Source organism: Pedobacter sp. 05T44, assembly GCF_056395985.1.
In genome coordinates, this window is record NZ_JBFTKO010000004.1 from 114,721 (window position 1) to 229,175 (window position 114,455).

General features: G+C 39.3%; 116 protein-coding genes, 1 tRNA gene and 1 riboswitch (2 of these 118 only partly in view). Of the genes, 59 read left to right on the forward strand and 58 right to left on the reverse strand.

Annotated elements, in window-relative coordinates:
* Positions 1-2,034, forward strand: the 3' portion of a protein-coding gene (locus AC1DDK_RS09130; RefSeq protein WP_337714895.1) for a SusC/RagA family TonB-linked outer membrane protein. The gene continues 1,029 nt to the left of window position 1, outside the view; the window shows 2,034 of its 3,063 coding nt (coding positions 1,030-3,063); its start codon lies off the left edge, out of view; the stop codon is at positions 2,032-2,034.
* Positions 2,035-2,043: 9 nt separating this feature from the next.
* Entirely contained in the window at positions 2,044-3,642 is a 1,599-nt protein-coding gene (locus tag AC1DDK_RS09135) for a SusD/RagB family nutrient-binding outer membrane lipoprotein (RefSeq protein ID WP_337714897.1), read from the forward strand.
* Positions 3,643-3,700: 58 nt separating this feature from the next.
* Here the strand turns inward: AC1DDK_RS09135 and AC1DDK_RS09140 are convergent, their stop codons facing one another.
* The 3 genes from AC1DDK_RS09140 to AC1DDK_RS09150 form a co-directional block, all read right to left on the reverse strand.
* Positions 3,701-4,933 carry an MFS transporter gene (locus AC1DDK_RS09140; RefSeq protein ID WP_337714899.1) on the reverse strand — a complete coding sequence of 411 codons (1,233 nt, stop codon included), beginning with the start codon at positions 4,931-4,933 and terminating at the stop codon, positions 3,701-3,703.
* A 40-nt stretch (positions 4,934-4,973) separates the two neighbouring features.
* Positions 4,974-5,639: a FadR/GntR family transcriptional regulator gene (locus AC1DDK_RS09145; RefSeq protein WP_172663325.1), complete on the reverse strand. Its 666-nt coding sequence runs from the start codon at positions 5,637-5,639 to the stop codon at positions 4,974-4,976.
* 124 nt (positions 5,640-5,763) lie between these two features.
* Positions 5,764-6,252 (reverse strand): lipocalin family protein, encoded by a 489-nt coding sequence (locus tag AC1DDK_RS09150; protein ID WP_172663326.1) that lies wholly within the window; start codon positions 6,250-6,252, stop codon positions 5,764-5,766.
* 118 nt (positions 6,253-6,370) lie between these two features.
* Between AC1DDK_RS09150 and AC1DDK_RS09155 the strand changes: the two genes are divergently transcribed.
* The 4 genes from AC1DDK_RS09155 to AC1DDK_RS09170 all read left to right on the forward strand — a co-directional run bounded on the left by AC1DDK_RS09155 (position 6,371) and on the right by AC1DDK_RS09170 (position 11,639).
* Positions 6,371-7,489 (forward strand): trans-sulfuration enzyme family protein, encoded by a 1,119-nt coding sequence (locus AC1DDK_RS09155; protein WP_337714901.1) that lies wholly within the window; start codon positions 6,371-6,373, stop codon positions 7,487-7,489.
* 159 nt (positions 7,490-7,648) lie between these two features.
* A riboswitch (SAM riboswitch) is annotated at positions 7,649-7,762 on the forward strand.
* Between the two features lie 239 nt (positions 7,763-8,001).
* A complete protein-coding gene (locus AC1DDK_RS09160; protein WP_172663328.1) occupies positions 8,002-9,306 on the forward strand; it encodes an O-acetylhomoserine aminocarboxypropyltransferase/cysteine synthase family protein in 1,305 nt (434 codons plus the stop codon).
* A gap of 25 nt (positions 9,307-9,331) precedes the next feature.
* The gene (locus AC1DDK_RS09165) at positions 9,332-10,390 is read left to right on the forward strand and encodes a homoserine O-acetyltransferase family protein (RefSeq protein ID WP_172663329.1); all 1,059 of its coding nucleotides are present in this window, start codon (positions 9,332-9,334) and stop codon (positions 10,388-10,390) included.
* Between the two features lie 7 nt (positions 10,391-10,397).
* On the forward strand, positions 10,398-11,639 hold the full coding sequence (locus tag AC1DDK_RS09170) for a homoserine dehydrogenase (protein WP_172663330.1): 1,242 nt from the start codon (positions 10,398-10,400) through the stop codon (positions 11,637-11,639).
* Positions 11,640-11,704: 65 nt separating this feature from the next.
* On the opposite strand, the gene AC1DDK_RS09175 is transcribed toward AC1DDK_RS09170, so the two are convergent.
* The 3 genes from AC1DDK_RS09175 to AC1DDK_RS09185 are packed head-to-tail and all read right to left on the reverse strand — an operon-like array spanning position 11,705 to position 16,925.
* Positions 11,705-13,036, reverse strand: a complete 1,332-nt coding sequence (locus AC1DDK_RS09175) for a dihydrolipoamide acetyltransferase family protein (protein WP_337714903.1) — start codon at positions 13,034-13,036, stop codon at positions 11,705-11,707.
* 50 nt (positions 13,037-13,086) lie between these two features.
* Positions 13,087-14,334, reverse strand: a complete 1,248-nt coding sequence (locus tag AC1DDK_RS09180) for a competence/damage-inducible protein A (RefSeq protein ID WP_172663332.1) — start codon at positions 14,332-14,334, stop codon at positions 13,087-13,089.
* An 11-nt stretch (positions 14,335-14,345) separates the two neighbouring features.
* Positions 14,346-16,925 carry a putative LPS assembly protein LptD gene (locus tag AC1DDK_RS09185; RefSeq protein ID WP_288883815.1) on the reverse strand — a complete coding sequence of 860 codons (2,580 nt, stop codon included), beginning with the start codon at positions 16,923-16,925 and terminating at the stop codon, positions 14,346-14,348.
* A 131-nt stretch (positions 16,926-17,056) separates the two neighbouring features.
* Here AC1DDK_RS09185 and AC1DDK_RS09190 point away from each other — a divergent pair, with 131 nt between their 5' ends.
* The 3 genes from AC1DDK_RS09190 to AC1DDK_RS09200 are packed head-to-tail and all read left to right on the forward strand — an operon-like array spanning position 17,057 to position 19,786.
* The gene (locus AC1DDK_RS09190; protein ID WP_246269726.1) at positions 17,057-17,935 is read left to right on the forward strand and encodes an N-acetylmuramoyl-L-alanine amidase family protein; all 879 of its coding nucleotides are present in this window, start codon (positions 17,057-17,059) and stop codon (positions 17,933-17,935) included.
* A 26-nt stretch (positions 17,936-17,961) separates the two neighbouring features.
* On the forward strand, positions 17,962-18,807 hold the full coding sequence (locus AC1DDK_RS09195; protein ID WP_172663335.1) for an N-acetylmuramoyl-L-alanine amidase family protein: 846 nt from the start codon (positions 17,962-17,964) through the stop codon (positions 18,805-18,807).
* 28 nt (positions 18,808-18,835) lie between these two features.
* On the forward strand, positions 18,836-19,786 hold the full coding sequence (locus AC1DDK_RS09200) for an MlaD family protein (RefSeq protein WP_172663336.1): 951 nt from the start codon (positions 18,836-18,838) through the stop codon (positions 19,784-19,786).
* Here the strand turns inward: AC1DDK_RS09200 and AC1DDK_RS09205 are convergent, their stop codons facing one another.
* From AC1DDK_RS09205 to AC1DDK_RS09220, 4 genes are all read right to left on the reverse strand, one after another.
* On the reverse strand, positions 19,787-20,698 hold the full coding sequence (locus AC1DDK_RS09205) for a ribonuclease Z (protein WP_288883817.1): 912 nt from the start codon (positions 20,696-20,698) through the stop codon (positions 19,787-19,789).
* Complete coding sequence (locus AC1DDK_RS09210) at positions 20,698-21,084, reverse strand: STAS domain-containing protein (protein ID WP_048904961.1); 387 nt, start codon at positions 21,082-21,084, stop codon at positions 20,698-20,700. The genes AC1DDK_RS09205 and AC1DDK_RS09210 overlap by 1 nt, the downstream gene beginning before the upstream one ends.
* 78 nt (positions 21,085-21,162) lie before the next feature.
* Positions 21,163-22,116 (reverse strand): phosphoribosylaminoimidazolesuccinocarboxamide synthase, encoded by a 954-nt coding sequence (locus tag AC1DDK_RS09215; protein WP_172663338.1) that lies wholly within the window; start codon positions 22,114-22,116, stop codon positions 21,163-21,165.
* A gap of 36 nt (positions 22,117-22,152) precedes the next feature.
* Positions 22,153-23,118, reverse strand: coding sequence for a PhoH family protein (locus AC1DDK_RS09220; RefSeq protein WP_172663339.1), 966 nt, complete (start codon positions 23,116-23,118; stop codon positions 22,153-22,155).
* A gap of 102 nt (positions 23,119-23,220) precedes the next feature.
* On the opposite strand from AC1DDK_RS09220, the gene AC1DDK_RS09225 reads away from it, so the two are divergent.
* Positions 23,221-24,000, forward strand: coding sequence for an SAM hydrolase/SAM-dependent halogenase family protein (locus AC1DDK_RS09225; RefSeq protein ID WP_172663340.1), 780 nt, complete (start codon positions 23,221-23,223; stop codon positions 23,998-24,000).
* A 54-nt stretch (positions 24,001-24,054) separates the two neighbouring features.
* On the forward strand, positions 24,055-24,567 hold the full coding sequence (locus AC1DDK_RS09230) for a hypothetical protein (RefSeq protein WP_172663341.1): 513 nt from the start codon (positions 24,055-24,057) through the stop codon (positions 24,565-24,567).
* 135 nt (positions 24,568-24,702) lie between these two features.
* On the opposite strand, the gene AC1DDK_RS09235 is transcribed toward AC1DDK_RS09230, so the two are convergent.
* The 7 genes from AC1DDK_RS09235 to rpsO all read right to left on the reverse strand — a co-directional run bounded on the left by AC1DDK_RS09235 (position 24,703) and on the right by rpsO (position 33,899).
* On the reverse strand, positions 24,703-25,947 hold the full coding sequence (locus AC1DDK_RS09235; protein ID WP_337714905.1) for a DUF1015 domain-containing protein: 1,245 nt from the start codon (positions 25,945-25,947) through the stop codon (positions 24,703-24,705).
* Positions 25,948-26,003: 56 nt separating this feature from the next.
* Positions 26,004-26,954, reverse strand: coding sequence for a D-2-hydroxyacid dehydrogenase (locus AC1DDK_RS09240; protein WP_172663343.1), 951 nt, complete (start codon positions 26,952-26,954; stop codon positions 26,004-26,006).
* Positions 26,955-26,965: 11 nt separating this feature from the next.
* Positions 26,966-28,033: a 3-phosphoserine/phosphohydroxythreonine transaminase gene (serC, locus tag AC1DDK_RS09245; RefSeq protein ID WP_172663344.1), complete on the reverse strand. Its 1,068-nt coding sequence runs from the start codon at positions 28,031-28,033 to the stop codon at positions 26,966-26,968.
* A gap of 50 nt (positions 28,034-28,083) precedes the next feature.
* The gene (locus tag AC1DDK_RS09250) at positions 28,084-30,483 is read right to left on the reverse strand and encodes a TonB-dependent receptor (protein WP_337714907.1); all 2,400 of its coding nucleotides are present in this window, start codon (positions 30,481-30,483) and stop codon (positions 28,084-28,086) included.
* Positions 30,484-30,504: 21 nt separating this feature from the next.
* Positions 30,505-31,176, reverse strand: coding sequence for a ribulose-phosphate 3-epimerase (rpe, locus tag AC1DDK_RS09255; RefSeq protein ID WP_172663346.1), 672 nt, complete (start codon positions 31,174-31,176; stop codon positions 30,505-30,507).
* 155 nt (positions 31,177-31,331) lie between these two features.
* Entirely contained in the window at positions 31,332-33,482 is a 2,151-nt protein-coding gene (gene pnp, locus AC1DDK_RS09260; RefSeq protein WP_172663347.1) for a polyribonucleotide nucleotidyltransferase, read from the reverse strand.
* A 138-nt stretch (positions 33,483-33,620) separates the two neighbouring features.
* Entirely contained in the window at positions 33,621-33,899 is a 279-nt protein-coding gene (gene rpsO / locus AC1DDK_RS09265) for a 30S ribosomal protein S15 (RefSeq protein ID WP_099438653.1), read from the reverse strand.
* 149 nt (positions 33,900-34,048) lie between these two features.
* On the opposite strand from rpsO, the gene AC1DDK_RS09270 reads away from it, so the two are divergent.
* Together AC1DDK_RS09270 and AC1DDK_RS09275 are read left to right on the forward strand one after the other, a co-directional pair.
* Positions 34,049-34,468 carry an acyl-CoA thioesterase gene (locus AC1DDK_RS09270; protein WP_172663348.1) on the forward strand — a complete coding sequence of 140 codons (420 nt, stop codon included), beginning with the start codon at positions 34,049-34,051 and terminating at the stop codon, positions 34,466-34,468.
* Positions 34,469-34,767: 299 nt separating this feature from the next.
* Positions 34,768-36,195, forward strand: coding sequence for an MATE family efflux transporter (locus AC1DDK_RS09275; RefSeq protein ID WP_288883821.1), 1,428 nt, complete (start codon positions 34,768-34,770; stop codon positions 36,193-36,195).
* 83 nt (positions 36,196-36,278) lie between these two features.
* Here AC1DDK_RS09275 and AC1DDK_RS09280 read toward each other — a convergent pair whose 3' ends face one another.
* From AC1DDK_RS09280 to AC1DDK_RS09290, 3 genes are all read right to left on the reverse strand, one after another.
* Complete coding sequence (locus AC1DDK_RS09280; RefSeq protein WP_172663350.1) at positions 36,279-36,677, reverse strand: DUF983 domain-containing protein; 399 nt, start codon at positions 36,675-36,677, stop codon at positions 36,279-36,281.
* Positions 36,678-36,741: 64 nt separating this feature from the next.
* The gene (locus tag AC1DDK_RS09285) at positions 36,742-37,323 is read right to left on the reverse strand and encodes a Crp/Fnr family transcriptional regulator (protein WP_288883822.1); all 582 of its coding nucleotides are present in this window, start codon (positions 37,321-37,323) and stop codon (positions 36,742-36,744) included.
* Between the two features lie 27 nt (positions 37,324-37,350).
* Positions 37,351-38,337, reverse strand: coding sequence for a D-alanine--D-alanine ligase (locus AC1DDK_RS09290; protein WP_172663352.1), 987 nt, complete (start codon positions 38,335-38,337; stop codon positions 37,351-37,353).
* Between the two features lie 234 nt (positions 38,338-38,571).
* Here AC1DDK_RS09290 and AC1DDK_RS09295 point away from each other — a divergent pair, with 234 nt between their 5' ends.
* From AC1DDK_RS09295 to AC1DDK_RS09320, 6 genes are all read left to right on the forward strand, one after another.
* Positions 38,572-39,342: a PASTA domain-containing protein gene (locus tag AC1DDK_RS09295; protein ID WP_172663353.1), complete on the forward strand. Its 771-nt coding sequence runs from the start codon at positions 38,572-38,574 to the stop codon at positions 39,340-39,342.
* Between the two features lie 18 nt (positions 39,343-39,360).
* Positions 39,361-40,419: an endolytic transglycosylase MltG gene (mltG, locus tag AC1DDK_RS09300; protein WP_172663354.1), complete on the forward strand. Its 1,059-nt coding sequence runs from the start codon at positions 39,361-39,363 to the stop codon at positions 40,417-40,419.
* Entirely contained in the window at positions 40,419-40,826 is a 408-nt protein-coding gene (locus AC1DDK_RS09305; RefSeq protein ID WP_172663355.1) for an acyl-CoA thioesterase, read from the forward strand. The genes mltG and AC1DDK_RS09305 overlap by 1 nt, the downstream gene beginning before the upstream one ends.
* 9 nt (positions 40,827-40,835) lie before the next feature.
* On the forward strand, positions 40,836-41,828 hold the full coding sequence (locus AC1DDK_RS09310; protein ID WP_172663356.1) for a YihY/virulence factor BrkB family protein: 993 nt from the start codon (positions 40,836-40,838) through the stop codon (positions 41,826-41,828).
* Between the two features lie 94 nt (positions 41,829-41,922).
* A tRNA-Ser gene (locus AC1DDK_RS09315) sits at positions 41,923-42,012 on the forward strand.
* A gap of 246 nt (positions 42,013-42,258) precedes the next feature.
* Positions 42,259-43,476, forward strand: a complete 1,218-nt coding sequence (locus AC1DDK_RS09320; protein WP_337714909.1) for a site-specific integrase — start codon at positions 42,259-42,261, stop codon at positions 43,474-43,476.
* A gap of 628 nt (positions 43,477-44,104) precedes the next feature.
* Here the strand turns inward: AC1DDK_RS09320 and AC1DDK_RS09325 are convergent.
* The 7 genes from AC1DDK_RS09325 to AC1DDK_RS09355 form a co-directional block, all read right to left on the reverse strand.
* The gene (locus AC1DDK_RS09325; protein WP_288879975.1) at positions 44,105-44,341 is read right to left on the reverse strand and encodes a hypothetical protein; all 237 of its coding nucleotides are present in this window, start codon (positions 44,339-44,341) and stop codon (positions 44,105-44,107) included.
* Positions 44,342-44,437: 96 nt separating this feature from the next.
* The gene (locus tag AC1DDK_RS09330; protein WP_288879977.1) at positions 44,438-44,983 is read right to left on the reverse strand and encodes a biliverdin-producing heme oxygenase; all 546 of its coding nucleotides are present in this window, start codon (positions 44,981-44,983) and stop codon (positions 44,438-44,440) included.
* Between the two features lie 51 nt (positions 44,984-45,034).
* The gene (locus AC1DDK_RS09335) at positions 45,035-46,456 is read right to left on the reverse strand and encodes a TolC family protein (protein WP_337714911.1); all 1,422 of its coding nucleotides are present in this window, start codon (positions 46,454-46,456) and stop codon (positions 45,035-45,037) included.
* Positions 46,457-46,470: 14 nt separating this feature from the next.
* Positions 46,471-49,647: an efflux RND transporter permease subunit gene (locus AC1DDK_RS09340; RefSeq protein ID WP_337714912.1), complete on the reverse strand. Its 3,177-nt coding sequence runs from the start codon at positions 49,645-49,647 to the stop codon at positions 46,471-46,473.
* A gap of 17 nt (positions 49,648-49,664) precedes the next feature.
* Positions 49,665-50,897, reverse strand: a complete 1,233-nt coding sequence (locus AC1DDK_RS09345; RefSeq protein WP_288879984.1) for an efflux RND transporter periplasmic adaptor subunit — start codon at positions 50,895-50,897, stop codon at positions 49,665-49,667.
* A gap of 2 nt (positions 50,898-50,899) precedes the next feature.
* The gene (locus tag AC1DDK_RS09350) at positions 50,900-51,427 is read right to left on the reverse strand and encodes a DUF420 domain-containing protein (RefSeq protein WP_172663375.1); all 528 of its coding nucleotides are present in this window, start codon (positions 51,425-51,427) and stop codon (positions 50,900-50,902) included.
* Positions 51,428-51,637: 210 nt separating this feature from the next.
* Positions 51,638-52,225, reverse strand: a complete 588-nt coding sequence (locus AC1DDK_RS09355) for a TetR/AcrR family transcriptional regulator (protein WP_172663376.1) — start codon at positions 52,223-52,225, stop codon at positions 51,638-51,640.
* A 375-nt stretch (positions 52,226-52,600) separates the two neighbouring features.
* Between AC1DDK_RS09355 and AC1DDK_RS09360 the strand changes: the two genes are divergently transcribed.
* The 4 genes from AC1DDK_RS09360 (at position 52,601) to AC1DDK_RS09375 (ending at position 55,022) form a co-directional block, all read left to right on the forward strand.
* A complete protein-coding gene (locus AC1DDK_RS09360) occupies positions 52,601-52,948 on the forward strand; it encodes a rhodanese-like domain-containing protein (protein ID WP_337714914.1) in 348 nt (115 codons plus the stop codon).
* An 88-nt stretch (positions 52,949-53,036) separates the two neighbouring features.
* Entirely contained in the window at positions 53,037-53,498 is a 462-nt protein-coding gene (locus AC1DDK_RS09365; RefSeq protein WP_172663378.1) for a hypothetical protein, read from the forward strand.
* 38 nt (positions 53,499-53,536) lie between these two features.
* A complete protein-coding gene (locus AC1DDK_RS09370; RefSeq protein ID WP_216854498.1) occupies positions 53,537-53,899 on the forward strand; it encodes a DUF3817 domain-containing protein in 363 nt (120 codons plus the stop codon).
* A gap of 61 nt (positions 53,900-53,960) precedes the next feature.
* Entirely contained in the window at positions 53,961-55,022 is a 1,062-nt protein-coding gene (locus tag AC1DDK_RS09375; RefSeq protein ID WP_337714916.1) for a cytochrome-c peroxidase, read from the forward strand.
* A 366-nt stretch (positions 55,023-55,388) separates the two neighbouring features.
* On the opposite strand, the gene AC1DDK_RS09380 is transcribed toward AC1DDK_RS09375, so the two are convergent.
* On the reverse strand, positions 55,389-55,844 hold the full coding sequence (locus tag AC1DDK_RS09380) for a hypothetical protein (RefSeq protein ID WP_288879995.1): 456 nt from the start codon (positions 55,842-55,844) through the stop codon (positions 55,389-55,391).
* A gap of 316 nt (positions 55,845-56,160) precedes the next feature.
* On the opposite strand from AC1DDK_RS09380, the gene AC1DDK_RS09385 reads away from it, so the two are divergent.
* The 3 genes from AC1DDK_RS09385 (at position 56,161) to AC1DDK_RS09395 (ending at position 59,315) form a co-directional block, all read left to right on the forward strand.
* Positions 56,161-57,063: a DUF6263 family protein gene (locus tag AC1DDK_RS09385; protein WP_288879997.1), complete on the forward strand. Its 903-nt coding sequence runs from the start codon at positions 56,161-56,163 to the stop codon at positions 57,061-57,063.
* Between the two features lie 427 nt (positions 57,064-57,490).
* A complete protein-coding gene (locus AC1DDK_RS09390) occupies positions 57,491-58,270 on the forward strand; it encodes a DUF2490 domain-containing protein (RefSeq protein WP_337714918.1) in 780 nt (259 codons plus the stop codon).
* 268 nt (positions 58,271-58,538) lie between these two features.
* Complete coding sequence (locus AC1DDK_RS09395) at positions 58,539-59,315, forward strand: hypothetical protein (RefSeq protein WP_288880000.1); 777 nt, start codon at positions 58,539-58,541, stop codon at positions 59,313-59,315.
* Between the two features lie 384 nt (positions 59,316-59,699).
* On the opposite strand, the gene AC1DDK_RS09400 is transcribed toward AC1DDK_RS09395, so the two are convergent.
* The 6 genes from AC1DDK_RS09400 to AC1DDK_RS09425 form a co-directional block, all read right to left on the reverse strand.
* Positions 59,700-60,830, reverse strand: coding sequence for a TlpA disulfide reductase family protein (locus AC1DDK_RS09400; RefSeq protein WP_288880002.1), 1,131 nt, complete (start codon positions 60,828-60,830; stop codon positions 59,700-59,702).
* Positions 60,831-60,874: 44 nt separating this feature from the next.
* A complete protein-coding gene (locus AC1DDK_RS09405) occupies positions 60,875-62,470 on the reverse strand; it encodes a RagB/SusD family nutrient uptake outer membrane protein (RefSeq protein ID WP_288880004.1) in 1,596 nt (531 codons plus the stop codon).
* A gap of 11 nt (positions 62,471-62,481) precedes the next feature.
* Entirely contained in the window at positions 62,482-65,985 is a 3,504-nt protein-coding gene (locus tag AC1DDK_RS09410) for a TonB-dependent receptor (protein WP_288880006.1), read from the reverse strand.
* 184 nt (positions 65,986-66,169) lie between these two features.
* Positions 66,170-67,207 carry a FecR family protein gene (locus tag AC1DDK_RS09415; protein WP_337714920.1) on the reverse strand — a complete coding sequence of 346 codons (1,038 nt, stop codon included), beginning with the start codon at positions 67,205-67,207 and terminating at the stop codon, positions 66,170-66,172.
* Positions 67,208-67,294: 87 nt separating this feature from the next.
* Positions 67,295-67,897 (reverse strand): RNA polymerase sigma factor, encoded by a 603-nt coding sequence (locus AC1DDK_RS09420; protein WP_337714921.1) that lies wholly within the window; start codon positions 67,895-67,897, stop codon positions 67,295-67,297.
* A 149-nt stretch (positions 67,898-68,046) separates the two neighbouring features.
* Positions 68,047-68,505, reverse strand: coding sequence for an Lrp/AsnC family transcriptional regulator (locus tag AC1DDK_RS09425; RefSeq protein WP_172663390.1), 459 nt, complete (start codon positions 68,503-68,505; stop codon positions 68,047-68,049).
* Between the two features lie 173 nt (positions 68,506-68,678).
* Between AC1DDK_RS09425 and AC1DDK_RS09430 the strand changes: the two genes are divergently transcribed.
* The 5 genes from AC1DDK_RS09430 to AC1DDK_RS09450 all read left to right on the forward strand — a co-directional run bounded on the left by AC1DDK_RS09430 (position 68,679) and on the right by AC1DDK_RS09450 (position 74,730).
* A complete protein-coding gene (locus tag AC1DDK_RS09430) occupies positions 68,679-69,728 on the forward strand; it encodes a PLP-dependent cysteine synthase family protein (RefSeq protein WP_288880017.1) in 1,050 nt (349 codons plus the stop codon).
* A gap of 36 nt (positions 69,729-69,764) precedes the next feature.
* Positions 69,765-70,211, forward strand: a complete 447-nt coding sequence (locus AC1DDK_RS09435) for a protein-disulfide reductase DsbD domain-containing protein (RefSeq protein ID WP_172663392.1) — start codon at positions 69,765-69,767, stop codon at positions 70,209-70,211.
* A 14-nt stretch (positions 70,212-70,225) separates the two neighbouring features.
* Positions 70,226-71,911 (forward strand): protein-disulfide reductase DsbD family protein, encoded by a 1,686-nt coding sequence (locus AC1DDK_RS09440; protein ID WP_430709541.1) that lies wholly within the window; start codon positions 70,226-70,228, stop codon positions 71,909-71,911.
* Between the two features lie 91 nt (positions 71,912-72,002).
* Positions 72,003-73,313, forward strand: a complete 1,311-nt coding sequence (locus tag AC1DDK_RS09445; protein WP_172663394.1) for a M16 family metallopeptidase — start codon at positions 72,003-72,005, stop codon at positions 73,311-73,313.
* 1 nt (position 73,314) lies between these two features.
* On the forward strand, positions 73,315-74,730 hold the full coding sequence (locus AC1DDK_RS09450; RefSeq protein WP_337714925.1) for a M16 family metallopeptidase: 1,416 nt from the start codon (positions 73,315-73,317) through the stop codon (positions 74,728-74,730).
* Positions 74,731-75,033: 303 nt separating this feature from the next.
* On the opposite strand, the gene AC1DDK_RS09455 is transcribed toward AC1DDK_RS09450, so the two are convergent.
* Positions 75,034-75,186 carry a helix-turn-helix domain-containing protein gene (locus AC1DDK_RS09455; RefSeq protein ID WP_172663926.1) on the reverse strand — a complete coding sequence of 51 codons (153 nt, stop codon included), beginning with the start codon at positions 75,184-75,186 and terminating at the stop codon, positions 75,034-75,036.
* 167 nt (positions 75,187-75,353) lie between these two features.
* Between AC1DDK_RS09455 and AC1DDK_RS09460 the strand changes: the two genes are divergently transcribed.
* Positions 75,354-76,079: a TylF/MycF/NovP-related O-methyltransferase gene (locus AC1DDK_RS09460; protein ID WP_172663396.1), complete on the forward strand. Its 726-nt coding sequence runs from the start codon at positions 75,354-75,356 to the stop codon at positions 76,077-76,079.
* A 550-nt stretch (positions 76,080-76,629) separates the two neighbouring features.
* Here the strand turns inward: AC1DDK_RS09460 and AC1DDK_RS09465 are convergent.
* Positions 76,630-77,490 (reverse strand): NmrA family NAD(P)-binding protein, encoded by an 861-nt coding sequence (locus tag AC1DDK_RS09465; protein WP_337714927.1) that lies wholly within the window; start codon positions 77,488-77,490, stop codon positions 76,630-76,632.
* 89 nt (positions 77,491-77,579) lie between these two features.
* On the opposite strand from AC1DDK_RS09465, the gene AC1DDK_RS09470 reads away from it, so the two are divergent.
* From AC1DDK_RS09470 to AC1DDK_RS09480, 3 genes are read left to right on the forward strand one after another with little or no spacing between them, the layout of a single operon-like run.
* Positions 77,580-78,224 carry a class I SAM-dependent DNA methyltransferase gene (locus AC1DDK_RS09470; protein ID WP_288880033.1) on the forward strand — a complete coding sequence of 215 codons (645 nt, stop codon included), beginning with the start codon at positions 77,580-77,582 and terminating at the stop codon, positions 78,222-78,224.
* Between the two features lie 14 nt (positions 78,225-78,238).
* On the forward strand, positions 78,239-78,769 hold the full coding sequence (locus tag AC1DDK_RS09475; RefSeq protein WP_288880036.1) for a DinB family protein: 531 nt from the start codon (positions 78,239-78,241) through the stop codon (positions 78,767-78,769).
* A gap of 18 nt (positions 78,770-78,787) precedes the next feature.
* A complete protein-coding gene (locus tag AC1DDK_RS09480; RefSeq protein ID WP_172663400.1) occupies positions 78,788-79,147 on the forward strand; it encodes a cupin domain-containing protein in 360 nt (119 codons plus the stop codon).
* A gap of 49 nt (positions 79,148-79,196) precedes the next feature.
* Here the strand turns inward: AC1DDK_RS09480 and AC1DDK_RS09485 are convergent, their stop codons facing one another.
* Positions 79,197-79,559 (reverse strand): nuclear transport factor 2 family protein, encoded by a 363-nt coding sequence (locus AC1DDK_RS09485; protein ID WP_172663401.1) that lies wholly within the window; start codon positions 79,557-79,559, stop codon positions 79,197-79,199.
* 789 nt (positions 79,560-80,348) lie between these two features.
* Between AC1DDK_RS09485 and AC1DDK_RS09490 the strand changes: the two genes are divergently transcribed.
* Positions 80,349-80,615 carry a hypothetical protein gene (locus tag AC1DDK_RS09490; RefSeq protein ID WP_172663402.1) on the forward strand — a complete coding sequence of 89 codons (267 nt, stop codon included), beginning with the start codon at positions 80,349-80,351 and terminating at the stop codon, positions 80,613-80,615.
* A gap of 307 nt (positions 80,616-80,922) precedes the next feature.
* On the opposite strand, the gene AC1DDK_RS09495 is transcribed toward AC1DDK_RS09490, so the two are convergent.
* Together AC1DDK_RS09495 and AC1DDK_RS09500 are read right to left on the reverse strand one after the other, a co-directional pair.
* On the reverse strand, positions 80,923-81,180 hold the full coding sequence (locus AC1DDK_RS09495) for a hypothetical protein (RefSeq protein WP_172663403.1): 258 nt from the start codon (positions 81,178-81,180) through the stop codon (positions 80,923-80,925).
* Positions 81,181-81,274: 94 nt separating this feature from the next.
* Complete coding sequence (locus tag AC1DDK_RS09500; protein ID WP_288880045.1) at positions 81,275-82,339, reverse strand: glycoside hydrolase family 43 protein; 1,065 nt, start codon at positions 82,337-82,339, stop codon at positions 81,275-81,277.
* Between the two features lie 510 nt (positions 82,340-82,849).
* Between AC1DDK_RS09500 and AC1DDK_RS09505 the strand changes: the two genes are divergently transcribed.
* Positions 82,850-83,056, forward strand: coding sequence for a hypothetical protein (locus tag AC1DDK_RS09505; protein ID WP_337714929.1), 207 nt, complete (start codon positions 82,850-82,852; stop codon positions 83,054-83,056).
* Positions 83,057-83,113: 57 nt separating this feature from the next.
* On the opposite strand, the gene AC1DDK_RS09510 is transcribed toward AC1DDK_RS09505, so the two are convergent.
* Positions 83,114-83,740, reverse strand: a complete 627-nt coding sequence (locus AC1DDK_RS09510; RefSeq protein ID WP_337714931.1) for a class I SAM-dependent methyltransferase — start codon at positions 83,738-83,740, stop codon at positions 83,114-83,116.
* Positions 83,741-84,169: 429 nt separating this feature from the next.
* Here AC1DDK_RS09510 and AC1DDK_RS09515 point away from each other — a divergent pair, with 429 nt between their 5' ends.
* Together AC1DDK_RS09515 and AC1DDK_RS09520 are read left to right on the forward strand one after the other, a co-directional pair.
* Complete coding sequence (locus AC1DDK_RS09515) at positions 84,170-86,431, forward strand: GH92 family glycosyl hydrolase (protein ID WP_337714933.1); 2,262 nt, start codon at positions 84,170-84,172, stop codon at positions 86,429-86,431.
* Between the two features lie 104 nt (positions 86,432-86,535).
* Positions 86,536-87,102: a dihydrofolate reductase family protein gene (locus tag AC1DDK_RS09520; RefSeq protein ID WP_337714935.1), complete on the forward strand. Its 567-nt coding sequence runs from the start codon at positions 86,536-86,538 to the stop codon at positions 87,100-87,102.
* A gap of 384 nt (positions 87,103-87,486) precedes the next feature.
* Here the strand turns inward: AC1DDK_RS09520 and AC1DDK_RS09525 are convergent, their stop codons facing one another.
* A complete protein-coding gene (locus AC1DDK_RS09525; RefSeq protein WP_172663408.1) occupies positions 87,487-87,780 on the reverse strand; it encodes a hypothetical protein in 294 nt (97 codons plus the stop codon).
* Between the two features lie 155 nt (positions 87,781-87,935).
* Here AC1DDK_RS09525 and AC1DDK_RS09530 point away from each other — a divergent pair, with 155 nt between their 5' ends.
* Positions 87,936-88,184 (forward strand): hypothetical protein, encoded by a 249-nt coding sequence (locus tag AC1DDK_RS09530; protein WP_337714937.1) that lies wholly within the window; start codon positions 87,936-87,938, stop codon positions 88,182-88,184.
* Positions 88,185-88,718: 534 nt separating this feature from the next.
* Here the strand turns inward: AC1DDK_RS09530 and AC1DDK_RS09535 are convergent.
* Positions 88,719-88,910: a cold-shock protein gene (locus AC1DDK_RS09535; protein WP_048905418.1), complete on the reverse strand. Its 192-nt coding sequence runs from the start codon at positions 88,908-88,910 to the stop codon at positions 88,719-88,721.
* Between the two features lie 138 nt (positions 88,911-89,048).
* Complete coding sequence (locus tag AC1DDK_RS09540; RefSeq protein WP_337714938.1) at positions 89,049-89,306, reverse strand: hypothetical protein; 258 nt, start codon at positions 89,304-89,306, stop codon at positions 89,049-89,051.
* Positions 89,307-89,450: 144 nt separating this feature from the next.
* On the opposite strand from AC1DDK_RS09540, the gene AC1DDK_RS09545 reads away from it, so the two are divergent.
* Together AC1DDK_RS09545 and AC1DDK_RS09550 are read left to right on the forward strand one after the other, a co-directional pair.
* Complete coding sequence (locus AC1DDK_RS09545; protein WP_337714941.1) at positions 89,451-89,621, forward strand: hypothetical protein; 171 nt, start codon at positions 89,451-89,453, stop codon at positions 89,619-89,621.
* 259 nt (positions 89,622-89,880) lie between these two features.
* A complete protein-coding gene (locus AC1DDK_RS09550) occupies positions 89,881-90,723 on the forward strand; it encodes a hypothetical protein (protein WP_172663412.1) in 843 nt (280 codons plus the stop codon).
* Positions 90,724-90,857: 134 nt separating this feature from the next.
* On the opposite strand, the gene AC1DDK_RS09555 is transcribed toward AC1DDK_RS09550, so the two are convergent.
* The 3 genes from AC1DDK_RS09555 to AC1DDK_RS09565 are packed head-to-tail and all read right to left on the reverse strand — an operon-like array spanning position 90,858 to position 92,180.
* Positions 90,858-91,430 carry a hypothetical protein gene (locus tag AC1DDK_RS09555; protein ID WP_172663413.1) on the reverse strand — a complete coding sequence of 191 codons (573 nt, stop codon included), beginning with the start codon at positions 91,428-91,430 and terminating at the stop codon, positions 90,858-90,860.
* 20 nt (positions 91,431-91,450) lie between these two features.
* On the reverse strand, positions 91,451-92,044 hold the full coding sequence (locus AC1DDK_RS09560; protein WP_337714943.1) for a hypothetical protein: 594 nt from the start codon (positions 92,042-92,044) through the stop codon (positions 91,451-91,453).
* A gap of 7 nt (positions 92,045-92,051) precedes the next feature.
* Positions 92,052-92,180: a hypothetical protein gene (locus tag AC1DDK_RS09565; RefSeq protein ID WP_337714944.1), complete on the reverse strand. Its 129-nt coding sequence runs from the start codon at positions 92,178-92,180 to the stop codon at positions 92,052-92,054.
* Between the two features lie 415 nt (positions 92,181-92,595).
* Between AC1DDK_RS09565 and AC1DDK_RS09570 the strand changes: the two genes are divergently transcribed.
* Positions 92,596-93,006, forward strand: coding sequence for a VOC family protein (locus AC1DDK_RS09570; RefSeq protein ID WP_337714946.1), 411 nt, complete (start codon positions 92,596-92,598; stop codon positions 93,004-93,006).
* Between the two features lie 108 nt (positions 93,007-93,114).
* On the opposite strand, the gene AC1DDK_RS09575 is transcribed toward AC1DDK_RS09570, so the two are convergent.
* The gene (locus tag AC1DDK_RS09575; protein WP_337714948.1) at positions 93,115-93,918 is read right to left on the reverse strand and encodes a hypothetical protein; all 804 of its coding nucleotides are present in this window, start codon (positions 93,916-93,918) and stop codon (positions 93,115-93,117) included.
* A gap of 37 nt (positions 93,919-93,955) precedes the next feature.
* Entirely contained in the window at positions 93,956-94,525 is a 570-nt protein-coding gene (locus AC1DDK_RS09580; RefSeq protein ID WP_172663417.1) for a peroxiredoxin family protein, read from the reverse strand.
* Positions 94,526-94,842: 317 nt separating this feature from the next.
* On the opposite strand from AC1DDK_RS09580, the gene AC1DDK_RS09585 reads away from it, so the two are divergent.
* From AC1DDK_RS09585 to AC1DDK_RS09610, 6 genes are all read left to right on the forward strand, one after another.
* Complete coding sequence (locus AC1DDK_RS09585) at positions 94,843-95,607, forward strand: hypothetical protein (protein ID WP_337714950.1); 765 nt, start codon at positions 94,843-94,845, stop codon at positions 95,605-95,607.
* Positions 95,608-95,780: 173 nt separating this feature from the next.
* Positions 95,781-96,263, forward strand: a complete 483-nt coding sequence (locus AC1DDK_RS09590) for a hypothetical protein (protein WP_172663419.1) — start codon at positions 95,781-95,783, stop codon at positions 96,261-96,263.
* Between the two features lie 812 nt (positions 96,264-97,075).
* The gene (locus AC1DDK_RS09595; protein ID WP_172663420.1) at positions 97,076-97,417 is read left to right on the forward strand and encodes a YciI family protein; all 342 of its coding nucleotides are present in this window, start codon (positions 97,076-97,078) and stop codon (positions 97,415-97,417) included.
* Positions 97,417-98,682, forward strand: coding sequence for an RNA polymerase sigma factor (locus AC1DDK_RS09600; RefSeq protein ID WP_216854501.1), 1,266 nt, complete (start codon positions 97,417-97,419; stop codon positions 98,680-98,682). Before AC1DDK_RS09595 ends, AC1DDK_RS09600 begins: the two co-directional genes overlap by 1 nt.
* Before the next feature lie 68 nt (positions 98,683-98,750).
* Positions 98,751-99,128 (forward strand): DoxX family protein, encoded by a 378-nt coding sequence (locus AC1DDK_RS09605; protein ID WP_337714952.1) that lies wholly within the window; start codon positions 98,751-98,753, stop codon positions 99,126-99,128.
* Between the two features lie 483 nt (positions 99,129-99,611).
* Complete coding sequence (locus AC1DDK_RS09610; RefSeq protein ID WP_172663422.1) at positions 99,612-100,166, forward strand: hypothetical protein; 555 nt, start codon at positions 99,612-99,614, stop codon at positions 100,164-100,166.
* A gap of 134 nt (positions 100,167-100,300) precedes the next feature.
* Here the strand turns inward: AC1DDK_RS09610 and AC1DDK_RS09615 are convergent, their stop codons facing one another.
* The 3 genes from AC1DDK_RS09615 to AC1DDK_RS09625 all read right to left on the reverse strand — a co-directional run bounded on the left by AC1DDK_RS09615 (position 100,301) and on the right by AC1DDK_RS09625 (position 103,188).
* Entirely contained in the window at positions 100,301-100,993 is a 693-nt protein-coding gene (locus tag AC1DDK_RS09615) for a DUF2306 domain-containing protein (RefSeq protein WP_337714954.1), read from the reverse strand.
* 125 nt (positions 100,994-101,118) lie between these two features.
* Positions 101,119-102,255: a helix-turn-helix domain-containing protein gene (locus AC1DDK_RS09620; protein WP_337714956.1), complete on the reverse strand. Its 1,137-nt coding sequence runs from the start codon at positions 102,253-102,255 to the stop codon at positions 101,119-101,121.
* Positions 102,256-102,654: 399 nt separating this feature from the next.
* Entirely contained in the window at positions 102,655-103,188 is a 534-nt protein-coding gene (locus AC1DDK_RS09625) for a DUF2911 domain-containing protein (protein WP_172663425.1), read from the reverse strand.
* An 820-nt stretch (positions 103,189-104,008) separates the two neighbouring features.
* Here AC1DDK_RS09625 and AC1DDK_RS09630 point away from each other — a divergent pair.
* Positions 104,009-104,194, forward strand: a complete 186-nt coding sequence (locus tag AC1DDK_RS09630) for a hypothetical protein (RefSeq protein WP_172663426.1) — start codon at positions 104,009-104,011, stop codon at positions 104,192-104,194.
* A 93-nt stretch (positions 104,195-104,287) separates the two neighbouring features.
* On the opposite strand, the gene AC1DDK_RS09635 is transcribed toward AC1DDK_RS09630, so the two are convergent.
* The 3 genes from AC1DDK_RS09635 to AC1DDK_RS09645 form a co-directional block, all read right to left on the reverse strand.
* Positions 104,288-104,545 carry a hypothetical protein gene (locus AC1DDK_RS09635; protein ID WP_477612079.1) on the reverse strand — a complete coding sequence of 86 codons (258 nt, stop codon included), beginning with the start codon at positions 104,543-104,545 and terminating at the stop codon, positions 104,288-104,290.
* A gap of 148 nt (positions 104,546-104,693) precedes the next feature.
* On the reverse strand, positions 104,694-104,885 hold the full coding sequence (locus AC1DDK_RS09640) for a hypothetical protein (RefSeq protein ID WP_337714958.1): 192 nt from the start codon (positions 104,883-104,885) through the stop codon (positions 104,694-104,696).
* 41 nt (positions 104,886-104,926) lie between these two features.
* On the reverse strand, positions 104,927-105,217 hold the full coding sequence (locus AC1DDK_RS09645) for a hypothetical protein (RefSeq protein ID WP_172663429.1): 291 nt from the start codon (positions 105,215-105,217) through the stop codon (positions 104,927-104,929).
* 210 nt (positions 105,218-105,427) lie between these two features.
* Between AC1DDK_RS09645 and AC1DDK_RS09650 the strand changes: the two genes are divergently transcribed.
* Positions 105,428-105,790: a hypothetical protein gene (locus AC1DDK_RS09650; RefSeq protein WP_288880101.1), complete on the forward strand. Its 363-nt coding sequence runs from the start codon at positions 105,428-105,430 to the stop codon at positions 105,788-105,790.
* A 206-nt stretch (positions 105,791-105,996) separates the two neighbouring features.
* Here the strand turns inward: AC1DDK_RS09650 and AC1DDK_RS09655 are convergent, their stop codons facing one another.
* Together AC1DDK_RS09655 and AC1DDK_RS09660 are read right to left on the reverse strand one after the other, a co-directional pair.
* Positions 105,997-106,560: a T6SS immunity protein Tdi1 domain-containing protein gene (locus AC1DDK_RS09655; protein WP_337714960.1), complete on the reverse strand. Its 564-nt coding sequence runs from the start codon at positions 106,558-106,560 to the stop codon at positions 105,997-105,999.
* 263 nt (positions 106,561-106,823) lie between these two features.
* A complete protein-coding gene (locus AC1DDK_RS09660) occupies positions 106,824-107,267 on the reverse strand; it encodes a GNAT family N-acetyltransferase (RefSeq protein ID WP_172663432.1) in 444 nt (147 codons plus the stop codon).
* Between the two features lie 451 nt (positions 107,268-107,718).
* Here AC1DDK_RS09660 and AC1DDK_RS09665 point away from each other — a divergent pair, with 451 nt between their 5' ends.
* The 8 genes from AC1DDK_RS09665 (at position 107,719) to AC1DDK_RS09700 (ending at position 113,219) form a co-directional block, all read left to right on the forward strand.
* Positions 107,719-108,540 carry an alpha/beta fold hydrolase gene (locus AC1DDK_RS09665; protein WP_337714962.1) on the forward strand — a complete coding sequence of 274 codons (822 nt, stop codon included), beginning with the start codon at positions 107,719-107,721 and terminating at the stop codon, positions 108,538-108,540.
* Between the two features lie 261 nt (positions 108,541-108,801).
* Entirely contained in the window at positions 108,802-108,978 is a 177-nt protein-coding gene (locus AC1DDK_RS09670) for a hypothetical protein (RefSeq protein ID WP_172663434.1), read from the forward strand.
* 639 nt (positions 108,979-109,617) lie between these two features.
* On the forward strand, positions 109,618-110,181 hold the full coding sequence (locus AC1DDK_RS09675; protein ID WP_172663435.1) for a type 1 glutamine amidotransferase domain-containing protein: 564 nt from the start codon (positions 109,618-109,620) through the stop codon (positions 110,179-110,181).
* 75 nt (positions 110,182-110,256) lie between these two features.
* Positions 110,257-110,814 carry an NADPH-dependent FMN reductase gene (locus AC1DDK_RS09680; RefSeq protein WP_337714964.1) on the forward strand — a complete coding sequence of 186 codons (558 nt, stop codon included), beginning with the start codon at positions 110,257-110,259 and terminating at the stop codon, positions 110,812-110,814.
* Between the two features lie 161 nt (positions 110,815-110,975).
* The gene (gene pncA / locus AC1DDK_RS09685; protein ID WP_337714966.1) at positions 110,976-111,566 is read left to right on the forward strand and encodes a bifunctional nicotinamidase/pyrazinamidase; all 591 of its coding nucleotides are present in this window, start codon (positions 110,976-110,978) and stop codon (positions 111,564-111,566) included.
* Positions 111,567-111,623: 57 nt separating this feature from the next.
* On the forward strand, positions 111,624-112,055 hold the full coding sequence (locus AC1DDK_RS09690) for a DoxX family protein (protein ID WP_337714968.1): 432 nt from the start codon (positions 111,624-111,626) through the stop codon (positions 112,053-112,055).
* A gap of 383 nt (positions 112,056-112,438) precedes the next feature.
* Entirely contained in the window at positions 112,439-112,621 is a 183-nt protein-coding gene (locus AC1DDK_RS09695; protein WP_337714969.1) for a hypothetical protein, read from the forward strand.
* Between the two features lie 163 nt (positions 112,622-112,784).
* Entirely contained in the window at positions 112,785-113,219 is a 435-nt protein-coding gene (locus AC1DDK_RS09700) for a DUF1810 domain-containing protein (protein WP_172663440.1), read from the forward strand.
* 140 nt (positions 113,220-113,359) lie between these two features.
* On the opposite strand, the gene AC1DDK_RS09705 is transcribed toward AC1DDK_RS09700, so the two are convergent.
* Positions 113,360-114,157, reverse strand: coding sequence for a DUF4249 domain-containing protein (locus AC1DDK_RS09705; protein ID WP_337714972.1), 798 nt, complete (start codon positions 114,155-114,157; stop codon positions 113,360-113,362).
* A gap of 3 nt (positions 114,158-114,160) precedes the next feature.
* Positions 114,161-114,455, reverse strand: the 3' portion of a protein-coding gene (locus tag AC1DDK_RS09710) for a TonB-dependent receptor (protein ID WP_337714974.1). The gene runs 2,348 nt beyond the window's last position; the window shows 295 of its 2,643 coding nt (coding positions 2,349-2,643); the start codon falls outside the window, past its right edge; the stop codon is at positions 114,161-114,163.

Below are 114,455 nucleotides of genomic sequence, written 5' to 3' on the forward strand. Positions count from 1 at the left end.
AGCTATCACGCATCTGCCTCTGTTCTTGATTATCAATCTATTTTAAGGAATAGCGATCTGAACAGAAAAACAGCCAACCTATTTACCTCGTATGACCTGACCAGAAAACTTACACTCACGTTAAATGGCAATTACATTTACGAACACGGCAAAAACAGATCCTACCTTAGCGATGGCCCTATCAATGCGAATTACGGCATCGCTGCCATAGCAACAAGTGCAGATCAAGCGTTGTTAGCTCCGGGATATGATGTAAATACCGGAGCCGAGACCAGGTGGAATGCGGATGAATACAAAACCAATCCATATTTCACCATCAATAAAAAAGAAGACAATTCTTCGCGTGACAGATTTATATCCTCGGCGCTTATCAAATACGATTTGAGCAACTGGGTGTTCCTACAAGGAAGATTTGGTTATGACATTAGCAATGATCATATTATCAGTATAGTACCAACAGGCACCGCTTTTTCTATAAATGGCCAGGGTGGGATAAACGCTTTAAATCAATCAAAAACATCAGAATTAAATACCGACATTCTTCTTTCGGGAAACAGAGATATTACTAAAGACCTTAACATAGACATATCTGCAGGGGCAAGCTTCCGTAATAGAAGAACAAAATCTAATGAGCTAACTGGTACTCAATTTATTATACCCTATTTGTACACGATTGAAAATCTAGCTGCCGTTAGTAGTAAAAATGCCCTAACAAGAATTGTTACTCAGTCGGCGTATTACACGATTGACCTGGATTTCAAAAAATATCTTACCCTATCATCCACCGGCCGATACGATGTATACTCTACGCTTCCACGCAATAGCAGGGGCATTTTTGTGCCAAGCGTTTCCGGAAGTTTTATATTCTCTAACTTTTTAAAAATAAAAGGTCTGGATTTTGGTAAAATAAGAGCAAGTTTTGCCCAAACAAGCGGAGAACCAGCAGTGCCTTATACCACACAGATCTATTATTCTTCAGATAAGTCCATAAACGGTGTTCCTCTAGGAAATTTTTCCAGGGATCTGCCCAACTACAATCTGAAGCCTTTCACTTTAAATGAATTTGAAACCGGCATTAATTTAAAACTTTTCGGAAACAAATTAGACCTTGATTTCACTTATTTCCACAGGATTACCAATAAGGAAATTATTAACGCCGGGCAATCTGTAACCACAGGATTCACATCCGCTTATGTAAATTTAGGCAAAACCCGTAATACAGGTATCGAAACTTCTATACAAACCAATTTGATAACCAATAAGAATTTTAGTTGGAAGGCAGGAATCAATGCCAGTCACATAAATAACTTATTGATATCAATAGATGGTATCAGCAGCTATGCGTTTGGGGGCACCTATCGTCCATTAAACGCAAGTACAGCCCTTGTTGTTGGCAAGTCTATCACCCAGATCATGGCTTATGATTATCAGCGCGACAAGAATGGGAACATGATCATCGGTACAGATGGAATTCCGAAACGAGGGGATATGAAACCAATGGGCAGTGTTCTTCCATCTTACTACGGAGGTTTCAGTAATAACTTCCAATATAAAAGCTTCAGTTTAAGCTTTCTAATCGATTATAAATTTGGAAACAAAATCCTGTCGGCTACAGAAACCTACTCCTACGTTCTGGGCCTTAATAAGGCAACCCTTATTGGTCGTGAAACAGGTATAGTTGCCAACGGTGTGTATGAAAATGGAGAAACAAATACCATAAATGTTCCTGCCTATAACTACTACCCGGCGTTGGCTACAAACATCTCCGCACTCGCTGTTTTAAACGGCAGTTTTATAAAACTAAGACAAGTTGTGCTTGGCTACACATTCTCGTCCAAAATATTAAATAAAACGCCTTTTAAAAATGTATCAATAGATTTAATAGGAAGGAATCTATTAACTATTTTGAAGTATACTAAAAATATAGACCCCGAATCTCAGTTCTCTCCCAGCCTTGCTTATGCAGGAATAGAGGGCGCATCATTACCTGCAACAAGAACGTTTGGTATAAACCTAAATCTGAAGTTTAAATAACTGTATGCTATGAAAAAAGTAATTATTCTTCCATTGGTTTTAATAATGATCATTATGTTTAGCTGCAGTAAAGAGAAGTTGGATAAAATAAATACAGATCCGACAAAATCCAATGCTTCAAACTATGACCCTAATGGTCTACTTTCAACAGCACAATTAAAGTTCGCAAATAAAGGTTATTATCAGTTGCTTTATCAAAGCACAATGACGCAGTTACTCGCATCTACTTATTACTATTATAATAATGGGGATAAATATATAAATGTGGCGAGCTTTACCGATTATCAAGGAAGGATTTTTGAAGAGGGCTATGCAGAGGCCTCCACAATAAGAGAAATGCAGCGACTAGCAACTGAAAAAAATGCTGATAAATATTCAAATCTGATCAATATTGGTGACATCATGTTCGTACTAATTTTGCAAAGAATCACGGATACTTATGGAGATGTACCTTATAATGAAGCCGCAAAAGCCAGGCAAGGTATTAAATATCCTTTATATGATAAACAGGAGGACATCTACAATTCCATGTTATTAGACCTTGAAAAAGCCATTGACAATTTGAATCCTGATAAACCCGGGCCAACTGCAGATCTGTTTTACAATGGAGACATTAACAAATGGAAGAAGTTTGGCTATGCTTTAATGGTACGGGTAGCGATGAGATTGAGCAAAGTTCGACCAGATATCGCGCGACTCTGGGTTGAAAAAGCTTCAACTCATGCTTTTTCTGACGCAAGTGACAACGCAATTCTAATGACTGATGCTACCAGCTCGGGTAGCCAAAATAGCTCTTCAGTTGCATTACGTGTGTTTTCAGATTATATTGAAGTAAAATGGAGCAAAACCTTAATTGATTATCTAAGAGATACTGGCGATCCAAGATTGGCCGTCATCGCTGAAATACCTCAGGATGGTCTTGCAAAAAATATAAATCAAACACTTTCAGGAAATACAGAGGCATCAGTTCAAATTGGACTGCCTAACGGATATGATCTGCTTGGAGGAAATACCGATATCAGCAAACATCCCTTATATCCTGGAGGAACAGGTTCAGGAGCTGATTTTGCTCCTCTAGGTAAATACTCCCGACCAAGAACTGATGTATACCTAAAACTTGGCGGACCCATTTTTATCATAACGTATGCCGAAACACAGTTTTTACTCGCTGAGGCAAAACTGAAAGGATGGAATGTTCCCGGCACCGCGGCGGAACATTATTCAAATGGTCTGAGGGGTGCATTGCAATCAATGGAACAACAGGATCTACAGGCAAAAATAGCCCCTGAAATCATCAACGCCTACGTAAATGAGCATCCATTAACCCAATCTGACCTGGAAACAGCCCTTAATCAAATTAACACCCAGTATTGGGTGGCTACAGGCACCAATTTCAATTTTATTGAATCCTGGCTAAATTGGAAAAGATCCAATTACCCTAAATTGATACCTGTTAACTATACTGGTAATGTAACTAATGGGACCATACCCAGAAGAATGATATACCTATCCTCTGAAGCTTTGAATAATCCTGAAAACTATAAAGCTGCAGTTGCGAGATTAAATGGTGGTGATGCACTAACATCAAGGGTATGGTGGGATAAATAAAAAGTACTCCTAATTCACCATTATTTAATGAATAAAGGAGTACGATCGAGCGTAAGAATTATCTTTTTTTACTACCCTCTATATTTGGGAGAAACCCTGTAAAAATCCCAATCAAAGGAAGAAAAGCACAAATTTTAAATACATATTCAATACTGGTCTGATCGGCCAGCTTCCCCAAAACTGCGGAGCCTAATCCGCCCATACCAAATGCAAAACCGAAGAACAGACCAGCAATCATCCCCACTTTTCCGGGTACCAATTCGGTTGCATAAACCAGTATTGCAGAAAATGCGGAAGAAATAATTAAGCCAATAACAACAGATAAAGCACCTGTCCAGAATAAAGAAACATACGGCAGCAATAATGTGAATGGCGCTGCACCTAGAATTGAGATCCAGATGATATACTTACGGCCAAATCTATCTCCTAATGGTCCTCCAATTAACGTACCGGCAGCAACAGCCCCTAAAAAAGCAAATAGGTAGACCTGAGACTGCTGCACCGACACATTAAATTTATCCATTAGGTAGAATGTATAATAGCTAGTCATACTAGCCATGTAGAAGTATTTTGAAAAGATAAGTACCATCAAAATACCTAAGGAAAGTACCACTCGGTTCTTAGATAAATTATGATGAACCTCTTCCTTAAGGATGCTTTTATTTAATGCCTTTAAGGCCAATTGTTCCTGATACCATTTTGCAACCCTAGACAGTACTACAATACCTAAAATTGCAGCTAATGAAAACCATATAAGGTAAAATTGACCATGAGGGACAACTATAATTGCCGCCAAAAGCGGACCTATAGCACTACCTGCATTTCCACCCAGCTGAAAAATAGATTGTGCAAGTCCCTTTTTACCTCCGGAAGCTAAATGTGCTACCCTGGAAGATTCCGGATGGAATATTGAGGACCCTATTCCTATTAAACTTACTGCAAGAAGGATATTTAAAAAACTGGAAGCAAAGGACACAGCTACAAGTCCACAGAGCGTAAAACCCATTGCAATAACAAGTGAATACGGGCGGGGCCTCTTATCTGTATAAAAACCAATAAAGGGTTGCAATATTGATGCTGTTAGCTGATAAGTTAAAGTGATAAGACCTATTTGAGCAAACGTAAGACTGAACTTTTCTTTTATTACAGGGTATACAGCAGGAATTACTGCCTGAAGCATATCATTAAGTAAATGTGTAAAACTAATTGTGAATAAAATAGAGAATACTGTTTGCTGTGTAATTCTCTTTGTGTCGATAACGGCAGTGTTTGTAAAAGATGTTTTTTCCATATTTTTCAGATCAGATCATCTGATGAATTTTAATAAATTTTTATTGAGATACGTGTCCTAATATTTTTGCGGCAATGTTCCAGGCCTTTTTTGGGTCTCCGGCGATAATGCTTTTTAGCAACTGCTCATGATATATGTAAGTTTCTTCGAAGGCTCTGGCATCTGAATGTGTTTGAAGGAACCAATTTTTTAAATGAATGGAGGCTGATTTATATAAGTCGGCAAGTATTTCATTCTTTGAAGCTTCGGCAATTGATATATGAAATTGCACATCTGCTTCAATACATTCATCTATTAATCCCTCCTTGGCGGCTCTTCTTCTGTTTTCCAGATGAGTTCTTATGATTATAATATCACTTTCAGTTCTGTTAAGTGCTGCTTTCTCTGCAATTTTCATTTCAAGTAATTGCCTAACCTCATCCAGATCTTTAACATTCGCACGCTTCAACCGCAAATCCATAGGTTCCCTATTTGCTGTTAGCTGATCTACAAAAGTTCCAATCCCTTGTTGAACTCTAAGTAACCCAGAATTAGCTAATATTTTTATGGCTTCCCTTATAGTTGAGCGTCCGACACCAAAGTTTTTCATTAATTCCGGTTCTATCGGCAACTGTTCATTCACTTTGTATTGTCCAAGAGAAATCTGCTCACTTAATCGCGCGGCTACTTCATCCGCAAGAGACTTTTTTTGTATAAGATCTTTCATGTTAATTCATCATATCATCAGATGAATTCAAAGGTAGAAATTAAAATACATCTAACAAAGAAATCAATAAAAAAAGGGCTCAAAACTAATTGAACCCTTTTCCCTAAACCAAACTATTTTACTCTTATTTCGCTGCTTTTGTAAAATTCAAGACAATGTAAGCAGTTTTTGCTCCATATTCTACAGGTGATTTAATAACCATACTATTGCCATCTGTAGAAGACAATACCGATCTGTAACCAGAAGTTACGTTTTTGGCTTTTTCGCCTTCAAAGATCTTTTTGAATTGGAATGTCTCGTCAGCAGGACTTACTGACCAGTATATTTTCTGAGTTTTTGCAGTACACTCTCCTCCACCTGGTAAGGTATAGCTTCCGTTTCCGCTATTAGTGAGACTCCAGGTACTTCCTTTGAAGCAAGTATAAGAACCTTCATCAAACAATGATTTTACTGCTGATTGCGGCAAGCCTTCAAATGTAATATCATTTAAAACCCAATTACCAGTTACATTACCTTTCTTTAAACTTTGAGTTGCACCACCTTTAGGCGAACAACTTTGCAAAACCATTAACGAACTGCATAAAATGGCTGCTATCAGTAATATTCTTTTCATATTCTTCTTTAATTTGATAATTCAATTACATAAATCTTGCCAAAACTTAAGGCGAATAACATTATACCCTTAACTTTGTTACATCTTATGCCCAATCTTAACTTTTAACCCCGTAATAATGAAGCCAGAAACACTTGCAATACATGCTGGAAATTTATATAAAGTCAGCACTAATGATGTTACACCTCCTATAAATCTATCTACCACATTCCTGAGAGATGAAGATGGTGGCTACTCTGGTGGACATATGTATAGCAGAGTAAGTAATCCAAATAGATCAGCACTGGAAAATGCGCTTTCAGAATTAGAAAAAGGTGTAGAAGCCTGTGCGTTTTCTTCAGGAAATACGGCTGGAATGGCAGTTTTTCAGGCTTTAAAACCAGGAAGCCATATCATTGCTCCTGACGACATGTACTGGGGTTTTAAAAAACAACTGCGGACCATTTTTAAAGATACTCTTGAAATTGATTTTATAGATCTTACGAACCTTGATAACATAGCAAAATTCATTAAGAAGAATACTGTATTGATATGGATAGAAACCCCTTCTAATCCATTATTAAAAATTACAGATATTGCCGGGGTTTCCAAAATCGCCAAGGAGAACAACCTTATTCTTGCATGCGACAGCACTTTTGCTTCGCCATGCTTACAAAACCCTATTGATTTTGGGGCGGATATTGTAATGCACTCTTCCACAAAATATATTGGTGGCCATAGTGATGTTCTGGGTGGGGTACTTATCACGGCAGAAAAAAATGAATTTTGGGAAAAGATCAGAAACATACAGCAAGTTGGTGGAGCAGTACCCTCTCCTTTCGATTGTTTTCTGTTAATAAGAAGTATCAAAACATTGGCATATCGCATGCGCGGCCACTGTACTAATGGATTGGCTTTAGCATTACATCTAGAAAAACACCCTGCTATTGAAAGAGTTTATTATCCGGGATTAATAACCCACCCTCAGTACGACATCGCAAAAAGGCAAATGAATGGCTATGGAGGAATGTTATCGGTGTTAGTTAAAGGTGGATCTGATGAAGCCAGAAAAGTGGTTAATAAAGTTAAAGTCTTTGCGCAGGCTACAAGTTTAGGTGGAGTTGAAAGTTTAATAGAACACCGTGCATCTGTTGAAGGACCTGACACCAAAACCCCACAAAATTTAATTCGGATATCTGTTGGGCTTGAGCATATAGATGATCTAATAGCAGATTTAGATCAGGCACTTGCAGGATAAAATCAAGCAACCCCATCAAAAAATTAATTTACAACACTGTAATACAACAAGTTAATAAATATCCAAAATATAATTTTGGATATTTATTAACTTAAATCTACATTTGCGATATCATTTAGCGAAAGCTAACCAAGTCAACCTTCCTTAATAAAAAGGTTTGATTTATAAAGAAGTGGCGAGAGACAGGCTCTTTGACCCACTGGCAACCCTCCCAAGATGGAGAAGGTGCCAATTCCTGACCAAAAGACATGGTGTCGTTTGGAAAGATAAATTGAAACAAAATGAAAACTGTAAGCATTACTTCAAATCTGTTTAATTATTGTTATCCTCAGCAGGCTAATTGCATGTGCTGTTGCATACTATAATTTACAAATCTTCCTTTTGCATTTCACATTCATACGGAAGGCCCCTTGCAGGGGTACGCTTAACAACGGTATACGTTTCCGAAGCTAAAATCTCCGCAACGTATCGACTCAAAAACATAACAGGAACCACTTAAAACTAAATATAACATGTCAACATCACATAAATTCGAAACATTACAAGTACATGCAGGTCAGGAAATTGATCCTACTACAGGATCAAGAGCTGTTCCAATATACCAAACTACCTCTTACGGTTTTAAGAACTCCGAACATGGTGCAAACTTATTTGCGCTAAAGGAATTCGGAAACATTTACACCAGGATCATGAATCCGACAACTGATGTTTTCGAAAAAAGAATAGCAGCACTTGAAGGCGGTGTGGCTGCTTTAGCCGTAGCTTCGGGACAGGCGGCTCAATTTATTGCATTAAATAATATCCTACAGGCAGGTGACAATTTTGTATCCTCATCTCATTTATATGGCGGATCATATAATCAGTTCAAAGTAAGCTTTAAACGTCTTGGTATTGAGGTTAGGTTTGCTAATGGCGATGATGCCAACGATTTTGAATCAAAAATCGATGCAAATACTAAAGCTATATATTTAGAAACCATTGGTAATCCTGCTTTCAGTATTGCCGATTTCGAAAAATTATCTGCCATTGCCAACAGACACGATTTACCGTTAATAGTAGATAATACTTTTGGCGCAGCTGGTTATCTGTTTAAACCTTTAGAACACGGGGCCCATGTTGTTGTGCAATCTGCTACCAAATGGATTGGCGGACATGGCACCAGTATTGGCGGGGTAATAGTAGATGGTGGAAATTACAACTGGGGAAATGGCAAATTCCCTCAATTTACCGAGCCATCAGAAGGATATCATGGTTTAATTTTTAATGATGTTTTTGGAATTGGTGGTCCTTTTGGAAATATTCAATTCATTATTCGTGCCCGCGTTGAAGGGTTAAGAGATTTTGGCCCGGCCATCTCTCCTTTCAACTCTTTCCTTTTAATTCAGGGATTAGAAACTTTATCACTTCGCGTGCAACGTCACGTAGATAACACACTTGCACTGGCGACCTGGTTAGAAAGCCATGATGCTGTGAAGAGCGTAAACTATCCCGGACTTGAAAGCAGTCCATACCATGCTAACGCCAAAAAGTATTTAAAGAATGGATTCGGTGCAGTGCTATCTTTTGAACTACATGGTGATAAAGAAAAAGCAACGGCATTGGTCGACAATCTTAAACTTGTTAGCCACCTTGCAAACCTGGGTGATGCAAAAACCCTTATCATACAACCTTCAGCAACTACGCATCAACAACTAAGTGACGAGGAACAAATTGCTGCAGGCATTACAGCCAGCCAGCTACGTGTTTCTGTAGGAATTGAACACATAGACGACATTAAGGCTGATTTTGAACAAGCCTTTGCTGCTATCAACAAATAAAATAAAACGCTACAAGATCTAAAGAATGAGCACTACTGCCACATATACGCATACAAAGTTATTTAAGCTAGAGAACGGGAAAAAACTACGCAAATTAGAGATTGCTTATCAAACTTATGGCAAACTAAATGCAAAGAAAGATAATGTGATCTGGGTATGCCATGCGCTTACAGCCAATGCTGATGTTTTAGACTGGTGGAAAGGACTTTTCGGCAATAACGACCTGTTTAACCCTGAGGAACACTTTATCATCTGTGCAAATGTATTAGGGTCTAATTACGGTACAACCAATCCATTAAGTATAAATCCGGTAACAGGGCAACCGTATTACCTTGCTTTTCCAGAATTTACCATCAGAGATTTGGTCGCTGCTCACCGCTTGCTTGCATCATATCTTGGCATTCAACACCTTAAAGTATTAATTGGCGGTTCTTTAGGCGGGCAACAAGCATTGGAATGGGCCATTACAGATAGCAAGAGCGTAGACAATCTAATTCTTGTAGCTACAAATGCAGTACACTCACCATGGGGAATTGCATTTAACGAGAGTCAGCGTTTAGCAATCAGCACTGATCGTACATTTTATGCACAGCAGCCAGATGGTGGCTTAAAAGGTTTAAAAGCCGCAAGAAGCATTGCTTTATTATCTTATCGCACTTATGAAGCATATTCAGCTACTCAATTAGAAAGTGTAAATGACAAAACAGGTTCATTCCGAGCCGCCTCTTACCAGAATTATCAGGGCGAAAAACTGTGTAAACGTTTTAATGCCTACAGCTATTGGTACTTGAGTAAAGCAATGGACAGCCATAATGTTGGCCGAAGCAGAAAAAGTATTGTTGATGCCTTAGCATTAGTTAAAGCGAATACGCTGGTAATAGGAATTGAAAACGATGTTCTGTTCCCGCTTTGTGAACAAGAGTTTTTAGCGAAGCATATTCCAGGAGCAGCACTCAAAAGTATTAGCTCTGCTTATGGCCACGATGGTTTTTTAATTGAGACAGACATATTAACCAACATAATTGGCACATTCTTAAAAGAAAGTGCAAATAAGAAAATAATTAAATTACATAAAACAGCATAGTATTTAGATGAGTAAGAAACTTAAGATCGGCTTATTTGGTTTTGGAGTTGTTGGACAAGGATTGCATGATATTATTCGCGGTCAGGACCTAAACCTTGAGATCGTTAAAATAGCTATTAAAAATCCTGAGAAAAAACGTAGCCTTGAGGCACATCTTTTCACCACAAATCATGACGAAATATTAGACAATAGTGAAATTAACACTGTAGTTGAGTTAATTGATGACGCAGAGATTGCCTACAACATCGTTAAAAGAGCATTAATCAGCGGTAAAAATGTAGTTTCTGCCAATAAAAAAATGATTGCTACTCATCTGGCCGAACTGGTTGAATTGCAAGAAAAACATAATGCATCTCTATTATATGAAGGTGCAGTTTGCGGCAGTATACCTATCATCCGTAATCTGGAAGAATATTACGACAATGAATTACTGCACGGTATAAGTGGAATATTCAACGGTTCATCTAACTACATTCTATCTAAAATATTTAATGAAAATCTTGAATATGGCGTGGCATTAAAGCAGGCGCAAGATCTTGGTTTTGCTGAATCTAATCCTATTCTGGATGTTGGAGGTTATGATCCTAAATTTAAATTGGCTATTGCAACTGCACATGCTTACGGGTTATTTATTGATCCTGATAAGATACTTAATGTTGGCATTCAGAACTTATCAGAGCATGACATTAAGTACGCCAGAGAGAAGAACTTTAGAATTAAACTTGTACCTACTGCGCGTAAAATAAGCACCAAGCAAATCATTACTTATGTATTGCCAAAGTTTGTAAAATCTGATGATTTTCTGTTCAATGTAGAAAACGAATACAACGGTGTAACTGTTCAGGCCGCCTTTGCTGATAAGCAATTCTTCTTTGGAAAAGGTGCAGGTGGTCACCCTACAGGAGCAGCTGTTTTATCAGATATAGCTGCACTAAGATATGATTATCGTTATGAGTATAAAAAATACCATCAACACAATGGGTTAGTTCATACCGACAATGTAAACATTGAAGTTTATTTGCGCTATACCCATGAGTATACATTGGAAAAGCTGCAGATAGATAATATTATTGAGCGGTTCTCCCGTAATGATTACAAATATGTAATTGGAAATGTAAGCCTGAAAACTTTATTGGCTAACCGCGACCTTCTTGAGCAAAAGGATGTTTTTATTGCTCATACTGGTAGGTACACTTACACCGAACAGCAAATCTTAAAGGTTTCTGAAGAGGAAGTGATATTTAACTAGTTATTATTTTTGCTTTGTTTTGATAGTGAAAAGGCCCCATTCGGGGCCTTTTGCTTTATGTTATTTTATATTTCTCTGTTCAAATCCCAATTTTCAAGATAATCAGCTACTCTTCTTACAAAAGATCCACCCAACGCTCCATCTACAACTCTATGGTCATAGGAAAGCGAAAGGAACATCATATGGCGTATAGCGATTACATCGCCAAATTCTGTTTCTAATACTGCTGGTTTCTTTTTAATTGCGCCTACGGCTAAAATGGCGACCTGTGGTTGATTAATAATAGGTGTACCCATTACATTACCAAAAGAACCTACATTAGTCAGTGTAAACGTTCCATTTTGCGTTTCATCAGGCTTAAGCTTAGAAATACGTGCTCTTTTCGCCAAATCGTTTACCGATTTAGTTAATCCAACCAAATTAAACTGATCTGCATTTTTAATAACAGGAACAATCAGGTTCCCACTAGGTAAAGCAGCGGCCATGCCGATGTTAATATCTCTCTTTTTAATAATCTGGTTTCCATTTACTGAAACGTTGATCATTGGATAATCTTTTATTGCCTTGGCAACAGCTTCTATAAATAATGGAGTAAAAGTAATCTTCTCATTCTCGCGTTTTTCAAAGGTTCCCTTCACCTTATCACGCCACAGGACCAGATTAGTCACATCTGCTTCAACAAATGATGTTACGTGAGCCGAAGTGTGCTTACTCATTACCATATGTTCGGCAATTAATTTACGCATCCTATCCATCTCGATAATCTCATCACCACCACTTACACTTGTCAATGGCTGAGATACAGATGCAGGTTTAACAGTTTCTTCTTTAACAGATGTTTCAGTTTTAGCTGCTTGTGGAGCAGGAGCTATTGAAGGTGCTCCCCCTTTTTTATTTTGAATATAATTTAACAAGTCATCCTTAGTCAAACGTCCATCAGCACCAGTACCAGATATAGCATCTAATTCACTTATCGCAATATTTTCCCGAGCAGCTATATTTTTCACTAAAGGAGAATAAAAACGATCAGAACCACTATCTTCTTTCGCAGCGCCTCTGGCATCATTTGATGCCAATTGTTCTGTTCCGGGAATGCTTTCAACAATAGACTGTTCTGCCGCAGGTATGGTAACTGCAACATCCTCAGCAGCATCAGAATCAGTTTCAATAATCGCAATTACAGTACCTACCTGCACAATTTCATCTTCCTTGAACAACTGTTTAATTAGCTTACCTGCTATTGGTGATGGAACTTCAGAATCAACCTTATCTGTAGCAATTTCCAGAACCGTATCATCCATCTCTATCATATCCCCGGGCTGTTTAACCCATTTAATGATGGTTGCTTCTGCAACACTTTCCCCCATTTTAGGTAACAATAATTCGTATTGAGCCATTTTTTATTTCATGATTGATATCGGATGCAAAAGTAAAGTATTTTGAACACTTAATCCCCATATTGGTTAAGTTCATTCAAAATCATGGTCAAAGCTGCTATGGCTGAACGTTCTATGTTTTGCGCTCTTTTATTTCCAAAACTATAAACCCTTGCCACAACACGCTTACTACTCGCTACCGCAATCCACACTGTACCAACGGGTTTACCAGGCATACCACCATCCGGACCAGCAATTCCACTTACCGCTACAGCATAATCTGTTTTAAAATGATCTATTGCTCCCTGAGCCATTTCTTTTACGGTCTGTTCGCTCACTGCACCGTAATTATTTAAGGTTTTAGGGCTAACACCCAAAACGGATTCCTTAAGTTCATAAGAATAGACGACTGCCCCTCCAACATAAACAGATGAACATCCTGGATGTTGTGTAATCAAGTGGGCAATATAACCACCGGTGCAACTTTCGGCGGTCGAAAGCGTAAGCTTTCTCTCATCCATTATATTTAGAATTGCCTTTTCAAGGGCAATATCCTCTTCCACAACAACGTTTTTCTTTACTTTAGCAATAATCTGCTGAGCATAAATTTCTACCTCATTTTTCAGTATTGCTTCATTAGTTCCTGTGCTGCTCAGTCTTAAACGTACCTGACCTAGTCTTGGCAGGTATGCAAGTTTAATATGCTCAGGTAAGCTATTTTCAATATCCTCAATTTCAGCAGCTAAAAATGACTCTCCTATATTAGCGGTAAGTATGGTTTTATGAACAATGAATGGAAGTTTAAATGCTCCCTTTAAACGAGGCAGAATCTGTTCCTGCATCAGGTACATCATTTCAAATGGAACACCTGGCATAGATACAATGATGTTCCCATTATGCTCAAACCACATACAAGGCGCTGTCCCGTTCTCATTTTTGATAACCGTACAACCTTCCGGAACATCGGCCTGTTTTATATTAGATTCGATCATTGGCCTGTTATGCCGCTTAAAGATCTCAGTAATGTGCGCCAATGTATCCTCATCCCTCCTAAACCCCATATTAAAATATTTGGCGAGGGTTATTTTTGTAATATCATCTTTAGTGGGGCCTAGCCCACCGGTAATCAGAATCACTTTTGCTCTTTTTTCAGCAAGTGCTAAAGCTTCAGATATATGATCAGCATCGTCAGATACTGAGGTAATTTGTTTTACCTTAATTCCTATCAGATTAAGTTCTTTGGCCATCCAGGCAGAATTGGTATCTACAATCTGACCAATAAGAATCTCATCTCCTATCGTTATTATTTCAGCTAGCATAAATTCAAATATTAGAATCGGGTATAGTAATTCTTTCTCTTGCTCAGTTTTAAATCCTGAAGCACTGATGCTTTTACTTTGATGTCCACAGAATAAAACTGATAAGCACCAAAAGGAATCCAGCTAAAGCTCATATCCCAGCAATGTAAATCTCGATATATAGCTAAAGAGGTTTGCGAGAAGGTACTCGCCTTAAAATCCCAACCAGAATTAAACTGGACTTTCCATTTCGGGGTGATATTGGCATCACCATTAAAATTCAAAGTATTGGTGATCGTTGAATTTTGACCAACCCTGTCTGTATTGTAATTAAAAGTATAGCTAAAGGCAAAGTTCCACGGAATTTTAAAATCCACAAATGCATTAGGGTCCCTGCTTACTTTGGCAAGTTCCTCCGACTGCTCTGGTGTCATACCTGTCTTTGCAGCTTTATCCTTTAAATTCTGTTCGTTTTCATTCTTCTTTTTTAAAGCCTCAGGATTTAAACTATAATTAAAGGAGAAACCAAAATTAGTTAGACGAGGCAGTTTACCCACATTCCATACGTAGTCATCGATTAGTTTCCTGCTCACCTTTCCAGTCAAAACATCTACAGTATCCGTATATCTATACGGATCTAAAGTACCATAATAATTTACGCCTAACTTATCTGTAAACTGCGAACGCCCGCTAAATCCAAGGGTCGATAGTTTAAAGCTTGGGGCCAGAAAATTGTATGAACCGCTAATACTTAAACCCTGGATAATAGGAATTTTTTTATCGCCTTTTCCTGTAGTATCATTTGGAGTAAGCACCTTTGCTTCAACCGTATTGTCTAAACTGAATGAAATTGAAGCAGAGCGACCAGCTCCCGGAAAGCCATAAGGTGAGCCTTCAAAGATTGAATATTTTTGCTGCTGTCCGTCCGATCCAATTTTTGGAGTTCCGTCAGTATAGTAAGCAAGTTTATAATATCCTTTAGCTACATCCGAAAAATCTGGTCTGTAGCTAAAACTTACCTGAGGGGTCATCACATGCCTCAATGCTTTGAAGTTACCAAACTTATTAAACTGAGCCGTACTATAAATCTTTGTAGATACGCCCATGTTTAAGCTATACTCACCATTGCGTTTAAAACCTGCAACCGTGTCAATTATCTCCTGATCACCGCTATTTAGAACCTTTAAATAAGATTTACGTACCGTTTGAAATTGCCACCTCTCGGTATAGGATACCCCTGTATTGAAATTAAAATAATCCGCTATATTAAAGGCCATATTTACTGGGATCTGGTGACTAACCCCATTTTTAAATTTATTAAGCGACTCTCTTTTAAATAACTGATCTTCCGTTGTTGTAATGGTATTACTAGCCTGCATGCTATAACCAACGGTTATCTTTTGATACCACTTTTGTTCTCCTAGCCTATCCTTTGAATCAAATGGATTAAAGGTTGGGACACTTAAACTGATATCGGGTAAGCGTAGGCTTACAGACTTATTTTGTGTTTCCTGAGAACCATCTGCCGCAATACCAAGGGTTATTCCGTTGCCAAAAACCCGGCCATAAGACACGGATGACCTTAAAGTATTTTTAGTAAACTGATTATAATCATAACTGGCTCCCCCGGCTGTGTTTTGATTAAAGGAACTTGTACCGGCATCTACCGAGGCAGAAAATGTTGTCCCCGGTTTTGCATTTGCATTCTGACTGTGCGTCCACTGCAGGTTAAAATCCTTTCTTGGTGTATATTCAGGTGTACCTTCCAGACCATACCTTGAATTTGAATATCGGAAGTTTATGTTACCGTTATACTTATATCTTTTCGTATAATTAGAGAGTAATGAGCCTTCGTATGAACCTCTGGTATAAATTGTAGCCAGCATTTTTGCATCCCAGTAATCGTTTAGACCAAGGTAATAGCCCCCATCCCGCAGAAAAAAACCTCTTGTATAATCTTCACCAGGACTGGGCAGAATGACCCCAGAGGATTTCTTGTTAGGCTTGGGAAAAAATGCAAAGGGTAAACCAATAGGTAAAGGAATGTCCTCTATTTTTAAATATACAGGGCCGGTAATAATCTGATTTTCGGTAACAATGCCCTTTGTAATATAAATACCAAAGTGCGGATGTGGTAGGTTACAGGTACTATAGGTCTGGCCTTTACTATGAATTTCATCATCCGGTTGCTTCTTTGCTTTACCTCCTGTAAAGAATCCTCCCTCCTGCTCCGTATATACTCCCCATATACGACCAACACTGGTTTCTGTATTATAAAACAGTGAGTCTGCAAGCGATGTGGATTGCCCGGTCATTTTAACAATAGGCCTGCCGACATACTTTCCCTTAGCATCAGTTCTTCCACTGGCATAAATCTGCTTGGTTTTTGAATTGTAAGTAATATAATCGGCATCAAGTTCGAAATCCTGGTACTTAACCCTGGCTTTCCCATATAGGTAAACCATTTCCTTCTCTTTATCCACAAAACTGGAATCTTGAGCAGAGTATTCTATTTTCTCACTGGCAGTCGTATCTTTTGGCGCAGTTTGTGCGTTACCTTTCTTAGTGGTGTCTGCTTGTTTAATTACTTGCTGCCATGAAAAATTATTCAAAGCAAGGGCTCGATTACCAACAGATGTTAATAAAACAATGAAGTTTAAAAAAATGATGTACCGTAAAAGTTTCAAATTCGTGTGTGAATGTTATTTTTGCATTAATGTTTAATCCAAAACGTTCAAAATTAATGAAAAATATACCATTGCTCAGACCAAATGCGATTTTGATTGTATTTATTTCTGCAGTTATTATTACTATATCTAATTATCAGGCATTTACGCAAGAATATAAAATAAAAACTATTGTTATTGACGCCGGACATGGTGGCAAAGATGGCAGTACAAGAGGGCTCTACTCTACTGAAAAAGATGTAGCCCTTAAAACAGCATTACACCTGGGTGCTGCCATTGAAGCGAATATGAAGGATGTAAAAGTAATTTACACAAGAACTGAGGATGTTTTTATTCCTCTTTATGAGCGTATTGCTATCGCAAATAATGCAAAAGCAGATCTTTTCATTTCAATTCACTGCAATGATATGCCGGTATACAGGTCAACTGTAGTCACTGGGTATAGAAAAAACAGCAGGGGGAAAAGAGTTCCAATAACAAGCACAGTTAGCAGAAAAAGCACATCTACAAGAGGAGTCGAAACATTTGTTTCAGGTATGGGACGCGTAAATGAACAAGACGAAGCTATTAAAAGAGAAAATGCATCCATATTCTTAGAGGAAAACTACAAGGAAAATTACGAAGGCTTCGACCCGAACAATCCTGAAAATTTCATTATACTTTCTCTAATGAAAAATACTTTCAGAACCCAAAGTTTAAAACTGGCTAAACTGGTACAAGATCAATACATTAATGTTGGCCGCATCGATCGTGGTGTTCAGGAAAAAAGTCTCGCAGTTTTGGCTCGTGCAGGTATGCCTGCCATATTAACCGAAATTGGTTTCATAAGTAACCCTGATGAAGAAGACTATATGAATTCTGAGGCCGGACAAACTGAAATAACCAATTGTCTGTTAAAGGCTATTGAAAACTACAAGAAAAGCATAGAAGGATAAATAATTGAATCAATAACTATTATTAGATGAGTGTAAAGAAAAATGCAGCCCTGTTATTATTACTATGTTTATTTAGTTCACAACTAGTATTTTCCCAAACTTATAAAGTTAAAACTATTGTTATTGATGCCGGACATGGCGGAACGAAGCCTGGTGCCAGAGGAAGTTTTTCATTGGAAAAAAATGTAGCGCTAAAAGTAGCTTTAAAGCTAGGCAAAAAGCTCGAAGAAGAATTACCCGGAGTAAAAATCCTTTATACCAGAAAAACAGATGTTGATGTAGATTTTTATAAAAGAGCTGCCCTTGCAAATGACAATAAAGCCGATCTTTTCATTTCTATTCACTGTAACTCAATGCCTGATAAAAGGGTGGTTACCGGTTATACAAAAAACAGAAGAGGCAAAAAGACCCCTAAATATTCGTATGTAAAGAATAAATCTACAAGTGGCACTGAAACATTTGTTGCAGGTTCTCACCGCTTAAATGAGCAAGATGCCGCCATTAGGGAAAATGAGGACATCAAGCTCGAAAAGAATTATAAGCAAAATTATAATGGCTACGATCCTAATGATCCTGAAACATTTATTATACTATCTTTGTTCAAAAATATATTTAGGGATAAGAGTCTGAAATTAGCTAAATTAATTCAGCACAATTATACCAACGATGACAATAGAGTAAACAGGGGGATTAAGGAACAAGGACTCTTAATTCTTCAAAGATGCGGAATGCCGGCGGTACTAACAGAAATTGGATTTATTTCTAACCCTACCGAAGAAGAATACATGAATTCAGCGCATGGACAAGAAGAAATTGTTAATTCAATTTTCAAGGCAATAAAAACTTACAAAAAGGAAACCGAAACAAATTAAGTAAATACATACCAAGAACATACACTGAATGAAGATAGCAAACGAAACCAAAGTAGGCATACTAGCTGCCTTTTCTATAGCCCTGTTAATTATAGGATATAATTTTTTAAAGGGGAATGCCATTTTTTCAAGTGAAACTGTTTTATATGCAAAATATTCGCGTGTTGATGGTCTGGCGGTATCCAAACCGGTTTTAATTAATGGCTATCAAATTGGCCGTGTAGATAAACTGGAATTACAAACAGACGGCTCAATTGTTGCCACGCTTAAAATCAAGGGCAAATACGAGATCCCAAGAAATAGTATTGCCAAGCTTGAAAGCACCGACCTTTTAGGAAGTAAAGCAATTGTAATGGCGCTGGGTACTGGTAATGATTTTGCTCAGGATGGTGACACATTGAATGCAAACGTTCAAAAAGGAATTCTTGAAACGGTACAACCAGTTCAGAAAAAAGCTGAGTTAATTATTGGAAAAATGGACTCCATTCTAACAAGTGTGAATTCCATCTTGAATCCAAATTTCCAAAAGAATGTTGATAAAAGCTTTAACAGCATAGCCTCTACCCTTTCGTCTTTAGAATCTACCTCTAAAAAGGTTGATAATCTAGTTGGTTCAGAAGGCACCCGCATATCTGCAATTCTTGCCAATGTAGAAGCAATTTCGGGCAATCTAAAGCAGAACAACGCCAAAATATCTGCCATTTTGAACAATATCAATTCGATTACGGATCAGGTAGCTGCAGCTAATTTCAAACAAACAATAGATAATGCAAATAAAGCTGTTGCAGATCTTCAAACTATAGTAGGTAAAATCAATAATGGTGAAGGAACACTAGGCCTGTTAGTTAACGATACAAAAATGTACGACAATCTAAACAATGCGTCTAAAAGCCTTGATAACCTGATGATAGATCTGAAAGCAAACCCAAAACGTTATGTTCACTTCTCCATATTTGGTGGGGGTAAAAAGGATAAGTAATCAAATAATATAAGTATTACCTTCTATTGCAAGTTCAGTGTTTTCAAAAACAGATTTTGCTTCATCCAAAAGAGGTTGCAACGTCTTGTATCTTGATGAAAAGTGACCGATAAGCAATTTTGCAGCCCCGGTCATTTTGGCTATCTCACCGGCCTGTAAAGCCGTCGTATGATGTGTTATATTTGCGCGGTCTAGCATTTCATGTAAGAATGTAGCCTCGTGATACAGCAAATCACAATCTGCAATGTTGTTAAAATATGTTTCATCAAACAATGTATCAGAACAATACCCATATTTTTTAGGGGTATCAGAGTCGGTAGTATAATCCTTATTCAAGATAACTCTGCCATCAGGTAAATTAAGATCAACACCTCTTTTTAACAAAGGATAATACTCAATATCGATCTGCTCTTCCTCCAATTTTTCAACAATGAGCTTACGCAGTCGTTTCTTTTGGATAAACTTAAATCCCGTGCATGGAATTCTATGATTTAAAACAAAGCTATCAACAACCAGATCAGCATTTTCAAAAATCTGAACAGATTCATTTGCCTGAGTGACCACAAATTCAATCGGATACCTAATTACCGTTTCTGAATATTTAAACTGAAGGGCCAGTATTTCCTGTAAAGGTTCCGGCGCAAATATCTTAATAGGCTTAACACGTCCGTTTAAGTGCAGACTGGAAAGCAAACCTATTAAACCAAAATAATGGTCGCCATGTAAATGGCTTATAAACACATAATCTATCTTGCTCGCTTTAAAGCCATATTTGATCAACTGCTGCTGAGTACCCTCACCACAGTCGATCAAATAAAACTTCTCATTGCAATTTAAAAGCTGTGCTGTAGGATTTCTATTATATACGGGCGTGGCAGAGCTGCTCCCTAAAATAGTAACCTCAAATTTCATTAATCTTTATCTACGCTTCCCAACAACTCTTTTTCTATTTCTTCCATAAAGATTAGATCAGTTGCTTCATCAAGTTTTGACACAATTGTTAGCGATTGGTCTAAATTGGACATTTCCAATATTTTAGCCACAACCTCATTTATTCCTGTTACAATAAACAGGCCATTAGATTTCTTACAAAGTCTGTCTCCAACAAGCAAACTGCTCAGATCCTGAGAATCATCACATTGCTTTATAGCCGATAAGTCTAATACGATATTACGATATCCCTCTGTATTCAATAAGATGAATTCAGATTTCAATTTCGGTGTATTATCGTTCGTAAACTTAGATTCATTAAGCTTCAAAACAACATACTTTTCATGCTTATCTACTGAAAATTTCATGATATTGATTTATTTAGTTTGATTACGAATGTAGTTAAAATTCTCTGATTTATTTAATTATTGAAGTAGATTAGATGTCTACGCCGATAAGAGTTTACTTATAGAATCAGCCACATTTTTTTCTATCCTGCTTACCACATCAGCTGTCTCATTTTTCACAAACTGATCTCCCGTTATTTGTTCATAAAGCTCAATGTAACGATCAGATATAGAGTTCACAATTTCAGCAGACATCACCGGAATGGTTTGCCCATCCTTACCCTGAAATCCATTTTCTATTAGCCATTTCCTTACAAATTCCTTAGACAACTGTTTCTGTGGTTCATTCCTATCTTGTCTGTCTGCATAACCTTCTGCATAAAAATAACGAGAAGAATCTGGCGTATGAATCTCATCAATTAAATAAATATCTGAGCCAACTTTACCGAATTCATATTTAGTATCTACAAGGATAAGACCTCGCTCAGCAGCCATTTGGGTACCACGCTCGTACAATGCATAAGTATAATTTTCAAGATGGGTATAATCTGCAACAGACACGATGCCTTTGGCTAAAATATCTTCTTTAGAAATATCCTCATCATGCCCCACAGAGGCTTTAGTTGTAGGCGTTATAATTGGGTTAGGTAATTTATCATTTTCCTTTAAACCATCTGGCAAAGCTACTCCGCAAACACTGCGTTTCCCGGCGCTGTATTCTCTCCAGGCATGCCCTGCTAAATAACCTCTAATTACCATTTCCACTTTAAATGGCTCACAAATACGTCCGATGGTAACCATTTCATCAGGTACATCAATAACCCAGTTCGGAACAATGTCTTTTGTTGCACCTAAAAATTTAGCCGCTATCTGGTTCAATACTTGTCCTTTAAAAGGTATTGCCTCAGGTAAAACCACATCAAATGCAGATATCCTGTCTGTTACTACCATTGCCATAAATTGGTTGTTAATGGTATAAACATCTCTCACTTTTCCTTTGTAAAAATTTGTCTGCTTAGGGAAGCTAAAATTTGTTTCTTTAATTGCTGTCATGCTATGTGCTAAAAAGCTTTTATTGTTTATTTAAAATTACTGAATATCACCATAGGCTTTCAATATTCTTTTAACCAGTTTGTGTCTTACCACATCTTCACCTGTTAAATAAATAATATCAATACCTGGTATATCTTCAAGAATACGCAGCGCGTTATGTAAACCCGACATCTGCTTTTTCGGTAAATCTATTTGAGTTATATCGCCCGTTACAATGAATTTTGCTGATGGCCCCATACGGGTCAAAAACATTTTCAATTGTAAATCAGTGGAGTTCTGTGCCTCATCCAAAATTACAAAACAGTTATCAAGTGTCCTTCCACGCATAAAAGCAAGTGGGGCAATCTCGATAGTCCTGTTTTCAATATATAATTTAAGTTTTTCGGCAGGGATCATATCGTCCAGTGCATCATACAATGGGCGTAAATAAGGATCAACCTTTTCCTTCAAATCGCCGGGTAAAAACCCAAGATTCTCTCCTGCCTCAACAGCAGGTCTGGTTAAGATGATACGCTTGATTTCTTTGTTTTTTAATGCTCTTACTGCAAGGGCAACGGCTGTGTAAGTTTTTCCGGTCCCGGCAGGTCCGATAGCAAAGAGCACATCATTTTTATTAATACTCTCAACCATCTTCCGCTGATTGGCGGTCCTGGCTTTCACCATTAAACCATTGGTACCAAACACAATGACTTCTCCACCTCCCCCGTTGCTGGTTTTTTCAGCAGCGGGCTCGTCGGCCGACTGTATTTTCTTTGAAACCAAAATAGATTCTACATCATTCGCAGTTAAAGAGCTATACTTCTCTAACTGACTAATCAGTTGACCATACTTCTTTTCAAAAACCTTAAGTTCCTGTTCGTCACCTAATACCTTTACTTCGTTTCCTCTTGCCACAATCTTTAATTTTGGAAAAGCACTTTTAACCAGCTCATAATGCTCGTTATTAGCACCCCAAAATTGTACCGGATCTACCGATTCTAATGTTAATTTTAGTTCGTTCAAAATATTGTTTTTTAGATTGGAGTGTATATTTTGATTTAAAAGTTGAATATTTGTACGCGTTTTACCACCTACGCAAGATTAAGAATAAATATTCAATTTTTAATGGCCATTATTACTTTAACAACAGATTTAGGTTCTAAAGATTTCTATCAGGCTGCCCTTAAGGGTAGTATCCTGAGTATCCTGCCTACAGCTAACATTGTTGACGTAACTCATGAAGTGCCATCTTTTAATATTTCCCACGCTGCATTCGTTTTAAAGAACGTATACCCTTACTTCCCCAAGGGCACGGTTCACCTTATTGGTATTGATTCTGTATTTAGCGAAAACACAAAATATATTGCACTAAGACATAAAGATCATTTCTTTGTAGGTGCCGATAACGGAATTTTCTCATTACTTTTTAACGAGAAGCCCGAAGAGATTGTGGAGTTAAATATTATGCAGGACCTCAAATATCTTCACTTTCCCCTGGTTGATATTTTTGTTAAAGCTGCAACGCAGCTTGCCAAAGGTGCGAAGCTTAGGGACATCGGTGTACCAACAGAAAGTATTGAAGAAAGAATGTTGTTAAATCCGGTTATTGAACGCGACATCATTAGGGGCAGCGTAATCTATATTGACACCTTCTGCAATGTTATAACCAACATCACAAAAGATCTTTTTACAAAAATTCAGCGTAACCGCGACTTCACCTTGTATTTCAGAAAAAGTGAAACCATTACGCAGTTGAGCTGGCATTATAATGAAGTGCCTGAAGGTGAAAAATTGTGCCTGTTTGGAATCAGTAACCATCTTGAAATTGCCATTAACAAAGGAAAGGCCAGCGGATTATTAGGTTTACACCTTAACGACATTATCAGAATCGAATTTCATCCTTAAAAATGCATTTCCCATCAGGCATGGAGTTTGCTTGTCCCTTAAAAACATTTAAACATGATCAAAAACGTATTGTTTATTATTTTCTTTATTAACACATCATTACAAGCCGCAACATTTCAGACGGATACAAGTGCTTATCAAACACAAAGACTAAAAGTAAATGCGCTCCTTAAAGAAAGAAGTGCCAAATTTGGCCAGTACGATCAAAGCTTGGATACCAAAACAGGAATATTTGGCCTGCAAACTAAAGGTGATATAAAAAATTCAAATGAAATACTGCGTCAGATAGTTTTAAATGACAACAATGTCTTTAAAGAGCTTAAAATACTCATGGACTACAAAGATGAAGAAGTTAAGCGTGTTAAAAATGAAGCCAGCAGTACCAACGATAGAATCGAGAACTACAAAACATCAATAAAAAAGCTACAAGATCAGAACCTGCAGCTAAAAAAAGATTTTGCTGCTGCAAATAAAGAAAAACAAATCACGAATTATATAGTTATGTTTCTGGCGCTTACTTTATTTGTAGCGTGTTATTTATTCTACAAAAAACTTAAAAAAGCATGATGAAAAAAGTCTTTAAAATTCTTGTAAAAATAAATAAAGCAATTTTGCCAAGTCTGTATAAAAAAGACCCGTTAAAACTAACTACGTTTCAAAAGGCAATATTAGGCTATAAGTACTGGGTTTTAACCCAGTCGCTTAATTAAAGTAATTGGTTAATAGCCCTACCAGAAATTTCGGTTCAACCCAGGTTGATTTTGGAGGCATTACCCCATTCACATCTGCCACCGAAATGACCTGATCTATCGAGACAGGAAACAAGGTAAAAGCCAACACATAAAGGCCATTATCAACCTTAAGCTGGAGTTCAGAAATGGCAGTTCCCCCACCCTCAAAAGTAATTCGGGCATCAGTCCTGGGATCTTTTATATTTAATATAGGGGCAAGAATATGATTCTGTAGAATACTCACATCAAGCGCATTAACAGGGTCATTTTCATCATAGATTTCTTTCTTTGGCTCAAGCACATACCATTTTTCATCAAAATACATCCCAATCTTATGTAATTGATTCGGTTTAACAACATCTGGCGACTCCTGTACTAAAAACGACTGTTTTAACAACCCAATCAATAATTGAGGCTCCAGGTCACCAAGATCTCTAACCAGTCTGTTAAATTCCAGTATTTTAACCTCTCTGGTATTCATATAAACTGAGGTAAAATAGTTATACCCTTCAGTTCCGGTATGACGTTCTTTATTTAAAGCTTGCTTATGCAAACCCATCTTTGCCATTGATGCTGCTCTATGGTGGCCATCAGCAATGTATACAAAGGGAATATCATAAAAGGCAGTAACCAGGTCATTCAGATCCGGATTATCAGTAACAGCCCATACCTGATGTGTCGTACCATCCGCAAATGTAAAATCAAGGTCAGCTTTAAGCCCGGTGTATTTGTCTGTAATGGAATCAATAATCTGATCAGGGTGGTAGGTAATTAATACAGGGTTAGCATCTAGTCCGGTTTGCTGCAGATAATCTGCCAGAAGCCTCTCCCTGCGCTCTACGGTCGACTCATGCTTCTTTATCCTCCCCTCCAAATAATCTTTAATATGAGTAAGTGTCCAAATGCCTGTTTGCACCAGATCATTGTGTTTTACTCGGTAAATGTAAATAGCAGGTTTATCCTGCTTAATAAGAAATTGATGTTCAAGGAACCCTTCAAGATTCTCACTGATCTTTTTATAAACCAGCTCCTCCCTTGTTCCCCTTAGATATGGATTATCGAGTTCAGGATTAATCAGATGAAGAAAAGTACACCTGTTTTCTGAAGCAATTAGCCTTGCCTGACCCGTGCTATAATTCTCAAGCGGCCTGGTTACAACCAGCGATTGCAAATCCACTGCAGGTTTAAGCGCGCAGAAAGGCTTTATAAGAGGCATACTTGATTATGAATAATGGTCAAAGCTATATAAAAAAATAGCTTTGACCACTAATCTTACTTATTAAAATGCTCAATAATCAATGAAGCAAGTTCAACACCTATACGTTCCTGCGCTTCATTTGTAGCAGCTCCAATATGAGGGGTTAAAGAGATTTTAGCATGTTGTAAAATAGAAGCTCTTGGTGTAGGTTCGTCATCAAACACATCTAAACCAGCGAAAGATACTTTACCACTGTCTAAAGCAGCAACTAATGCCTCCTCGTCAATGGTACCGCCTCTTGAGCAGTTCACCACACCAACACCTTGTTTCATTTTAGCAAACTCTTCTGCACCTAAAATAGGTTTATCTGCGAATGGAGTATGTAAACTAATGAAATCACTGTTTGCAATTACCTCATCCAATGATACTGTTTTGAAAGGGATCTCAACAGAAACACCACCCTGGAAAGTCAATGGCAAAGTACCTTCAGCAGGGTAAAGGTCATAAGCCAATACGTTCATACCTAACCTAAGAGCAACCTTAGCAGTTTCACGGCCAATACGACCGAAACCGATGATCCCCATGGTTTTACCTTGAAGCTCAACACCACCAGCATATGCTTTTTTCAAAGCATTGAATTTAGTAGCTCCTTCAACAGGCATTTTTCTGTTTGAATCCTGTAAGAAACGAATACCGGTAAACAAATGTGCAAATACCAGTTCAGCAACAGATAACGAAGAAGCTGCAGGTGTATTTACCACTGCAACACCCTTGCTGCGGGCATATTCAACATCAATGTTATCCATACCTACACCGCCTCTGCCAATCAGTTTAATGTTAGGTACCTGATCAATCAATTCTTTACGTAATTTGGTGGCACTTCTAACTGTAATACCATCATAGTTTTTTAAAGCTTCAACCAATTGATCCTGAGGAACAGTTTCAGTATCAACAACAAAACCCGCTTTTTCTAATAACGCTTTACCGATAGGATCTATCCCATCGTTTGCAAGTATCTTAATCATTAATTTTTATTTTAATTGGTGTGTTTTTCAGCAAAATTCTGCATTAATTCAACTAGTGCATGAACACTTGTAATTGGAAGCGCGTTGTATATAGAGGCTCTAAAACCACCAACACTTCTATGTCCTTTAATACCTTCAATTCCATTTTCTTCAGCATATTTCAAGAATGGTTTTTCAAGCTCTGGGTTTTCCATTACAAAACAAACATTCATTCTAGAGCGATCTTCAACAGCACAAGTTCCTTTAAACAAAGGGTTTCTGTCAATCTCAGTATATAAAGCTCTGGCTTTTGCTATATTTTCTTTTTCAATTTCAGCAACGCCTCCTTTAGATTTTAACCATCTTAAGTTAAGCATCGCTACATATATAGAAAATACCGGAGGAGTGTTATACATAGAACCACCATCGATATGCACTTTATAGTCAAGCATAGAAGGTACCTTTCTGCCTGATTTACCTAAGATCTCATCTTTAACAATTACTACTGTTAAACCAGCCGGACCGATATTTTTTTGAGCTCCTGCATAGATCAAATCATATTGGGAAACATCAATAACCCTGCTCATGATATCCGAAGACATATCGCAAACTACAGGGATACTGGTTTTAGGTACGCTGAACATTTCTGTTCCGTAAATAGTATTGTTAGAAGTGAAGTGGAAATAAGCACTGTCTTCTGGAATACTATAATCTTTAGGAATAAAGGTAAAGTTTGATTCTTTTGAAGAAGCAACAATGTTTGCTTTACCAAAAGTAGATACTTCTTTAATAGCCTTGTTTGCCCAAACGCCTGTTTCCAGATAACTGGCAGTTTTTCCTTCAGGTAATAAGTTCATTGGAACCATTGCAAACTGCAAACTAGCACCGCCTTGTAAAAATAAAACAGAATATCCGGAAGGTACATTTAATAATTCCTTAACTAATTTTTCTGTTTCTGCTACCACACCTTCAAATTCAGATGTGCGATGAGAGATCTCCAGAATGGATAAACCATCCTTAAAATCTAGAACTGCTTGTGCTGCTTGCTTAAATACTTCCTGAGGTAAAATACAGGGGCCTGCGCCGAAATTGTGTCTCATTTTTATAGTGATTTTTAATGCTTGTAAATGTAACAGTTTTATATTATTTATTATTTCGAATTCTTGAACTTTATAATCAATTTCAAATTTAGTTGCCTGCCAGTTAAATAATTAGGAATAGCATATTGTACGTTATCTACATCCTTAAGCCATAAATATGAAACCGTATTGTTAATATTTAACAAATTAAATACCTCTAAATGAGCAGAAAACGAACTAAAATATTTATCCAGTAACCTCGGTTTTTTTAGTCCGGCATCGTCTAAAAAATCTTTAGAAAATCCAATATCCACACGCTTATAAGCAGGGATATTAAAATTATCAGAATAACGACGTGTAAGAGGTGCTCCTACCGGCAATTTAGAACCATACATCATATTTAAATGTACTTTATAGGTAGGGCTGTTCAGCAATCTATCCTGAAAATAAACTGAGAAATTAATTCTCTGATCTGTTGGCCTTTTTAAATAACCCCGCTCATCATTGAAGATATTCTGATTAGCCTTCATTAAAGACATTCTGAAATAAGACACCAGATCCTTTACAAACTCACCGCCAATGCTCAGGTCTGCTCCATAGATATAGCCTTTTGCCAACTCTCCGGCAAGATACTTTACCCTTACATTATCCATCATATAAGGAATAAGCCTGTCCTGATATTTAAAATAAAGCTCAGAAGTAAACTTTAGACGTGTTCCCAGACCATCAAATGCATAGTCCAAACCTGCCGATGTATTGTATGACCTTTGTGCCTGCTGATTTAAATTAAGAATTCCATTAAAATCCCTGATGCTCCTGTAGTCGGGAGCCTGCTGATATACTCCGGCAGTAAATCTGAAAATTTTATTATTGCTCGATGGCCTGTAAGCCAAAAGCAACCTGGGGCTAAGGAGAAATTGCTTACTTAAAGTATTATAATTACCCCTTACACCAAGCTGAAGGGTTGAGTTGACTGACAAGGTGTAACTATCCTGAATATAAGCGCTGTAGTATTGAATTGCCAGGTCATTTCTAACATTAATAAGGTTGTCCTGATAGAAATTATTTAACCCTCCCTGTTGTATATATCCTGCCGAATCTATAAGACTATATTCATTTAAATTATCGTTATATTTCTTGCGCTCAAACCTTAAGCCCAATGAAAACGTATGGTTTTCATAATCCTGATCTACCTTTACCTCCGAACTGAGGTTTTCTGACTCCAGGTTATTGCGGGCATAATTGATATACTTCCCTACGCCTTTGTTGATCCTAACAGCGCCAAAGTTTCCATCTGCAAAGGTATTGTTAACCTCATCAAACACATATCTCCCCTCTATGTCTATTCTTTCTCTTTCAAGGGTATTAAAATAACTGTTTATCCACTTTATAACCAGATTCGATTTAGGGTAAAAGGCAAAGGTTATGGCCCCTCCTGCTGTCTGATAATCATCAATTTCCTTTCCGCTGTAGTCTGTTTGCAAGCGCATCACAGTACTTAATGTTCCAAATTGGGTTTCTCTGCTTTCGGGTATTAATTTAAAGATCCCACTATTAAAACTCCCTAAAAAATCAACACTCATTTTAGACGAAACATTTTGATGATAAATCAATTGCGCATCGGTAAAATTAGGCGCATAGCTCCCTTTATTATCTTGTCTGTTTAATATACTTGTATTATTCTTATACCTCAATCCTGCAAGCAGATAGCTGTTTTTGTTTAAAATCTTAGAACTAAAACCGGCTCCCAGCATACCAAGGTTCAATACGGCCTCACTACTATCCGGCCGATCATATTTCACATCCAGTACTGATGATAATTTATCACCATATCTGGATTCAAAGCCACCTGTAGAGAACTTGGCAGAGCTTAACAAATCACTGTTAATAAAACTCAAACCCTCCTGCTGTCCATTTCTGATCAGCACAGGCCGGCTAATTTCAACATCATTTACATATACCAGGTTTTCATCAAAATTACCTCCCCTAACGCTATACTGAGCGCTCAATTCATTATTAGTAGATACCCCCGGTAATGTTTTAAGAACCACTTCAAAATTACCCGAAACTGAGGGTATAGAAGCAATATCTGCAATATTAATAGTGGTGCTGTTACGAAGCTGATTTTGTTTTGTGGTAATGGTAACCTGCTCCAGTTCGTTTATATTCCGTGTTAATGAAACATTTTGAATAATCCTGCCGGCCTTACCATATTTAAACTCAACCAAAACAGATTTATAACCTAACAGACTGTATTTCAATGTAAAAGAGGTGGTACTTGAATAAATATTATAACTCCCCTTGTCATCAGATGCGGTCGACTGGTTTTGTCCAACAACGCTAATGGTTACCATAGACAATGGGCTCTTCAGATCATCTGTAATTAGTCCTGACACTTTTACAAGAGGTTGTGCATTTACATACGTAAAACCAAATAGTAAAACTGAGAGCAGCAGGCAAAGTCTATACATTTATGTTACAAAGCTGTGAGCTTATGATGATTTCAATTGTGCATCAAGTTGTTTTAATTCAGAGATCATGACCGATGGAGAAGGAGCAGCAAAAATGGCATTTCCTGCAACAAAAACGCTTGCACCCGCCTGAATCAGATCGGCCAGGTTCTTTATCCCTACCCCGCCATCAACTTCTATGAGCAGATCAGGATTAACAACTGAGGCCATAGCTTTTAACTCCCTTAGTTTATTTAGCGTATTAGGAATAAACTTTTGGCCACCAAAACCCGGATTCACTGACATAACAAGCACCAGATCCAGATCTGCCAAAACATCTTTAAGTAAGCCCACAGGAGTATGAGGGTTAATTGCAACACCCGCCTTGCAACCAGTGGCATGAATTGCCTGAATCGTTCTATGCAAGTGTGTACAAGCTTCGTAATGCACCGTTATTACTGATGCGCCTGCAGCTGCAAAACGCTCAATATACTGATCAGGATTAACAATCATAAGGTGAACATCCAAAGGCTTTGTAGCATATCTTTTTATTGCTTCCATTACTGGAAAACCAAAAGATATATTTGGTACAAACACACCATCCATCACATCTACATGAAACCAGTCTGCCTCACTCGAATTAACCATTTCAATATCACGTTGAAGGTTAGCAAAATCAGCGGAAAGTAAAGAGGGAGCAATAAGGTGTTTCATGAGAAAGGTGTTTTTAATTTATAGCTGGTTCACAATTGTAAATATAAAGAAATAACCCATCTTATACCAAAAAACCCCGCGATTTGCAGGGTTTTGAGTATATAAGAAGCGACAAACCGAAGGATTTACCCTCGGCTGACAGACCTACCTTTGGATTAAGCCGGCTTATTTTCAGCTGGAGCAGCTTCTGCTTTTGGTGGACGAGGCAATAAAGCTTTTCTAGAAAGTTTCATTTTACCTTGTTTATCAACATCCAAAAGTTTCACTTCAACTTTATCACCTTCTTTAAACACACCGTCCATTGTTTCTAAACGAGTCCAGTCAATTTCAGAAATGTGAAGTAAACCATCTTTACCTGGCATAATCTCTACAAATGCACCAAATGGCATAATAGATTTTACCTTACCACTGTAAGTTGCACCTATTTCCGGTTTAGCAGCTATTGCATTGATACGGGTAACAGCAGCATCAATTGCAGCTTTGTTATCAGCAAAGATTTCAACGATACCTTTGTTTCCAACCTCTTCGATAGAGATAGAAGCGCCAGTTTCACGTTGCATTTCCTGAATAATTTTACCGCCTGGCCCTATTACAGCACCAATAAATTCTTTATCAATACTTAAAGAAACAATACGTGGAGCATGGTCTTTATAATCTTCGCGAGGTGCAGAAATTGTTTTCTTCATCTCATTTAAGATATGCAAACGAGCCTCTTTAGCCTGAATTAAAGCGTTTGTTAACACTTCCCATTTCAAGCCATTGATTTTTAAGTCCATTTGACAAGCAACAATACCTTTTTCAGTACCGGTTACTTTAAAGTCCATATCACCTAAGTGATCTTCATCACCTAAGATATCAGAAAGGATTGCATATTTACCAGTTTTCTCATCAGTAATTAAACCCATTGCAATACCCGATACCGGAGCTTTGATTTTAATACCGGCATCCATAAGTGCTAATGTACCAGCACAAACAGTTGCCATTGACGAAGAACCGTTAGATTCCAAGATATCAGAAACGATACGGATGGTATAAGGATTTTCTTCCAATCCAGGCAACACTTTCTTTAAAGAACGCATAGCCAGGTTACCATGACCAATTTCACGACGACCAGCACCTCTGTTAGGACGAACCTCGCCAGTTGAGAAACCTGGGAAATTATAGTGCAATAGGAATTTGTTGTATCCATTGATGAACGCACCATCAATCATTTGCTCATCATCTTTAGATCCTAAAGTAACGGTAGTTAATGATTGTGTTTCACCACGTGTAAATACTGCAGAACCGTGAGCTGAAGGCAAGTAACCTATTTCACTCCAGATTGGGCGTACTGTACGTACGTCACGACCGTCTAAACGAATTCCTTCATCTAAAACCAGGTTACGGATAGCATCATATTGTACATCGTGGAAATATTTTTTAGCAAGGAAACCGGTTACATCATCAATATCTTCTCCCAATGTAGCTATGAAGTCCATTAAGATCGTACCAAATGCATCACCACGCTCACCTTTGCTTGTGTTGCTTTTAGCTACAGCATAAACCTTGTCGTAAGTAGCAGCATAAACCTGCTCTTTTAATTCAGGGTTACTGTCTTCATGAGAATACTCACGTTTTACAGTTTTACCTACAAGTTCAGCAAGTTCTTTTTGAGCCTGAACCTGGATAACGATTGCTTTATGAGCAAATTCAATGGCCTCAACCATTTCAGTTTCAGAAATCTCATCACACTCACCTTCAACCATTACGATGTCTTTTTCAGTACCTGCAACAAGGAATTCCAATGATGCACGCTCTAAATCGCTCACGTAAGGGTTAATTACCAGTTTGCCATCAATTTTAGCTACACGTACTTCAGAGATTGGTCCGTTAAACGGAATATCTGAAACCGCAATGGCAGCCGAAGCAGCTAAACCAGCTAAACAGTCTGGCATTATATTTTTATCAGAAGAGATCAATGAGATCATTACCTGAGTATCAGAGTGATAATCTTCAGGGAACATCGGGCGCAAAGCGCGATCTACTAAACGTGAAATTAAAACTTCATAATCAGATAATCTTGCCTCGCGACGAAGAAAACCTCCAGGGATACGGCCTGCGGCAGCGTATTTCTCCTGATAATCAACAGATAAAGGTAAAAAATCAACACCAGCCTTAGCGCCTACTGTAGAAACTACAGTTGCCAAAAGCATGGTATCGCCCATTTTAACTACCACCGAACCATCAGCTTGTTTAGCTAATTTTCCTGTTTCAATTTCGATTGTTCTTCCATCGCCCAAGTCGAACGATTTTTTTATTACATTCATTTAAAAATTGTTGTGGTGTGTTTTCCTCTTTTCACACACCGGATTTATATATATTATTTTCTTTGCAAGTTAAGATAATAATATCAAGAAATTAAAAAAGCCATCCCTAAAGAATGGCTTTTCTTGATATAAGTAGTTCTATTTGATGATATCCCTTAGACCTAAAGTCTTGATGATAGCACGATAGCGCTCAATATCTTTTTTAAATAGATATGCCAAAATACCACGGCGTTTACCTACTAATTTTTGTAGTGATAACTGAGTAGAATAATCTTTACGATTTTTCTTTAAGTGCTCAGTTAAATGTGCAATGCGGTATGTAAATAACGCTACCTGACCTTCAGCAGAACCTGTATTAGTTTCTACTTCACCATGCTGTTTAAAGATTTCAGCTTTCTTTTCTTTACTTAAATACATTCTTGAATGATACTAAAGTTTAAATGATTAATTAATTGGGTGCAAAGATAGTGTAAGTTTTAAAGATTAACAAGTATGCGTAAAATTTTGGCTCGACGAGAAAATTGGCCATTACTAAACCTTATTTTTGTGGCTGTTACGACTTATTTATGGAAAAAAACCAATACAGTATATTTGAAAGTGAGCTAAAAGTACGTCCTGATGATATCGATATGTTTAACCATGTCCATAATAGCAAATACTTTGACTATGTGCTTGCTGCCCGTTATGATCAAATGGCTGAATTTTATAAAATGCCAATGGAATCTTTTTTAAATAGTGGCTTTGGCTGGGTGGTACGTACCGCACTTGTTGACTTTAAACGTCCGCTTATTTTGGGCGATATAATTGCTATCCGCACCGGAATTTTAACAATCAATGAAAAAGGTTGCCGTGTACAGTTCGAAATTGAAAATAAAAGAACAGGTAAAATTGCTTCTGATGGCTGGTTTGATTATGTGATGATTGACACCACCACCGGAAAGGGCTGTAAAGTAAATGAAGAAATGATAAAGGCATACAGCATTTAATACTTGACTTATAAACATTTAATGTAAATCCATATTCAATAAATAATCCGACCATAATAAGTCCGCCTTTTTTCTGTAAAAATGTGGACTTAACGTGGACTCATAATAATTCAGCACAAAAAAATATAGAATTGTAATTGTAAATTATATATATTTGTTTTCTAACTCAACCGCATTACGATGAAAGTATTTGCAGTCCGTTTGAGGTCCTAAAGACCAAGGGCTCCACCTATTCGACAAAATACTGACACAGCTTTTCTAGCTGGTCGCGGTTTATTTATTACTTTTTCCCTTACCCCATGTTAGAACAAAAAACAGCTTCATTAGGCAAGCTATCTCAAATTTTTACACTTATAAAACAGGCCCTTAAAGGCGAAGATCTCGATTTTACCCAAGGTAGCATTCGTAAAGCTGTTATTTTACTGGCCATTCCTATGATGCTGGAAATGGCTATGGAATCTGTTTTTGCATTGGTAGACCTTTACTTTGTAGGACATTTACACAACAGCAGTCATGCAATACAAACAGTAGGGCTCACAGAATCTGTACTGACCGTTATCTACTCACTTGCCATTGGAATGAGCATGGCTGCAACGGCTGTGGTAGCCAGAAGGATTGGTGAGAAAGATCCGGTTGCTGCCTCAAAAGCTGGAATGCAGGCAATAATAATTGCAGTTGCGTTTAACCTGATCATTAGCATTGCGGGACTTATTTACGCAACCGACATTTTATTATTAATGGGTGCATCGGCCGAAACTGCAGCGCAAGGCACAACATTTATGCGCATTATGATGGGCGGCAGTATTATTATTGTTTTGTTATTCCTTATTAACGGGATATTCAGAGGTGCTGGTAATGCGGCTATAGCCATGAAAAGCTTATGGATTGCCAATATTGCCAATATCATTCTATGCCCTGTTTTAATTAATGGTTTTGGCCCAATCCCTGCATTTGGATTAACAGGCGCAGCAATGGCTACAAGTATCGGGCGCGGCATTGGTGTGTGCTATCAGGTTTATCACCTTGTAAGTGGCAAAAGCCTTTTAAAAATAAAGTTATCCTATTTCAGGCCTCATTTTGAACAGATAAAAGCTTTATTAAAAATTGCTACTCCTGGTATTTTCCAATTTGTTATTGCATCGTGCAGCTGGATATTTTTGGCGCAGCTTGTAGCCACAACAGGTGGAGATCATGGATCAGCAGGTTATCAAACTGCGTTAAGGCTTATGATGTTCTTTATGCTTCCGGCATGGGGAATGAGCAATGCTGCTGCAACGCTGGTTGGCCAGAATCTGGGCGCAAAACATATTGACCGGGCAGAGCAATCTGTAATGAAAACTGCAAAATATGTGGTGATTTATATGCTATTTGTTATGGTGTTAACCTTTGGCGTTGGACGCTATTTTATATCATTTTTCAGCAATGATGTTTTAATACAGGAGGTTGCGAAAAATGCGCTTCAGATTATGAGTCTTGGATATATCTTTTATGGTATTGGCATGGTTCTGATCAGCACCTTTAACGGTGCCGGAGATACCTGGACGCCTACATGGGTTAATCTTTTTGGCTTCTGGCTGTTCCAGATTCCTTTGGGTTACTTCCTTGCTAAATATTTAGAAATGGGCCCGACAGGCGTATTTATTGCCATTCCGGTTGCCGAAACAGGTATTGCAATAGCAGGTTATATTCTATTCAAAATAGGAAAATGGAAGACTATAAAAGTCTAACTGCGTTATAAATCTAACGGCAGCACAAGCCGTCATCACTCCTATCGTCAAGATGACGGCTTGTGCTATGAAAATATTGAACCTTATGCCTGGTGTTTCAAATCCGGAACATACCCCAGGCCAGGTGTAAGCCAGTGCAATAAAAACACTCTTGAATAGCGGTAATTAAACGGAGCAAATAGAAATACACCAACCATAATAATGGCAACATATATCCAAAGGTTCTCGTAAGTAAGATCTACGCCCAGTATATAAGCTGCTACCGCGATGGTAATCATTTCAGCAACATTCATAGCATAACTAATGAACATTGCTACATAAAAAAAGCCAGGTTCCCTTTCAAAACGAAGGTTACAAACGGGACAATATTCATTAGTTGTCTGGCCCTTAAAAGCATAAAGCTTACCAGAAAATATTGGGCCTTTTCTACATCTTGGACATTTACACTCCACAACTGCCTGTATTTTTGATATTGGTTTCATAACTTTAATATTATGACACAAAAATACGACAGATAAAACAGTTAATTTATGATCCAGATCATACTTAAATTCTAATGATTTTACCCCTAAGCAGTTTCAATTCCTTCTGATCTGAAAGTTTTTTGATGATACGGATTACCGTTTCCACTCGTAGCCCGCTCATGTCTGCGAGCTGCTGCCGGGTTACCTTTAGCTCCTGACTATGTTCTACATCTTTAAACAGGTAAGCAATAAGCGTTCTTATTCTGTGTTCTGCATGTTCATTTGCCAGTTCTTCGAGCATCATTGACTTATAAAACAAACGATGGCTCAGGGTCTGAATAAGCTTCATACTAAAATCAGGATGTTCCTTTAGCATTTTAAGAAAGTCCTCTCCTTTTACCACTATAATTTCCGAATCCTGAGTGGCGATTGTGTAGGCCAGATAAGATTTATTAACCAATAATGCAGGTTCTCCGAAATACTCGTTGGCTTTAAAGATGCCTTGTATAAATTCTTTGCCATCATCATTTACGGTTACCATTCTCACCTTGCCACTCTTTATAAAATATACTGCCCTGGGATGAGCTCCAGGCTCATAAATTACATCTCCCTTTTTATAAAGAGATGGTTTAAAATTATTATCCAGCAAATATTTAATTGTCATGATGAAAATGCATTTTCATGTTAAATGCTACCCTATCGTTTCCTTAATGAGCTTAGTATAAAAATCATTTAACTTCATTCCCATTGCTGCAACTTGTTGAGGAATAAAGCTGGTTGAAGTTTGTCCGGGAATGGTATTTATCTCAATGAAGTAAAAATCACCTTCATCTTCTGTAAGTATAAAATCTATACGTACTACCCCCCTGCAATTCAACTTCACATAAACAGCTTCTGCTATTTTTGCCACTCTGTCTCTTGTTGCCGGTTTAACCGCTGCAGGGGTTGTTTCTGTGGCTACTCCAGGAGTATATTTAGCTTCAAAATCAAAAAACTCTTTTGCCGTTTCTACCTCTGTAATAGGCAACACCTTTATTTTGCCATCAAGTTTTACTACACCAACGGTAAACTCTCTGCCTGATATAAACTCTTCTATCAAAATTTGGTTATCCTCATGAAAAGCTTTCTCAAGAGCTGCTTCCAAATCATTGCCATGGCTAACCTTACTCATGCCGATGCTACTGCCGCCGTTATTTGGTTTAACAAAGTATGGTAATTTAAGGTCTTTTTTTAGTTGAATTAAATCGTAAGGTACATTCTTAAAGATCTGAGCAGATTTAGCAACATTCAATTGATCTATATTTTGTACAACGGCCTTTGTATAACCTTTGTTCATGGTAATGGCCGATGTAAGCGCATCACATGTTGTATACGGAATATTAAGCATATCAAAATACCCTTGTAGCTTGCCATCTTCGCCCGGGGAGCCGTGTATAGCTATAAATACCCCTTCGAACATTATTTTTCTTCCTTTTATGGTAAGAGAAAAATCGTTACGGTCAACCTCTATTTTCACAGAATCTGCAGGCTCATAAAACCAGCCTTGCTGGGTAAGCATAATTTTATAAACATCGAATTTACTGGTATCTAAATTCTGTGCTATTGTTGCGGCACTTTTAACGGAGACTACCCATTCGCCAGTGGTACCTCCGGTTAGCAATGCTATTGTTTTCTTCATCTGTATAATTTTTTAAATTCTAATACATCTATTATATGTATACGCGTTATGAGTTATAATGTATACATAACTTACTATCGTTGGTCAACAACTGTCCGAGCGATCTAACTAAGCAAAGTGACCAGGTCAGCTAAGGCACAAATATAAATTAGTTGGTGCAGATGTCATTTTAATTCCAATAAAATATTATTTTAATCTAAATTTGGACGCTATACCTTCAGAAGAGAAAAACGCATGGGCAAATTCATATCTTATTTAAAAACAAATTCATTTAGGAACAATCTTATTGCTGCTATAATTACTGTTGCAGTAATCTTATTTACCGCATTCTTTAGTTTAAGGTATTACACCAAACATGGCCAGGGTTTAAATGTACCATCAGTTAAAGGACTATCATTTACACAAGCGGTTAGTAAGCTTGAACAGTTGGGTTTACGTTATGAGGTCGATTCTGTTTATATTATGGATACCCCTCCGGGAACAGTAATAGATCAGGATCCAAACCCTAATACTTTTGTAAAAGACAACAGAACAATTTACCTGACTGTGAGCATGAATAAGGCTCCAAATGTTAAATTTCCGGATGTCGTATATAAATCATTAAGACAAGCCCAGGCAATAATTGAAAGTTTTGGTCTGAAACTTGGGGACACTACTTATAAACCGGATGTGAGCAGAGATGTTGTTTTGGAAGTTTCTTTTGGAAATCAGCCCATTAAAGTTGGGGAAATGGTACCGAAAGGGTCAAGAATTGACTTTTTATTGGGCGACGGAAAAGGAAATGAAGAAGTAGACATTCCAACTCTTATCGGCTTAACTAAGGATGAGGCATTGTTTGCATTGAGAAATGGCGCGATGTTAAACCTTGGAACAGTTACATATGAGGGGGTTGTGACGGATTCTGCCAATGCTGTAATCATAAAACAGGACCCACTTGCAACAGATTCGGTAACTAAAGTAAAAATTGGAACACCAGTAAACATTACATTATCTAATAAAAATTAATCACACTATCATTTATATATGTCAAACGAAGAAAATAAAACAGGTCTTAAAAAGAATACCAAAATAATATTAGGCTTACTATTGCTTGTTTTAATTGCCGGGGGCTTTTATGGACTTAAATTATATAAAGTATACTTTGCACCAAATGTTACGGGCAACGAAAAATACCTGTATATAAGAACAGGTTACAATATCGACGACCTTTATAAAGAGATTAAACTAAAAGATATGCTAACCGATATAGGTTCTTTTAGTGAAGCTTCCGGAAAAATGCAGCTTGCACGTTCTTTAAAACCAGGGCGCTATAAACTGGCAAAAGGTATGAATAACCGCAGCATTATTAATATGCTGAAGTCGGGCAATCAGGATCCTGTAAAACTTAAGTTTCAAAACTTAAGGCAAAAAGAAAACTTTGCCGGCTATCTCTCAAGAAACCTTGAACCAGATTCTTTAACTTTTATAAATCTGCTCGACTCTGCGTCTTTGCTTGAAAAGTATGGTTTTAATAAAGATAACAGCTATGTGATGTTCATTCCTAACACTTACGAAATGTATTGGAATGTTACTGCTTCGGAGTTCTTTGACAGAATGCATGCTGAATATGATAAATTCTGGAATGCTGATCGCAAACAAAAAGCAGCATCGTTAAACCTAACTCCTATTCAGGTTTCTATATTAGCTTCCATCGTTGATGCCGAAGCTTTATACGACAAAGAAATGCCTATTATTGCAGGTCTGTATTTAAACCGCTTAAATAAAGGTATATTGCTTCAGGCAGATCCAACCGTTATTTTTGCCAATAACGACTTTACAGTTAAACGTGTTACCAATTCGCTTTTAAGTATACAATCAAAATACAATACTTATAAATATGCCGGTTTACCTCCAGGGCCCATCATGATGCCTAGTATTAATGCTATTGACGCTGTATTAAACCGTGATAATAACAATTATATTTACATGTGTGCCAAGGAAGATTTTTCCGGCTACCATAACTTTGCGGTAACAGTTCAGGAGCACGAAAGGAACGCTAAAAAATATAGAGATGCCTTAAACCAACGCAATATTTTTAAATAATGTATACTCATACTACCAAAATAAGGGTTAGATACGGCGAAACGGACCAAATGGGATATGTTTATTACGGAAATTATGCCGAGTACTACGAAGTTGCGCGTGTAGAGATGCTAAGAAGTTTGGGCATGGATTATGTTGGAATGGAAAGTGCGGGTGTAATGATGCCTGTTTTAGAGCTTAACTGTAAATATATAAAGCCAGCTTTATATGATCAGGAAATCACAATTAAAACTACGATCCACGACCTTCCCGGTGTGAGGATCCATTTTAAATATGAATTATCTAATCCGGCTGGTGAACTTATTAACATTGGAACAACTACGCTGGTGTTTGTGGATATGGCAAAAAACAAACCTTGCTCTCCTCCAGAAAATTTTATGGAGAAGTTAAGGGTATTTTTTAATTAAATTTGATAGATGGAGTGGGTTCATAAGCAACTTTTAAAAATCAGGCTTTATTCCATGTTTATTAGCTGGACAAAAGTTTGTGTTTTGCCTGGTTTTAGTCCGCTACCAATTTATACTGTTGCCACATTCTTTTTTAAAGAGATTGGCAAAGACTCTCTAGTGAATAAGGCTTCTTCACTGGCATATAATTTTATGCTGGCCATTTTCCCTGCCATCATCTTCTTATTTACACTGATCCCCTTTATACCCAAGAAAATCGGTTTTCAAGATCAACTGATGAACCTGATTATTTTGGTTTTGCCAGAAGATGCTTATAAAGCTTTTAGCACTACGCTTGATGAAATTGTACATAAGCAGAACAGTGGTTTGCTGTCGTTCGGATTTATTTTATCGTTATTTTTTGCAACTAATGGGGTGCATAATCTAATGATGGCTTTTAATAAATCATCGTTGATCATTGAAACACGTAGCTGGGTAAAACAACGCTTAATTGCCGTTTTACTAACCCTTGTGATTGCTTTTTCTGTAATTACTTGTATTATAGCAATGGCAATTGGTGAAATTGCATTAAACCGTATTGAAACCACACTTAACATTAAGGCGAGTTTTACAACATTTGCTATCCAGCTTACCAGATGGGCACTGTTAGGAATATTATATTTTGTAACGATTTCTATCCTTTACAGATACGGACCGGCTCATGCCAAGAAATGGAAGTTTTTCAGTGCCGGTTCGTGGCTGGCTACTATACTCGCCTTTATCTCTGTATGGGGTTTCTCTTTTTACATTAATAACTTCAGTTCATACAATAAAGTTTATGGTTCTATCGGTACACTTATCGTTATTATGATCTGGCTTTATTTAAATTCTCTGATACTTTTGGTAGGATTTGAGCTAAATGCAAGCGTAGATCTGTCGAAAAGGAGTGTAAAAATCATCAGACCTAACTTCAATTTATTCAAAAAAGCGGCTCCAATAGAGGATAAACTAGGGAAAAGATAAATTTTTCTCACTCATTTTTAGCACGTTATCACTTTTAACCAGAATTATCTAAATCTGAATTTGCAAAATCAAGTCGTATTTGTACTTTTGTCGCGGAGAGTTGGCAGAGTGGTCGATTGCGGCAGTCTTGAAAACTGTTGACTTGTCAAAGGGTCCGCGGGTTCGAATCCCCCACTCTCCGCCAAAAAGGTGTCAAAACCAACAAAAAGCCTGCAAATCGTATGATTAGCAGGCTTTTTGCTTTTTAGGACATGCCAAAATATGTATCAATTCTCATCTCATAAGTGAGTGATTCGGTGAGTAATTTGGAAAATGAAAATGACTCACCGAATCGAACACATCAGACTGATAATCAACATGTTTAATCAACGAACATCTTGTGAAAAAGTACCTGCAAAGCTAAATTTGTTAACCATTAATGTAATGCATTATGAAAACCAATTTCAGCTTACTCTTCTATATGAAGAAGCAAAAGAATTATCAATCAGGCAACGCCCCTATTTATCTTCGGATTACCGTGGATGGAAAACGTTGTGAAATAACCACTGGCCGATGCTGTGATCCTCTACAATGGAACACAACTTCAGGCCGCTGCAATGGCAAAAAAGATGAGGTGAAATCCTTGAATGCTTACCTGGACGATCTCCAAAACAAAGTATTCGAAGCACATCGGCAATTAACTGAAAAAGATGACACCATCACCGCCGAGAAATTAAGAGATCAGTTCCAGGGCAAGGTAGCGAAGCAACGCACCTTAATTGACATTTTTAAAGACCACAACCAAAAGATGGAAGCACTTGTAGGAAGAGAGTTCTCTAAGGGCACAGCTGAGCGTTACAGGACATCTTTAAAACATACTGTTGAATTCTTACAATGGAAGTATAAGATTAGCGACATCGACATCAGAAAAGTTAACTTCGATTTTATAACTGAATACGATTTTTATTTGCGATCCGTCCGAAAATGCGCTAACAATTCAGCTGTGAAATACTTGAAAAACTTCGGTAAGATTATTCGCATTTGCCTTTCTAACGGATGGCTTGTGGTTGATCCATTTGCACGGTATAAAAACAAGATTAAAAAGGTGGAGCGCGTTTACTTAACCGAACAGGAAATAGAGAGCATGGCCAATAAGGAACTTGCGTCGGAGAGACTGGAACAGGTAAGAGATATCTTTTTATTTTGCTGCTTTACAGGCCTCGCCTATATAGATGTTAAAAATCTAAAAAGCTGCAATGTTGTAACTGGCGTAGATGGCGACAAATGGATCTCCATAAAAAGGCAAAAAACCAATACTCCATCTCGCATTCCTTTGCTTCCAGTAGCCTCTGCCCTTCTAAATTCATATCGCGATAACCCGACCTGCTTAAATACCGGAATGCTATTTCCAGTTTCAAGCAATCAGAAAATGAATAGCTATCTTAAAGAGATTGCAGATTTCTGTGGCATCAAGAAACCAATTACCTTCCACATTGCCAGGCATACATTTGCAACAACCGTCACCCTGTTAAATGGAATTCCTATAGAAAGTGTCTCAAAAATGCTGGGACATACTAATATTCAAACCACTCAACATTATGCCAAGATACTCGACATTAAAGTTGGCGCTGATATGGCTCTTATAAAAGAGAGATACCCTTCCATTTAAAAGTGACATGTCTTTATTTGGTTAGAAAAGGGATGTGCGTGGATGCGACATCCATTTCTTTGTTTTAAAGAACATATCAACATATTAATCAGTCGCTTGCGTGTATATTTCGCAGATAGTAGACACTTCATTTCGGGCCAAACTGTGCACCCGAACTTCTGCCTTTAATTTCGGGAGTTATCTTTGCCTTTAGACCAAATATATTCAAATCCCGAAAATTCACCCTTATCCATTTTTTAGAAGAGCTCTTTTATTTTTAGCGTCTTGACTGATGACGGATAGTTTCAAAGGCTATTTTTGTGACCTGAGAGGAGATCGTGACCTCAGTTTTTGATAAATCTATGTACCTGAAGAAGTCTTCATGGATTGGCTTCAGAATTTTGCAATGAAACGCAATTAAAGGCAGGCTAATTAATTTTTATGACCGAAATGAGGTATCATTCCATAGTGCTTTTCTTGAGGCTAAAAACGGCTTAAAATAAGCCGACTGACCATTTTTCAACGAAATCAACTGATCATTTTGGGCCGTAATATGAGGCCACGTTCCGCGAAAGAGGTGGCCACATACGGAATAATCCCCAGGGCTGTCAACCAAATCAGAAATTTCGGAATCCGGTCATCTTATTAGTTAAGGCCAGTAAAGGTTAAACACTTTGGAAATTATCTTCCATTCTCCCTCAACCTTTAATAATGACAAATATATAACCTTGTCACTTACGATTTCCTTACCTTCTAGCCGCAATACCTTTTCGCTGTCCTCAAGATCAATATTGATGCACAGATCCTGAAACAGATTACTAAGCAGGCGGGTTACAGCCAGAAACTGACTTCTACTATTAATATTTGTACGGTATATAATTACCATTTTAGTTTTTTTAACGATCAGTAAGACCTTTCCATTATGTTATCAATTTAAGGGTGATGAAAGTTAGGACTAACCTAATTGTCAGTCCCTGTTTTCCTATTGCAGGAAAACATTTGTAAAATGTGAGAAAGTTTGGTTTGCCGCCTCTATGGCTTCTTGCTCGGAATCTTCATTAATATATCGGTCGAGCACTGAAACAAAGGATGCCCATTTAGCGCCGGTTTCTGAACCATATCCCCTAAAGAACGAAATACCATCTGTCACCCCACACCGAGCCAGCATCTGGATGATAATTGTACCACCCATTATAGAACCTTCCATTACATACAGCGCGCCGAACGCTTTAACTGTATTGTCAATGGGGGGAACGGTCACTTCCGGTAGCCCCGTTAGTATTTCTCCCAGGCCTTTGATGTCGTTCGCAAGGCTGATCGCGTGTCTGCGCTCAGCATAGTCCGGTAGCACTTCATCCGAGATATAAGGCCTTATGGCCTGCTCCAGGCAGTTGAAATAAGCATAAAAGATTTTCAGAAGACTCGCGTAGTCTTCTTTATTGCGGATAGTCTTTAGTTGAGATATTACCAGTTTTTCCAATTGCTGATGAGCTACCGTAGTATGTTTTCTTAATTCTTCGTGTATCATAATACTTTAATTTTATAGTTGAATAATAAATGTCGACCAACTCCATCCCGATCAATCTGTACCGCCGCCCAAGCTGCGATACAGATCAGCTATAGCAGATAATTCCTGCCTCTTGACAGAAGCCAAATCAAGCTCACTTTGGAGTGCGTTTCCCTGTGCTGTAATTACCTCCAGGTAGTTTGCCATACCATTTTGAAAAAGCGAATTGGCATTTGCAGTCGCTTGCTTAAGCGTTGCAACACGTTTAGCCGCAATAAGGTGCTGGTGTTTTAATTTTTCGATCCTTACCATCGCATCGGATACCTCACCAATTGCTTTTACTACGGTTTGCCGGAAAAGGATAACTGTTTTCTCCCGCTCCATATCGGCTAATTTATACTGTGTACTTAATTCCTTATGCTGAAGCAATGGCTGTAGGACACTTGCCCCTACAATGCCGAAGAGTGAGCCGGGAATATTGAACCAATCACTTGCTTTCAGTGCATTAACACCGCCACTGGCAGTAATCCGAAGTGCAGGATACATTTGAGCCTTATTGATTCCTACTTTCGCATTCGCGATGACTAAGTCTAACTCACGGCTCCTGACGTCTGGCCTCCGGCGGACCATAGCTGACTGAACACCCACTGAAAGCTCGTCAGGAAACTTGATTTCATCGAGGATGGCGTGACGGTGGATGCTCCCTGGCAGTTGGCCAGCAAGGATATGCAGCGCATTTTCCTGCAATGCAATCTCTTGTTCAAGTTGCGGAATAAGCTCTGCCGCTGTAAGTTGCTGCGCTTGCGCCTGCTGAACAGCCAGGGAGGTAACCTGCCCGGCATTATATTGCACGCTTACTATGTGCAATGTACTGTCATTTAACGCCATGTTACGCTTTGCGACCCGCAGCTGTTCGTCCAGCATGAGCAGGTTGAAATAACCTTTGGACACGCTGGTAACAAGATCAGTCTGCAAGATTTTTCTTGCTTCATCACTTTGCAGATAGGCAGCAAGAGCCGATTTATTAGTATTGCGTATCCTTCCCCAGATATCAGCTTCCCAAGAGAGAGTTGCGCCGGCAGAATAATCCTCGATATGATTGGAGCCTAAAAACTGGCTGGCGGTCATACCGTTGAGGCTGTATTTCGACGGATTAATGGTGTTGGCCGTGGCATTGAAGTCAAGAACAGGCACATTGTTCCACTTTGATTGTCTTACAACTTGGTGCGCTTCTTCTATGTTTTTAAGCGCGATACTCATGTCAAAGTTTTTTTTCAGGGTGCTGTCGATCAGTACCTGTAATACTTTGTCTGGGAAAAAGTTTTTCCATGGCAGAGTACCTATACCCCCAGTGTCTTTTGCCGCCTCCTCATTGAAGGCAATCGGCAATTCCGGTTTGGGGACCTGTACATCTTTAGAGATTTTACAACTAGCAACCGTAAAAAGCAACCCGATAACTAGGATGATCCGATTATTTTTCATTGAATTTTTCATGACTTAAATGCTTTTTAGTTGATTGCTTCAGCTTCGAATACCTGTTCAGGCTTGGGTTCCGAATGAACCTTCTTGCTAGTGACTTTTTCATGCAAGGCTTGGAATACTACAAACAGAACCGGTATAATAAATAGTCCCAGGACGACCCCACTTACCATACCTCCGGCCGCACCGATACTGATGGAGTGGTTGCCCATGGCGGATGGACCGGTAGCCCTCATCATAGGGGTAATACCTGCCACAAATGCAATTGATGTCATAATAATCGGACGAATGCGAAGTTTAGCAGCCCCCAGTGCAGATTCCACCAGTGTGTAACCAGCATGTCTGCGCTGCGCTGCAAATTCCACGATTAGAATAGCATTTTTTGACAACAGTCCGATTAACATAATAAGAGCTACCTGGACGTAGATATTATTATCAATGCCCGTTATACCAATTGCGATGAAAACTCCGATAATACCAGTAGGCACGGAAAATACTACTGCCAAAGGAAGAATATAACTGTTATATTGGGCACACAATAAGAAGTACACGAATAGTAATGAGAGGATAAAAATGATCACCGATTGGCCGCCAGAAGAGATTTCTTCTCTCGTCATTCCGGAAAACTCATAGGAATAACCTGAGGACAGCATGTTTGCGGCTACTTCTCGAACTGCTTGAATTGCATTTCCAGTACTATAACCAGGTTTTGGCACGGCATTCACGCCTATTGAATTGAAAAGGTTATAACGGGTAATCGCTTCGGGTCCGTATACCCTCTTCAACCTTACGATTGTATTAACAGGTACCATGTCACCTGTTTTATTCTTTACATAAATTTCATTCATGGAGGCTGGATCTGCACGTTCTTCCTTATCTGCCTGTACCATGACCCGGTAATATTTACCGAATCGATTAAAGTCTGAAACCTGGGCACTACCGAAATAGGACTGCATCGTGCTTAACACATCTTTTTCATCAACCCCGAGTTGCTCGATCTTTTCATGGTCAAGGACCATCTCATATTGGGGATAGTCTGCACGAAATGTGGTGAACGCAACAGCGATTTCTTTGCGTTTCATTAATTCGGTAATAAAGCGGTTCGCAACTCCACCAAATTTATCCAACTTACCGCCTGCCTTATCCTCCAGAACTAAATCAAGTGCATCAACATTGCTGAACCCCGGCACCGTCGGAAAAGAAAACACGAAAATTTGTGCACCTTTAATAGTGGCAAGGCGCTTTTGCAATTCAGCAATATTTGCACCGACATCGTTAATTTCACCACGTTCGCCATCTTTTTTCATTCTGAAAAAGGCAACGCCAGAGGATGGACTTGTTGAATTTGTTAGTACATTAAAACCTGCGACTTCGTTGAAGGCAAATTTTGCTTTCATATCTCTCACTTTATTAGCCGCTTCATCAAGAATTGCCTGTGTTCTGTTCATAGAAGAACCTGGCGGAAGATTCACCGATATAGCGATAAACCCTAAATCTTCCGACGGAATAAAACCTGTAGGTGTTCTGCGAATAAGCCATCCAGTAATTAGAACTATAAGTACGAGTCCTCCAAGACTAACCCACCTAAACTTGATCATTTTTTTTACCGCTCCCACATATTTACCAGTTACATTTTCAAATCCTTTATTGAAAGCAAAGAAGAATCTCTGTTTGAAGCTTGTTGGTTTTTCGTGGTGATCATGATTCACATCTTTCAATAATAAGGCACATAATGCTGGGCTCAGGGTTAGTGCATTCAATGCAGATATGACAATAGCAATTCCAAGAGTAAACGCGAACTGCCGGTAAAATACACCTGCTGAGCCTTTCATAAAGCCAACCGGGAGAAATACAGCCGCCATTACCAAGGTAATTGAAATGATCGCACCTGTGATTTCATGCATGGCGGCCATGGTGGCTTTCTTTGGAGTAATGTTCCGATGCTCTAACTTGGAGTGCACTGCTTCGACAACCACGATGGCATCATCCACGACAATGCCGATGGCTAATACAAGGGCAAATAAGGTCAGAAGATTGATGGAGAATCCAAAGACAGACATAAAGAAGAAGGTGCCAATAAGAGCCACAGGGACAGCTATTGCGGGGATTAGTGTTGACCGGAAGTCCTGCAGGAATATATATACTACGATAAAAACGAGGATGAATGCCTCAATCAGAGTATGCTTGACCTGATCGATGGATTGATCCAGCATATCCTTTGTATTGTAAAGTATTTGCTGTTTAATTCCCGGTGGGAAATCCTTCTCCGCTTTTTTTAGAAATTCAGCAACCTTGGTCTGTATTTCCCTTGAATTGGAGCCAGGCAATTGTATAACCTGGAACAGAATACTTTGTTTGTCGTTTACTGTGTTTAGCGAATTGTAAGTATAGCTACCCAATTCAACCTTAGCGACGTCCTTGAGTTTTAACATACTCCCATCAGGATTTGATCTTATGATCATATTCCCATATTCCTCTGGTTTGGTATACTTTCCTGAATATTTAAGGACGTATTCAAAAGAGCGGTCGCTTGACTCTCCGAATCTTCCAGGAGCGGCTTCCTGGTTTTTGCTTTTGACAGCTGCCATCACCTCGGTTGGGGTGATATTGTAAGTGGCCATTTGTGCTGGCTTAAGCCAAATTCGCATGGAGTAATCCCTGTTGCCACCGTACAGTGTTACCTGCCCAACTCCTTGTATACGTTTAAGCTCAGGAATAACGTTGATTTGCGCATAGTTAGTAAGATAAGTTGCATCATACAACTTAGGCTTTTCACTCATTAGGTTAATTGCCATAATGAGTGAATTCTGTACTTTTTGAGTAGTGATACCAGCCTGAACCACTTCCAGTGGTAAAAGTCCGGTTGCTGATGACACGCGGTTTTGTACATTTACAGCCGCCTGGTCAGGATCAGTACCTAACTTAAAATAAACTGAAATGGTTAAGGTTCCATCGTTACTCGAAGTGGAACTCATATAGGTCATGTTTTCGACCCCATTAATTGCTTCCTCCAATGGTGGCGCTACAGCGCGTACCATTGTTTCCGCATTTGCGCCGGGATAATTGGCTGATACCTGTACAACAGGTGGGGCTATATCAGGGAATTGTTGTATGGGTAGATCCATAAGGCCTACCGCACCGAGAATTACCAGCATAATGGAAACCACCGTGGCGATAACCGGCTTATCGATAAAAACTTTTAACATGATTTAATAATTAGGGCTTAATTGCTAGCCAGGTTTTCGTTAGATTTTTCAGGTTTAACAGACATGCCATCTTTGAGGGATTCCAGTCCTTTTAATATTAGACGGTCACCTGTCTTTAGACCATCGGAGATATAATAGGTATTTCCAATTGAACCGGAAATGGTTAAAGCTACTTGTCGGACCTTATTGCTTTGATCAACTATATATGCAAAAATTTTGTCCTGCATTTCGAATGTTGTTGCCTGAGGTATTGCAACTACGCCAGCTTGTTTAAGCCCTAGTTTAATCCGGCCTGAATTCCCAGATCGAAGCAAACCTTGTTTGTTGGGAAAGGTTGCCCGCAGAGTGATTGCCCCAGTAGATTTATCGAATGCGGCATCCACCATATCTAATTTGCCGGGTTGTGGATAAGTAATACCACCGGAAAGCACCATGGTTACTGCTGAAGTATTTTTTAACTTTTCTCCGATAGAGGTGCCCTTCAAACCATCTTTAAAGGCAACAAAGTCAGCTTCACCAACAGAGAAATAACCATGTACTTCCGTGTTATCAGATAGATAAGATAATGGTTGCGTATCTGATGGGGCAACCAGGCTGCCGGTTTTCTTACCAAAGCGACCAATATAACCGCTTACCGGAGCTTTGATTGTTGCAAAACCCAGAGTGATTTTCGCATTTCCAGCTTTTGCCAGCGCTTGGATTTCACGAGCGGCCGCCGCATCGTAAGCCGCCTGTGAAGTTTGTAGTTGATATGGAGAAACCACTTTATTTTGCACGAGCGCCGTAAGTTTTTTTACTTCGATTTTTGCCGTTGCCACGTCTGCCTTGGCAGCCAATAATTCGCCCTGGGCATTGTTATATTCTTCCTGGTATGGGCGGGTGTCAATCTGGAAAAGCGGTGTTCCTTTTTCGACATAAGCACCTTCTTCTACAAATATTTTTTCCAAGATTCCTTTGACTTGCGAGCGAATCTCCACATCGGTCTGCCCTTCAAGTTTTGCCGGGTATTCTGTATAAACCACCGCATCGGTCTGGTTTACTATTGTCACAGGAACTTCAGGTACAGTCGTGTTCTGTGCCTGTTGGTTCCCCAGTGTACAGGAAGAAAATATGATAGCTGGAATTATCATTCCATGTAACAGATTTTTTTTCATAAAGAATTGATTTGATAAATTAGAAATGTGTGATAAAATGAATGGTGAGCCAAATTTCACCGATATTTTTTGCGGGATCATGGGTATTGCTATCATGTTTAATGGTGGTAATAAGGCGAAATAAGTAAGTAGACAAGAACACCCGTAAAACTGACATACAACCAGATTGGCATCGTCCATTTGGCAATTTTACGATGCCGGTTAATCTGATTGTTTAATCCGAATGCCATTGTAAATAGCGCAAGAGATACGATCAGCGCAGCCAGAAAAACGTGGGTAAGCAAAACAAAAAAATAAATTCCCCTCAGTATCCCGTCGCCGCCATATTTAGTAGAAGGCGTGGAAAAATGATAAAGCAGATACGAAAACAGAAACAAGGATGTAAATGAAAACGCAAGGAATACAAATGTTCGGTGCAGGGGTATCTTTTTATGACGTATCGCAAATAGCGCAATCATCAAAGAAAAAAAGGTCAGGCCATTTAATATAGCGTTGAGCAGTGGAAGCTTTGAAAAATCGTATCCCTTCAATGAAGAAATCTTGGGTAAGAAAAAGGCCAGCGCGATTAGACCATTGATAGCAAGGGTTAGCACCCATATAAGAGATTTATAATTTCTTTGTTGCATTAGTTTAAGAATAGGGTTGTGATGGTTGGTCGTGTTAGCATCAGAGAATGGCAAATCATCCAGAACATGAATGCATCGAAGAAAAGCTGTAACAAAAATTGATTGGGGCAGGCAAAACATACCATTTGGTATGTTTTTGAGTATGCAAATTGTTTGATCATAATTGGTATCATTTATAACATACTATTTGGTATGTTTTTACTCAAAAAATTATTCCAAAGTATCTAGGTATCTTCGAAACTCATTCAGAAATGAAGTATAGTAGGTTTTACCCAATAATTTACCCATATTTCTCACGCCATGGTAAAGGGTTATTACATTCAATGCAATCTGCTTGGCATCATGTGCCATGCCCAGCTGACCTGCCTGTTGACCTCTTATGATCTCCGCTTCGATAGCTCGTTTCCATTTGTTTAACGACTTTATCAAAGCCGTCCGAAATGCTTCAGACAAAGGCGCCATCTCCTGAATAAGGTTCACCGCGGGACAACCATGCTCGACCGTCATAAAGGGATGTTCAAAAAGCAATCCATTGATCATTTCGTAAATATTGTCCCTGAAATCAGAGCCAGCTGAAAGAGACTTTTCTATATGTGGCCAAATCTCATCTTGCATCGCTTCACTGATCAGCGCTACGCCCATTTCCTCTTTGTTTCGGAAATGGTAATAAAAAGCGCCCTTGGTAACCTTTGTTGTAGCTAGGATATCGTCGATACTTGTCGACTGATAACCCTGCTTGTAAATTAACTCAAGCCCTCTTCTGAGAATATCTGATCTTGTCACTTCTGCTTTTGACATAAACATACTGATTAGTATGTCGCAAAGATAGATACCTTTTATTGAGATTCTCTGTTTTTTTCTGTCATCAATAAGTAAAAGTAGGGAGCGACAAAATTGCCTCCAATTGTGTTAAAACAAAAGAATCAAAAACAAATAGGCATATGACTCACCTCTGTCTAGGGATAAATGTTTTGACGGTGAAATGACTTAGTGATATATTATAAGTGGGATATGTTTTAATATGTTTGTAAAACATACTAAATGGTATCTTTTTTTTAACTCAACGCGAATAAGGTTTTTTTGACGGTAATAGAGAACTATGGAAAAGAATAAATTTGGCTTAGAACATACCATCCAGTATGTCTTATTTAGTGACTTTAAAAATAATGTAATATGAAATATTTTGTATTCCTCATCATGCTTTTAACCGTATTTGGCATCTATAAAATTTTCAGTTCATCAAAAACTGATAACAGGATGGATAATCTGTTTTCCCAAAATCCAGTAATCCCGGATGTCCGAAGTGTTTCGGAATTTGAAACAGGGCATATCAATGGCACTATAAATATACCATTGAATAGCATCGAAACTATTTCATTAGCTGGATTCGATCAGCGCAGGCCGGTTATTACCTGTTGTTCTCATGGGGTAAGAAGCATTCTGACGGTACAGGTGTTGAAATCAAGGGGTTTAAAAATGTATACGATGGCGGAGCATTGCAGGATTTGGCCGGCCGTATGAAAGCCCAAAATCGCCAAACATCAAAATAGCTGATGCATTAATTGCCTTTCATTTAGTTAATAATTTCAAATAATAACCTAACCATTATATGTATTATACCCTCCTTGTTTTTCATTCAGTTAGTCGATGGTTTGTATTAGGCAGTTTGATATACGCCATAATCACTGCATATCGCGGATTATCCCGGAAGCAGGCTTTCACCCCAAAAGCCAATGCTATCCGACATTGGACAGCGACTATCGCGCACATACAGTTATTAATCGGAATGGCGATTTATGTGCAAAGTCCTGCCGTGCTTTACCAAACATTTGGTAGTCCTGATAAGGTAGTGAATGAACAGATCTTCTTCAAGTACTTTCATATTTCCACGATGATATTAGCTATCCTCATCATTACCATTGGATCTGCAAAAACCAAACGTTTGAAAGAAGACAGCGCAAAATATCAAACTATGCTGCGCTGGTTCACGGCTGCGCTGGTGATTATATTCATTGCCATTCCATGGCCATTCTCACCGTTGGCGGGGAGACCTTATTTGCGCACATTCTGAACGATAATTATATTTTTTCAAATCTTAAAATTTTCACTATGCACTTCATCGATCAAATTTTCAAAACACAGGTGGGCCGCTTACGACTAATCAGTTATCTTGAAGGTATTTCTTTACTACTACTGGTTGGTGTGGCGATGCCGCTCAAATACTGGGCGGATGAACCGCTCATGGTTAAAACTATGGGACCCGTACACGGCGTCCTTTTTCTTTGGTTCATTTTTACCACCATTAGTGTGGGCGTCGAACAGCACTGGAAGTTCAAACATACCACTTGGAAAGTCCTGATTGCATGCATTATTCCATTCGGTACATTTTATATCGACCGGTACATTCTCAAGTCTGCTGCCGAGACCGAACTGAAACGTCAGCAATCACCTGAATCAGAAACAACAGTATGAAAATAATTACAAGCCACAATGAAATGCTATTTACATACTCTTATAATGGATTCTCCGCTGAATGAAAGCAAAAACAAAGATTTTCGGTATTATAGCCTTTATTAATCTCGTTCTTTTTCTGGTAGCGTATAATATCCGGCCAATCAAAGTTAATTACGATGCAAAAGAAGTTCAGCTTAAATTTACTGTTCCCCCAAATTTCCCGCAACCTGGGAGCCAGTATGATCAGCACTTTGTAACTCCGGCAGGATTTAAACTTGGCAGGATTCTTTTTTATGACCGTGCGTTGTCGATAGACAATTCCATTTCTTGCGCGAGCTGTCATCAGTCATTTTCCGCTTTTTCAGATCAAAATAAACATGTAAGCCAAGGCTTTAAGCAATGCTCTGGAACAAGAAATACGCCTGCACTTTTCAATCTGGCCTGGCAAAAGGAGTTTATGTGGGATGGCCGCGTCAAACTGTTCCAATTGTCATCGCATAACGCAATTATAAATCCTTGCGAAATCGCAAACAGCATGGCAGGCGCCGTAGAAAAACTGAGGGCGAATGGTCATTACACTGATCTTTTCCGGAATGCGTATGGTTCTGTAGATATCGATTCGGCAAGACTGCTGAATGCACTTACTCAATTCATGTCTATGCTCGTTTCGGCTAATTCACGTTATGATAAGTATAGGAGATACGAACAAGGAGGTGTTTTCACAACTGATGAGAAAAATGGTTATATTCTGTTTAGGCAAAAATGCAGTGCCTGTCATAAAGAGCCCTTATTTACAGATCTGAGTTATCGTAACACTGGGTTGGACCTGGTATCAATTGACCGTGGAAGAGACAGTTCGACACACCTGGCAACAGATGTTGGGAAATTCCGTGTACCCTCCTTAAGAAATATAGAAGTTACTGCACCTTACATGCACGATGGTAGGTTTGCTACACTGGAAGATGTTCTAACACATTATGCAAATGGCGTAAAGCGCAATACTCACTTAGATGAACAGTTACGACATAACGGCACTTTAGGTCTTGCATTATCCAGTAGTGATCAACATAAAATTATCGCTTTTTTAAAAACGCTAACCGATAAGGAGTTTCTAACAGATGTAAGATTTCAAATACCATGATTAATTAAAGTTGCTTAATATATATTTCCGGATAAACAAATAACAATTCTTCGCACAGGAACGCAAGAACGGATTAAAGAACCGGTAAGATGGAGATTAGACAGACTGCTGGAGATTATTGATGAAAGGAAACAGCTTTAAGTCCCCTGTCATTCCATCCATCCTGCATCACGCAATCTGTCCACTATTGCCTCAGTATCGTCGAGACCGTATCGCTCCTTAGTCACACTTTTCTCAGTTGGCTATCTCCAATGCACTCCCCATTTACCCATAATACAGATAAAAGCCATTAACATAAATATGAATACCATTCAAGCTGCCCTGACTAATCATAGCCACCCTACCCTCATCACCATAAGCGCAGCTTTAAACTTTATCCCCTTCATCCCTCAAGACCGAATATTGAGTAACAGGATGTGTCGTTTTAATCCTCTGGAATAACATGCCAGAATCGTTACGATGATAATCAGCTATTCCCCAGGCTAAATATTGCGTTATCATCTCCTGAAACACACCCGTATGCTGGTAGCAGTGCCATTCCTCAACATAAAACACATAGGTGAACAGTTGATGCCCTTTATAGCCCCTGATAGATAAGTAAGTATTGATATCTCCTGCATCACAGTAATCCACCCGGTCATAAAAAGTCAAAAGATGCTTTATTATCGCATTACGCAGCGAACGATATTCGGCAACATTAATCACATACTTTTCTTCCGGATTTACACTGGTATTAATTACAAGATTGCCATCCCCAGGCAATTCATTAACAGGTACTGAGGGCTTGAAATAGTACTTTTCATCTAATATCGGTGTTTCCATACGTAAAAATCGAACCACAAAATTACTAATATTTTTAGCAAAAACATAAAATAAACAGAAGAAATATATCCGGCTCTTCCCCAATTTTGGTGGTTAAATCGATTTTCCTATTTCCTTCCTCCGAGATAGATCTTTATTAAGTTCGAAAAGCATCTTTTAATGCCTGATGCGAGTTGACGTTTTATTCCACCACCAAAATTGGGGAAGAGCCACTTTTAGCGAAATGTACACTTAGCTCTTCCGCTAATAAAAGAAAATCAATTTTTGGGGCTGTGATAGTTGGAATTTTCTTATCTTATCATCCAATTAACTCCTCATGAAAAATTTAACACTACTGGTCCTGACCTCAACCATTCTTTTCGCTTGTAAAACTCCTCCTGAAAGAATTCTGATTAAACTCAATAAAGGTCAGAAGTATGAACAGCGCATTGTTTTAAAATCTACCATCACTCAAACAGTTTCAGGAAGGAAAATGAGTACTTCCACAACTTCACAAGGTCTAAATCGTTATGAAGTACTTGCAGTAGATGATAGCGTTTATACATTTCAAGTCACATATCAATCCATGAAAGTCCATATTGAGGTGGACGGTGGTCCAACAACTCAATTGAAAACCCCTACAACAGCAGTATTAGAAAAGCTTAAAGGGCAGTCCTATCAGGTGAAGGTAACCAATACTGGTCGGATTGTGGCAGTCATCGGGGCTGATTCACTGTTTTCAAAAGTGACAGCCAGTATCGCTGGTCTTACCGAAGAAATGAGAGCCAAGTTATCACAAAACTTCATTAAAGCTTACGGAGACAGTGCGATTAAAAGTGGTAACCTTCAATATGCGAATATTTACCCTCAAAAGATAGTTAAAGGAGGCGATACATGGAGGATCCAAAGAGCAGGGGGCGGAGATATCTTATCACCGGCAATAGACGCAATTTATAAGATGGATAAAATTACCAGTCACGAATATCTTGTCAGTATGAAATCTAAGTTAAGGTTGGGGAGCGATGTAAGTTCCAGCCCCTTATTTGGGCTTAACATGTCCGGCATTATGGATTCAAAGAATAAAATTGATAAGGAAACCGGTCTAATTACAGAATCAAAAATAAAACAAGATATGATCGGTAGCGCAACGATACTAGCGGGAACACCCGCTATGATAGGAGATTCTATCTTGATGCAAATCAAAGGCGAAACTACATTAATAAACACCCTGATCAAATAAATGAGTCCGCCTGCGTTAACTATCAACAAAGATATGAGATCTCCAAAAACTTCAAGTCCAAGCTGAGTGGCGATTGAATTTACTCAAAATATTCTTAAGGTGGGGATTATTCCGCATGCGGCCACCTCTTTCGCGGAACGTGGGTCTTCGTCACTTTTGGTGAAATATACAATTTACAAGCCCGAGCTGATGCGACCTCAAATCTTATCCCTATACTTTTTTAAAAATTCATTACAATGCATGAGAATTTCATCGGGAGTTCTGTCTAAATTATGGACAGAAAAAATGACTTCCCAGTCTTTGCAGTTGCACTTTTTCCCATTGTAGACCAATTGCTCGGAGTAATAATTGAATAACAATTATTTGATCATGCTCTTTTGGAGAAGTGCGAATAATTCAGCTCTTTTGTCGACTAAATTGATAGACTTTGAAAAGACTCTTACTGCTGATATGCATAGCCACCATATCTACCAGCATTTACGCACAAAAACAACATAGCCATGGGGTGTTCTGGGGACGCCTCATTTTAGCAGACACGATCAACAGCAAACTTAAGTGGGAAATTTACCTGCAGAAAAGAACCCAGTCGGTAGGTACAGGCAATATTTTTGAAGCTCCGCATTTCATAAGCGTATGGCCCTGGCTGAACTATAAACTCACACCCAATACGAAGGTTTCATTATCACCAATTGCCTATTTCGACTCTCATGTATTTTATGATGGTCCTGAAGATGTCAAACCAGAGGGTGTTAAGGAATACCGGGTTTCTGCGCGTTTGGAGAATGAACAAAAGCTTAGGTTTTTCAATTATTCAAACAGGTACAGCTTAGAATACCGGATGCGTGACCTGGCTTATAACGGGGACTATCAGCCCAACTGGCGTGCCAGGTATCAAATCAGACTGGAGAAGCCATTGCTCAGCGTCCTTTCAAAAGACAAACCATTGTCGGTCTTTGTGTCCGAAGAGGTTTTTATCCAGTTTGGAAAAGCGGTTAAGAACAACCCCAATATATTTGATCAGAACAGGATCAGCGTAGGTGCCGGGTATGAAGTGTTCAAGAACGTAAAGCTAAGTGCCAGTTACCTGAATATTATTCAGCAGAGGATCTCAGGCAAAGATATAGACAATGCACACGCCCTATGGGTAGTCCTTGCATTTGAGAACCTGTTTTCCCAGTTCAAGAAAAAGCCTGGAACCAGAAAATAACCTTACCCATTGCCGCCGTTAAACGATGTAAAACGGCGGAGCCCTCATGAGAACCAGAAGTAAATAGAAAACACGAATAAACCTGCCATGAAAAAGTGTAAATCACATTTTTTTTCTTATATTTTTAGTGGTGGAACCTTCAGGTCAGGATTATGTCTCATCCACTGTATATTACAAGCGAAACGAATATTAGTTAGCAGCAGACGTTTCCTGTATGAAAATGACAGCAAACGCTCTTTGCTTCAACCATGAGCTTAAAATAATGGCTATGAAAAAGATGTTTTTTTTATTTATTCTTATATACGCCTTCGGCTTTCACCTGCAGGCACAAACTATATCAAGAGCGGGCTTTGATGTGAATGTTTACAATCCGTCAGCTAAACAATTCTTTGACCGGTATAAGAACATTGATCATATTGTCATTTTCTATGACAAAAGAGATATAGCAACAATAGAAATATTTTTCCGGGGTAAACCACAGCCTACTTTTGGAGAGCGTTACACGCTTACCTTTGATGGTGATCTCTATTTGTTTCGTAAAAAATATGGAAAATTTCCGTTCCCAAATCCTACAACAGCTAAGCTGACAAATTTTCAAGGAATCGGAAAAATAACTGATGTCAATGTTATTTACAACTTGACAACAACAATGCAGCGCGATTCTCTCGTGCATCATTTTAATTTTTACACATTCGAAGGAAATACCGAGCCTCTTCTTGGTCCTGCTGATTATCGTCCTACTTTTAAGGGTGATATTCTAAAATTGACAAAAAAACTCGAACAGGATTTTAAGAACTGGAAGCCCATTGCGATAACAGATTCTATGATCATCATTACGGGCTTAGTTGAGAAAAACGGCACAATTGGAAAATTAAAACTAATTGAGGGCAAACCTTCTGTTTATTCAAACAAAGTTTTGGAATTTATGAGTCGGGAAGCTACATCGTGGTTGCCAAGAGTAGATGGCGGTGGAAAAAGGCCTTGGAACGTCAGAATATCCGTACGGGTTAATAAAGATAATTCTATGAAGGTTTCTATATTGTGATGATTTGCGTTCATGTTGTACAATCCGGGAGGTGAAAAATTTAATAGTCGGACTAAAAGAAAAATCCTGCAAATCAAGGATTTGCAGGATTTATAAAGCTTTGATGATGTTTTTAGCAGAGACGGGCGGATTTGAACTTAATTCGTATCTGCGCTCCTGGTGCCACTTTCAGTGTCTTTTTAAGTGAGCCGCGAATGATGCAAGCTTTTAAATTTCTTACCAATCAGTTTTTCAGCCGGAAGACCGGCAATCCTCTAGAACATTTAGAAGTGATTCTCCCTATTATTAGAGGTGTTTACAGAACTAAGCGATGAAAGGATTCAACAAAACACATAAAAACAAGTCTAGCCATAAGAAAATGACACCTATATGCCTAACCAAGAACTACTTACCGGCTAAAATCGATTCCAGCTTTTTATGCAATTCCTCACCTCTCAGATCCTTGGCCACTACTTTTCCATCAGGACCAATCAGAAAACTAGCTGGAACAGATTTTACTCCATAAACTGCAGCTGCTGCATTTGCCCAGCCTTTTAAATCTGAAACATGATTCCAGGTTAAATCATCAGCTTTAATAGCACTCAGCCAGGCATCCTTTTTAGTATCCAGGGAAACGCCAAGAATTTCGAACCCTTTATCATGGTACTTGCGATAAGCGCTTACCACATTAGGATTCTCTTTACGACATGGGCCGCACCAGCTTGCCCAGAAATCGATTAACACATATTTCCCCTTGAAATCAGTTAGACTTATCATTTTCCCATCACTATCAGCCATTGAAAACAAAGGTGCAGGCTGACCTACTGCTGTTTTAGCATTAAGAATCAGCGCGTTATTGATTTGCTTTACAAATGAAGATCGTTTCACTTTTTCGCTAAGTAATGGCATCAGTGCCCTTGCATTATCAAAATAAGGATAGTTAATGTACCTCTCCAGAATAACAATCGCAGCTCCAACAGAACCTGAGTTGCGTTTTACATAAGCGTTAATGATGCTGTCGTTCATCGCGTTAAGCGCTTTAAATTCATTATCAAAAGCTGTTCTGGTGGCAGAATCCAGCTGAACCTTTCCACCCTGATTGGCTTTATCTAATCTCTTGTAAATCTCCCCTGCCTTAGCTGTAACCGGTTTCCAGTCTACTTTGTAAAAGCTCATATAAGTAGTGTTTTCGGGACCTCCGTTTATCTTCGCCAAGTACAATGAGTCTTTCTTTCCACTGAAGGTAATTTCTGCATTCTCAAGTAAAAACTGCGCTCCTTTTCCTTCATCTTTAATGTAAATTTTGCAGAAAATCGGTTCAGCAACCTTGCCTTTAAACTCGAATTTATGATCTATAACGGTTGATGAATCTATCGTGGAAACATCGTTATTGGAATGCTGCAAATAGACTTTACCGGAAGGATAGTCTGTCAAAGTCCCCTTAATAAGATACCCTGGTTTCTTCTGAGCAAAGGAGAAACTGATGGTCAGACATAAGATAGTAGAAAACAATACTTTTAATGTGATATATTTCATGGTTACTTTTTTTAAAATCGTTTATAATAAAATGAATTTTTAGTTTACCACCCGGTATTATTGGGTAGTAAGGCAGGATTTTTCTCCACTTCGGCCTGGTAAATCGGAAACAGATATAGCCGATCTGTAAAATTCCGTTGTACAACCGTTGTTTCGGTATACTGACGAGGTTCTGATCCGGTTTGGATAATACTAATCCCTTTTAATACTGAACCCAGATATTGAGGTCCCATTTTCCAGCGGCGGATATCCCAAAGACGCGTGCCTTCAAATGCAAGTTCAATATTCCTTTCATGCATAATTTTTTCCATCGTCAACCCGCCAGCAGGAATTTCCGGCATATTTACGCTGGGTCTTCGGCGCACCTGATTGATATAGCCCCTTGCTTCCTCCGTTTTACCTAGCTTAAACGCTGCCTCTGCAAAATTCAATAGAATCTCTGCATATCGAAACAGGATGTAATTCTGCCCTCCGCCATAGCTTTTGGAGGTATTCAGAGGATCAAATGTAGGCTCCTCCATTTTTCGAAGGGCATATCCTGTCGCCAATGTGGCAAAAGTCGGATTGTATTCGGATCCCAGTTTCAGATCCAGTTTCTTGCCCAGCCAGGTAGATCCATCGTAAAGTATACTGGCATAAAATCTTGGGTCCCGGTTATCGTATGGCTTATCCGGATCAAAGCCCGATCCCGCTTCACTGATTAACTTACCATTTTTCATCTCATACTCATTCACTATATTTTGAGTAGGCTGATTTAATCCGCTTGGCCCCGGGGGAACAAGCCCCCATGGCAAATTATAATGATGAACATGATAAGCCTGGAAATCTGCTTTATACTGATGATCAAAAATCACTTCCAAATTATTGTCATTGGCCTCATGAAAAAGTGTTTCATAATTGGCGAACAATCCGTACCCCGCCTTTCCAGCAATATCAACTACTTCTTTACTGGCATCATACGCAGCCGGCCAGTTGTTATCGTAACTTGCGGCATAAAGCAATACGCGGCTTTTTAGCGCCAGAGCTGCTCCTATAGTGACCCTCCCCACATTTGCACCGGTATACTTATAAGCAAGAAACTGCCCTTTATTAATATCATCTGTTTCACTCACAATGAATTTGACAACATCCTGATAAGAAGTACGCGGCACATTCAGGTTCTCGTTGAGGTCTTGCGCCTTTGTAATCAGCGGCACAGCACCAAAGTAATTGATCAGGTAGGCATAGTTCAAAGCCCTCAAAAACCTGGCTTCATCCCTTGTTCTGCTTTTATAAGCAACACTTGCCGGCAAGCGATCTATATTACCGATTAAAATATTGCAGCGTCTGATGGTAATATAGGCACTGTTATAGGCATTCTGAATGCCGAACGGCACACTTGAGGCAATAAATGTATTCTGATAGATACTTAGGTTACTGCTCGAATACAGCTGGTCAGTAAAAGCATCACGCATTGTACCGGCAAATTCTGTAGGAATACCTGCATAGAGGTTATTCAAAAACAGACCCGTCAGGGTAGAGTCCTTAAATACATCTTCGTCGCTGTACCTGTCAAGTGGCTGGCTGTTTAAAAAATCCTTTTTACACCCAAAAGCAAAGATGATTAAGGAAAGGCATATAATTATAGAATATCTTTTCATTTTAAAGAAGATTAAAATTTAACACTTAAACCAAGGTTGAATAACTTCTGAATCAGATAGCTTTCTGCACCGAATGAAGACACAAAGGATTCAGGATCTACATCTTTGAGGCTGGTAATGGTAAAAAGATTGGTCCCGCTAACGTAAAAGCGCGCGTTTGAAATCTTTAATCCACGCAATGCGCTTGCCGGAACGTTATAACCCAATTCCAGGTTTTTAAGACGCAGGTAAGAACCATCTCTTAGCCAGTAACTGGATATTTCTTTGTTGTTGGAGTTGTTTGAAAACAAGCGTGGATAGGAGGCGTCGGTATTGTCAGGTGTCCAACGATCCAGATGCTTTTCTGATGGCACGCTATTTCCTGCGAATGCCCATTCTCCCTGACCCGTCATATACTTCTGCACTTTAGCTGCACCCTGCAAAAGTATGCTCAAATCAAAACCTTTATAGCTCCCACCCAGGGAAATACCATAAACCATCCTTGGATAATCCCCCTTTCCAATTACTGTCCTGTCGGCACTTGTAATCTTACCATCGTTATTGATGTCTTTATACCTGATGTCACCGGGTGCAACGTTGGCATATAGAGGTGTTGGTCCGCTGGCTATTTCTGCTGCAGACTGGTATAAACCTTCGGCAACATAGCCCAGATTGGATGTTAAGTTACCTGAGGCAACATAAATGGATTGCCCAATTGAACTCTGATAAGGCAATAAACCACTTGCCTCTGGCATATAAATTACTTTATTGCGGTTAAAAGTAACATTAGGTTTAATAAAATAAGTTATTGCGCCCAATGTATTTTGGTGTTCCAGCTGGAATTCAAATCCACTGTTGTCAATGGTAGATAAATTCTCCCTTGGCAAGGTACCGCCAATGGTTGCCGGGATACTGAAACTCCTATCTCCAAGAATATTTTTTGTTCTCTTATAAAAATAATCAGCAGTTAACCCCAGCTGGTTATTAAACAACCTGGTTTCGAATCCAACATTCGTAATATTTGCTTTTTCCCAGGTAAAAGACACATTAGGAATAACACCCGGAACCAGGGCCTGAAGATTTGTATTGCCAAAGATATAGTACCCGTCAAGACCAGTTCCCAGTGTATAAGTGTTCAAATATAAAAACTGCCCAATCCTGTCGTTCCCCAACTGACCATAAGATCCTCTGATTTTCAGGAAATTAATTGCAGAGATATCCTTCAGAAAGGATTCTTCACTTAGCACCCAGCCTGCGGATATTGAAGGAAAGAAACCAAATCTTTTATCTTTTGGAAACACATCAGAGCCATCATAACGGAAACTAAATTCGAGGAAATATTTCTCGGCAAAGTTGTATGCCGCACGGCCAACCACACTTTGTCTGGCATTTCTAAAGGCAGAACCGTCATTGTCATCATTTGCAGGATCTCCTGCAAATATCTGATCAACCTGAGCTGAAGGATAATTCCCCCTGGAAGCCTGAAGCCAGTTTCCCTGATTTTCTGTTTGTGTATACAAAGCCAGCAGATCTAAACTATGCCTCCCAAATGTTCTTTTATAGTTTAAAGAAGCTTCAGCCAATACAGTCTGTCTTTGTTCCATCCGTTCTGTCAAAGAGGCTTTTGTAATGGATCCATTTATTCTGGTCACATAAGTACCATCATCATTTCTAATTGAAGTTAAATATGGCTTCGCGAAATTTTTGAAATAGGTTTGATACCTGTTATAGGAAAGTGTGCCTTTAGCACTAAGCCCCTCTATAAACGGAAAATTATAGGTTAACGAACCTACACCTTCCAATACATTAAGCTCTGTGTTCCTATAACCTGCCTCTCCTTTTGACATTAAATATGGACTTCCGTTAACCAAAGAAGAGAAACCACTCGGAATACTGATGTAGTTATAAGCCCCATTACTAAACTTGCTGGGGATTAAAGGAGAAATCATACGGTAAAAACTGGTAATGGCAGATCCCGCTGTTTGATCCTTTGTTTTTTCAAGACGGGCGTTGATGTTCAAACTTACCTTAAGGCTTTTTGAGATATCGGCATCTAAGTTAGACCTCAATGAATACTGCTTATAGCCGGAAGTTTCAAAGAGCCCCCTTTGGTCCAGATAACCGCCAGAAACAAAATATCTGGATTTGTCTCCCCCTCCATTTACGGAAAGATTGTGGCGCTGCTGAAAGCTACTGGCTCCCATTATTGCACTATACCAATCCGTATTTGCATACCTGTCAGGATCTGAGCCTGTTCGGATCACTTCCAATTGTTCAGGTGTATATCCCCTGTTTTGAGCAGGATTAAAGTTATTTTCATTGGTGTACATTTCATTTAACAGTGTTGCATACTGATAGCCGTCAACCAAATCTGCTAACTTTGTTGGTTTTTGCCAGCTGCCGTTGAAGGTATAATTCAATGATGTTTTACCTTTCTCACCACGTCTTGTCGTAATTAGAATAACCCCGTTTGCCGCCCTGGCACCGTACACGGCGGCTGTACCCGCATCCTTTAAAATAGAAATACTCTCGATATCGGAAGGATCTATATGCGGCAACGTTGCATTAATCTGACCTCCTGCTGCATTAACAGCCTCCTGAGGTACGCCATCAATAACAATTAAAGGCGATGAGTTGGTTGGCGAACTTATTCCCCTGATCAGTAACCTGGAATCATCTCTTCCAGGTTGTCCCGATCCCTGAAAAGCAATTAATCCCGGCAGGCGTCCAACCAGGGAATTGCTAATGTTGGCCGCGGGACTTTGCCTCAACTCCGCTCCGCTAACGGTTGCCACCGAACCAGTAATACTGCTTTTCTTCTGTGCAGAATACCCCAGAACAACTACCTCCTGCAAACTTCCCGGAGCAGCAACCATCGTTACCTTTAGCGAGGTTGAGGTTCCTACAGGCACTTCCTGTGTTTTGAAACCTATGTAGCTAAATACCAGTGTCTGGTTTCCGTCGGACGGGATCGTAATGTTAAAATGGCCATTTAAATCAGTTGCAGAACTGGAACTATTGTCACCTTTAACCATAATGGTCACCCCAGACAAGGGATTACCTTCATCATCCAGTACAATTCCGGTAACCTTAGCATCGGCCTGTTCGCCCGCAATCCCATGACTTTCTGCTCTGGCAATCAGAATTTTATTGTTTACTTCGCTAAAGGTCAACCCATTTCCCCTTAAAATCAGGTTTAAAGTAGCTTTAACAGACCGTGTATCTAAAGGAACGCTTAAGTTCTTTGCGTCTTTGATATCGCTGTTCCTAAAGATGAACCTAAAATTGGTTTGTTGCTCAATCTTCTTTATGGCCGATAAAACCGACTCATTTTTAAGTTCCATGGTCACCTGCACCTGAGCCGAGCCCTGCGCTTTTATATTGGAAGCAAACAGGATTTGGAAGGTTGTGGTTATTAAAATAGTTATAATTAGGCTTAAACGCATAATCTGACGAATTATATATCGCGACTTATTGGAGGCAGAAAAGCATAAATAGCTTTCAGCACCCTCTGCTGGTTTTGCAGAAAATTTCATAATTTTAAATGTTTAAATGATCCTCGAAAAATTGTTTATAACAATTTGCTCCAGTTAGCGCTAGAGCAAAAACAATCAACAGCTCCCTGTTTAGCGACAGGGAGTTTTTCGTCAAATACGCAGGTAGTAAATTTCTCTCATAAATGTTTAGTTAATGGTTTAGGTATATTAAATTGATTAATTATTATTTGCATCCATTACCGGAGATAATGATTTCCCCTGCCTTTTTTTGATATTCTATATGATTGAATGAAGCTATAACCTGCAATATTTCATCCAGACTTTCTCCCTTTAAGAAGGTAGCCGTAAAACGACAACCCTTACTATAATCGTTGGCAAACCTTATTTTTATGTTGAAACGTCGGGCCAGTTGCGCCATCGCATCATCCATGGTTACATCGTCAAAAAACAGGTCATTTTCCTGCCATTCTACAATCCTGCGTGCTTCTACTCCAAGGACTTCGGATTTATTTTGTTTTTGGTTAAAAACAATCTGCTGATCGGGCAGAATAACTCCCAGCGTTTTGTTTTCTTTCTGCACCATCACTTTACCGCGGGTTACAGTTACAATGACATTATTTTCACGATCAACGTACTTAATGTTAAATGCCGTACCCAGCACTGTTGTTTTAATCTTCCCGGTATGCACCACAAACGGTCGGCTGGCATCATGCTTAATATCGAAGTACCCTTCCCCAATCAAAGAGACCTCTCTTGTTTTTTTATTGAAATGAGACGAAAATATCAGGGTACTTTGCTTGTTAAGCACAACCCTACTTCCGTCAGGAAGTGTAATACCCCTGTGTTCAGCAGTTGCACGCTCCGTGATTAAAGAACTTTGGCCATTAGCTGTAAAATGACCTTCATTAACTCGTTTATTTCCAGCAGGTGTGAGGTATAGGAAAACAAAGAAACCAATGACCAGCAGGGCGGCAGCCCATATGACTCTTCGCAGTATAGGCCTTATCTTAATCACCTTCAAAGAGGGGGCAATTTCTTTATCCTTATCGGAGGCCACCACGCGGTCAAAAATCTGTATGGCACTGTTTTTATCCAACACTTCTTCTGTAAAATGTTTCTCCCATTCACTATCCATCAATTCATCGAGTTCGCTAACCGCATTTCCACTGTTAACCAGTGCCATAAATTCGGCATGCTCTTCCTTGGTACAGGTGTGATCGGCATATTTCCGAAACAAATACATTAATCGTTCCTTATTCATGGGGATATATATTTTTCGCAGGGCACATCATCAGGCCTTTAATTAGATGACAACTGGAATTCAAAAAGGGAGTAGTCGAAATAAAAATTATTTTGCCAGGTGAAATAAAATAACCAGCAACAGGGGTAAGTCTGCATGATTGTCCATAAGCCCCCGAATGGTTTTGGTCGCCTCGCGAAGATGCACTTTTACCGTCAGCGGTGAAATGTGGAGGCGTTCAGCAACATCTTTCTGTTTCAACCCTTCCATATGGCACATCCGGTAAATATTCTGTTGCTGAGGAGGTAACTTTTGAATGGCCGCGTTTAACAAAGCCAATGTTTCCTTAACCATAATACCGCTTTCAGTTGTGTTATCAATATCGTTCCACTCCTTCTGACTTATCTCATTGGTCTTAAAGTCAAGTGCCAATTTTTTCAACGCATTAAGGGTAAGATTTTTGGAAACAACCCGTAGGTAAGCTCCGAAATTATTGATTTCCGGAAGTTTGTCTCTTTTTAACCAGATATTGGTAAAAACATCCTGCACAATATCCTCAGAAAGCTGTTGCGATCTTAAAAACCGAAAAGCATAGGCATAAACCTTAGCACTGTAATGATCGAAAATCCGCCCGAACGCTTGCTGATCACCATCAGCAACTTTAGTCATCAATGGTTTGTCATCACCCGGTTCAAAGACTTTAGCTCCCATGTAACTAAGTTATTATTTTAGCCATAAAGTTACATAAAGTTGGTCACAAGTTTTAATTCTTATCAGCTAAAGCGTCTTTAGCATCACAAATCAGAAAGCATTTTAGTAAAAAAAGGTTTTTTTTTGCCGCTTAACTATGGATATTTTTATTAAATCGGATATGCGGTAACATTTTTAACCACTCTTAGCACAAAAGAACTGTTAACTCTGGATACATTAGCTAATTTTGCCAGTTTATCCCGGAGAAAATCCGAATACTCATCCAAATCACGGGTGGCTACCTTCAGAATAAAATCACTATCACCAGACATTTGAAAGCATTCCATCACTTCATCAAATTTAGAAACTTCCTGTTCAAATTGAATCAGAATCTCTGCAGTATGGCTACTCATATGGACATGGGGAAAAGTAATCAACCCCCTGTCTATTTTGTTTCGGTCCAGAATTGCAACGGTACTTTTTATATACCCCTGGTCAATCAGTTTCCTTCTTCGTTCCTGAATAGCCGCCACAGACCTGTGCAGCCGAACCGCCAGTTCCTTGTTGGTAAGGGTGGCATCATGCTGAAGGATTTTTAACAGTTCAAGGTCAATTGTGTCTAATTGCATATCAATAAATCAGTTCAGGTGTAAAAAAAACGCCAAAAGAATATTTACGGTAACCAAAACTAGCAAAAAAACATAAATATATTGATTTTACAAGTAAAAAAACTGAAAATGATCGTATCTATTGTGCATTAAAAGGAGTATATAGAGTTTTGGCAATCACTTCAATAAAAGTTATGCTGGCTGAAACCAAAGAACAAACCTGTTTAAGCACCACCCTGGTAAATAAATTCGACCACCTCTGGCATTTGGTGGGCAACACCCCTATGTTGGAAATCCATTATACTTATAAGGGAATTCCCAGCAAGATCTATGTGAAATGCGAACATTACAATCTTACCGGAAGTATCAAAGACAGAATGGCGCTGAACATCATTTATGAGGCGTATAATCATTGTGCAATAAAACCCGGAGACACCATTATTGAAGCTACCAGTGGAAATACAGGGATTGCCTTTGCCGCTATCGGTAAGGCCCTTGGCCACCCGGTGAAGATCATTATGCCCAACTGGCTAAGTAAGGAAAGAACAGACATCATCAAAAGCCTTGGGGCAGAGGTAGTCCTGATCAGTAAGGAAGAAGGCGGATTTGTAGGCAGTATTAAACTTTGTGAACAGCTGGCTGCCGAGGGTAACGTTTTCCTCCCTCAGCAATTTGAGAACAAGTACAATGAGCAGGCCCATGAAAAAACCACGGGACAGGAAATATGGGAACAACTGCAAACCAGAAATCTGGTGCCGGATGCATTCGTAGCAGGTGTGGGTACAGGTGGAACTGTGATGGGTGTAGGTAAAAGGCTAAAAAACTATCATCCCAGCATCAAAATCCATCCACTGGAACCCGCCGAAAGTCCAACACTGACCACAGGCTATAAAGTAGGGAGCCACAGAATCCAGGGGATTTCTGATGAATTCATTCCGCAGATCGTTAAACTGGACAAACTGGACAAAGTCATCCAGGCTAATGACGGTGATGCCATCATCATGGCTCAGAAACTCGCGAAAGAACTGGGACTCGCGGTAGGCATTTCCTCGGGGGCGAATGTAATCGGGGCAATTAAACTAAAACAGGAACTGGGAGCAGCAGCAGTAGTGGTCACCCTACTTTGCGACAGCAATAAAAAGTACCTGAGTACTGACCTGGTTAAAGAAGAACCTATCAGGGACTTCTATATCTCAACAGATACCATCTTTACAGGTTACGACCCCATCTGCCGACTCAGCTAACACTAAAACAATCAACCAACCAAAAAACACATAAACATGAAAAATCTATTTGTATTTGCCCTGGCGCTTTTTTTAAGCTTTTCGGCCAGCAGCCAAATTCTCAAGCCCGTGAAATGGAGCTATGCAGCCAAGAAAACTTCTAAAACAGAAGCCATCCTCTACCTCAAAGCCACTATAGAAGACCGCTGGCATATCTACTCCCAAAATATGGCAGATGGCGGACCTGTGAAAACAAGCTTTAGCTTTGTACCTTCAAAAACTTACAAACTAAGTGGAAAAACCGTTGAGCCCAAAGCAATTACCAAATTTGAAAAGTCTTTTGAAATGAATGTCAGTTATTTTGAAAAATCTGTCATTTTTCAACAAAAGATAAAATTGACAGGAGCTAAAGCGCTAGTTAAAGGCACCCTCGAATTTATGGTTTGTGATGACCAGCAGTGTTTGCCACCCGAAACTGTTGAATTTTCGATTCCTGTAAGCTAGTCGAAATGAAACCGATGTACTACCCAACCGTCATCAAAACGCTTATGATGACGGTGCTATTTATTATGGCGTCCCTTTATCCTATTTTTTCACAAGAATCGGATACTTCAATGGCTAATGTTGAATTTACCGAGATTGTACCCGACACTACACTTAAGACCGATACATTGACTACTGTTCAGGCAGGGACGGCTGATACTGTAAAAAAAATAACAGCAACCAGCACCCAGGTCAAAACCAGTAAGGCAGAAAAAGAGAAAACATTGTGGGAAACGTTCATTGCAGGATTGGCAGGAGGTTTTCTAGCCTTCCTGATGCCATGCATTTTTCCAATGGTACCACTTACCATCAGCTATTTCACCAAAAGAGCAGGAAGCAAAAGTAAAGGTATCGGTCAGGCCCTGATCTACGGACTGTCCATCATTGTCATTTATGTAGGACTGGGCTTACTGATCACTGTTATATTTGGTTCTGCGGGACTAAATGCATTAAGTGCCAGCGGGTTGTTCAACTTTTTATTCTTCCTTCTGCTAGTGGTGTTTGCGATCTCTTTTTTTGGGGCATTTGAAATTACCCTACCCAGTTCATTTGTAAACAAAATAGACAACAAGGCCGACAACAGTAAAGGTCTTGGCGGTATTTTCTTCATGGCAGCCTCCTTAGCATTGGTTTCCTTCTCCTGTACAGGACCTATTATTGGCACCTTGCTGGTACAGGCCAGTTCCAAAGGCGAACTACTGGCTCCAGCTATAGGGATGTTTGGGTTCGCCCTGGCTTTGGCCTTACCATTTACCTTATCGGCTATATTTCCCGGTGTTTTGAATAGTATGCCCAAATCTGGCGGATGGCTAAACAGTATAAAAGTATGTCTGGGTTTCCTGGAACTGGCCCTGGCCTTAAAGTTCCTCTCCTCAGCCGACCTGGCCTGGCACTGGGAGTGGTTTGATCGGGAAGTTTTCCTGGTACTGTGGATCGTCATCTTTATGCTCATGGGGATTTATCTGCTGGGCAAGATCAAGTTTTCACATGACAGCGATGTGCCCTATGTATCTGTACCACGTTTATTTTTCGCCATCCTGTCCTTTTCATTTGCCTTATATATGGTGTCCGGCTTATGGGGGGCACCTGTCAGCGTATTAAGCGGCCTTGCACCACCAATGAACACCCAGGATTTTATCCTGAGCAGCAATGGAATTGTTCCGGTTACAACATCAGTCAATTTTCCAGCAAAGGTGAAGCATAGTGAATCATTAAAGGCCCCATTGGGTTTTCATCCTTTCTTTGACCTGGAGGAAGGTCTGGCGTATGCAAAGAAGGTGGGTAAACCTGTGCTGCTTGACTTTACCGGGCATACCTGCGTGAACTGCCGGAGAATGGAGGACCTGGTGTGGGTGGACAAGGAGGTCAGTAGGCTGATCAATGAGGAATATGTACTGATCCAACTCTATGCCGACGACCGTAACATTAAGATGCCTGCAAACAAAATCCACTACTCTAAAATTTTAAAACGCAAAACTGAGGACCTTGGCTATTGGAACCTGGATTTCCAGGCCACTAAATATGGTTCAAACGCCCAGCCTTTATATGTTCTGGCAGGCCATGACCTGGTTCCTTTGGTGGAAACACAGGGGGCCAATTTTGATACCAAGGCCTATGCAACCTATCTTAAAAGCGGATTGACAGCACTTAAGAATAAATAAACAAGTCTACTTATAAAAAACAAAATAGGAGTTAATAATTAACCAGGATCGGTGGATGCCGACCTGGTTTACTTACAAAAAAGATAAAAATATGAGATATAAGTTTCTAATAACGTTGTCGCTTTCAGGACTTTTCCTTTGCGCCAGTGCACAACAGGTAAAATTTACCGAATACGACCTGGCAAATGGCCTGCATGTAATCCTTCATCAGGATAAGACTGCCCCGGTAGTGGCTGTATCGGTCATGTATCATGTAGGTTCTAAAGACGAGGATCCTCAAAGAACAGGTTTTGCACATTTTTTCGAGCACTTACTATTTGAAGGCAGTGAAAACATGAAACGTGGAGATTTTATGAAGATCGTTAGCAGCAACGGTGGCCAGAACAATGCAAACACCAGTCAGGACAGAACATTTTATTACGAAGTATTTCCTTCTAATCAGCTGGAACTGGGTTTATGGCTGGAAAGCGAGCGTATGCTCCATCCTAAAATTGACGATGCAGGTGTTAAAACCCAGCGCGAAGTAGTTAAAGAAGAAAAGCGTATGCGTATGGACAACAAACCTTATGGGAAATTTGCGGAAAACATCTTCAGTCATTTGTTTGATGGCCATCCTTATAGCTGGCAACCAATAGGATCAATGGCGCATCTGGATGCAGCAAAACTAGATGAGTTTATTGCCTTTTTCAAAAAATATTATGCCCCTAACAATGCGGTGTTGACCATCGCTGGAGACCTGGACATTGAAAACACCAAAATACTGATTGCCAAATATTTTAACGAAGTGCCTATAGGAGTTCCGGTGATCAAAGGCACTTTCGAACTCAAACCAATCGCTAAACAAATCGTAGATACGGTTTATGATGCGAATATTCAAATTCCCGCGATATTTGCGGCTTACCGTATTCCCGGAATGAAGAGCCGCGAGAACAAAGTCCTCGAAATGGTCAGCACAATTTTATCTGGTGGAGGAAGTTCAAGGTTAAGCACAAAAATGGTCGATCAGAAAAAAACGGCCCTGGAGGTGGCAGCCTTCAACTACACACTGGAAGATTATGGTGCGTACATTACGCTTGCCCTACCCAACAACAATACTCCTTTAAATGGCCTTTTAACTGATATTGACGCAGAGGTTACCCGATTACAGTCAGATCTGATCACAGAATCAGAATACACAAAACTCCAAAATCAATTTGAGAATGGGTATGTCAGTGCCAATAGTAAAATGATCGGGGTTGCAGAAAGCCTTGCCAACGGATATACCCTTCATAAAAATACGAATGACCTGAATGAGCAGCTGGCTCAGGTGAAATCAATCACCAAAGAAGAGATCAGGGATGTTGCCCGGAAATATTTAACTAAAGATCAGCGTGTAGTACTTTACTATTTACCAAAGAAATAACATGAAGAAGATATTCATATTCGCCGTTTCAGTCCTGTTTACTCAAGCAGCTATGGCACAAAAATTAGATAGAAGTCAAAAGCCGAAACCAGGGCCTGCACCAGCTATCACTTTCGCCGATCCTGTAATTTATAAGCTGTCAAACGGCATCACCGTTCTGGTCGTAGAAAATCATAAATTACCAAAGGTTTCAGCAAGTTACAGTATTGATGCCGGCCCCATTACTGAAGGTTCAAAAGCCGGAGTTATCGGATTACTGGGCGGCATGTTGAATGAAGGAACAGTTACAAAAACGAAGGCACAGTTTGATGAAGCTGTAGACCAAATGGGCGCAGAAGTAGCGCTTACCTCAGGTGGCGGTCAAGTCTCTGCCCTAACCCGCTATTTCAGTAATGCCTTTCTGTTAATGGCAGATGCCCTGAGGAATCCTGCTTTTCCTGAAGGTTCATTTGACAAGCTAAAATCACAAAGCCTTACCAATTTAAAATCCACCGAACGAAGCACTACTGCAATTTCAGGCCGAGTAGTTAATGCAATATCATTTGGTTTGAAGCACCCCTTTGGAGAGTTTGAAACAGCGCAAAGCATTCAAACCATCACGCTGGAGGATATTAAAGTTGCTTATAAAAAATATGTAACTCCTTCAAGAGGTTACCTGACTTTTGTCGGCGACATTAAACCGGAAGCTGCAAAAGCATTGGCCTTAAAAGCATTTGGAGACTGGAGAGGATCTGTTCTGACCTTCCCTGTTTTGGATAAAGTTAGTAACCCTGCTAAAACAGAAGTAGATGTTGTGGATGTACCTAACGCAGTTCAGTCTGAGCTCACGGTAACCAATCTTATTGAGCTTCCAATGAGCAGTCCGGATTATCACGCAGTATTGCTTGCCAATCAGATTCTAGGGGGTGGAGCTGATGCAAAGCTTTTTAGAAATCTGAGAGAAAAACACGGCTTTACATACGGAGCCTATTCGAGAACCGGCTCAGGAAGAGGACAATCAACTTTCAGTGCTACAGCTTCAGTAAGAAATGAAAAAGTGGATAGTGCTGTAGTCGAATTTTTAAAAGAGATCACAATCATGCGTAACGAAAGAGTCAGCCCGGAAATCCTTCAGAATGCGAAAAACTTATACAACGGTTCTTTTGCCCTGGGGCTTGAAAATCCAGCGCGAAGTGCAGGTTTTGCCAGCAACATTCTGATCAACAAACTTCCAAAAGATTTCTACCGTACATACCTGCAAAAACTCAATGCAGTTACTGCAGCGGATATTTTGCGTGTAAGTAAAAAGTACTTCAACCATGATAATTCCAGAGTAGTTATTGTAGGACAGGCAAATCAATTTCTGCCAGGCCTGAAAAAAACAGGTTTTATCATAAAAGAATATGACAGCTATGCCACACCAATAGTGAGTAAATAGTCACCTATTGAGAAAAGAGAAAGCGGTTGAAGTTGTTTCAACCGCTTTCTTGGTTACAGGTTATCGTGTTGCCCTCTACAACATGTGTGGGGGTCAAAGGCAATACCAGGGGGCTTTCCCCCAATAAATATAGAGGCAACGTGATTGACGGATAGACCACAACCCATCTCTTTAACGCTGCAATTAGTTTCATTTTTGTTTTCATACAAATTACTTTTTTGAATACTTATCAAAGGTAATTTCGATTGTAGCCTGCGGGATAGGACAAAAATGAAGTTGAATAGGACTTATTTGATTTTTTTTTCAGAATGCCTCGGGCGAAGTGCCGGTATGCTTTTTGAAAAATCTGATAAAATAGGAAATATCTTCATAACCCAGGTAACAGGCTATCTGGCTGACCTGACTAGATGTGGCAAGCAACTGTCTTTTAGCTTCCAGGATAATGTATTCGTTAATGTATCAATTTGAATGTACATCGAAATAGTATCGATCTTCACATAGGTAACTTTTTCAGAGAAAAGAATGAACTTATAGGGAGTTAGAGTTTAAAATTATGCTTATTGGTCCCATAAAATAAAAATATTCTGTAATTTAAAATCCGGACTGATCAAACAACTGAATTTATGGACAACTATTTTATTATCCAACCACCTTATACCAAAGTAAGACCTAACCCATCGCTTTTAAAACTTGTGAAGGTTTTGAACAAGGCTTTCAGGAAGCTAAAGCTTGGCCTGGTGATTAGCCCTATAGATACCACTGTAGACATGAATACAATTGAACAGCGAATCAATTACTATCATCTACTGAATACGGTAATACAGAATGGTATAGCGGGTGATGTGGTGGAATTGGGGTGTTTTTCCGGACAGTGCGCGCTGCTTTTTGGGAAAGTTATTGAACAGAACCATTCTGATAAAAAGCTCCACCTTTATGACTCCTTTGAAATTAAGTTTGCGGAGAAAAGAAATGTAGAAGATGTTTTGAAGGAAGGTTTTAGCCAGGCTAAACTCAGACTACCTGAACTGCACAAGGGTTATTTTGAACAGACTTTACCAGACCAACTACCCGAAAAGATAGCTTTTGCACATATTGATTGCGGCCATGGCGGCGATAAGCTGCAGCATAAGGAAATTATGTTATTCTGCCTCGGTCAGATTTACCCTAAAATGTCGCCAGGATCGATATGCGTACTGATGGACTATAACGACCCCAAAATCAACGGCCCGGGGCATGATGCCAACCCTGGAGTTAAACTGGCGTGGGATGAGTTTTTTAAAGGTAGGCCGGAGCAAATTGTGCCTTTATATGGCAACCAGTATTTTCATGCCTATTTCACAAAACAATAAATAAGGTGTGTATTTCTTCCCCAATTTTGGTGGTGAAAAAGATAACAGACAAGCAATTTCTTTTTTTGTAAATAACTGTGTTTTAAATCGATACAAGCTTATTATCTCAGTGGTTCCTTTGTATTATTTTTGCAGGAACTAACATTGATCATGATTCTCGTCTATATGTTAGAGGACCCTACGGCTTTAATCACCAGCAAGCTTTAATGAACACTTAATTCACTTATGAGCTCATAAAATCATCCTACCACAAGCTGTCTGATGGTCCAAAGAACAGCCTATACGGTAAATTAATTGATAAGAAGATTAAAGCAAAAGAAGAGCAGCAAATATCCAAACAGAAAACCTCTCAACAAGAGATGATCGGCATTCAGTAATTAATTCTATTGATGCCATCATTTCAGATTTTTATTAGGTGAGAACAAAAGCAACAGAGAATTACTAACCAATATTCTGCAAATATTTTCGTGATTTTTATGCAGGTGTGTGCACTTTGCAAAATAATGAGTACTATTTTGCAAATCCGTATCTTTACATCATCAAGTACCAGCTAACTACCATTCACAACCCCTTTGATAAACTCCTTCAGCGTGGTCTTTCCCTTTACCGGGCTGACAGGCATCTTATAATCCTGTTCCAGCGTCAGCTTGGTCATCGTCGCCATAGACTCCGCTGCTTCCAAAGAAAAACCACCCTTTTGCAAATACGATACCCACTCTGCCTCAGGAACAACCGCAACCTCCACCGGTTTACGCAATGCTTCAGCAAAAGCCTCGGCCACATCACCAGGTGAATATGCTTCGGGCCCCTCAATGTAATAACTATCCGTTTTTTCCAAAGGTTCCAACATCAGACCAGCTCCAAACTCCCCAATGTCTGCAGGCGACACCATCGGCAATTTAAAATCCGCCGGGTAAAAACTATATAACTTTCCCGTTTCCCGAGCCTGATCCGTCGAAAAAATCCAATTGCTCATATAATAAGCCCCATGCATCACGCTCGCAGGAATACCGATCCTACTTAATGACTGCTCCATCTCATATAAAACCCCCAGATCTCCAATCCCTTTACCCGGCTGGGCCCCATACGTAGATTCCGCGACCACCTTCTGAATTTTAGACCCCTGCAAAGCAGCAAGGATCGCCGTTACAGTTTTCTCCTCCTCTTTAACCGTGTCGGTAGAAGGATCAGCAGGCGGGTTCAATAAAAACAAACGTTCCCCGGTATCAAACACCTTCCGCAATTTATCCACCTCCAGCACATTGACCACCGCCACCTGCGCTCCTTTATCCTCCCATTCTTTTTTCTTTTTCTCATCATGAGAAACAATCGTCACTTTTTCTCCCCGTTCCAACAGCCTGGCAGCCAAAACAGATCCGATATTTCCGGTACCTCCTAAAATGATATGCATAAATCTCGTTTTTAAATGAACACTCTCGAAAAAACAAAGCATCCCATTAGAAGGTTTATATTTAAGATAGGCAAAAAGAAAAAATGACCATGGCCAAACCGAAAACCTCCATAGCAGCCATCTACGATAAGGTTGCCAAAAAATATGCCGTTCAGTTCAAAGATGAGTTGCAAGAAAAGCCACTGGACAGATTACTGCTGGAAGCCTTTGCCAAAGACAACAAAAGAAAAGGCACCCTGATCGATCTGGGATGTGGGCCGGGACAAACCACCAGGTTTCTAAAAGACGCCGGGCAAACCGAAATTACCGGGCTAGACCTCAGCCCGGAAATGATCAGCCAGGCCAAAAAACTGCACCCGGACATCGACTTCCAAACCGGAGACCTGCTGACCCTCACTCTACCCGAAAACACCTACGGATCCGCCATCGCGTTTTATGCCATCGTCCATTTCTATCCGGATCAGCTGCCACAGGTATTCACACAAGTCCATAAAATCCTCAAACCAAAGGCTCAATTTCTCCTGTCCTTCCATTGCGGGGATAAGTTCATTCACCTGGACGAATGGTTCGATGAAAAAGTAGACATCGACTTCTATATGTTTGACCCGGACCAGGTCATCCAAAGCCTGAAAGATGCCGGATTTGAAATCAAAGATGCGCTCGTGCGTTATCCCTATCCGAGTGAACACCAGACCCAAAGGGCTTATATCAAATGCGTGAAAAGCCGAAAATAACAAGAAAAAATACTATGAAAATCATTCCCCCTCCTACTGACCAGCAGCTACTCAAAGAGGAACCGCCCCTAGCCAGACTCATACCCGATCACGATCTGTTCCATCATCTGCAAGAAAACATCAAAAAAACCTTTGCCCAGCTACAATATTTAACCGAAGCGCAGCTTCTTTTCCGCTATGCACCCGGCAAATACAGCATCAAGGAAACCCTGCTGCACATGACCGATATGGAACGCATATACAGCTACCGGATCCTACGCACCGCAAGAAATGATCAGACTCCGATGGAAGGATTCGACGCAGAAGTCTATGTAAAGACATCCGGCGCCGACAGCAGAAACATCAAAGACCTGCTGGACGAATTCGCCAGCCAGAGAAAAGCCACCATAAGCCTACTCCAAAGCATGCCCGAGAAAAGTTTAACCTATACCGGATTACTTTATGGAATCCCAGTCACCATCAGCGCCCTGGCCTACCATATTGCAGGCCATGAACTTCATCACCTGGAGATCATACGTACCCGCTACCTGAATAACCATCGTTAATTAGAAAAAGATATACTTATGAAATCCCTGACACTGCTCAACCCCGCCCAACTCGGCCAAACGATAACCGAAGATTACAGCAACCTGCCAATCAGTCTGGTAAACGACCATGTGGTGCGGCTAAGCATCATGACCCAGCCCTATTACTGGCACTTTCATCCTAATTCGGATGAAAGTTTCCTTGGGGTAGAAGGAATATTGGTTATAGAACTGGAAGACCAGATAATTGAACTCTATCCCGGTCAGCTTTTTACCATACCCAGGAACACCCTTCACCAAACACGTCCGAAAGCAGAGCGATCTGTCAATCTCACCTTCGAGCACCAGGACATGGAAACAGTCAAAAAAGAATCTGATCCCAAAAGCGATAATTCTTGAATTACCTCAGGGATAAAATTTGAGCAGGATTCTGCACCAAAACAAAAAATTACCCGTAATATGCAGCAACCTGGCATACCAACCCCTGCCCGTTAAAAGTCATCACCTCTGCTGTTTTTTTACCTGAACCAGTATTCAGGTAGTATAAAGTCAGTCCATCGGTACCGACTAAAACATCCAGTAGCTCAAAATGCAGGTCTGGCATTTTCTCCAGTGCACGGATCCAGTAAGCCCTGACAGCTTCCTTTCCCGAAACGACACCATCCTGCAGATCCAACAGACGGGCTGCCACCGGAGATTTAATGACAAAATCCGCTGAGTAATGACTTAACACCCTTTCCAGGTCATGCGCGTTAAAAGCACTGATCCATTCCTGCGCAAATTCCAGCGCGAATTCTTCTGTTATTTTCATAAAGTATAGTTTAAAAAACCTGCATAATTTAAAAAATTAAACCAGTCCTTAATAGAAAGTTTGTTAGGTCGGTTACTCCTGCCTTTTAGTATAGGTATCACAGTCCACTTTTGGTTCGAAATTTCCTCGATGTTTTTGTAGTGATTGAAGTGACCACAAAAACCTTCTCTGGAATTAGCCCGTTATGGGCGAACGCATTTTCCATTGAAAGGTAGCTTGGTCCAAGTATGTGGTTGGCGAGCAGTGCGCTTTCAGGTCGTCCAGAACCTAGGTACCTACCTGCAGTATAAAGTCTTTTTTGGCCGGTTCGATCAGACCGTCTGCTTAAAAAAACAATATCTTATCATTTGGTCGTTTATAGTCTTTCAAAAGACCTACCAGGAGCTGATGAGTCAGCGCTGGTTAGATAGTGCGCTTAACGCTGCTTGAATATCCATTGTAAAATATCAATAAGATAAACGATTTAATTTCGTTTATCCTCTTTTATTTTAACAAACCTATCGAATGGTGAAAGTCTAATGTCATAAAGCAATATTTCTATATAAATTACCCGCCCACATGCGCCTTTGTTGGGAATCACCATTATTGTCATCTTACTATTGATCTCGCAGAGGAATGGGATCATAATAAAAAAATTAAAGCAATAATAGTTTATCCTGACATAAGTTCGGAAATCCTGAAATTTGTTGCAGGCCCGGAACAACATTGGTCATTCTTCGCAAAATCACGTGTACAAAGAAGATCGTTAATTACCATGTAATTTGACAAATAAAAACTTACTTTACAGGCATGAACGAGCTCAGGAATGGTTATTACGAATTTGACATAGATATTTACCAGGAATGGAAAAGAACAGGCTATCACTATGTGGCTATCATTACCATTAATGCAGACATGTATGAGTACTTGGACGAATCAGCATTTGAAATTATCCCACATGCCAACAGACCAGAAATGGTTGAACAGGTATACGCAATGGACTCGGAGTATCTTTTATCTTGTGCCAATCAAAAGCTTCTGGCAACAACCTTCATCGTACATAAGCGTTACTTATGATTTTTCAATATCTGGTTGTGAAGTCTGTTACTTTAAAACTATTTACGATTGGTTACAGTCCCAGGCAATCAAATGCCTAAATTATACAAGTGCTACACGGGAAGCCTAATTTGGCTACACAACATAAATGACATTAGGCCAGGGAAGCGGCTGGAAGTGTCAATCCGGCTTTTACAGAATATTTTTTCAGCTTTTAATAAAGACAGCAACAACGGAATCATTCCAAAACCAGTCAGCGTAACTCCAGGAAGATTTAATTAATTTTCATGGATTGCCTTAAATTACAAAATTACGAATTGAAACAGGTTTACCTGTACCTTTCCGGTTGCCTGATTACATTTCTTACTATATACATTAAATCCTTAACAATATCTCTGAATCTGGTAGATGTCCCATTGTGTTCGAAGGTATGATAGAGTTCTTTGACAGGGTCATAAATGGTAAACAGATGTCGATTCTTTTTAGGTTGATAATAAGCCTCATATCCGTCAAAGGGCTGATAGGCTACTAGATGAGTGGGTTTAGCCTTTGATCTTTTAATGAATTTAAAATTGTGCGTATCCATAATATAAACATGAATTGACTATACCTAATTTACTAAATCCCTGCGAAATTAGCGATCAAACCCAAACAAATGTGCTGACCCCGAGTTTTAACGGCTAATCTTTCAAAGTCGGTCCATGCACCATTAACCTACCATCTTTGGCAACCTCCATTTTGTCAATGAATACCAGTCTTTGATGTCCTGTGGCCTCAGTACGCCCATGATACACGCAAAGCATCTGCTTGCCGTCAGGCGTATAGGTTATGCTGTTGTGCCCGGTTCCGCTTACCTTTCCACTTCTCTGTAAAACAGGATTGTTATCCGCCTTTTTAAATGGCCCTAAAGGACTTTTTGAGGTAGCATAACCTATGGCATAATTCTGCCCGTCAAAGTTATTTGCCGAGTACATCATGTAATAAATTTTATCTTTTTTAAAGATGTAAGAGCCTTCGGTCCATCTTCGGTTTACTTCCTTTGCAGTTACCGAACGGCTTTCCCACTCCTCTTTGATGCTGCCCATTTTAACTGGTGGACGCAGCAGCAGCACAGGCGCCCCTATGGTGCCCGAAAAATCCGTTTTCAGCTCTACCCCATACACCCAGCTTTCTTCCACCTCATTATACCATCCCCTTTTTTTCGCCCACTGCGCGACCTCACTAGCCACCGGGTGCTTATAGCAGCATCTGGAATAGTATAAATAGATTTTACCATTTTCAACCAGCAAATTGGCATCGATAATCGGGTACCCCGGATCAAAGATGGGGCGGTCATTCAGGTCGATAAAAGGGCCGGTCGGTTTATCTGAAACGGCTACTCCGATCTTGAAATTTTCTTTTTCCTGATTGGGATTTTGCTTCCACTGGGCGCTATATAACATATAATACTTACCACCTTTCTTGTACACCTCAGGCGCCCAAAAGGAATGTATGCCCCAGCCATTGGGATTATCGTGATGATAAACCTGTCCTTCAAATTTCCATTCTTTTAAATTACTCGATGAATAGGCGCCAAATCCGTTTTTTACGTCGCCTCCGGTGCCGTACATATAGTATTTCCCCTGGTCATACATTACATAAGGATCTCCAAAAGGAATGGGCAAAGGGTTTGCGATAAACTGCGCTTTTGCACCGCCAACAGCCATCAGCAGAGATAACAGGCCAATCCAGATCTTTCTCATCATCTTATTTAAGTTAAATTCGGAAATTTAATATGGGGATATTTTCCCGGATTTTCATCCCTGATCGCATTTTATTGTAATCAGCTTGTCTGATTTGAGATAAAAAAGCAAATTTTAGCTGACGGATGGCACCCCTTCAAAGCGGCACGCTTCAATCCTACTTTTAAATTGGTTAAGTATACTTTTTAAAATTTTGCTGTTCGCCTTTTGGAACCGGCATGTTATATTTTTTCCTGATACATTTACTATTGTGGCGAATAACCTCACCAAGCACATTTTTTAGTATCTTCAAAGTTTGCCTGACTTTTATAACCATTTATTAAGATCAACCAACAGAAATAATATGGCAGGAATCGTCAGAACGCTCCTAACACTATTTTTTTACTGGCAGCTTTACATTCCCAGGCACAAGATCCGACTATAGAAAAACGGACACAAAAGCAATTTGAAGGGCTTTGGGAAAATAAAAAAAATACCAGACGCCTGAAAATATCATTCCGACAGGGTTATGCAATGATTACCGACTGGACAGACAGAATCCAAAAGCCGGAAAGCGGCGACATTTATAAAGCATTCTTAAAGAACGGGAAACTCATCATGCCCGAAGAAACCGATCACCGTGCACCATACAGCGAAATCATCTTTAAGAACAACAGACTGATTTACCTCACCAAATCTATACTCCCCCAAACCTGGAACAAAGAAATTTTCACAAGATAACATCAAAGCAGCGGCATCGAAGGTAAAAAACCCACCCTAAACTTGCTGTACTGATCACTAATCAGTGGACCTGGCTTTACGCACACACCAGGTAGTCATACTTCTCAGGTTCTGAACATTGGTAGTTTTTATGGGTTCGTGAAGCTCCCCACCAATTTGGCTGGTCAATCTAAGCAGCATCTGCTGATTGACCAGGAAGCGTTCCGATCCGTCGGGAAGAATATACCTCCCATTACCGATGAACCTGACCAATGATTCGATGCCAATTTCTGAGGCCAGCCGACAGAAAAAATACCCGCCGGGTTTAAGCACCCTCCACATTGACCTGAGCATACGATCAAACTGACCCTGGTTTTCTGCAAAATGTAATACGGCGCTGCTGATGACCAGATCAAAGGTTTCACTTTCGAAGGGTAGCTCTTCTACCGATGCCACCAAAAAGTGTTCATCCGGGTTGACCTGCGGAAATGAGCCAGTAATACTTCTTAGCTGCGCGATCGCATCCGGGTTCCGATCGACACCAAAAACCACTGCACCTGTACTTAAGGCATAAAAGATGTTTCTACCTGTTCCGCAACCAGCATCTAAAATCATCTCACATTCGTCATAGGTGCCTTTAAGCATCTGGTCAAATAAATAGATATCTATGTTTCCGAAAGTATCTCGAATGTGCTGGTTTCTCATCGTCAGGCAAAGATAATTACATTATTTCAATTCAGATGTTAATCCTCATCGGCGACACCGGTATCAAATCTAATGCACCCGCTGTTATACTTTTCTCAACTTTTCTATTATGCTCTTTTCTCCCATTTAAACTCTCCATCAGCTGAGCATATAAGTCCTCTTGTTTCTCTTGATGTGGCTTAGGTTTTTTGATGGTTGGGCACTTACCTTTAGCTCAGATACGTTTACCATTACCTGTCCCAGCAGCGAATAACCGGCATTGGAGTACTTAAACTCAGCACCCGGTTTAGTGTTAATTTTCTTTATCTTTAATTCTGAAAGAAGACGTTATCTCTTTAATGATAGCGTTTCGATTGGACTGCCACTAGCGGAGACTATATTTGCTTTACCGTAATGAAAACTAACTGAATAAAAGACAATCTCTAACCTATGAAAAATCAAATTTGTTTAGCTGGGATGCTCGCAATTTTCACATTAAATCTATTTGGCCAGACCAAGAAGCCGGCAGCTGCAAATTTCACAAAATACGTTGATCCATATATAGGCACTGGTTTTCACGGACATGTCTTTGTGGGTGCCAGTGTACCGTTTGGGGCCGTACAATTGGGGCCGACCAATCTGTCTGAGGGCTGGGACTGGTCCTCTGGTTACCACATATCCGATTCCACCATCATCGGCTTTCAGCACACCCACCTGAGTGGTACGGGTATCGGCGACTTGGGCGACATATCCTTTATGCCCACCACAGGCGCAATTAAAGTGGTCAAAGGTACGATCGAAAATCTTAAAAACGGTTACACCTCCCTTTTTAGCCATGAGGATGAGATTGTAAAGCCTGGTTATTATAAAGTTAAGCTCAAACGGTATGACATTGGTGTAGAACTGACGGCTAGTACCCGGGTAGGAATGCACAAATACACTTTTCCGGCATCGAAAGAAGCGCACGTGGTCATCGATTTGAAAGAAGGGATCGGCTGGGACGAATCTTCAGAAACTTATATCAAGCAAGTTGATCAGCACACCATTGAGGGCTATCGTTTCTCTAACGGCTGGGCTGAATCCCAGCGGATTTATTTTACTGCAGTCTTTTCAAAACCGATCAAGTCCTTTACTGTCTACGATGATTCTACACAGAAGTTGGGTAACGAACTTAAAGGTAAAAAAGTGAAAGGTGTGTTGAGCTTTCAAACTGTCAACGAAGAAATCGTATATGTTAAAGTGGGTATCTCTCCTGTCAGTACCGCTAATGCCCTGTTGAATATTAAAGCCGAGATCCCCAAGTGGGACTTTAATAAGGTGATTCAGGATGCTGATCAAGCCTGGAACAAACAACTGGCTAAGATTGACATCAAAACGGATTCATTAACACAAATGAAGAAATTTTATACGGCATTTTACCACACCATGATCGCTCCTTCCATTTTCAATGATGTCAATGGAGAATATTGGGGAACGGACAAAAAGGTTCATAAAAATACTCGTTTTAATAACGTGACTACATTTTCGTTGTGGGATACCTACAGGGCAAACAATCCGCTGTTTACCATTATCCAGCCTAATCATGTCCATGACATGATCAATTCAATGCTGGCGATTTATCAGCAGCAGGGGACCCTGCCTGTTTGGCATCTCATGGCCAATGAAACCAACACAATGCCTGGAAACAGCGCACTGCCCGTTGTTGCCGATGCATTGCTAAAAGGTTACAAGGGTTTCGACACCAAGCTCGCTTACGAAGCCTTGAAAGCCACCGCTATGAACGATTCCCGGGGCCTCAAGTTTGTAAAAAGCCTCGGATATATTCCGGCCGACAGTGTTGCTGAATCAGTTTCAAAGGGACTGGAATACGCTATCGATGACTGGTGTGTCGCACAAGTAGCGAAAAAGATGGGCAAACAGGATGATTATACCTATTTTAGCAAACGAGCTGAAAACTATAAAAATTATTACGATCCGCAAACAGGTTTTATGCGTGGCCGCCTTTCGGCAAATCAGTGGCGTACTCCTTACAGCCCTTTCATTTCTATACATGAGCACGGTGATTTCAGCGAAGGTAACGGTTGGCAATATACCTTTATGGTGCCACATGATGTGGAGGGTTTAATTGAGCTATTGGGGGGTCAAGACAAGTTCAATAAAAAGCTTGATTCATTGTTCACTGCAGAAGGTGATATGGGTGAATCCAAATCGGCGGATATATCTGGTTTAATAGGCCAATATGCACATGGTAACGAGCCGGGACATTCCATGGCTTATTTATATGACTACTCGGGCAAGCCTTGGAAAACAGCCGAAAAGGTGCGGTTCATTTTAGATAATTTCTACACGGATAAAGTCGATGGCATTATTGGAAATGAAGATGTTGGTCAGATGTCAGCCTGGTACGTCTTATCGGCCTTAGGCTTTTTCCCGGTAAACCCGGCAAATGGCATGTACGTTTTTGGAAGTCCGACGATTAGCGAAGCTACACTGACGATAAACGGAAACAAAAAGTTCCACATAACTGTGAAAAACAACGGTCCGAAGAACAAGTATATCAATGCCATGAAACTTAATGGTGTTGACTTTACAAAAACGTACTTTAAACACACTGACATCATGAACGGTGGCGAACTGGAAATAACTATGGGTAGCAAACCGGGATCTGTTTGGGGCGTGGGGGATGCCAATAAAGCGGTATCTGTTTTATAGTCCTTGTGATCGGGATGAGCTGAGTCTAAAGCACGAATTTCACAAGCTGACTTGGTAGATATGACATAACTTTACCTTTATGATACCACGATAATAAAACCGCTATGAGAAAGATAATATTACTGATGCACGTTTCCCTTGATGGGTTTGTTGCAGGACCTAGCGGAGCGATGGACTGGATCCGTGTAAGCGAGGAAATGTTCGATACGGTTGGCAAACTTACCGACAATGCAGACGCTGCATTGTATGGCAGAAAGACTTACCAAATGATGGACAGTTACTGGCCAACAGCAGCAGATCAGCCCAATGCATCAAAACATGACATTGAGCACTCACAATGGTACAAAAAGGTTGAGAAATTGGTAATCTCGAATTCATTGAAAGATACCAATGCGGCTAATACCCGGTTTATCGGAAATGATGTCGCATCGGAAATCAAGCAGATCAAAGGGCAACCCGGAGGTACTATTCTAATGATAGGAAGCCCCTCTACTTATCATGAACTTGCAGCACATAATCTGGTTGATGAATTCTGGTTATTTTTAAATCCAATATTGATTGGAACCGGGATACCATTATTTAACAATATTAACCACAAAATTGATTTGAAGCTTTTACAAACAAATTCTTTGCCTTCAGGGGTCATCGGCCTGCACTACGAAAAGGTATAGTCATTAAACAGCGCCTGGCCAGCACTTTGGGGAGGCCTGTGGTCTCGAGGAAAATGTCGCGTATTCCGAAGGAAATCAAGGCTGGTTGACTGCAGACTTTTTACCTATGATCACCCTAAATCAACACAAATTTTTAATACGAAAAGGTATCGCGACCAACAATTTGGTGGTCAGCCATCTTCCACGAAAAGTGTAAAGCAGCAGAAACAATCCGATCTACGCCAATCCCAAAGTCGATTGTAAAAGAAACTACGACTAATCTAGCCTATCACTTTTTAAATTAAGGTAGGCATTGAACACTAACCAAACGGGAAGACTGATTTCCAACGAATCCAGGCAAGACCGTAAAGTCCAGCCTGAATAAACCAAAAAAAAGCAGTTAGATTAACCTGCCTTCAAGGTCAAAAATTCCATGAGATGCTGTTCCAGCAACTCGGTATTGTAAGTGCCATCTGTAGTATGGTCTATAATCTCAAGGTTATTGTCACCGACTGTAATCGTGTACGCATTTCCGTCAATAATTTCCGGGAAGCTAATATTCACAATATCAGCCACGTGGGCAAATTCCACAGCCAGGTTGCTACCAAGCTGCTCATTCACGTAAGCAGGAAATTCCGTTTTTAAAAGCTCAAATAAACTTTCAGGGCTTAAAGGTTGTACATTGTCAATTGCTATCATAGGTTTTCCTATAAGCTTCCAATAATGGTGCCCAGAAATCATAAACCCTCCATCAGTGACCAAAGGCAGATAATAGACAACGGCTTTCAAAAAGTGTACGATCTGGACTAACTATTTCAGCTGGCAGTTGTTTAACTTATAAACCATCACAGGTCATGCAGGAAGAAGAAGAAATATTTAACGTATCGGTAGCGATCAATACCGGTCTTGAACCCTTAACATTCACGATCACCATGTACTATCCGTCCTCTGACCCAAATCATGAAAGGAACTACCGTGTTGCTCGTGACAACGTAACACTAGGCGTCCTTCATCAAAGTGCAGATGATTGCTGGCATTTACTGGAAGGCAATCTGGAACAGGAAGAAATCCAAGCGATCGGACAGGCAATTGACGCACATTAAACCCATAAGCAGTCCCCACCTCCAGATGTTTCCTCATCATGATGTCCGTCTGCCCGTCAACTCCTATTTTTAAGGTATGTGTATCAAAAGCCACAAAACCATTTTTCTCGTAAAAGCCGATGGCCCGCGGATTCGTTTCTCAAAAGCGTAGCCAAACCGATAATTTCCCAAGACTGGAAGTAACTTCCAGCATTTGCTCATACAACATTTGACTTAATTTCTTTCCATGGTACGCATTCAGCATATAAATCCGTTCAATCTCCAACCTGAAATTCTCTTTTTACTTGGGTCAGGGCTTGTCTAATATCCTCAGCATCAAGTTCTATATACGTGATGATCTGTTCATTTGCTTTGCATAAACCATCATTTTACCCCAAAATATGCATGGATAAATAAAACGCCCCGGCATAATTTCAGCATACCTTAAGAACAATCCACCCGCCACCGTAGAAGAAATTGACCGAAAACGAAAATTCAGCCCAAAAAAAACACCCGCTAAAAGCAGGTGATTAATCAATTATGAAGGAAATCTAATTAGCTGATTTTAACATTAATTGCATTCAAGCCTTTTTTACCTTGCTCGATGTCATAGCTTACTGAATCATTCTCACGAATGTTGTCCATTAAACCAGAAGAATGAACAAAGATTTCGCTATCACCATTAGCTGGCACGATAAATCCAAAACCTTTTGTCTCATTGAAAAATTTTACTGTTCCTTGTTGCATTGTATTATATATTAATTGTATCCAAAGATACAAAAATAGTTGAAATATAAAATTTTATTTCGATATAAAAAAATAATTAGAATTATATTTCACGTTAAAATTATCTGTCAAAATATTTTTCCGAGATCAAATTCATAGCTAAATCTCTAAATTCAGACGTTTAAAGACCTCTTTGGTAATCAGCCGTACATTCGCTGAGAGCTGCTCATAACTACAATGCCGCAGTCCCTGAGGGAAAGGCACACCACCCTCCCGCTTTACCAGATCCATAGTAATTACCGAATCAACAGAGACCTCATGGTCTGCAAGCAGGGAAGCGTAAAGCCTCCGGGCAAAAGCCTCATCATTACCAAGGTGAAAACAACCATAAGTTTCGATGCCTTTAAACGTTTTCATGTTCAGAGATATTTCATAACTCGTTTCCATAACAATAAACAAAAATGAAATAAAAGAGCCTCTTCCAATAATTTGATAATTTAAACCTATTATTTCTGAATTTGGTTAATTATAAAGTATTTTGGCTAGGCAAAATTAAATTGAATGAAACTGATTTTCCATTCTATAATTCTGCTTGGTTTGTTCTCGTCATGTAATACCCATTCTTATATCTATAGAAAACCGGTTATCGGATTGGTATATGATAAAATGCCTTTAGCTGATGCTTCAGTTGCTTATGATTCATCTGATGCATTAAGCCGCAAAATATTATAACCAATAATGAAGGACAGTTTATTTTACCGAAAATTGAAATAGACAACTATGCGGACTTTATTAATTCTGTAAAAGGGATAAATTCAGTAATACTCATAAAAAAGAAGGGATATGCGCTTAAAAAAATATGATACAAGTAAGGACACAATTAGGGTGGGAAAAATTCATTTAACAAGGAATTAAGGATGATTGATGATGATCACCGAACTTCGCTATTTAGACAGAACAGAGGATTAAATTAATATTTCAAGACAATAGCATGAAAACAACGAACATCTTATTTTCTCTGGCATTCCTGCTGTTTTCCTGTGGGGCAAAGCATGGTGATAAGCAACTTGATAAAACGAATACCACTGATTCTGTTAAACAAAATAAGATAAGTTCTAAGCCTCCTGAAATAAGTACGCTTGAAAAACTGGCCGATAATATGGTTGCTTCCAGAGAAAGTTATTTAAATAATGGAAATACGGAGGCGGAAAAAATATTCATTAAAGCACTTATAGAGACATTAAAGCAGCCTGCTAGCTTTTATGATGATTTTGTCAACCTAAGAAAATATGAGATTAACCTATTAAGTGCCAACGATCATAAACTTAGGGTATTTTATTGGCTTTCACCATATTCAGGTTCCATGTGGCACGTGCAGAATATTGTTCAGTACCAAGATGAAAATAAGGCAGTAACTGCGATTTCATTTAATGATCTCTATGAGGATAAAGCCGATGAAGGCAGCCCAACTCCTTTTTTTCAACATATATACACCTTAAATACTTCCCCTCAAAAAACATATCTGCTTACAGGTTATGGGCAAATGAGCGGTACTGAGCCTTATAGTGTAAGCCACACATTAGTGATCGATCATTCAGAATTCAGCATCAACAAACCCCTGTTTAAATTGGGAAAATGGTCTAAAAATCAATTATTTGCTTCCGCGACTCTTAAGGAAGATCAAAGCAAAGAAAAACTCACCGCACAGTTAGCAATAATCTATAACGCTCAAGATAAGACCATTAGCTATCCGGAGGTTAGCGAGACTAAAAACGGATCCATTTTTAATGGAAAAAGGAACGTTTTAACCTTTCGGGGCGGAATGTTCAAGTAATAACCAAATTATTGCTGATACTACGAGGATGTATCTGGAAAACTCCATCAACCTTAGACAAGCTCAATAGACCGAATCAATCAATAATGATCATTAAATCCGGTTGTTTATGCGTTTGATGTTAGCGGTAATCTTTATTCAGGTACTTTGTCGTAAATGGTCATGTTTACTGGGATTTTTACTTCTCGTTTAAGTCTTCCAAAAATATTTCCGGGCATTTCAAATTCGATGGTAATGTATCCTTTCAGTCTCTCATAAGTTTTATTAAGCTCTATATCAATCGCTAGATTTTCACATAGAACATTATTGTGTTCCCACAGACCACCTTCTCGCAAGTAGACAGCTCTACCCTTATCTACAAATTGTAGTTTTTCATTTTTTTCATTTACCAAGTTATAGCCTTTAAATATATAAGTGGCAAAATCGGAAATGTCGTTGTCTTTATTTTTTAATGAATGATTATTCTTATTATACTCATCAAGTTTTTCCTTTGATAAAGGATACCTTGTTACTATATATAATTCATCTGTTGGCTGCTTTTCAATTTCTGTAATATTTCCGATTGTCACTTTTGCGTTTTTTACAATTTCATCTAAGAACTGGTTGGTTTCCTGTTTAGTGTATTTGTAAGCGGGTTTACCGCTTCCATCACAACCGATAAGAACAACGGACGAGATGATAAAAAGTAATAGTCGATATATCTTCATTCTTTGGTTATATACTCGGTTTATAAATTTAGTTTACTGTTAAAAGCGCTGAATGTATTTATTTTTGGCAATGGTTTTACAGTGTTTTTTTTAATCGTCTTTTTAAGAATTTTCTCCGAGCCAAGTGCTTTTGTAATCTCAATTCTTTTTCCTGTGAGAAGATTAAATTCGGTTTCGGTTGTTAAATTTTTACCATCCCAAGCTACTGAGGATATATTTTGTAGTTCAAAATTCCCATTATTGAATTTGAACTTATGAATAAGGTGATTTTCTTTGACTTCAGAAATCATATACAAGCAGTTATCTTTAATATCAAAATTTGGTATTTGATTTCCGCAATATTTCCCATTTGGATATTGCGGTTCTATTAATTTTTCAGTAGATACGTTAAGTAAATATTTTCCATTTGGTTTTAAAAAAAATATTTGTAATCTCAAAGGCTGAGTTTTATTAATGGTATCCATTGTTACTATAATTTTATCAGTTAAACCATCGCTATTTAAATCGCCTTTTTCAGTTCTAACTGGGTAAGTAAAATTACCTTTTAATTTTTGTGCATGTAAATAGATACTAATTTGAACAAGTGCAAAAATCAATAAAAATATTTTTTTCATCTTTTGATTAGGTTTTTATCTTTTCATCAAACCAGGTACTCAGCAAGCCTTCTCGCTTGAGCTGGCTCATGTGCACTTCCAAGCGATAAACTACCTGTGCAGCAGAATGACTATAAGAAATAAATGCGTGTGCCATATTAAATTTTTAATAGAATAAATAAACATAGGTATTTTTTTCAAGCTCCGCATGATTCGACAGTGAGGCTTCTGCGATAGCTCGGCTTGCATCCTGCCTCGTGTCTGAATCTAAAGATATGGGTCTTATGAACCGTGATATAATTTAAGGGGTTATTATTCGAAACACCTTAAATAGCTATCCGGTTTCAACAGGTTTTCTCAAAGTATCCGCGTAAAAAACAGTAATTCCAGGAATTAATCACTTGAGAGCGACTTAATAAACACCATTAAGATTACTACTTTAAAAATCCAGTCTTCACTAAATTAAGGTAGAAACACACCCTTTTTTTGTCGTAAATTCCCCCTGGAAATTTACCTAGCAACAACCATATTTACAGGTAGATTAGTCAATTGTATAACCAGAATATTGCGTCATGAATACCCAACCTTCAACCAAACTCGGCATTTATATCAACTACCCCGGACATTGTGAGAAAGCATTTCAGTTTTACGAGCAGCATTTAGGGGGAAAAATACATATGATAGTGCCTCACCAACTACCACCGCCTAATTTTCCGAAAGAATGGAAGAACCCGATCCTCCATGCAATCATCGAAATAGGCGGCACTAACGTGAGGGGTGCGGACATCCCTCATGCCGAACCGATGCGCAGTGCTTACCTAACACTAGTTCTTGAGACAGCGGAAGAAGCAGAACACATTTATAGTTTATTGTCCAGTGAAGGCGAAGTGTTTATGAAAATGGAGAAAACTCCTTTCGCAAACCGCTTTGCGATGCTCCGCGATAAATTCGGAACCTCCTGGATGCTCCTCAATGAGAATTAAGTATGATGATATACAGAAATGCAAAAAACAAGAAACCTGCATAAAATCCTGGTGTTGATCCTATTTTGATTTACTTTCTAAAAGTAACGCCAATACCCAGGAAAGAAGTTATAAAATTTCGTATAAGCCAAAATCCGACGAATAGAGAAAATCTTTTTTCGCAATCCTTATTGTTTTTGGATAGGCCATATCCGTACACTTAAATTTCAAGCCATCAAGCTGGTAGTAAGAAAGATAAGCGGGCGTAGGTAATTTACCATTTCTCCAGGCAATCAAAAGATCATCATCAAATTTTGGGATATCTTTTTTAGGCTTTAGGAAATCGACTTTAAACAACTCACTTTGCCTTACAACTAAGGCGTCATTTCTAATCTCAAAAACATTACAGCTTTCTGTATTTACCACCTGGTATTCACAGGGCACTAAGCCATAAGGCTTTAAAAGGTTTTTCTCATACTCATCAACAGCTTTTGCCCGCAGGCTATCACTTAAATGACTCAAATCTGCCCATTTATTATCAATGCTGTCTTGAAAAACGACAGTTTTAAATTCCTGCATCTTTTTATACAATGGATGAAAATATTTCTTCTGGTTGATATATAGATCGCCGTGGTCATCAATATAAAAAGGAATCTCCCAATCATATTTAGCTTTAAAAATTAGCTTATTTTCGACATCGATTATCTTAAATTCAAGGTTGCTGTTATCAGGCTTCAACAGCACCCGGCCATCTTTTAAGACAATGATTTCGCTTAGAGCGGTCAGATCCATAACCTTCCTGAATTTTGTTTTGTCTTTCAACAAATCGCCAATCATCGGAACCTCTGGATGCGCATCTTTTTTAGGGAAAGGATTACATCCGAATAAAAACAGCAGGCTTAAATACAGAAGTGTCAATATATTACTTTTCATAATAATTCATTTAAGCTACCTAATTGGGCTTGACAAGCTACTGCTTGTTTTGGATGATTAACCGTTCCAGTTCATCATCCAAGCTTTTGGTTTTTCCGCCACATACATTGAGAATCACTTTTCCATCAGGCCCAATCAATATCTTAGATGGCGTACAAACGACATTTTCCTTCAGCTTGATTTCCTTATTCATCGCTTCAGTATTATCAATTTGTTTAAATTGTAATCTCGACTCCTTGAACAGCTTTTGCGTTGCCTCCTCATCGTCAGAAAAACCTTCGGCTATGCCAATTATCGGAAATTTGTCTCCAAACCGCTGAAAAGTCTCATTTAAATCTGCTACCATATCATAGCCTTCTGATTTTTTAAGTCCCTCTATTTGGTAGACAAAGACGATCCAATATTTACCTTTATTTACTTCAGAGTTAAATATACTCCCATCACTGGTCTTTACAGAAAAATATTTCGGTCTACTCCCTATATTAAAGTCTATGTCCGCTTTGTTAGCAGCGATGAATTGCTTCAAGCGCTCTTCTTTATTTTGCCCGTTGCAACTTAACAAAACAAGGAAGAGTAAAACTGGCATAAAAAGGGCTTTCATTTTCATTTCTGGTCGACAGTTGTGGCTGCTGTAATAAATAACCGGGCCCTAAAATCCGATAATATGATCGCTTGTATACCAAAGGCTGATATCCACTGAGAAGATCACAAATAAGACCAAACTAATGACCGGTTTTTAAGCGCTGTTCGCGCTTATCATTTAGCTTTATCCAAGATAGAGATTTTATTTGAAGATCGAAATATCCATACAGATTATGCTTTAGGAAAGTTTTTCTACTATGCGATTTTATTGACAGCTGAAATGTGTAATTTGTAAAAACTAATTATGATATAAAACATGGTGTTGGTAAAATCAGATGGCTTATGAATAATAAAATTCACATACTCTTCGCATTATTCATTCTTGCATCTTGCCATTCTCAAGACAATAAAATTGTTGATCTAGCAAAAATATCTAATGATTTTGATGCCTCAGAATTTTATCGAAACAAGATTAAAAAGACCAATGAGATCATTTCGAAAGACCCTAAGCGTATGGAAAAGAAAGAAGCCTTAAATCTTTTGGACAATTCTTTTTTCGTAAAAGATACTTTAGGTTATTATAAAACGGATGGGAGATTCCCCACAGACCTGTCTTTAGAGCCAACCAATGACTGGATGGTAAGAGATAAAAAACCGACCGAAATATTTGGCTATGGTTACAACGCGGTAGCGTATGATCCTGAAAAAGACAAGATAGCTATTTTAAATACAGTAGCATTTCCTAAAATGGACATGGTAGAAGACCGTAAAGGCAACTTAATGTATCTTGAAGTGGGAAAGACTTCAAAAAATACAGATGATTTCAATAAGATCAAAGCATACCTCAGTAAAAACTGTAAGCGGGTTGCTGTTGATGATAACGACCCCAAAGCTTCTTATTGGGAAGGTGAATTTTTCTATTATTATCTTTTTAAAGACGATCGAAAAGAAGAGGAGGTCTCTTTTGATTCACAGGGAAATAGAAAATCCAGATCGGTACACAACACAGAAATTAGATTAACGATGTTCGAAAAGTCTTACATTAAAAAAATGGAAGAACTGGGGATTTATTCGGAGGGATATAAATTTTGGAAAAAAACGTTTTGATGCAAACGAATTCATCAAACATAGGTGAAGATAATTATCATTATAATCAGTAATGCTTTTCTATTTCTCTTATAAACTATATTTTTTGTATTTTGACTTGGTGTCACTTCATGAGCATTAAACGATACCAAAGCAACACCATATAACATCATCCTTAACGAAAACAAATTCATATGAAATTTAAAACATTGTTTTTAACGGCAGCAATTGCAGGAGCATTATCAACAGCGAGCTCCTGCTCAAATTTTGAAAGTGGAAAAAACCGTGAAAAAGGAACGCCAGTCGAATCGTCAAAGACGGCAGTACAAAAAATTTTGGCTGACAAAGAGGCTAACGAAGGCAAACGTTTCTCTATTACCGGCTATCTGAATTATTCGGCAGGAATGACGGTTTATGTTGACAGGCCCCAATCAGTATATGTAAATACAGCACCTGGGGATGAGGGAGAAACGATTACTCCCCTGGAGATGAAGTGGGCACAAAATGGTTATAACAGCGTTTTTGTTCCTGAAAATGCGGGACGTGGATCTGATAAAACGATATTTTATGACAATGAAGGCAAACCACTCACAACGAATGATAAGGTAGAAGTTTCATTTGAAGTTGGGAAAGCGTCAATTTACCCTTTTGAAGTGCGAATAGACAAAATAAAATAATACAAAATTGTGGTTTATAGGGTCTATCCGATATCAATAAATTTAACATTATTATATGCAGGTCAATTATTTTATACTCTTATTTACAGGTCTTTTCTTAATAGGCACATACATCAACTATAGGTACACTCAAAAGAAAGGGATGGTATTCACGTACAAACCTATTGCTTTAATTATTATAGCTGTTTTATTTTTGATTTCATGTTATGGAATTATTGTTGGAAAACCATTTAATGAAATTCTACCTTTTATAGGGTAAAATAATTTTGCGAATTTGTTATTTAAAGTTAACCGTTACCCACGGTGGCCTATCTCCTTTTATAAAATACTGCCAACCCGTACATTCGCCATTGTTGTGGTCTCATACCCCTATAGGTTGACAGTTTTGGAATAAAACCTATTCCAAATGAAAGGAAAGATGCTGGAGCAGTTTAGACGAGTTTAACGAAAACTGGTATTATTATTCATGTATCATAATCAATCGGTAAAAGAAATAGCCAAAAGTTATAAATTGCCGAATACTTCTATTTTGAATAATTGAATTATTGTCAGTTTAAATGCGGAAAGAGTGACCATTATGGTCGAAAAATCCAATTTAGACCGCTTAGAGATTAATCGATTAAGAAATCCTTCCAACATCAAAAAACCCTTAAAAAGACCTGCTGACATAAGGATTCCCAATACATTATAGTCCACAGTAAAAATAAATTCCCTCCTTCCCAGGTAAAAATCTCAAAATTCCTGACAGTTCTTATATATTGTTGTCCTCCTTTTGTAATTTCAATCGTCATCAGCAGAAAAAACAATTAATTATGAAAGAGTTCGCATTAATTTTCAGACTAAACAATACCACAGACTTCAAACCTTCGCCCGAACAAATGCAGGAGAGAATGAACTGGCTTGCCGGCATTGCCTCACAAAACAAACTGGCAGACAAAGGAAATACCCTTTTGCCAACGCTTGCAGGTGCCAAAACAGTCAGACCTAACAATGTGATATCGGACGGGCCTTATACCGAAATCAAGGAATTTATAAGTGGCTACATTGTGATCAGAACCGACACCATTGAAGAAGCTGTAGAAATCGCAAAATCTAATCCCATTTTCAAAATTGGCGGAAACATTGAAGTGAGAGAAGTTTTAAAACGTGATTAATGAAGCCCATCGTAAAATCGTCTGAGGAACTTTTACCGCACCTATTCCGGCAGGAATATGCTAAAATGACGGCAGTATTGTGCCGTCATTTTGGTTTAGCCCATATTGAACTGGCCGAAGATATTGCTAGTGAAACCTTTTTAAAAGCTTCGGAAAACTGGCCCATTAACGGAATACCGCAAAACCCAACGGCCTGGCTTTATACGGTTGCTAAAAACAAGCTCAAAGACTACTTTAAACACACAGCTATTTTTGAATCGCAGGTCAAAAAACAAATCATTGCATCTCCAATTTCAGACCAGCAAGATTTTGAATTCGATCCTAAAATTATAGCAGATAGCCAGCTAGCCATGATCTTTGCAGTATGCAACCCCGGTAATCCAATGGAAAATCAGATCTGTTTAGCCTTGCAAATACTCTGTGGTTTTAGTGTGGGAGAAATTGCAAATGCCTTTCTAACCAAAACCGAAACCATCAAGAAACGCCTGCTAAGGGCGAGAAACCAGCTTCGAAAAGACCATTTTCGAATCAAAGAGCTGAATGAAAAAGAAATCAGACAACGCCTGGAAACCGTATTGCGAACCTTATACCTGCTTTTTAATGAAGGGTATTTTTCAAAAACCAACAATCAGTTGATCAGAAAAGACCTTTGTTCAGAAGCCACCAGACTTGCCCTGGTGCTGACCGATAACCCGCTGACTAAAACCGCTCAAACTTATGCCTTACTTTCTTTAATGTGTTTTCAGAGCTCAAGACTGGAAGCAAGGACAAATCCTGAGGGAGAAGCCATTCTCTTTGAAGACCAGGACAAAAGTTTATGGGACAATGCATTGATAGAAAAGGGCAATTATTATTTAATCCATGCCTGTAGCGGGGCTGAAGTTACAAAATATCACCTGGAAGCGGGTATTGCTTATTGGCACACCACACCAACGGACCAAAAAAAATGGGAGCATATTTTACAGCTATATGATCAGCTCATCCTTATAGAAAATTCACCTGTCACTGCGTTGAACCGGCTGTTCGCGTTGGCCAAAGTCTATGGCAATGAAAAAGCGATAACTGAAGCGGAAAAAGTAAATGACAATCATAGCAATTCTTACCATGCATTGCTGGGCTATTTACATGCAGAGCGCAACATTGATACTGCTATCGAACATTATCAGCAAGCAATCAATCTGACAAAATCCGGCACAGAAAAAAAAACCTTGATAAAGGAGATTAAAAGGTTGACCAAAAAGAAAACACACAATAAGATCATCTGACCCCCTGACCTTGTCCCCATCCGGCCTGCCCGATCGTCATTAGCCCAGATTCACTTAAAACTTAAAAAATGAAAATGAAATCTTTAAACTATTGGCTATATACAGGCCTAATGTCCGCTTTTATGATCTTCGCTGCATGGTATGCCGAGACACATCAGGCAGAGTTTACCAGACGCCTGGGCTTTCCGGCTTACTTTCGGATAGAACTGACCATAGCCAAATTAATCGGTGCCTTAGTACTACTAATACCCCAGGTACCTCAAAGGATCAAAGAATGGGTATATATTGGTTTCTGCATCTGTATGGTCTCTGCTTTTATTGCAAAATGTAATAGCGGTTACGGATTTATTGGAGCCGCACAGCCTGCGTTTTCTTTGATCTTCTACCTGGCACTTATCTTGCTCCTCTATAAGCTACCCAAAAAAGAAACTATCCGGACAGCATAGGAAGCTAAGCGGGATTATTCGATAGGAGGCCACCTATATTCGTATAATGTAACCTCCTAGTACGGCCAGGTTGATCAGTCGATTTCGCTTTGAAAGGGGTAATTTTGAAAGTATTGTACATCTAAAGCACCGAACGCTTAAAAAGGGATATCATTTTCAAGTCTAATTTTACAGGATTGCATTTGCAGTTATAAAAACAGAGATGGCGGTGAGTAATTTGGTGAGTTGAATTTCCCAGGTCCACTCAGACACTAAACAAGACGGTTTTTAAGCTTAGGTACAAATTCCCCACTCTGCACCAAAAAGGTATCAGAACCGACAAAAAGCCTGCAAATCGCACGAATAGCAGGCATTTTCCTTTTTAGAACATACTATTTAGTGAAAATGCGTAATTTTATCATATGACCTTTTACAAGAAATGTGTTTTGCAGTAAACAAATCACCAATTCTGCCCACAGGATTAACGCGTCTTTAAATATCAATATGGAATCCATAACTATAAAAAGATCAACTCAGCCCTACAGAAGTCTTGTGTGGTTATTTGTGACGTTGATACCAGTTGTCTTGTTTTCCTATGCAATGTTCGAAGCCCATGGAAACAATGATCGTATTGTATTTGGAATTATTGCAATGGTCTTTTTACTTCCTGCGATCGTTGACTTTATTGCAAACAAACTGATTCGGTTAAAAGCAGCAATTATGATATCAGAGCAGGGGCTGATGTTGTCCTCCAGCAAAGGTTTATACGACAGCTTTGCTTTTCTGCAAATATTTCAGTTCCAACGCAAAAAGCTAATTCAATGGCAGAATATCACTGGATTTAGATTATTAGTTCATTATAAGTATCTTACTTCTTATCCAAACGAAGGTGAAGGTACAGCTTCAACAACCTATTCGGTAGCCCAGTATCAGCTCTGTGCTGAAAGTGAAACCAGGAATGAAGACGTCATTTTTTCTGTCCATAATTTAGACAGAACTCCCGATGAAATTCTCATGCATTGTAATGAATTTTTAAAAAAGTATAGGGATAAGATTTGAGGTCACATCAGCTCAGGGGTGTAAATTGTCTATTTCACCAAAGGTGACCAAGAATCATTATCGCCGAAAATACACTAAAGCCCATGCACGGACTGCACTCAATAAAAGCAAAATTACTACATGTATCTGTGATCTCATTTTTTTAATGTTTTACTAAAATTCGGATAAAATTTTGTACTTAAACCGTTCCCCAGAAATTTCGCACTTTTCTTAGGTATCGTTTTTTGAGTTAATTTCGTTGTGATCAAATAGGCAACGAGCAGATTTGGTATCCACGACAACCAGGCTACAATTATATAGGACGTGTCGTAGATACCGATAACTAAAATCAAAATAGGCAGCCAGATTCTTAGTGTAACAGCAGCAAAACAAGCCGCATAACTGTAGATCATCAGTAATTGATGTTTTCCGATTTGTTGTTTCCTGACGGTTAAGTATGCTATTAAGGTGGTACAAAACCAGATTATGCCTAAACAGCTAAATCCAAGTGATGCCCAGAAACCTCCATCCGAAAAAAGCGCTATGTAGAAACCGGAAAGGGAACTGAATAAAGCCGAAACAACATATATTTTTCCAGTAAGCCTGTGTACTTTGATATTTCTGGACCTAAGTTTTGAGCTAAACTGGAGCCATCCCACAAGTAATGCAACCCCTCCAAAAATAATATGTATATAAAAAGCAATATACCAGACGAGGTTGTTTAAAAGCCACTCTGGTTTGTCATTCATTATTCCAACCTTTCCATTTATTAAAAAATATTTAAGTGGATAAAGTCCAATAATAATTGAAAAAAAGCCAAATAAAATCCACAGGATTTTCTTTTTCATATCAGCGTACTATGTTTAAACTAGTGGGTGCTGCAGGTACAGCATCTTCCCAAACATTATGCAACAAAAATGTACACTAGCGGGCAAAAAATGGTTCCACTTTGTAAGGTGGCACCTATTATTGTTTAGATTGTAGCTTGCAGACTTAATTTCTGCTGTTTTAAATAGGTTGTTGGCGACACTCCTATCTTCTTTTTGAAGTTTCTATTAAAGGAAGTTTTAGAATTAAAGCCAACCTCATATGCTAAAGCTAATAAGGTGAATTTATGATTTCCGGGCCGCATCGAAATGAGTTTAAATTCTTCAATTCTAAGTCCATTGACATAATCATAGAAGTTTTTATCTTCCAGTGTATTGATTACCTGAGATAAAGCATTTGGATGGATGTTCAGTCGTTCCGCAAGTTCATTCAAGCTCAGTTCAGGATCTTTAAACAACTTTTCCTGCTGCATTAACTGCGTAACTTGCAAATGTATTTCTGACAAGAGCGTGTACCCCATTGTCGATTTTTGATATTTTACCTTTGTAGTTATTGAAGATTCATCTTCAATGACACCTAATAATCCCATCTCCAAATGGTTAGCAGGTAAAGTAATGACGTTATTGTTGAAAATCCCAACTTGTTTGATGCCAAAATAGCCAATAGACAAAATAAACAGGTCTACTAACGTAAAGGTAGAGATGTCATTGCCCAAGAGAATAGATAACCAGATCAGGGACATGCCGATCATCAGATTTCTTAACCAGTTCAGATTGATCTTTTCCAGATGAGAAACGAGGTTTGAAATATTTTTGCGGTGTCCTTCTATCAGATAAAGCGACATTATGATATAAGCAATACCAGAAGGTAAAATTGCGAAATGGACGATTTTTAATAAGCCCAAATAACCAATGCCATTGTTTTCGTAAATAAATATCTTCTCGCCTGTGGCCAACAAAAAGAACTTCGACAAAGCAATATATGCTAACACTGCAGGAAGAAAATGAAAAGAACAGTACAATTTCCCGATCTTCTTTCCAGTTAACAAAGTAGCATACAAATACAAAAATGGGCCATGAAGCAGTGGCATGGGAATCTCAAGACCCAAAAAGTACGGATATTCCAGAAATTTATCTGATGCAATTAAGTAATAGCAAAGCAGGTGAATAGAGATCAAAAATAGCCAGAAGGCCAATACCAAATCTGCCCTAGATTTACCTTTTTTTGTAAAAAGCAGTATGGAAAGAAATAAAGAAATGACAACTCCAACAATATGTATCATGGCCTATACTAAGTATGGGCTAAATATAAAAGAAAACGGTAGATTTTGAATTATCATCTCTCTTATCTAATCATTCAAATAGTTAATTCATTCATTGTTAGGCACCCATGCAATTAGAATAAAAAGCGATGGTTTGGACAGCACCCCTTTATATGATTTCATAAAACACAAGGAGGAATTTGATATTTTAAAAGCTGCAGAATGGGTTTCCGTTCACCAGCTGGTCCCGCATGACATCTTGACGTTGATTTAGTATAGCGCAGCAGCTGGCACAAAGACAAATCAGGGCAAAAGGTCTATAAAATAAAAGGCGCCAATCACGTTTATGACGCCTCCCATCCTTATACTTCTGACCGCCTGCCTAATCATTTACAGCAGGCAGGCGAAAAACGTTAAATTTTATTTTACAGTAAACGGCACTGAAATATTGCCCCATTCTAAAACAACCTTACCTGATTTATCGATGGTAAAAGTCATTTTTTCCACGAAGCTTTTTGCTTTTCCAGTTTTGGCATTTACGCGAATGACGTCAGCTGCTTCCTTGTATTCATAGGGACCCGCCGGGTTTGCGGTCTTGTTAAAAATCCACACCCAGTCCTGCGCGCCAGGAATCGAGTGCAATGAGTACTTTCCGGCTGGCAAAGCTTTTCCGTCAATGGTCACATCTTTACCCACTTCAAAAATAGTGGCCTCGTTTGCTCCGGTTCGCCAAACTTTACCGTCAAATGGTGCGATTTCTTTACCTACAGTACGGCCTTTTACCGAAGGTGCGCTGTAATCGATCGTGATTGCTGTGCCTGATTTAGTTGTTCCTTTAGCGATTGCAGGCGGACTCGGGCGTTTACTTTTATCTTCTTTTGGTTTGTCCTGAGCAAATAAAGTTGCTGAAGTAAACAAAGTCACAATTAGAGACAGTACAAATATTTTTTTCATAACATTTAATTTTTTGATTGCTACTAATATAACAAATTTTCATTCGACTGTCATTTGTCCTAAATACACCTTCAATTAACCTAATCATGGAAAAACAAAAAACCCGGCATAGACTGGGTATTATTCCATATGAGGCCACCTCTTTCGCAGAACGCGGCCTCATCTGACAGTCCAAAATTGGGAAAGAACCATATTATGACCTCAGGAATGCTGATTTGATCTGCATACTGGAGAAACTCGTGAAAAGCCTTTTAGTGATTGAGAGAAGCTTGTTTTTAAGCCCGACGAAATGCTATGCTCAGGGATGTCAGATATAAATAAAATTCGTCGCCTATATTTGTAATTCGACCACGCAATTTTTGGTAACGCCCGGCAGTCGCTCAGGCGACAATTTTGACCCGAAATGAATGATTCATAAAAAAGTGTTAAAAAACCTCCTACATATTTTCTTGTCGAAAAACTCAGACACGAAATAAGACGTTTTTTTTTTGCGCTTAGGTACAAATCCCCCACTCTAGGATTTCTGTAATAATATGCTGTTAGCGTATATCCAATTCTTACGGGATAACCATCATGCTCCTTTCTGCAGACTAAAAGATTTTCTTCCGGATTTTTAACTCTTCAAATCCCTCGATTTCTACAAGTATATGCTTCCTATGTATCCGCTTCTTCAGTTTCATCGGCACAGATCTGCTGGTCAACCGTCTGGCAATCCTTTGCATTATAGGCATGTCAAATGAAAGCTGCCGGAACTTTGGATGTAGTCAGTTATTCGAAACTTTCTTACCGTAAAGGTGTTAACTAATTAAACAATCAACAGATGAAATTACTAAACAATGATCAAGCGCCGGCTCCAGGAGCTGGTGTACTTTCAGTATCTTTAAAGGAAACAGAAGATGAACAGTTTGACTCGATTAAAAATCCAGTAAATGAACATGATCTTTGGGAGCTGATCAACCAAGAACTCGTCAGCGATGGTTCACCTGTATGGCGGATGTGGTGCTAACTGAAAAAACTTCCAGGAAATGAGAGTTACCGGGGCAAGCAACAAATTAACTAAGCCTTAAACTGTACTGTTTTTCTGGGCTTTTCTGGGATGCTATATAGGCTTGTTCTGCAGGTAATTTTCGATTTGCTCTCCAAGATGCTCGAGTAAAGCTTCAACAGCCATTCCTTCACCGCACCAGCTTTTGCCACTTCCACCCAACTCCTGCCACATCACACCCAGGGTGGTATGCTGGTCGAAAATGGCATATTTAGGCTCTTCCAAATCAGGAACTACAAGTAGTGGTCTCAGCTCCCCTTCAATGATCACCTGAACCTCAAATGGCTCCCATCCTTCTTCAATATTTCCCATTTAATTAAGTTTTTTCATCACAAAATAAAGATACTTGATATTCAGATCATGGCAATAGCAATCGTGGATTGCTATTGCCCCGAATCTTCGAACAGATTTACCAGCTGTCGGCGTAAACGACAAATAATTTTATCATCACACTGAAGCGCTATTTCCTTGAGCCTGGCTCACCCATACGTCTGAACGGAGCAAGTGCATCAGCTGGTGGGCTATCGTCATCCGTATCTGTTTTCGATTCGCTAGGGCTGTTAACTTTACTGTCTTCAAAGTCAGATAAACCTTGTTTTTTACGTTTCTCTTCCAGCTCCTTTGACTGCTGATCTCGAATTTGCTTTTCCATAATAAATAGCTATTAATTAGAATCCTATAAATCGATAACACCTAAATGTTTTTAGAATTGTAAGCCCCATTTTCCCGATCGCTTTTATAGTTCATGGCATCGTCTTCTTTGCCATTCTCCTGCACGCCTGTCTGATCTTTCAGTTGGTCTGCTTTGTCTTTCTGTCCTTCTTCCTGCATTCGAGATATGCTCATCTTAGCATTAATATTATGCTTACGCTTGTTATCCCTGGTTTTCAGTGGCTGTACGGAAGAGGATTTAAGGCTCGCATGAGCGGCATCATTATTAACGTTAGCGTCCTGACTATTTTTGAGGTTTTCCTGGATATTCATAGTGAAAATGTTTAGGTGTAAATACAACAATCTTAAACACTTATGGTTTTAATATTTCAGGAGCCATTGATCCTGCGTTTTATTTTATGCTTTGATGCCCACTTGAGCTGATGAGAGGAAAATCTACTGGACTGCAAAGCGGAAATCTATCGAAATTACAAAATGAAAAAAAATAGGTCAGTATTTCTAGCAAAACGGTAATTTTGGGTAATGTCTTCCAAATTCCAAATCCTTTATTTTTTTGAAAATGCCCGCCTAATGATTGCGGAGATCAAGCGTTTGGATCTTCCAGAAAACGCAAGCTATACTGAAACTTGTCATTGGCTTTATTTCGATAAACAAACGGGCGCACTGATGAAGCTTTGGTTCCATACGATGGATTCCTCTGGAGAAATCGAAGAAAGGTATTTTGAGCAGGGATTTTTGAAATTCAATGGCACCCAGGCCACCTTTATTGAAAAGTACAACTCAGCTCAACATACTCTGGACAGACGTAGTACAAAAGAAGCATCACCTGAACTCATATCGGTGCTGGAAAGCTATTTTAAACACCCTGAAGGGAAAAAAGATTGATTATTTTGCTGAGGCACTGTTGGGGACATTGCCATTGCCTTGTGCATTACCTTAATTTCCTGCAGTCGGCGCTGAACAGGTCGCGGAATTGCTCTTTCCCATGAACCCCAAATTAATAATAGGCATCAGGTTAAGACCTGTCCAAAGATCCACTATCGAAAGTTTCGCATAGCGATGTATGCTTCATCAAAAAAACATCCTTTACCTTACTTGATCTTGCCAAAACTTTGGGCAATGATAGCAATATGTTCTTTTATTTTTACTTTCTGAAGATGCTCCACTTTTTCCTGCCCACCTAAACTAAGCAAAGGCACATACCCAAAACATTCGTCGTATTGCAGGGCTCCATGGTTTTCCTTGGCGGTGAGGTAATTATGGTCGCTCAAATTAGCCCTTAAAAAGCCCTCATCCGCTAAATCCATATCAAAAAACCATTCCATGTCATCCCCACTTTCTATAATGGAATCCTTGCCATTTCTAAAATATACTGCCCGGATCGCATCACCTGTCCAGGTCAGGAAATCTCCAAGGGCAGTAACCCCAAAAACGATTTCGACATCCGTATTGTCATAGGCTTCATCAAACACAGGTTGAAACTCTAACGGATTAATCAACTTCAGATAGCCATTCATAAAGATTCCAAACCCATAGCTATTCCAAAAGTCAATAAGCTGAGGAGGCAGTTTGCCCTCGTACTTATCCGATACATCGCCTGTTGCCTTTAGTACAATCGAATAGTTCGGGTATTTTTCAAAAAATATATCAAACATAGGCCGAAGGGTTGTTTTAATCAGATGAACCATTCCAACAAGAGGTTTACTACTAAAGAAGGGAAATAACAAACATCGCTTTCAACAAATATTCTGAAAACTTCATGAAATATCAAGGGTTATGCTTAAAAACGTTTTGCAGGGCAGCTAAGGCGGAGTACGGGAAAGATAAACCCATCCAGGGTAACAATACTAAGGATGGTACGGCAAATGTGTGCACGCCTTACGCTGACTAAACGAATAAATGATTCGCTAAACATTTTTTATAAAGCACGATGAATCCAGCGTTGGTAAGTCAATTCAAATTTAGTTTCGCCATTGGAATAGCTTCCGACCTGAGTCCAGCCTTGAAGTGGATAGAATCGTTCTGCACGTGTATTCGGTGCTGTCCCTAAAACTACCTTGTCCTTAGTCTGCTGAAAATACCAATCGATCATTAGTCGATGCAATTCCTTTCCAATCCCTTTTTCTGCAAACTCCGGATCTACAAACAATGCCCAGACACTCTTTTCCAACAGGTCAATAATTGAAAAACCCACAACCCTACCATCCACCTCACAAACCCACCCCTTACCTCTTTCGGAAATGTAATACGCCACATCTTTATCAGGAACAAGATCGGGATTGCTCAAAGTATTCTCTTTCACCAGATGCCGTACTACCTGCATCTGTTTAATATCTGAAAGTTTCGCGGTTCTAAAAATCATAAAGCAGGTTTTCAATTACAGGTCAAAAATTTTTACTACGCCCTTTTACATGACCTGTCTCATCAGGCAGTCAACCAGCGTATCCCTTTCATGAATTTTGTCATTTAAGGTGGTTTTTATATTTATTTTCCGGTGTTGTCGGAGAATTATGAAATCCGGCTGCGTACATTATAAATAAGATGTTCGCTGCAAATATAAAAAACAGCCGTGTTCCTTTCAAATATTTTTGGACAGTCTATTCGTTTCTTGCTGAATGCACAGAAGTTTAATTTGTAGTGACAAGTCAAATACCCTGTGTTATTAGTGGAGATTTTGTTTCCTTAATTTTTGTGTGTCTAATCCTATTTTATTGCAACGAAATCAAAATTTCTTATCCTACATCAACTCAATGGCCACAAAAATTTTAGAGCTTTGATTTATCAACGAAAAGCACAACTTAAAAACTAAAATTATGGCTAAGATTATCACAAAAGACGGAACTGAAATTTATTACAAAGATTGGGGAACAGGTCAACCACTGGTATTCCATCATGGCTGGCCACTATCAGGCGACGACTGGGACGCGCAGATGATGTTCTTTCTGCAAAAAGGATACAGAGTAATCGCCCATGACCGCAGGGGGCATGGGAGATCAAGTCAGGTTTCCGGTGGACACGATATGGATACTTATGCAGCAGATGTCGCAGCCCTTACCGAGGCGCTCGATTTGAGGGATGCTATACATATCGGCCACTCAACAGGCGGCGGCGAAGCGATTCATTACGCTGCAAACCTGGGGAAAAACCGCGTCGCTAAAGTTGTACTTATCAGCGCGGTAACACCATTAATGTTGCAGACAGAAAACAATCCCGATGGTGTACCGATGGCTGTATTTGACGAAATACGTCAGGGTACCGCATTTAACAGGGCACAATATTTCCAGGACTTCACCATCCCCTTTTACGGCTATAACCGTGAAGGTGCCAAAATATCGCAGGGCATCAGGGATAATTGGTGGAGACAGGGAATGATGGGAAGCGTAAAAGCACATCATGGTGGTATTAAGGCATTTTCAGAAACAGACTTCACAGAGGACCTTAAAAGTGTGGATATTCCGGTACTGGTTTTGCATGGAGAAGATGACCAGATCGTTCCATTTCCTATCTCGGGAGCAAAAGCCATCAAATTACTAAAAAACGGGAAATTGATTTCATATCCTGGTTTTCCTCATGGCATGCCGGCTACTGAGGCACCCACTATCAACAAAGATCTTCTGGCTTTTATTCAATCTTAAACAGATTTCAATAACTGGAAATTAGCACATTCCGCAACCCAGAAAAGCTGTCATAACTTAATTTGACAGCTTTTTTTTATTGGTAATGAGCCGATTGTTAAAGCAACACTCATGAATAAGATTAACTTTCCCTACCAGATGAGATTTTCAAAATAGCCAAGTGTGTTAATGTCCTGTTTATTAAAACAATTCTAAAGTGTGATCGTTATATAACTGAAGGCTAATGTATCAAGCTTAATTTATTAACCTAAATTTAGAACAATGAAGAACAGACAAGATGCAAGGCATAGCAGTTCGGAACAGGGCAAACCTACTTCAGATCGAATGTATCACAATGCCAAAGACGACAAAAAGCAACAGGGAATTACCAATGGCGGAGGTCAGAGGTCAGACCAGACTTCCAATAAAGACAATCAACGTAAACGAGAAGGTCATTAAAATACTTTTTGCGTTTTCGGGTAAATATTCTATTAGCTGTAAAAAGGTGTTCAGGTCAGAACACCTTTTTTTGTCTTCTTAGACTTTCAGCGTTTTTAAACATGGAAGCTGAAAATAAGTTAAGAGCGATTTTCCATGAACCAACTGGCGATTAAGCAATTTGAAAAAAACAGGAGCCGGCCGGTGCTTAAACGTACTGGAGCTTCTCCGGTTTTTAATATTAAAAGCGGCTTAATTGTGGGTAGGAAACGCGAGTTGAACTAAATAAGAATATAAGCAAGATTAGATTGTTATTTTAACGGAAACAGATTTTTTCAATAAAGAACGCTTGGGTCAAGTCGCGAACCCCGAACCACCCTGGCCACTGTTATATAGAGATAAGCGCTGGTTGACATCAGTGCTTATTAATCTCCTGGCGATGAAAAGTACAGATTTTTCAGGATTCACTTCAGGGAAATGCTATTCAGCAAGAGAAATTAGGTAATATTCATTTATATCAATTCTGTTTGAGAAGAACAAACCATTAGCATCATTCGTTTCACGCTGTCAAAAAGCGGGAACAACAAAATCTAAAACATTCTGTATTAACCATTGTAGTTATTAAACAGAAAACTAACGTTGAACATTAAAACAATAATCATGGGACAATTAAGCAATCGAACCATAGCCGTTTTATCGGAAAACGGTTTTGAAGAAACAGAATTGACAAGCCCTGTTGAAAGGTTAAAAGAAGAAGGTGCCACAGTTCATATCATCTCGTCTAAATCAGGCAAGATACAGGCAATGAAGGGCGACCATCAGTGGACAATTGAAGTGGATGTAGACAAGACAATCAATGAAGCTAATGCTGATGACTATCATGCATTAGTAATTCCCGGTGGGGTATTAAATCCCGACGCATTAAGAAAGAATGAGGATGCCGTCGACTTTGTAAAAGCTTTTTTTGACCTTGGAAAACCAGTAGCAGCGATCTGTCACGGCCCGCAAGTGCTGATTACAGCTGAAGTTGTAGAAGGTAGAAAGTTGACTTCAACAAAAACCATAAAAATTGACCTGTTGAATGCTGGTGCTGAATGGTATGACCAGGAAGTTGTAGTTGACGCGGGTTTGGTCACCAGCCGAAGCCCAAGAGATCTCCCTGCTTTTAATGACAAGATGGTAGAAGAATTTGCAGAGGGTGTCCATGAAGGGCAACATTCCTAACCCATAAAATTAAGCGGGTATCTAAAAGGTCCCGCTTTGTGTTATTACTGGAAATATCACTCTATACTATTTACCATGACAAAACTTAAAACAGCAGTTCTGGTGGGCAGCCTTCGCAAGGAATCCTGGAACAGAAAAACAGCCAATGCACTCATTGCACTTGCTCCTGACTTACTTACATTGGAGATTATCAGTATCGGCGATCTGCCGCTTTACAACGAAGACCTGGAAACAGCTCCACCTTCGCAATGGACAACCTTCCGTAAACACCTGGCAACTTTTGACGCAGTACTTTTTGTCACTCCAGAATATAACAGGTCTGTTCCCGCAGTACTCAAAAATGCCCTTGATGTCGGCTCTCGTCCATATGGGAAAAGCTGTTGGGATGGAAAACCTGGTGCGGTGATCAGCGTATCTCCTGGCAACATTGGGGCCTTTGGGGCAAATCATCACCTGCGCCAGTCCCTTGTATTTCTGAACGTTCCTGCTATGGCTCAGCCGGAGGCCTATATCGGGGGTGCCGCTAGCTTATTTGACGATAAGGGTATACTCACCAATGAATCTACCAGGGCATTGTTAAAGAAATTTATGGATAGTTTCCAGCTCTGGATCACTAGCAATGTAAAAAAGTAAGAAGATTTTTGTTGATCCTTCATATTACGCCCATGAGGAATATAGACAAAGGTAAATTCCCCTCTTATGCTATAAGCTTATTTTACATTACCTTCAAACTTTAATTTTTCAAACACATCATGCCCGAAACCCATTAAATTAATCACAATCAATCCTTATCTATGAATGCGCTAATTATTATCGATGTGCAGTATGATTTTTTACCCGGAGGTGCTTTAGCTGTTAACCATGGTGACGAAATCGTCCAAACCATTAACGACTTACAGTCAGAATATGATCTGGTAGTAGCCACGCAAGATTGGCATCCAAGGGGTCATAAAAGTTTCTTTACTTCCCACCCAAATAAAATACCATTTGAAGAAATATCGTTAAACGGATTAAATCAGGTACTATGGCCTGAGCATTGCATACAGGGAACAAAGGGCGCAGAACTGGTTCCAGAACTTTTAACGAATGCTGTTGAGGCTATTTTTAGAAAAGGGGTGGATAAAGAAATTGACAGTTACAGCGGCTTTTTTGACAATGGCAGAAAAAAATCTACAGGCATGGCCGATTACCTTAAAGGAAGAGGCGTTACTGAAGTAGCCGTTTGCGGAGTGGCCGCTGATTTTTGTGTGTATTATACTGCAAATGACGCGTTAGACTTAGGTTTTAAATCAAGTATTATAACGCGCGCCGCTAAACCGATAGACCGGGAAAGATATGAACGTGTTAAAAAAGACTTTCAGCTAAAGGGGGGAACTGTTATTTGATCACCCGAACGATCATGCCTGCCGATTGTTAACAGAGCAGTAAATTATTTGACGACAATGACAAAAGAAAATCATTCTGCCACCAATCTAAAAAATCTTGCACGGATAATCTTGGGCCTATTTATGATATTGGCAGGTTTGGGGCATCTAAGTTTTCAGCGGGAAGAATTTCAGGCACAGGTACCAAACTGGATCCCAATGAACCAAGACCTGGTCGTCCTGCTTTCAGGAATCGTGGAGATTTTACTGGGAGTGACAATGATCTTTTGGCGCAAACAAAGAATTAAAGTCGGCATAGCACTTGCCATCTTTTATATACTGGTTTTCCCTGGCAACATTGCCCAGTACACTGAACATCGCAACGCATTCCGGCTGGATACCGACACCAAGCGTCTGGCACGGCTTTTCTTCCAGCCTGTGCTCATCATTTGGGCACTATGGTCCAGTGGTGGTCTCAAACGACAAACCGCACCCGAGCGGAAAAACTAATCGTTGCTGCAACCTAAAACCAGACAGAGACCTGAGCTACACCTTCAATTAAACAATTTTTCATCTATTCTTTGAAGAAAAGCGCAGTCTTTTTGAGCTTTGCCAATGTTCATGTTCCCTTAATTTTCTGCAAACACGCGAGGTGTAAGAGACTTTGCCACACCCTGTCTCTCCACTCAGCCAATCGACCTTTTAGAATTATTGGCAATTAAATTAGCAATGCTAATGCAGATAAGTTAGATTATTTTGGCATAAACCAGGCGATATCTAATTGCGCTGGATGAGAACCTTGAAAACCACGATGTCATCCATAAATTAAAATCCAATGACAAACCTTTTCAATAAGCGTATGTTATTTGATTATGTGCCACTAATTTTTAAACATGAAGTCTAAAGCAAAAGAACGTAGTACCTTTGATTCAGTCAAAAATGCTGCTATAAGCAAGCACACTCATTATTTTCATGCTGATGAAGATTTTAGAGAAGACCGGGACTGGGGAAAAACGGAAACAATTGAGTTCCCCGACAAACAGGATACCTTAAAAATCCATAAAAAAAGAGCATAGTTAAAGTGCTTATTTAGCATCTGAAACCTGAATTTCTGATCAGGTCTTATCCCTATATGGCAGGGTTTATGAGCCATCTGACTGCCCCCCACATCTCAGCAAGGAATCAGGATAACTATTGCTATTCAGCAAATTTTACCCTAATTTGAAAAGAAATTAGACGATGAAGCAGCATAACCTGGAAAGATATATTACAGCACAAAAATCGGTCTTTCAAACCGCTCTGACTGAAATTCAAAACGGCAGGAAAAGCAGTCATTGGATGTGGTATGTATTTCCTCAAATCCAGGGGCTTGGTTATACGGAGATTTCGAGATTTTATGCCATTCGAGACATTGATGAGGCCAAAGAATATCTGCAGCATCGGACATTAGGACCTAGACTCATTTTAATGTGCAATAGCTTACTGGAACTTAAAACCAATGACGCACATCGAGTATTTGGCAGTCCGGATGACCTGAAACTAAAATCATGCATGACCCTATTTGCCTCGGTTTCACCTACAGATCCGGTCTTCGAAAAAGTACTTGATAAATTCTATAACGGTTTAAAGGACCACATCACACTGAAAATATTAAACCTGCAACTAAGGAAGTAAGAATCGTCTCTATTTTTAAAAAATCGCAGAAATGACAGCGATGATGCCCCATTCTCCGCCAAAGTATCAAAACCTGTATAAAGCCTGCAAATCAATGATTAGCAGGCTTTATTGTTTATATCAAGTTTCCCCTCCCTGATTTATGGAACAACAATTGTTTTACGCTGAACGGTATGGGCACTAAAAAAGCCTAATGCCCCACCATTGATATTAGTAACCGGATTTGCTGGTGCAGCCCCATCGGATGAACCGTTGGCATTGGAGAGGCTAAACATATAAGTGTATACAGAAGCATCAATACAATGCATTTCCGCTGTTAAACGATCTCCTTTAACAATATTTTTGCCATGATCTTTGGTTGTGTTTTCAAAGACCAGATACTCATTTATTTCCTGTCCACTGGTAAATTCATCATTGAGCACTTTATATTCACGTTGAATTTTATCATTGATATATTGCTGGAACCAATAGTAGTTTGCCACCCCGGGCGTATCTTTGAATTTCACCATCGGCGTGGTACGGGTTGAATCGTAATCCTTTGGTTTAAGTGTAAAATCCAGGAAAGGTACGTGCTCAGGCATCGTGCTGGATGCGGTGAACATTTCGCCCTGAATGGTTACAGACAGAAAATAGGTTTGACCAGGAGTACCATTAATCGCGGTTGTGGTATAAATCCCCTTACTGATCTCGTTCAACAATACTGAGGTGCCATTATTATCAACCTTAACAATAGCTCCGCTGATGCCGTTAAACTGGTTGTCATCACCAAAATTCTTTGTTTGACTCACATTCACCTGACATACACCTGGTTCGTTGGTAATCATACCCTCAATTACGTACTTTGGGGTATTGTCCTTAAGTTTCAGCTCTATGGCATCTTCACAGGACCAAAGCAACACCATCATAGAAAGTAACAGAAAACGATATATAGAATTCATAAGTTAAAATTTAAAATTGTAAGATACGGATGGAATAAAGCGGAATAAGGTGGTTCTTATTGCCTCGGTACGGTTGGGGTCTGACTCACTATCCTGGAAGGTAATGCGGAATGGATTTTTCCTGCCATAGGCATTGTACAAGCTAAAGCTCAGTTCAGATGAGAATTTCTTGTTCTGTTTCAACATTCGCGTAGCACCCAGGTCTAATCGGTGATAAGCAGGCATACGATCTGCATTGCGTTCAGAGAAATAAAAATAGCTTTGACCAAGTAATCGGTATTTTCCATTTGGAAAAGTA

Excerpts from the sequence above, each read along its gene's own strand:
- AC1DDK_RS09435 (WP_172663392.1), top strand. The coding sequence starts at position 69,765 with ATGAAAAATCTATTTGTATTTGCCCTGGCGCTTTTTTTAAGCTTTTCG.
- AC1DDK_RS09280 (WP_172663350.1), bottom strand. The coding sequence starts at position 36,677 with ATGAAACCAATATCAAAAATACAGGCAGTTGTGGAGTGTAAATGTCCA.
- AC1DDK_RS09545 (WP_337714941.1), top strand. The coding sequence starts at position 89,451 with ATGAAACTGATTTTCCATTCTATAATTCTGCTTGGTTTGTTCTCGTCA.
- AC1DDK_RS09625 (WP_172663425.1), bottom strand. The coding sequence starts at position 103,188 with ATGAAAAAAATATTTGTACTGTCTCTAATTGTGACTTTGTTTACTTCA.
- AC1DDK_RS09200 (WP_172663336.1), top strand. The coding sequence starts at position 18,836 with ATGAAGATAGCAAACGAAACCAAAGTAGGCATACTAGCTGCCTTTTCT.
- pnp (WP_172663347.1), bottom strand. The coding sequence starts at position 33,482 with ATGAATGTAATAAAAAAATCGTTCGACTTGGGCGATGGAAGAACAATC.
- AC1DDK_RS09420 (WP_337714921.1), bottom strand. The coding sequence starts at position 67,897 with ATGGGAGCTAAAGTCTTTGAACCGGGTGATGACAAACCATTGATGACT.
- AC1DDK_RS09340 (WP_337714912.1), bottom strand. The coding sequence starts at position 49,647 with ATGTTAAAAGTTTTTATCGATAAGCCGGTTATCGCCACGGTGGTTTCC.
- AC1DDK_RS09430 (WP_288880017.1), top strand. The coding sequence starts at position 68,679 with ATGCTGGCTGAAACCAAAGAACAAACCTGTTTAAGCACCACCCTGGTA.
- AC1DDK_RS09575 (WP_337714948.1), bottom strand. The coding sequence starts at position 93,918 with ATGAAAAGTAATATATTGACACTTCTGTATTTAAGCCTGCTGTTTTTA.
- AC1DDK_RS09470 (WP_288880033.1), top strand. The coding sequence starts at position 77,580 with ATGGCCAAACCGAAAACCTCCATAGCAGCCATCTACGATAAGGTTGCC.
- AC1DDK_RS09580 (WP_172663417.1), bottom strand. The coding sequence starts at position 94,525 with ATGAAAATGAAAGCCCTTTTTATGCCAGTTTTACTCTTCCTTGTTTTG.
- AC1DDK_RS09210 (WP_048904961.1), bottom strand. The coding sequence starts at position 21,084 with ATGAAATTTTCAGTAGATAAGCATGAAAAGTATGTTGTTTTGAAGCTT.
- AC1DDK_RS09645 (WP_172663429.1), bottom strand. The coding sequence starts at position 105,217 with ATGAATATCCAGGAAAACCTCAAAAATAGTCAGGACGCTAACGTTAAT.
- AC1DDK_RS09495 (WP_172663403.1), bottom strand. The coding sequence starts at position 81,180 with ATGGATACGCACAATTTTAAATTCATTAAAAGATCAAAGGCTAAACCC.
- AC1DDK_RS09400 (WP_288880002.1), bottom strand. The coding sequence starts at position 60,830 with ATGAAATATATCACATTAAAAGTATTGTTTTCTACTATCTTATGTCTG.
- AC1DDK_RS09665 (WP_337714962.1), top strand. The coding sequence starts at position 107,719 with ATGGCTAAGATTATCACAAAAGACGGAACTGAAATTTATTACAAAGAT.
- AC1DDK_RS09320 (WP_337714909.1), top strand. The coding sequence starts at position 42,259 with ATGAAAACCAATTTCAGCTTACTCTTCTATATGAAGAAGCAAAAGAAT.
- AC1DDK_RS09690 (WP_337714968.1), top strand. The coding sequence starts at position 111,624 with ATGACAAAAGAAAATCATTCTGCCACCAATCTAAAAAATCTTGCACGG.
- AC1DDK_RS09355 (WP_172663376.1), bottom strand. The coding sequence starts at position 52,225 with ATGTCAAAAGCAGAAGTGACAAGATCAGATATTCTCAGAAGAGGGCTT.
- AC1DDK_RS09475 (WP_288880036.1), top strand. The coding sequence starts at position 78,239 with ATGAAAATCATTCCCCCTCCTACTGACCAGCAGCTACTCAAAGAGGAA.
- AC1DDK_RS09590 (WP_172663419.1), top strand. The coding sequence starts at position 95,781 with ATGAAATTTAAAACATTGTTTTTAACGGCAGCAATTGCAGGAGCATTA.
- AC1DDK_RS09335 (WP_337714911.1), bottom strand. The coding sequence starts at position 46,456 with ATGAAAAATTCAATGAAAAATAATCGGATCATCCTAGTTATCGGGTTG.
- AC1DDK_RS09195 (WP_172663335.1), top strand. The coding sequence starts at position 17,962 with ATGAGTGTAAAGAAAAATGCAGCCCTGTTATTATTACTATGTTTATTT.
- AC1DDK_RS09345 (WP_288879984.1), bottom strand. The coding sequence starts at position 50,897 with ATGATAGCAATACCCATGATCCCGCAAAAAATATCGGTGAAATTTGGC.
- AC1DDK_RS09655 (WP_337714960.1), bottom strand. The coding sequence starts at position 106,560 with ATGTTTGATATATTTTTTGAAAAATACCCGAACTATTCGATTGTACTA.
- AC1DDK_RS09510 (WP_337714931.1), bottom strand. The coding sequence starts at position 83,740 with ATGAGAAACCAGCACATTCGAGATACTTTCGGAAACATAGATATCTAT.
- AC1DDK_RS09180 (WP_172663332.1), bottom strand. The coding sequence starts at position 14,334 with ATGCTAGCTGAAATAATAACGATAGGAGATGAGATTCTTATTGGTCAG.
- AC1DDK_RS09170 (WP_172663330.1), top strand. The coding sequence starts at position 10,398 with ATGAGTAAGAAACTTAAGATCGGCTTATTTGGTTTTGGAGTTGTTGGA.
- AC1DDK_RS09250 (WP_337714907.1), bottom strand. The coding sequence starts at position 30,483 with ATGTATAGACTTTGCCTGCTGCTCTCAGTTTTACTATTTGGTTTTACG.
- AC1DDK_RS09375 (WP_337714916.1), top strand. The coding sequence starts at position 53,961 with ATGAAAGCAAAAACAAAGATTTTCGGTATTATAGCCTTTATTAATCTC.
- AC1DDK_RS09525 (WP_172663408.1), bottom strand. The coding sequence starts at position 87,780 with ATGATAGCAATTGACAATGTACAACCTTTAAGCCCTGAAAGTTTATTT.
- AC1DDK_RS09235 (WP_337714905.1), bottom strand. The coding sequence starts at position 25,947 with ATGCCTCTTATAAAGCCTTTCTGCGCGCTTAAACCTGCAGTGGATTTG.
- AC1DDK_RS09600 (WP_216854501.1), top strand. The coding sequence starts at position 97,417 with ATGAAGCCCATCGTAAAATCGTCTGAGGAACTTTTACCGCACCTATTC.
- AC1DDK_RS09585 (WP_337714950.1), top strand. The coding sequence starts at position 94,843 with ATGAATAATAAAATTCACATACTCTTCGCATTATTCATTCTTGCATCT.
- AC1DDK_RS09225 (WP_172663340.1), top strand. The coding sequence starts at position 23,221 with ATGGCCATTATTACTTTAACAACAGATTTAGGTTCTAAAGATTTCTAT.
- AC1DDK_RS09550 (WP_172663412.1), top strand. The coding sequence starts at position 89,881 with ATGAAAACAACGAACATCTTATTTTCTCTGGCATTCCTGCTGTTTTCC.
- AC1DDK_RS09155 (WP_337714901.1), top strand. The coding sequence starts at position 6,371 with ATGAAGCCAGAAACACTTGCAATACATGCTGGAAATTTATATAAAGTC.
- AC1DDK_RS09385 (WP_288879997.1), top strand. The coding sequence starts at position 56,161 with ATGAAAAATTTAACACTACTGGTCCTGACCTCAACCATTCTTTTCGCT.
- AC1DDK_RS09635 (WP_477612079.1), bottom strand. The coding sequence starts at position 104,545 with ATGGGAAATATTGAAGAAGGATGGGAGCCATTTGAGGTTCAGGTGATC.
- AC1DDK_RS09370 (WP_216854498.1), top strand. The coding sequence starts at position 53,537 with ATGCACTTCATCGATCAAATTTTCAAAACACAGGTGGGCCGCTTACGA.
- pncA (WP_337714966.1), top strand. The coding sequence starts at position 110,976 with ATGAATGCGCTAATTATTATCGATGTGCAGTATGATTTTTTACCCGGA.
- mltG (WP_172663354.1), top strand. The coding sequence starts at position 39,361 with ATGTCAAACGAAGAAAATAAAACAGGTCTTAAAAAGAATACCAAAATA.
- rpsO (WP_099438653.1), bottom strand. The coding sequence starts at position 33,899 with ATGTATTTAAGTAAAGAAAAGAAAGCTGAAATCTTTAAACAGCATGGT.
- AC1DDK_RS09705 (WP_337714972.1), bottom strand. The coding sequence starts at position 114,157 with ATGAATTCTATATATCGTTTTCTGTTACTTTCTATGATGGTGTTGCTT.
- AC1DDK_RS09555 (WP_172663413.1), bottom strand. The coding sequence starts at position 91,430 with ATGAAGATATATCGACTATTACTTTTTATCATCTCGTCCGTTGTTCTT.
- AC1DDK_RS09425 (WP_172663390.1), bottom strand. The coding sequence starts at position 68,505 with ATGCAATTAGACACAATTGACCTTGAACTGTTAAAAATCCTTCAGCAT.
- AC1DDK_RS09445 (WP_172663394.1), top strand. The coding sequence starts at position 72,003 with ATGAGATATAAGTTTCTAATAACGTTGTCGCTTTCAGGACTTTTCCTT.
- AC1DDK_RS09530 (WP_337714937.1), top strand. The coding sequence starts at position 87,936 with ATGCAGGAAGAAGAAGAAATATTTAACGTATCGGTAGCGATCAATACC.
- AC1DDK_RS09330 (WP_288879977.1), bottom strand. The coding sequence starts at position 44,983 with ATGATACACGAAGAATTAAGAAAACATACTACGGTAGCTCATCAGCAA.
- AC1DDK_RS09640 (WP_337714958.1), bottom strand. The coding sequence starts at position 104,885 with ATGGAAAAGCAAATTCGAGATCAGCAGTCAAAGGAGCTGGAAGAGAAA.
- AC1DDK_RS09360 (WP_337714914.1), top strand. The coding sequence starts at position 52,601 with ATGAAATATTTTGTATTCCTCATCATGCTTTTAACCGTATTTGGCATC.
- AC1DDK_RS09490 (WP_172663402.1), top strand. The coding sequence starts at position 80,349 with ATGAACGAGCTCAGGAATGGTTATTACGAATTTGACATAGATATTTAC.
- AC1DDK_RS09535 (WP_048905418.1), bottom strand. The coding sequence starts at position 88,910 with ATGCAACAAGGAACAGTAAAATTTTTCAATGAGACAAAAGGTTTTGGA.
- AC1DDK_RS09595 (WP_172663420.1), top strand. The coding sequence starts at position 97,076 with ATGAAAGAGTTCGCATTAATTTTCAGACTAAACAATACCACAGACTTC.
- AC1DDK_RS09140 (WP_337714899.1), bottom strand. The coding sequence starts at position 4,933 with ATGGAAAAAACATCTTTTACAAACACTGCCGTTATCGACACAAAGAGA.
- AC1DDK_RS09670 (WP_172663434.1), top strand. The coding sequence starts at position 108,802 with ATGAAGAACAGACAAGATGCAAGGCATAGCAGTTCGGAACAGGGCAAA.
- AC1DDK_RS09410 (WP_288880006.1), bottom strand. The coding sequence starts at position 65,985 with ATGAAATTTTCTGCAAAACCAGCAGAGGGTGCTGAAAGCTATTTATGC.
- AC1DDK_RS09675 (WP_172663435.1), top strand. The coding sequence starts at position 109,618 with ATGGGACAATTAAGCAATCGAACCATAGCCGTTTTATCGGAAAACGGT.
- AC1DDK_RS09515 (WP_337714933.1), top strand. The coding sequence starts at position 84,170 with ATGAAAAATCAAATTTGTTTAGCTGGGATGCTCGCAATTTTCACATTA.
- AC1DDK_RS09485 (WP_172663401.1), bottom strand. The coding sequence starts at position 79,559 with ATGAAAATAACAGAAGAATTCGCGCTGGAATTTGCGCAGGAATGGATC.
- AC1DDK_RS09215 (WP_172663338.1), bottom strand. The coding sequence starts at position 22,116 with ATGACAGCAATTAAAGAAACAAATTTTAGCTTCCCTAAGCAGACAAAT.
- AC1DDK_RS09275 (WP_288883821.1), top strand. The coding sequence starts at position 34,768 with ATGTTAGAACAAAAAACAGCTTCATTAGGCAAGCTATCTCAAATTTTT.
- AC1DDK_RS09290 (WP_172663352.1), bottom strand. The coding sequence starts at position 38,337 with ATGAAGAAAACAATAGCATTGCTAACCGGAGGTACCACTGGCGAATGG.
- AC1DDK_RS09480 (WP_172663400.1), top strand. The coding sequence starts at position 78,788 with ATGAAATCCCTGACACTGCTCAACCCCGCCCAACTCGGCCAAACGATA.
- AC1DDK_RS09310 (WP_172663356.1), top strand. The coding sequence starts at position 40,836 with ATGGAGTGGGTTCATAAGCAACTTTTAAAAATCAGGCTTTATTCCATG.
- AC1DDK_RS09465 (WP_337714927.1), bottom strand. The coding sequence starts at position 77,490 with ATGCATATCATTTTAGGAGGTACCGGAAATATCGGATCTGTTTTGGCT.
- AC1DDK_RS09650 (WP_288880101.1), top strand. The coding sequence starts at position 105,428 with ATGTCTTCCAAATTCCAAATCCTTTATTTTTTTGAAAATGCCCGCCTA.
- AC1DDK_RS09630 (WP_172663426.1), top strand. The coding sequence starts at position 104,009 with ATGAAATTACTAAACAATGATCAAGCGCCGGCTCCAGGAGCTGGTGTA.
- AC1DDK_RS09365 (WP_172663378.1), top strand. The coding sequence starts at position 53,037 with ATGTATTATACCCTCCTTGTTTTTCATTCAGTTAGTCGATGGTTTGTA.
- AC1DDK_RS09460 (WP_172663396.1), top strand. The coding sequence starts at position 75,354 with ATGGACAACTATTTTATTATCCAACCACCTTATACCAAAGTAAGACCT.
- AC1DDK_RS09605 (WP_337714952.1), top strand. The coding sequence starts at position 98,751 with ATGAAAATGAAATCTTTAAACTATTGGCTATATACAGGCCTAATGTCC.
- AC1DDK_RS09450 (WP_337714925.1), top strand. The coding sequence starts at position 73,315 with ATGAAGAAGATATTCATATTCGCCGTTTCAGTCCTGTTTACTCAAGCA.
- AC1DDK_RS09380 (WP_288879995.1), bottom strand. The coding sequence starts at position 55,844 with ATGGAAACACCGATATTAGATGAAAAGTACTATTTCAAGCCCTCAGTA.
- AC1DDK_RS09350 (WP_172663375.1), bottom strand. The coding sequence starts at position 51,427 with ATGCAACAAAGAAATTATAAATCTCTTATATGGGTGCTAACCCTTGCT.
- serC (WP_172663344.1), bottom strand. The coding sequence starts at position 28,033 with ATGAGACACAATTTCGGCGCAGGCCCCTGTATTTTACCTCAGGAAGTA.
- AC1DDK_RS09285 (WP_288883822.1), bottom strand. The coding sequence starts at position 37,323 with ATGACAATTAAATATTTGCTGGATAATAATTTTAAACCATCTCTTTAT.
- AC1DDK_RS09610 (WP_172663422.1), top strand. The coding sequence starts at position 99,612 with ATGGAATCCATAACTATAAAAAGATCAACTCAGCCCTACAGAAGTCTT.
- AC1DDK_RS09620 (WP_337714956.1), bottom strand. The coding sequence starts at position 102,255 with ATGATACATATTGTTGGAGTTGTCATTTCTTTATTTCTTTCCATACTG.
- AC1DDK_RS09405 (WP_288880004.1), bottom strand. The coding sequence starts at position 62,470 with ATGAAAAGATATTCTATAATTATATGCCTTTCCTTAATCATCTTTGCT.
- AC1DDK_RS09305 (WP_172663355.1), top strand. The coding sequence starts at position 40,419 with ATGTATACTCATACTACCAAAATAAGGGTTAGATACGGCGAAACGGAC.
- AC1DDK_RS09240 (WP_172663343.1), bottom strand. The coding sequence starts at position 26,954 with ATGATTAAGATACTTGCAAACGATGGGATAGATCCTATCGGTAAAGCG.
- AC1DDK_RS09205 (WP_288883817.1), bottom strand. The coding sequence starts at position 20,698 with ATGAAATTTGAGGTTACTATTTTAGGGAGCAGCTCTGCCACGCCCGTA.
- AC1DDK_RS09615 (WP_337714954.1), bottom strand. The coding sequence starts at position 100,993 with ATGAAAAAGAAAATCCTGTGGATTTTATTTGGCTTTTTTTCAATTATT.
- AC1DDK_RS09570 (WP_337714946.1), top strand. The coding sequence starts at position 92,596 with ATGAATACCCAACCTTCAACCAAACTCGGCATTTATATCAACTACCCC.
- AC1DDK_RS09565 (WP_337714944.1), bottom strand. The coding sequence starts at position 92,180 with ATGGCACACGCATTTATTTCTTATAGTCATTCTGCTGCACAGGTAGTT.
- AC1DDK_RS09540 (WP_337714938.1), bottom strand. The coding sequence starts at position 89,306 with ATGAAAACGTTTAAAGGCATCGAAACTTATGGTTGTTTTCACCTTGGT.
- AC1DDK_RS09135 (WP_337714897.1), top strand. The coding sequence starts at position 2,044 with ATGAAAAAAGTAATTATTCTTCCATTGGTTTTAATAATGATCATTATG.
- AC1DDK_RS09175 (WP_337714903.1), bottom strand. The coding sequence starts at position 13,036 with ATGGCTCAATACGAATTATTGTTACCTAAAATGGGGGAAAGTGTTGCA.
- AC1DDK_RS09295 (WP_172663353.1), top strand. The coding sequence starts at position 38,572 with ATGGGCAAATTCATATCTTATTTAAAAACAAATTCATTTAGGAACAAT.
- AC1DDK_RS09415 (WP_337714920.1), bottom strand. The coding sequence starts at position 67,207 with ATGAATAAGGAACGATTAATGTATTTGTTTCGGAAATATGCCGATCAC.
- rpe (WP_172663346.1), bottom strand. The coding sequence starts at position 31,176 with ATGAAACACCTTATTGCTCCCTCTTTACTTTCCGCTGATTTTGCTAAC.
- AC1DDK_RS09325 (WP_288879975.1), bottom strand. The coding sequence starts at position 44,341 with ATGGTAATTATATACCGTACAAATATTAATAGTAGAAGTCAGTTTCTG.
- AC1DDK_RS09560 (WP_337714943.1), bottom strand. The coding sequence starts at position 92,044 with ATGAAAAAAATATTTTTATTGATTTTTGCACTTGTTCAAATTAGTATC.
- AC1DDK_RS09500 (WP_288880045.1), bottom strand. The coding sequence starts at position 82,339 with ATGATGAGAAAGATCTGGATTGGCCTGTTATCTCTGCTGATGGCTGTT.
- AC1DDK_RS09680 (WP_337714964.1), top strand. The coding sequence starts at position 110,257 with ATGACAAAACTTAAAACAGCAGTTCTGGTGGGCAGCCTTCGCAAGGAA.
- AC1DDK_RS09165 (WP_172663329.1), top strand. The coding sequence starts at position 9,332 with ATGAGCACTACTGCCACATATACGCATACAAAGTTATTTAAGCTAGAG.
- AC1DDK_RS09505 (WP_337714929.1), top strand. The coding sequence starts at position 82,850 with ATGATTACCGACTGGACAGACAGAATCCAAAAGCCGGAAAGCGGCGAC.
- AC1DDK_RS09190 (WP_246269726.1), top strand. The coding sequence starts at position 17,057 with ATGAAAAATATACCATTGCTCAGACCAAATGCGATTTTGATTGTATTT.
- AC1DDK_RS09700 (WP_172663440.1), top strand. The coding sequence starts at position 112,785 with ATGAAGCAGCATAACCTGGAAAGATATATTACAGCACAAAAATCGGTC.
- AC1DDK_RS09160 (WP_172663328.1), top strand. The coding sequence starts at position 8,002 with ATGTCAACATCACATAAATTCGAAACATTACAAGTACATGCAGGTCAG.
- AC1DDK_RS09270 (WP_172663348.1), top strand. The coding sequence starts at position 34,049 with ATGGAAAAAAACCAATACAGTATATTTGAAAGTGAGCTAAAAGTACGT.
- AC1DDK_RS09145 (WP_172663325.1), bottom strand. The coding sequence starts at position 5,639 with ATGAAAGATCTTATACAAAAAAAGTCTCTTGCGGATGAAGTAGCCGCG.
- AC1DDK_RS09440 (WP_430709541.1), top strand. The coding sequence starts at position 70,226 with ATGTACTACCCAACCGTCATCAAAACGCTTATGATGACGGTGCTATTT.
- AC1DDK_RS09230 (WP_172663341.1), top strand. The coding sequence starts at position 24,055 with ATGATCAAAAACGTATTGTTTATTATTTTCTTTATTAACACATCATTA.
- AC1DDK_RS09520 (WP_337714935.1), top strand. The coding sequence starts at position 86,536 with ATGAGAAAGATAATATTACTGATGCACGTTTCCCTTGATGGGTTTGTT.
- AC1DDK_RS09150 (WP_172663326.1), bottom strand. The coding sequence starts at position 6,252 with ATGAAAAGAATATTACTGATAGCAGCCATTTTATGCAGTTCGTTAATG.
- AC1DDK_RS09695 (WP_337714969.1), top strand. The coding sequence starts at position 112,439 with ATGAAGTCTAAAGCAAAAGAACGTAGTACCTTTGATTCAGTCAAAAAT.
- AC1DDK_RS09395 (WP_288880000.1), top strand. The coding sequence starts at position 58,539 with ATGAAAAAGATGTTTTTTTTATTTATTCTTATATACGCCTTCGGCTTT.
- AC1DDK_RS09660 (WP_172663432.1), bottom strand. The coding sequence starts at position 107,267 with ATGATTTTTAGAACCGCGAAACTTTCAGATATTAAACAGATGCAGGTA.